This is a genomic window from Pseudomonas sp. 18058, assembly GCF_902706155.1.
Lineage (GTDB): Bacteria > Pseudomonadota > Gammaproteobacteria > Pseudomonadales > Pseudomonadaceae > Aquipseudomonas > Aquipseudomonas rustica.
This window is the reverse complement of the sequence record NZ_CACSJY010000011.1, coordinates 1-114,217: the sequence shown is the minus strand read 5'-3', so window position 1 is coordinate 114,217 and position 114,217 is coordinate 1. Positions and strand designations below refer to the sequence as shown.

Below are 114,217 nucleotides of genomic sequence, written 5' to 3'. Positions count from 1 at the left end.
GCATGCAGTCGGCGAGGGCGCTGCCTTCCTTGAGGAATTCGGGGTTGGAGACCACGCGCACGTTCAGCTCGGATTTGCCGCGACGCAGCAGTTCACTGTTGGCTGCGGCGAGCACCTGATCCGCCGTGCCGACCGGCACCGTCGATTTGATGATCAGCGTGCGATCAGCCTCCATGAACGAGGCGATTTGCCGGGCGACGTTGAGCACGTGGCTCAGGTCAGCAGAGCCATCCTCATCGGCCGGCGTGCCCACGGCGATGAAGATCAGCTCGGCGTGCTCCACCGCATCACTGGCCTGAGTACTGAACAATAAGCGCCCGGCTTTAATGTTTTCTTCCAGGGTGCTGGATAAACCCGGTTCACTAATCGGAGGAACTGCTTGTTGCAGTTGCTTGATTTTATTCGGATCAATATCCACGCATAAAACGCGGTGTCCAACATCGGCAAGTGCTGCTGCTTGTATCAGGCCAACATAGCCCGTACCAAATACGCTCACGTCCATATTGGCGTGCCTCGTAAGACGGTGGAAAGAGTTCGAAATGAGACTGTCAAAAGGGGTATAGCGCAGGGTGAGAAAAGCGTGTCAGCAAAATGACATGTTGCACCTGTATAACAGGCCCATTTTTGGGGGCGAATGGCCATCAAGTGCTTGCTATTGCTGGAATTGTCCCGTTCTTGACGCTTTTTTCACAATTCCATTAATGCGATAAACGGTCGCAGGCCGCGAAATTAGAGGCTTGCAGCAACTGGAGTGTGTCAGATTTGAGTCAACGTTTTTTTGACGCTTTATTGAAAAGTCAGCCATTTCTTGCGCTTTGATGGCCGGGTGCTAGTGTCAGTTTTTGACCGACAAAACCTTGACCCTTTGCCGTTTCGCGCGTCCGGAAAAACCATGTTTCGATACCTGAAAGAACTGCTTTTAATTATTTATCTGCTGCTTTATTGCGAATATTACATTGAGCGGTTAAATGCTATCGGCCTTGGTTTTCCTGTACTTCTTTTTGGCGCGATGTTTTTGGCGCTTACTTTCGCGTTATATCTAACGGCCTATATACGCCAGACACTCATACGACATCTATTCGCATTGGCAATGTTTGCCTCGGCGGTGTTTTTTGATGTCTATACCCGCGTCACCGCGGATTACCTGAACTACAGCAGTTTCGTCTCGCTGGTCTATTCCGGTGGCTTCATTCAGGAGGCGGCCTACCAGTACCGCGACGCGATCCTGCACGGGGTGCTCAGTGGTCTGTTGCTGCTATTCGGCATCGGTCTCAAACCTCGGCATGCGCTGGTGGTGCCGAACGCCTTGCGCGTGGCCGCGCCGATTGGTGGGGTTTTGCTGCTCAGTACCGTGCTGTTTTTACGCGCGGGCGAGGGCGCCCGTGGCTTGCCGATCATGTACACGCCGCTGGCCTATCTGAACCTGTTTGCCTATGAGGCGCTGCACAACACCGTCGGCCCGCGTGAACCAGTGACGCTGGCGCGCGCCTCGCAACCGGTCGGCCATGACATCGTGCTGATCATCGACGAAAGCATCTCCGGCAATTATCTGGACATCAACGCGCCGTTCGGCGTGCACAGCAACCTCAAGCAGGCGCACGCTGGCGTCGATATTTTCAATTACGGCTACGCGGCGTCCATCGCCAATTGCAGCGCCGACACCAACGTCACCCTGCGCTACGGCGGCACCCGCGCCGATTACATGCGCATCAACAGCACGCTGCCGTCGATCTGGCAGTACGCGAAAAAGGCCGGGCTGCGCACGGTGTACATCGATGCCCAGCGCACCAGCGGCAATCTGCAGAACCTGATGACCGACACCGAGAAAAAGGATATCGACGAATTTGTGCAATTCGACAAGACCAGCGTGCGCGACCGCGACATGGCGGCAGCGGCGAAGCTGATCGAGCTGCTCAACGACGACAAAGCGGAGTTGGTGGTGATCAACAAGGTCGGCGCGCATTTCCCGGTGCACGACAAATACCCCGATGCATTCATGGCGTACCGCCCGACGTTGCCGCGCGGTCAGTTCACCGAGGTGGCGGATACTGGTGAGCGCACCGGTTTCAATGGCCAGCCCGATGATTGGGTGCTGTACCGCAATGCCTACAAGAACACGGTGCTGTGGAACGTCGGCGAGTTTTTTGCGCGGGTGTTTGCGCAGGCCAATCTGAACAATGCGTTGCTGATTTATACGTCTGATCATGGCCAGGATTTGCATGAACGCGGCAATCCCGGGTTGAACACCCATTGCGGCGGCGATCCGGTGGAGGAGGAGGGCTTGGTGCCGTTGGTGGTGATTCAGGGCAGCGATCTGAAAACGCTGGATTGGTCGGCGCAGTTGGCGGTGAACAAGGATCGCTCCAGCCACTACAACATTTTCCCGACGCTGTTGCAGTTGATGGGCTATGACCTTGCAGGGGTTGAGGCGGTGTATGGCAAACCGCTGAGCGTGGCGACGGGCGATGAGTTTACGTTTAACTACCGGTTTAATGCGCGGCTGGGGGCGAAGCCGGAGTGGAAGCATATTGATCTGGGCAGCATTGTCACGCCGACGCAGGCGCCGGCGAGTGTGGCGGCGGGGCAGTGAGTTTTGGGTTGGATGGGCGGGCCCTTTCGCGAGCAAGCCCGCTCCCACAGGTTGATCGCATTGCAAAATGTGGGAGCGGGCTTGCTCGCGAAGACGGTGTGGCTGTCACTGCCAATATTGAGTGTGGTACCGAGCCCGATAAACCCCCGGCGCACACCCCAACCATCTCAAACACGCGCGGTTGAAACTCTGCACATCGCTATAACCCAACCGATCCGACACCTCGACCAACTCCAGCTCTCCGGCCTGCAATAAATCCTCAGCCCGATAGCGCCGATACTCATCCAGCAATTCGGAAAAACTCCAGCCCAACGCCTTCAAGCGTCGCGCCGCCGTGCGCTCGATCAAATGCTGCGCCGCACAAAACTGCTTCCAGTCCGCCGCTGCGAGATCCTCGATCAGGTAATCGCTGAGCTGCTCCAGCAACGTCGATTCGCTGTTACGCCGCGTTTGCTCCAGCAACTCCACCAGCGTCTGTTCCAGCCCCTGATTGCCCGGCGTCAGTAGGCCCGCACGTTCCAGATGACTTTACCGCTGGCGTCCTTGACCTGACCTCAGACACGCGGTGATCAGGCAGGCCAACAGGCCGCGGGGGCTCAAAGTGAAACGTTGCATGGCGTCTCCGGTTTTTATCGTTATGGGTGAACCAGTTTCAGAGGGTAGGGCGGCGCTCTGGCGCGGCGGTGATCGTCAACGGACAAAAACCATTCAGTGCCGCTATCCTTGGCGCAGGTTCATTGATCAGGTTTTGCCATGCTTGAGGTTCGCAACGTCTTCAAAAGCTACGCCACCCCCCAGGGTTCCTTGCCGGTGCTGCAAGGCGTCGACCTGACGCTGGAGGCTGGCAGCAGCCTCGCGCTGATGGGCGAATCGGGCAGTGGCAAAAGCACTTTGCTGCACCTGGTGGCCGGTCTGGACAAGGTCGATCGCGGCAGCATCCGCAGCGGCGAGCATCGGCTGGAGGAGATGAACGAGGCGCAACTGGCGAACTGGCGGCGTACGGAAATCGGTCTGGTGTTCCAGCAGTTCAACCTGATCGGCAGTTTGCGCGTTGAGGACAATCTGGCGTTTCAAGCGCGACTCGCCGGGCGCCACGAGCCGCGCTGGCAGGCGCATCTGGTGCAGCGCTTAGGCCTTGGCGATCTGCTCAAACGCTATCCGGAACAGCTTTCCGGTGGCCAGCAACAGCGCGTCGCGTTGGGCCGGGCGCTGGCGTCGCAGCCAAAATTGCTGCTGGCCGATGAACCGACCGGCAGCCTCGACGAAGCGACCAGCGATGAAGTGCTACGGCTGTTGCTCGAATTACTTAATGACACGCCGACCACTTTGTTGATGGTTACTCACAGTCAGCGGGTCGCGGCGCAATTGGCGCAGCGCGTGGTGTTGTCCAAAGGTCGGCTGACGTGATGGTTTTTCGCCAGACCCTGCGCCCACTGCTCAGCCATTGGCGGCGCCATCCGGTGCAGTTTTTCAGTGTGCTGACCGGGTTGTGGCTGGCGACCAGTTTGCTGACCGGCGTCGAAGCGCTGAACAGTCAGGCCCGCGACAGCTACGCCCGCGCCAGTCGGATGATCGGCGGCGAACCGCAAGCCAGCCTGAGCACCCCAAGCGGCGCAACGTTCACCCAGCAATGGTTTGTTGATCTGCGTCGACAGGGTTGGCCGGTGTCGCCGCTGTTGCAGGGCCGTTTGATGCTCAAGGATCACGAAAATCAGCGGCTGCAATTGATGGGCATCGAGCCGGTGTCGCTGCCGACGGACTCGGCGGTGGCCGGGCAGGCCATGCCGATCGAGCGTATCGTCGAGTTCTTCACACCGCCCGGCAGCACATGGATTTCCCCGGATACCCTGCAGGCCTTGAACCTCGCAGAGGGCGCCACGCCGCAGACGGTTAACGGCCTGGCATTGCCGCCGCTGCGGGTGCAAAAGGACATGGCACCCGGTGTGTTGCTGGTCGACATCGGTATCGCGCAAACCCTGCTCGAACAGCCGGGGCAACTGTCACGGCTGTTGCTGCCCAAGGACTTTCACGCCGAGTTGCCGGCCTCGTTCACAGGTCAGTTGCAGCTGAAAAGCAGCGGCGAGGAAAACAATCTGGCGCGGCTGACCGAGAGCTTTCATCTCAACCTGGATGCCTTGGGATTCCTCTCGTTTCTGGTTGGCTTGTTCATCGTCCACGCGGCGATTGGCCTCGCATTGGAGCAGCGTCGAGGCCTGCTGCGTACGTTGCGCGCCTGTGGTGTCAGCGCGCGAATGTTAATCCTCTGCCTGATCGTTGAGTTGGGCATGCTGGCGCTGATCGGCGGAGTGTGCGGCGTGATCAGCGGCTACTGGCTGGCCAGTATATTGCTGCCGGATGTCGCCGCCAGTCTGCGCGGTTTGTACGGCGCGGAAGTGGCGGGGCAGTTGCGTCTGAGCCCTTGGTGGTGGTTCAGCGGCATCGGTTTGAGCCTGTTCGGCGCCTTGCTCGCTGGCGGCAACAGCCTGCTGCGCGCGGCACGATTGCCACTGTTGGCCGTGGCCGATCCGCAAGCCTGGCATCAGCAATATGCGCGCTGGTTGCGTCGGCAAGGTTGGCTGGCGGCAGTGCTGCTTGCGATTGCACTGGCTGCGTTGATCTGGGGTGACAGCCTGGCGAGTGGCTTTGTGTTGATGGCCGGGCTGCTGCTCGGCGCCGCGCTGGCGTTGCCGGTGTTGCTCAGCGCGATACTCAATCAATTGCTCGGGCGCAGTCGTTCGGTGCTCGGTCAGTGGTTTCTCGCCGACTGCCGGCAGCAATTGCCGGCGCTGAGTCTGGCGCTGATGGCGTTGCTGTTGGCCCTAGCCGCCAACATCGGCGCCGGCAGCATGACCTCGGGTTTTCGCCAGACCTTCAACGATTGGCTCGAACAACGTCTGAGCGCCGAGCTCTATATAAATCCGAGCAATCCGGCGCAGTCCCGCGAAATGTACAGCTGGCTGCGGCAACAGCCGAACGTCGCAGCGGTGCTGCCCAACTGGCAGGTGTCGGTGACGCTGCAAGGCTGGCCGGCGGATGTTTTTGGCGTGATCGATCACCCGCATTATCGCGAGCACTGGCCGTTGCTCGATTCCAGCGGCAGCGATCCGTGGGGCCACTTGGCGACGGACGATGCGGTGATGCTCAGCGAACAACTCGCCCGCCGCCTGAAACTGCAGGCCGGCCAGCACCTGACGATCCCCACGCCCAACGGCCCATGGTCGCCGCGCATCGTCGGCATCTACGCCGATTACGGCAATCCGAAAGGGCACCTGCTGGTCAACGTCAATCACCTATTGCGCGGCTGGCCGCAACTGACGCCGAACCGCTTTAACCTGCGTATCGAGCCGAAAAATATTCCAACATTGTTGAGCGCGTTGCAGACGCGGTTTCAGCTGGATGACAGCCGCATCGTCGATCAGGCGCGGCTCAAGGGCTGGTCGGTTCAAGTGTTCGAACGCACCTTCGCGGCGACGGCGGCGCTGAACAGTCTGACCCTCGCGGTCGCTGGCGTGGCGCTGTTTATCAGCCTGCTGACCCAGAGTCAGAGTCGCCTCGGTCAACTTGCGCCGCTGTGGGCGCTGGGCGTGACGCGCAAACAGTTGATGCTGCTCAACCTCGGTCAAACCTGGCTGCTGGCGGTGCTGACGCTGGTGTTGGCGTTGCCGTTGGGGATCGCGCTGGCGTGGTGCCTGGACGCGGTGATCAACGTGCAGGCGTTTGGCTGGCGCCTGCCGTTGCGGGTGTTCCCGTGGCAACTGCTGCAACTGATGGGGTTGGCGTTGCTGGCGACATTATTGGCTTCGGCATGGCCGCTGTATTCGCTGTACCGCACGCAACCGGCGGATTTGTTGAGGACGTTTGCCCATGAGGATTAACCGCGTGGTGCTGATGCTCGCGCTGCTGCTTGGCGGTTGCGATCAACCGGCGCCTGAGCAGAAGGGCTTTGCCGGGATGGGCGATAAAGCCGAGGCGTACACGGCGGTGGTGCCGGGGCGGGTGTTCAGTTTTCCGGCGGATCACGGCGCGCATGATGGATTTCGCATCGAGTGGTGGTACGTCACCGCCAATCTCAAGGATCAGCAGGGCAACGAGTTTGGCGTGCAATGGACGTTGTTTCGCAGCGCCCTCAAACCCGTGCCGGAGCAGTCGGGGTGGAGCAATCAGGTGATTTGGCTGGGGCATGCGGCGGTGACGTCGGCGTCTGCACATCACGCCGCCGAACGTTATGCGCGCGGTGGCGTGGGCCAGGCCGGCGTTCGCGTAGCGCCGTTTGAGGCATGGATCGATGATTGGCGGTTTAGCAGTCAGGCTGCCGATCCCTTGAGGGATCTACAGCTCAGCGCTCGCGACAAAGACTTCGCCTATCAACTGCACCTCACCGCCAATCGGCCATTGGTGTTGCAGGGTGAGAAGGGCTTCAGCCGCAAATCCGCAGAAGGGCAGGCGTCGTATTACTACAGTCAGCCGTTTTTTCAGGCCAACGGTACGTTGCAGATCGATGGGCAGACCTACACCGTCAGCGGCCAGGCGTGGCTGGATCGCGAGTGGAGCAGCCAACCGCTGAGCGCCAACCAGACGGGCTGGGACTGGCTTTCGTTGCATCTGGACAGTGGTGAAAAGGTCATGCTCTTTCGCACCCGCCAGAAGGATGGCGCGCCATACCTGACCGGCACCTGGATCGCCGCCGACGGCCAGACGCAAACCCTGAGCGGCGATCAAATCACCCTCACACCGCAAGACACCGCCAACGTCGCCGGGCGCAAAATGCCGATCCGCTGGGTGATCAGCATCCCCGACAAACACCTCGACATCCAGATCAACGCGCTCAACCCCAAAGCGTGGATGAACCTGCGCATCCCCTACTGGGAAGGCCCGGTGAACATCACGGGCAGTCACCCGGGCCAGGGCTACCTGGAAATGACCGGCTACTAATTATCCAAACACCACAAACCCCTGTAGGAGCTGCCGAAGGCTGCGATCTTTTGATCTTGCTGGTTAAACGATCAAAAGATCGCAGCCTCCGGCAGCTCCTACACGGATCGGTTTGAACTCGCGTTGCTGTGGTGTCCTCTACAGAGAAACCTGTCGAGGATTGATCATGAGCGACGACCTGCAACCCCCAGACCTCACCACCTGGCAGCGTCTGTTCGACGATGAAACCTACTGGCAGCAATGCCCCGACGCTCACTACCTGGATCTGCAACGCATCGCCGACGACCTGCTCGGCCAAGGCGCCATCGACCTGGAGCAATGGCAGATCCTCCGTGCCAAAGCCGCTGACCTGCACAAGGATTCGCCCGCCATCAACGTCGCCCGCGAACTCGACGACCCCGAAGCCTGAGGACACCCACCATGAAACCCATCACCCCCAGCGAACACCCCGACGAACCGCGTCCCGCCGGCGAAACCGAGCGCGACAACGACGCCCTGCGCCCCACTGATCCCAAGCAGCGCCAAAGCCACGGCAAAGGCACCCCCAGCGGCGAATCCACCGCACAAGACACCGCAAAACAATCTCAAACCAAGCCCTGAACAGCGTCTATGCTCAATCGGACATCCGTCGCCAAAAACGTTTTGGCGACGGTGGCTGCCATTCATCACAGGGAAAGTATTGCTTATGAAGCTCCACGCACTGGCCAAAGCCATCACCCTCGCAACCGTACTGTCCGCCACCAGCTTCGGAGCATTTGCCGCCGATATTCCGCTGTCCGCCACCATCGAAGCGGATCAGGTCACCACCAAAGTCGTCTCCGTCGATCCCGCCAACCATCAGGTTGTGCTCGAAGGCGCAGAAGGCCGTCAGGTTCACGTACAACTCACCGACAAGGCGAAAAACCTCGCCAACCTCAAGGTCGGTGATCTGGTCAAAGTCCAAGTCCAGCGTTCTGTCGCCGCTTACCTGGATACCGATGTGGATAAAGGTCTGCCTGGCACGACCGAACGTACCGGCGAACTGCGCAAGGCGCCGGGCACTGATAACCCGGGTGGCGAAGCATTCCGTCAGGTTCAGGTACAACTGAAAATCACCAAAATTGATTTGAAGAAGAATCAGGTAACCCTGGAAAACCCGTCGGGCCAATCGAAAACACTCGACGTGAAAAAGCCTGAGATTCAGGCGAAATTGAAAGATTTGAAAGTAGGGCAGAGCGTCATCGTCACTTACACCGATATATTAAAAGTGACCAGTCAGCATGAAAGCTGAGTATTAACTCTACAGAATGATTGTTCTTGTACAGCTTTGTGTATGAGAACAATCATATAAAAGATTCTGTAGGAAGTTTGCCGGTAAATATCCGAGTGACAGAGTTTTTAACTTTCCAGTACATAAATTTCACAATTCTTCATGACGACATAAGCGCCAACTTCAATTAAAATCCCTTCCGTTCGCCCAGTGTCAGGGCTCTTTACCGGTGCATGGATTGCCAGGCCATAACACTGGGCGAACACTTTAAACGAAGCGTATGTATACAAAATTCGGCAACAAAAAAGGGCGACTGAATAGTCGCCCTTTTTTTGTATTTTTAAATTATGCCGACGCTTGCATCCCGGCCTTGCCTCGCTGCTGTTCAAGACGCTTGATCGACGCCTCGTACATTTTCGTACGACGATGATCCTTGCCGTAGGTGCCTGCGGCCGCGACCGTGCCTGACTGGATGTGATCCAGATAGCTGAAGATCTTGCGTGGCGACAGAAACTTGATGCCATAGCCCAAGCTCACCATGCGATCCTGCAGCGTATATCCAGGCACCCGATCATCCATGCAAAAGTGCAAACCATGAGACTTGGCCAGACGAGCATTCCACAATGTGCAGAAACTCTTCAGATGAGTTTCCCGATACGGCTTCGGCTCTTTGGTTTTCAAACCCAACTGAGTTTTAGCGCGACGGACATAATGCTTGCAGAAACGCGAAGTTAATCGCCATGTCTCTCTGAGCATTCCGCGATTGATTTGCTCGACACAACCAACGGCAGCCATATCCGGATTATTCGCGCACTCGCGCATCATCATCGCAAACACGTCCTTGTCATATACAAAGGTGTCGGTGTGCAACAGAAACAGATAATCGTTTTCAACCCTGTCCAGCACCAGATCCAGCGCCTTGCCATGCGCGATATGACCCTGCTCACCTTTTACAGAAGGGCGCTCGATCAAATTGATCCAGTCGAGCGTACGCAGATAATCGAGGCTAGCGTCTGCGGAATCGTTGTCCACCACCCACACCGGAATGCGCTGCTCCTGAGCGTGCTCACGCAGCAGCTCAAGGCACATTTTGGTCAAGTCCGGCGTCTTGTAATTCACCAGCACAACGCTGAAATTCGCCTGCTGCTGGGCTGGAAAATCTAAGGCTTTCATATCAGAAGGTCTCATCCGCGACTCATGGGCGACAGTGGTTCATGGGGCGGGATGGTAACGATGGAACCTTAGGTGAACCTTAATTTTGGGGTTAAGGAAGGGGGCAGGGTGTGTCGGGTGAGACCGGTGAAGCCGCGATGCACAACGTGAGGGAAGCGGTAAGATCTACGAATTGAACAACCCGATCCACTGGATGACTATCCATACACCGATAGTGATAGCTGGGTGATCTAGCTTAAAAATATGCATAATCTTTTCAAGTTGTAGGCAACAGGAACTCAAGGTTTCCAGAATTCAACTCCTTCCATGTGACGCTCTATGTCATCCATGCCATCCTCTCCAAGTGTGGGATCAAAATTTTCGCTAATGACCTTTCTTACCTTGGCAAAGCGTTGAGTGATCTTTTCGTCGTCAATGAACGCAGCTGTGGCTATTTGGTATTCTTCTATTGGTTTTTCGCAATAGTAGATTCCATTTTGCAGAAAAATTAAGATGAATTCTATGTTCCTTAGAACTTCTAAGGCGCCGTTCCTTTAAGTATTGGTCTTTTGTTTTGTTTTAATATTATTTCTGCGGATAGATTACATGGATAGAAGGGTACGGGGTTGTCTTCGTTCTGTAGGAAATAAATCCGTCTTGTTTTGTGTGCTAATGGATTACTGAGTCACTGTTTATCTGTTTTTGCTAGTATATTTTTTAATGCTTCATCGAGATCAATCCAGCTTCTCGCAGTTTCGCTGTGAGTGGGTGACCCCCAATTTTGATTTGAGATAAGCGAAATTATAAAGGCTCCGTTTTTATCGTATTCTAGATACCACCCAATGTCTATTATCTGCTCTTGTGGTAGAGATGCTTGTAAAAGATCTCTCTTAATTCGTCTGTGGTGAGTGATATGTCGGATCCGCTGAGGTCGGACAAGTTATCTAGAGTTATTGCTCCGCCAAGATTGATTGTCTCCTTAATGTCCATGCTTTATTTTCCTCTGGATAGATTATGGGCGGGCAGTTAGGAGGTCTGAGAAGCGAGAGCTGCCCAGGGTTAGGCGGCAATTAAGAACAATCTATTTTTTTTAGTATTTGCACGTTTAATATATTGTTGCCTGTCTGTCGAGTAGTCGCAAGTACACGGGGCGTGGATAATTTGGGGTGGAAGATTTCTTTAAGAGAATATTTATTTACTCCTCGGTCTCATTGTTTGAGGCTTCGTTGGTAATGTTGCTGGCACCGCAATCGTCTCTGGTTTCAAGAAAAACATGTGGGTTGTTAAAGTTAATTCAATAAAGACAAACTTCGAATCTTTCGGGAAACGGTATTAGCGTTCACTAGGGTCTCCATCTTCGGAATTCAAGTGATAAACAGCATGTGTGACAGCCCATTTTCATAGGAGTCGACATGAGAAGAGAGTTTTGTGAGACTTTTGTAAAAAATTCGCTTCTAATTTCCGCCGTATTTTCTAGGAGTTAGTCTTTCGTTGGCAATGATATTTTTAAAGTGGGTAATCACATCGCCAAGGAGGTGTGAATAACTCCGGATTGATTTGTAATCTCTCGAGTAATGCCTCGATTTCCTGTTCGGTGTCAAAGGTCTTTATTTCAAATACGGTAATATCTCTGTCGTCAATACCATCGTTGTCTTTAATGATTTCAATGGGGTTTGTAAATATGATTAGTCCGTATCTGAAATTTTTTGAGTTGTGAATAAATTCATAATATTGGTGCGGGTCTTCAGAGAATTTGTATTTGTAAATGGCATATATTGAAGCCCATTTTTTAAGTCGAGGGTCTTCTGATTTAAGTTCTTGTACTATGTTGTCGTAGCTCGTTCCATCTAGTCCATACCATACGTTGCGAGGTATTTTTTTCGGTTCTGTCATTTTTTAACCATCTAAATGGTATAGATGTTCTATGGTTGGACTGCCTGCAAAGTCTCGGTCTATTTAATGGTTCATTAAAAATTGAGTAATTTGTATCTTGAAATTTTGTGATGTTCGCATAGCTTTGCTTTAAATCTGCTGTTTGTGTTCGGAAATGAAAGAGTTCGCGTGATCAAATTGCTCCGGAAATTCCTTGAGAGTGTTATCGTCTGGTGCATTTTTGTTACTTTAATCCAAATCTCTTCAAGCCTAAGGCTTTTATAAATTATAGTGTTTGGATCGACTTCGTTGCTTTAGATTTTAATATGACGGATCTTATTTATCAGTGTTGGTTGACTGGTGGAGCTTTACTGATGTCGGGAGTTGCGCCGGAGTCTTCCAAAGAATAAGTTTCGCCCCGTTTCTTGTTGCTCTATTTATGGTTTTTATATGTTTGTTGGGTGGAGTGAAATGTCTTGTGAAATGATATCCACAAATGCAGGAAGCACTTGGTTTTTGTTTTCAATCGAAATTAGCAATATTGAATCACCAATTTTCAATACGCCGCCCCCATCGTCCTCAATAGCTATCAGTTCAGCTGTGATGTAGGTTTTGCCTGAGTTAAATAATATTGAAGGTGCATTTTTTTTTGAAAGAGTTAAGTTTTCTCCCCAAAAAAAGTCATCATCTATATTGAGTTCTACATCGTATTTTTGATTCTCTTTTGGGGGCGTCCCCATGAATTTCGATATGCCGCCCCCATAAGGTGTTGAGTACTCAACAAGGATTTCGTCAGGGTCGTGTTTGATTATGCTTGTTATTGTGATGTACATTTATTTTGTTCCTAGCGGGACTCGTATTACTGTGTTGTCGACATTCATTACATTGTTAATGAGGTCGAGTGTCCATTTCTCTTCGTGGTAATGATGTTTGTTCGGTTTGCTATTCATTTCATGCGCACCATACCGGATACTTCTCTTGCCGTCTGCAGATACAATCCTATCGTTGTCTGGTAACCCAGTCCTTGGGTGGATGTTTGTATACGGCCCTTCACCTAGGAAGTCTTCCCACCGTTTCACAGCATCTTGTGGTTTTACCGGTTTGCTTCCATAAACTTCGTTGTGATAACCCTGTCCGACAGGTGGTGGTTCAGGGGGGGTAGAAGGGCCTGCATCTTTGACAGTACTTTGTGAACTAACCCCGGGTTTCGCCCCCAAGGGTAACTTTTTATCGGCATCTGGACAGTTATTGCTTAAACCTAATGGATCCACCCACCCCGTAGGGTTAGGCACGTACTGGTAGCTATTCAACCCACCCGCAAGCTTGATCGGATCCGGCGTCAGAAACCGTCCAGTCCCCGGATTGTAGTAGCGGTGGCGGTTGTAATGTAACCCTGTCTCCGCATCGAAATACTGACCCTGGAACCGCAACGGGTTATCGATTTCGCTAACGTCCAACGCGGCGAGGTTGCCGTAGGCTCGGTACTTCGCCGACCACATGATCTCGCCGCTGTAATCGGTGAGTTCCTGCGGTGTGCCAAGGTGATCGAGTTGATAGTAAAAAGGCGTGGCCTTGCGCGGGCCTTCGCCGTCGAGCATAGCCAGCGGGCGGAAGGTGCCCGGTTCGTAGATGTAGCTGCGGTAGCGGTTCTCAGCGCTCTCGGCGATCAGGCGTTCGCCTTGCCACAAAAACTCAGTGGTATGACCGTCGACGGTTTTTTCTATACGTCGACCGAAGGCATCGTACTTGTAGGCTGCGATGCGGCCGCCCGGCAGGCTCGCGCCGATCAAGCGGTGCTGGCAGTCGTAACGGTATTCGGTGACGAGTTTCTGTCCTGTGCCACGTCGCTCGCGACTTAGATTGCCATACGCGTCGTACTCGTAATGCCGATCACCCTGCATCAGCAGGCGATTGCCTTTGACGTTGGCCAGGTTGGCCGTACCTTCATTGCTCTGGCCAAGCAGGTTACCTGCCGGGTCATGGGCAAAGCTTTCTGGTGTGGCACCGCGCACGCTGATCAGTCGGTCAAGCGGGTCGTAGTGGTAGCTGCGGTTTCCTTTGCGGCTGTCATCGATGCCGGCGAGGTTGCCGTTGGCGTCGTAGTTATAACGACGCTGGAACAGGTTTTTGTCTCTTTGACCAACACTATGTGCTTGCAGACGACCTTGTTCATCGTACTGGTATTGGCTGAGCAGCAGACCTTGCTGGCGCTGTTGTTCGCGACCGGCGCTGAATTGGTGAGCGGTCAGGCGTGAGCCATTGAGATCGATGGTGCTGATTTGCCCACCGGGCTGGTGACGGTAATCCAGTTTGCTGCCGTCAGGGAGGCGGCAGTGTTTGAGCTGGCCGACGCTGTCGTACTCGTAGCGCAGGGTACCCCAGCCTTGGTGTTCTTCGATGAGGCGGTCTTGCAGGTCGTATTTGTAGGCGAGTGGCCAATGGCCGTCATCGACGCTTACGAGTCGACCGAGGGCGTCGTAGCTGTAGTGAACTTCCTCGCCATCGGCCAGGGTTTTGACCTGCAGTCGTCCGGCGGCATCGCGTTGGTATTCGGTGACCAGTTCGCTGCCATCGTCACCGAACTCGGTTTTCTTCAGCAGTTGGCCATTGAGATCGTACTCGTAAGCCGTACGACGACCATCGAAGCCGGTTTCTTGCTGGATCAGGCCATTGGCGTAATAGTCGAGGTGGTAATGCTCGCCGCGCTCGTTTTCGATTTCAGTCAGCAGCAGGCGCGAGTTGTCATAGCGATAGCGCAGTTGGCTACCGTCGGGATTGATGCGCCGGCTGACCAGATGCAGATTATCAGCGTACTCGTAACGGGTGATGCGCCCGAGTTCATCGCGTTCAGCGGTGACATTGCCATAAGCGTTATAGGTGAAAGCCCGAGTTGCACCACCTGGTAGCGTCAGCTGTGCGAGTCGGTTAGCGGCGTCCCACTGATATTGGGTGATGGCGCCGGACTCTTCCTGCCGGGTGATCTGTCGACCCAGCGCGTCGTAACGGTACTTGCGTTGGCCGCCATCGGGGAGTCGCTCTTCCAGCAATTGTCCGAGGTTGTTCCAGCCAAGTTGGTGACGGCTGCCGTCCGGATGGCGAATCTCCAGCAGGCGGCCCTGACCGTCATAGCTGTAGAGCGTGGCATTTCCGTCGGGATCGATTTGCTGCGTGATATCGCCCTGACGGTTGCGCTGGTATTTCCAACTGGCTTTGCCGCGCTGTACGTCGCTGACGAAACCGTTGATGTATTCGTAGGTAGTGGCTTCGTCTTCCGGCGGGATGATGGCGGTCATCAAGCCGTTGTCGTCGTAGCGGTATTCGGTGACCGCGCCCAGCGGATCTTTTTCCGCGATCAACTGGCCTTTGTCGTTGTAAGCCTTGAGGTGTTCGGCACCGTCCGGGTCGATCTTGCTGATCAGTCGCGCCTGATCGTCGTGGGTATAGACTTCTTCGCTGCCATCGGCGTTGGTGACGGTCACGCTGCCTTTGTCATCCCAGGCGTAATGCGCTTCCATTTGCGAAAAGTTGGCCCAGTGACGGATGCAACGAGACAGCTTGCCTTCGTTTTCCCACTCCCAGTAAAACGCCGCGCCGCCCGCCAGTTGTCGTTCGAGAATGACGTGCTGTTCGTTGTAGCGATAGTGTTCGGCTTCACCAGCCGCGTTCTTCGCCTCGATCAGACGTTGCTGGGCGTCATAACTGTAGGTAACCAGCGTCTGAACAGTGTTCCAGGCATCCTCGAGAGTATCCGCAGGCAGAAACTGCTGATAGTCGACCGCGATGATGTGTTTGCGGTCGTAGCGCAGTAGCAGTGCGCGGCCGGCACCGTTGTCGAGACGCTTGATGCGACCGTGGATGTCGCGTGTAACGTGCAGGCGATTGCCATAGCTGTCGCTGATGGCGATCAGAGTTGCGCCTTTGTTGTTGTAACGGAAGTGGTAGAACGATGGACGTTTGCCAGCTTGTGCGAGAACCAGCTCCGAAGGGTCGTCACCGAGAAAAATGGCAGCTTTTGAAAGGCTGTTGGTGATTGCCGGACGTTGCTCATTTGGAAGCGGGAAGGGCGTAGAGCGGTTTTCGTGGTCGATCCAGATAACTTCATCGCCATTGATTTCGATGCGATGAGCGAGGGCGTGGCTCCAGCCATAGCCCAGACCGCAATCAATTTCCACAGCGCTGGTTCTGTAAAGGCGCGTCCACTCGAACGGCAGAAGGCCGTCGAGTTGACCATCGGTCAACGTTAACAACTCCTCGCCGGTGACCATCGAAACCGGGCATCCGTTGGTGCAGGTATCGGCGGCCGGCTCTGCGCTCCTGTCGGCCGGAGTCGTTGCTTGTTTCGACGCATCGTCAGCGATTTTTCCATCAGCAAGTTTTGCGTTTTTCTTCCCATCAAAACGCAACTCGGAAATACCGTTTCTCACCTTGGCCGTCACACCACGTGCTGCTACAGCGGTGTATTTCGCGACGTATTCCATAAAGCCATTGATGATCTTGAACAGCGACTTGACGAAACCGATTACGGCGTTGAGAACGAGCTCACCGTATTTCTTCAGTCGGGCGGCGAGGTAGATCAGTCCTGTGCCTTCCGCTGCAACCGTCAGCACCACGCCGATCACGATGTCGATGGCGATACCAACGACAATGGCCGTGGTCATTTTCGCCACATCGCCGGCCATCTTCATCGGCGGCAAGCCTGCCAGCCAGATGACGGCGCTGCGCACCAGCAAGAACAGCGCAGCTTCGTCACTGGCCAGCAACATGGCTTTTTTCATGATGTCAGGCGTGCTTTTGGCAACCTTGATCAGTTCATCGGCGCCGGTGCCTAGGTCTTTCGCGAACTTCTTTGGATCTTGCAGGATGTCGAGAACCTGGTTGATGCCATCCCACACACCCTTGATAGCCTCCCAGCCCCCTTCAAGAATGCCGTTGCCGATTGCCATCGCCGTGCCAGAGGTGGAGAGGTTCGACCATTGCGGTTTGAAACCGGCCCACTCTTTACGCAGGAAACCTTCAAGATCTGCGGTGACGCCACTGTAAGAACTGAAAAGGGTATCGATCTGCGCAGGTGTGACTTCATTGTGAACCCGGATCATGTAGAACTTGCCGGGAATACCGTCATTCCAGGCGGCTTTGCCTTCCGCGTCGAGTTTGACTTTGCTGACGGCTCCGCCTTCCACGGCGACGATTTCGACTTCGATATCGCCCAGTGGGATGTCGTACACGGACTCGAATTTGCTCTCGATCAGCAGTGGCCCCTTCAACGGACACTGAGCCACGTTCGAGGTGAAATCACCGTCGGTCATGCTCACCGCTGTACTGGTGTTGCCAACCTTGATCAGTCGCTCCATGCCCAGTAAGGATGGGAGATCGGCTGCTCGGCTGCCCTTGTCGGCGACTTGTGCGTACCAGGTTTTGGTTTGTTCCTGATACAGCTTCAGACTGTCCTTGAAGGTGTTCAGTTGGTTGTCAACAAAGGCAACGCGATCCATCAGCCTTGCTCCAGAATCAGGTGGTTTAACAGTGCTTCTTTAAGGTTTTTTGGCGCATCCGGGCGGCGCACGAAACGGGCGACTTTCAGTTTCAGATTGCTCTCGGGCCATGCGGCGTAAATGTCCGGGCGGTCTTGCTCCAGCCACTGCATCAGGTTGCCGATCAGCGTTGCGGGACTTTCCTTGGCCAAGCCATCCAGCAAACTCTTCGGCACCTCCCACCAAGGCCAATCCTTCACCTTCGGCACCCCCCGCGTGCCAACCTCCAGCGCTTGCCCATTAATCAAATACTGCTCAAACATCGGCATCACTTCCGCAGCTTTCTCCCCCAGCCCATGCAGGATCGGGTAGATATGCCGCCCATCCCAGAACCGGAAAAACACCTCCGTCCCATCGGGCATTTTCACCTGCGTCAGGCTGCGTAGATGCTCGAACACTTCGTTCGGCTCCGAACGCGATACCGCCAGCCAACCCCAATCGAGAGCATCGGTATCAGCGATCCACGACAGGAATTCCGAATTAGGCTTGAGCTCGGTGACGTAGGGCATCACCGGTTGCCAGGTGGAGTAGGTCGTGCCGCCCCAGATGGGGATGAGTTGGGCGGTGGGTTCGGTCAGGTAGAGGTTTTTCAGGGCGTCGGCATCGCTCGCCGCGCTGATCACCAAATACAGTCGCTCACCAGTTTGCAGCGGCTGTTGTGCCAGCCAGTCCTTGGGTGTCAGTCGATCAGATGGCACAGGCACCTGCCTTGCATTTTTCGCACTCTTCGCAGAATGGCGCGTTGCGTTTGAGGGTGTTGATTTGCGCCGGGGTCAGGACTTGGCCGGCCTTGTCGGCATCGGCCTGTTTGAGGATGCCGGGCATCAGCGGGGCGGCGCCGGTTCCGGTGCCGGGGCTGCCGCCGGAGTTCATGTTGATCACCGGGCCGCTCATGGTCACGCCGCCGGCGTCGATTTTGATGAAGCTGCCGCCGCCGATGAGGGTCAGTTCGGCGCCGGCTTCGAGCACGACTTTCATGCCGCTGCTGAGGTGGATTTCCTGGCCGGCGTCGATGAATTGGCCGGTGCCGATTTTGATGTGCTGGTTGACGCCCACGGTGAGGTGGTCGTTGGCGCGCGCTTCGACTTTGCGGTCGGCGTAGACGGTGTGGTGTTCTTCGGCTTTGAATTCGCTGTAGCTGTTTTGCTCGACGGTGTCGTGGCGTTCGTTGCCGACGCGGATTTTCTGGTCGTGCTCGATGTTCTCGTCCCAGTCGCGCTGGGCGTGCAGGAAGATCTGTTCCTGACCTTTTTTGTCTTCGATGCGCAGTTCGTTGTAGCCGCCACCGCCCATAGAACTGAGTGTCTTGAACGTGCTGCGGGTTTTGTTCGCCGGCAGCTCATACGGGACGGTGTTTTCCTTGTGGTACAGGCAGCCGCTGATCAGCGGTTGATCGGGGTCGCCTTCAAGGAAGGTGACCAGCACTTCCATGCCGATGCGCGGGATGGCGATGCCACCGTATTGCGCGCCTGCCCAAGCGCTGGAGACACGCAGCCAGCAGCTGGTTTTGTCGTCGGCCAGGCCTTCGCGATCCCAGTGGAATTGCACTTTGACGCGGCCGTATTCGTCGCAGTGGATCTCTTCACCTTTGGGCCCAGTGACCACGGCGCTCTGACTGCCGAGGATGCGCGGTTTCGGGTGGTTCAGCGGCGGGCGGTTCGGCACGTCCCACGGGGTGGCCTGAAAGCGGTTGCGGTAACCCTGATGGAAATCGTCTTTCAGCGCGGTGGTGTCACTGGTGACCGATTCTTCCAGCACCTGCGGCTGCTTGCCTTCGTGGAGGACTTCGGTGAGCAGCCAGAGGTCATTCCATTTGGCTTTCGGGTGTTGCGTCAGCGCGAGAAAGTGGCCGCTGACCAGCAATGGCTGATCGCTTTTGCCTTCGGCGAGCTGGAAGTCGCTGCGATGGCGTTCGAGGGCGCGTTTGGCCAGGTGTTTGCCGCGCTCGCGGTCAATGAAACGGCCTGGGTAGTCGTAGTCTTCGAGGTCGGGCAGGGCGTCGCCACGGTTTTCGCTTTCGAGGGTGAGGCGCGGTTTTTCGAAGTCGTAATCGCGGCGGGTGGTGCGGCTGGTGCGAGTTTCCAGGCGCAGGTCGAAGCGTTTGATTACCGGATCGCTGGCGACCATGCCGGAGTCTTGCTGATAGGCCACGGGCGCGAGTTTCGGGAATATCGTCTGGTCATCGCCGAACAGCAGTTTGTGGCCCATGGCGCTGTGCTGGAAGTGGTAGTGAATGCCTTCTTCTTCGCACAGGCGCTGGATGAAATGCAGATCCGATTCATCGTATTGCACGCAGTAAATGCGCTCGGGATAAATCGAACCGGTCTTGAATTCGTAGGCGTTGCCTTGGATACCGTGCTCTTCAAGCACCATGCCGATGATTTTCGGCACTGTAAGGTTCTGGAAGATGCGCTGGTTGACGCGGTGCGCGAGGTACGCGAGTTGCGGGCGCAGGGTCACGGAGTAGCGAGTCAGGCGTTTGCCGGAATCGCCTTGCGCGGCGCGGTAGATCTGGCCGTGAATGCCGCTGCCGTCGGGCGACAGTTGCAGAAAGGCCGGTTTGTGCAGCAGGGTTTCGAGATCCAGCGACGGCTGCTCACTGACCAGCTCCACCTCGAAGACAAAAGGCTGGCTGATGGCTTCCCGGCCTTGCAGGGTAAACACCTGAAAGTCAGCGGAAAGACCTTCGATGGTCAGGGCAAAGTGGGTTTCATTGGCCGGCGCGAACATCCCTTGTTCCTCGTGCTGTCACAAAAATCTGGAGTTGCGAAAACAACATCGACCAGCAGAGCTGGCCGATGCTTGTAACAATCAGCCGTAATTAAACGACTGGAGCACGCCAGTCATCGGAACCCGAAGTACCGGATACTTCGTGGGTCCAGGTGATTTTGCGGTAGGTGAACTGCACTTCTTCCAGGTGGGTGAAGTGCGAGTTGCCTGGATCCTGGCAGTTGTGCATTTTGTTGTTGATGGCGACGATGATCGCGTCTTCCAGTTTGGTGGTGTAGTAGTGCTCTTGGGTACCTTGAGCAGAAGTACGGAACCACTGGATAACGATTTCGCTCATGCGCTCGCCGGAGGTCAGAGCAGCTTGCAGCAGAGGCGAAGCCTTGTCGTAGACCTTGGTGATCACAACTGGCTTGTGAACGCGCTGACCGGTTGGCTGACCGGATTGTGGGTCACGCGGGATGATCACGTCGTGGCTGAAAGCCTGAACCATAACCTGGTCTTCGTGGCCTTCCTGGTAGGTGTTGCCAACGGAGTCGGCGGTGAAGGCGCCGGCAGTGATCAGGCCTTGTTTTTCGCCGGTAACCGACATGTACGCTGGTGTTGCCATGGGGTGCTCTCCTTGCGGAATAAAGTTTAGGTGCCCGGAGGCGAAAACGCCCGGTGGGTGCCTGACAGTTATCAAGGAGCGTGCCAACAGGTTTCAGAGCCAGTGAAACCGGGGAGTTCGCTAATGCGCAGAGCTGAATTCAGGATGACTTACGGTGATTCATGGCGAATGTGCGCAAGAAGTTGCGCAGTGGTGCGCAACTTCTTGCGCACTCGCCTGAAGCCCTTGTCGCCTCTGGTGTGTAGCGGGATTGATGGCCGCGGATCATCAACAAGTGCGCAACTTCTTGCGCATCAAGGCCTGATGCCATCACCCGCTCATTTGAAACGATCCTGCGTTACTGAGGGTCAATCACTCACACCCGCAGACCTGCGTCTGAAAATTCCTCAAACCGAGTGAGACCGAACGACATGAAAATTCTGATGGTTCTGACCTCCCACGATCAATTGGGCGACACCGGCAAGAAAACCGGCTTCTGGCTGGAGGAGTTCGCTGCCCCGTATTACGTGTTCAAGGATGCCGGCGCGCAGCTGACACTGGCCTCGCCCAAGGGCGGTCAGCCGCCGCTGGATCCCAAGAGCGACGAGCCGGACGCGCAGACTGAAGCGACCGGGCGCTTTCGCAAGGATTCTGCGGCGCAGTCGGCGTTGGCTTCGACGGTGAAACTGGATTCTGTGAAAGCGGCGGATTTCGATGCGGTGTTTTACCCGGGCGGTCATGGGCCGCTGTGGGATTTGGCCGAGGATCGTCATTCCATCGCGTTGATCGAGGCGTTTTATAACGCGGGCAAACCGGTGGCGGCGGTGTGTCATGCGCCGGGCGTGTTGCGTCATGCCAAGGGGCCTGACGGTAAACCGCTGGTCAAGGGTAAGCAGGTGACCGGGTTTACCAACAGTGAGGAAGAGGCGGTGCAGTTGACGAATGTGGTGCCGTTTTTGGTTGAAGATGAGTTGAAGGCCAAGGGCGGGATTTTTTCGAAAGGGCCGGATTGGTCGGTTTATACCCGTGAGGATGGGTTGTTGCTAACGGGACAGAATCCGGCTTCTTCGGAAGAGACGGCGTTTGCGCTGCTTTCGAGATTGCGCTGAGTTTTTTTTAAGATCAAAAGATCGCAGCCTTCGGCAGCTCCTACAGGGGGAGTGCGCAGCAAAATGTAGGAGCTGCCGCAGGCTGCGATCTTTTCAGCGGTTACCCGAAAGCGCGGCCAGGCTCTCATCAATTGAGCGCTTTTGGGTTTCGGCATATAAGCCCAACTCGTCGATGGTCGAGCGGCCCAGTGCTTGTTCGAACGCTTGTCGGTTGGAATGCTCGCCATAGTGCGTTTGCGCGGCATCGCCAAGGTTCGACTGAAAAATCCCCGCAGCGCTAACCGGCAGGAAATCTTCGTACACCAGCGGTTCTGCTTTCACGTAGCCATCGCGCAGTAATTGCTCCAGTGACGCGTCGCCAAGTCCTCCCGCCGCAAGTCCCTTTTCCGTAGCGAAATAGCGAAAATACGCCAGCCCTTGTTCGCGCATGCCCTCGACGCTGTCAGGAAATTCGCCAAAGTGCTGAGTCATCAGCGCGTTGTAGCGTGCGGCGTTGGCTTCGTTGGGGAAGTCCCCCAGTTCATCGCGAGCAGCATTCAACAGTAAGTCATACAGGGCGCGCCCCTTGGGTGTGAGTGCTGCACCGCGCTGTTCGATTTCGCCGAATCGCGCGCTGTGGCTGCCTTGGGTTTCGTCTTGGTCGGTGAAGGCGATTGGCTCATCCAGCGCTTTGAAACTGGTCTGGCGCAGCAGGATCGGGCACTGCCTGCGCGGCGGGCCTTCGATCACGGCTTTCGGGGTGATGCCATGGGCGGGCATTTGCTCTTGCACCCGGTCGATGTCCAGCGTGCGCGGGGTCAGATGGTTGATGTGCGGGCCTTTGAAGGCAACCACGTCGGCAATCAATCGATGTTGGGCGCTGAGCGTCTGGTACTGCGCGGCGGTAACCGTTGCGCTGTGATGCCAGCGAAAAGTTTCCAGTGCCTGTAGGACGAATTCCTGCGCTTCGTTTTCCGTCAGTCCGCCAGTCGTTTCTGCCTGGGAAATCAGACGCAACGCTGTAGGCGTAAAGATCGAACGCTTGGCCAGCACGGATTCAGCGAAGGTGCGCAGCTCGGGATCGTTGATCAATTCCAGTCGCAGCAACGACGTGAAGACCCTGAACGGGCTGACTTGCAGCGAATCCTCATGCACCGCGCGAAACGCGGTGGAATGCACCGGCACACCCGCCGGCGTCAGATCGTAATAACCCACCGGTTGCATGCCCATTACCGCAAACAGGCGGGCGAGGGTGGCCAGCTCCGTCGCGGTGCCGACGCGGATTGCGCCGTGACGTTCCATGTCCAGCCGTTCGATTTCGCCGGTGCTTTCAAGTTGCCGGGCAATTTGCGTGTCCCGGTCAAGAACGCTGCGGTTGGTCTGTTCGACCAGCTCCATCAGCGCGCCGTACAGCGGCACCTCTTCGCGGTACATGTCGGACATCGCTTTGGAGAAGCGTTGGCGGATCAGGTCGGGGCTGACGAAAGGCTGCACGGTCATGAAAAAATTCCTGCCACGGTCACGTATTGGGTTGATGAAAAGATCGCAGCCTTCGCCTACGTCGGCAAACGAAGAATCCTACGAACTTCATTCTGCCAACGACTGATCCACCAGTTCGATCCAGTGCATGACTGGCGTGCGGCCGGCGCTGGCCAAGTGGCTTTGGCAGCCAATGTTTGAGGTGACGATCAGCTCAGGACGGCCGCTCTCCAGCGCATTGAGGCGGTTGTCGCGCAGTTGCCGGGCCAGCACCGGTTGGGTCAATGAGTAAGCCCCTGCTGAACCGCAGCACAAATGGCCATCGGGGACAGCGGTGAGGTTGAAACCGATGCGGGACAAGACTGCTTCCACGGTGCCGCCGAGTTTCAACGCGTGCTGCAAGGTGCACGGGCAATGCACGGCGATGCGTCGTTCGCTGGCGGCGCACACTTGCTCCAGTGGTTCTCGGGTGAGGATCTGCACCAGATCCAAAGTCATTTCGCTGACGCGCTGCGCTTTCGCCGCGTATACCGGATCGTCCGCGAGCAAATGCCCGTAATCCTTGATGAACGCGCCGCAGCCGCTGGCCGTTTGCACAATTGCTTCGGCGCCGTTTTGCAGATGTGGCCACCACGCGTCGATGTTCTGTCGGGCGCGGTCGAGGCCTTTGGCTTGGGCGTCGAGGTGATAATCCAGCGCACCGCAACAACCGGCCTCGGCCACCGGCGTGACGCTGATGCCCAAGCGATCCAGCACCCGCGCCGTCGCGTCGTTGGTGTTCGGCGACAAACCCGGTTGCACGCAGCCTTCGAGCAACAACACACGGCGAGCATGCCGAGGGGCAGGGCGCGAACCGTTGACCAACAGACGCTGCGGCAGTTTGCTCTCAAGCAAGCGCGGCAGCAGCGGGCGAAACGTTGTGCCCACCCGCAGCAGTCCTTTAAACAGTCGCGGATTCGGCGCCAATGCACGCAGACCTTCGCGCAATAGACGTTGAGCGGCCGGGCGCGGCACCGCGTGGTCGACCACCGCGCGACCGATGTCGAGCAAGTTGTGATAGTCGACGCCGGACGGGCAGGTGGTTTCGCAGTTGCGGCACGACAGGCAGCGATCCAGATGCAATTGTGTCTGCGCGGTCGCCGGCGCGCCCTCGAGCACCTGCTTGATCAGGTAGATGCGCCCGCGCGGGCCGTCGAGTTCGTCGCCGAGCAATTGATAGGTCGGGCACGTCGCGTTACAGAAACCGCAATGCACACAGGTGCGCAGGATTTTTTCCGCCTCGGCGGCGCGGGGCAACTGTCGCGATTGTTCGCTGAGGGTGGTTTGCATGGCTAGAACTCCGCGTACATCCGCCCGGGATTGAACAGCCCTTGCGGGTCGAGTTGCGCTTTGAGTTGTCGGTGATAGCGCAGCAATGTCGCGGGCAAAGGCTGAAACGGTGATTCGCTGGCACCATGGGTGAAGCAGGTCGCATGGCCACCGAGTGACTGGGCGAGGGCATGAATGTCGGCGCTGGAGGATTTCAGCCAGCGTTGCGCGCCGGCCCAGTCGATCAGTTGCTCGCCGGGCAAGTCCAGCGGCCCGAGATTGTTTGGCAGCGACAGGCGCCACAGCGGCTGGCCTTCGTCGAAAAAGCTCAGGCGCTGTTCATTTAAATTCCGCCAGAACACGGAGTCCAACGCCTCGCCACCGAGGCGTTGATGTGCCGCCGTCACCGAGCCTTCGCCGCCCTCAAGACGCAGATAAAGGCTTTCGCCATCGTGACACGCGGCGCTGATCGGCAACGGTTGCTGGCCCCACTCGGCCAGTTTGGCCAGTGCCCGTGCACAGTCGATATCGAGGCGAATGCTCAGGCATTGGCGGGGTTTGGGCAGGACTTTCAGCGAGACCTCGGTGAGCACACCGAGGCAGCCGAAACTGCCGGCCATCAGCCGCGACAGGTCATATCCGGCAACGTTTTTCATCACTTCACCGCCGAAACGCAAATGCTGACCGAGGCCGGTGATAACGCGCGTGCCAAGCACGAAATCCCGCACAGACCCCGACCACGGTCGCCGAGGCCCGGACAATCCTGTCGCGATCATTCCGCCGACCGTGGCGCTGTCGGCGAACGAGGGCGGTTCGCATGGCAACATTTGCTCGTGTTCATCCAGAACAGCCAGCAGTTCGGATAACGGCGTGCCGGCGCGCGCAGTGATCACCAGTTCGGTGGGATCGTAAGCCACGATGCCGCGATGCGCGCGGGTGTCGAGCACTTCACCGGCCACCTCGCGACCGAGAAACGCCTTGCTGTTGCCACCCTGGATTTTCAGCGGTGTGGCATTGGCCCGCGCTTCGTTGACCTGATCGAGCAAGGCGTCGACGTCAGCCATCAGAAACGCTCCAGTTCGGGGAAGGGCAGTTGCCCGGCATGAATGTGCATCGCACCGAATTCGGCGCAGCGGTGCAGAGTCGGAATGTTTTTGCCGGGGTTGAGCAGGCCTTTCGGGTCGAACGCGGCTTTTACCGCGTGAAACAGGCGCAGTTCTTCGCTGTTGAATTGCGCGCACATCTGATTGATTTTCTCGCGACCGACGCCGTGTTCGCCGGTGATGCTGCCGCCGACCTGCACGCACAGTTCGAGGATCTTTCCGCCCAAGGCTTCGGCGCGATGCAGTTCGCCGGGTTGGTTGGCGTCGAACAGGATCAGCGGGTGCATGTTGCCATCGCCGGCATGGAACACGTTGGCCACGCGCAAGCCGTATTCTTCGCCGAGGCGGGCGATGCCTTGCAAAACGCCGGGCAATTCGCGGCGCGGGATGGTGCCGTCCATGCAGTAATAATCGGGTGACAGCCGACCGATGGCCGGGAAGGCATTTTTGCGGCCGGCCCAGAAACGCACGCGCTCAGCCTCGTCGCGGGCCTGGCGCACTTCGGTGGCGCCGGCCAGATTCATGACCTCGCGCACTCGTTGGCAATCGTCGTGGACGTCGGCTTCGACGCCGTCGAGTTCACACAGCAGAATCGCCTCGGCATCCACCGGGTAACCGGCGTGGATAAAGTCTTCAGCGGCGCGAATGGCGAGGTTGTCCATCATTTCCAGGCCGCCAGGAATGATCCCCGCCGCGATGATTTCAGCGACCGCACGACCAGCCTTTTCCACCGAATCGAAACTGGCCAGCAGCACTTTCGCCACTTGTGGTTTGGGCAGCAGTTTGACCGTGACTTCGGTAATGATCCCGAGCAAACCTTCGGAGCCGGTGAACAGCGCGAGCAGGTCGAAACCTGGCGAGTCGAGGGCGTCGGAGCCGAGGGTCAGGCGTTCGCCTTCGATGGTCAGCACTTCGATTTTCAGCAGGTTGTGCACGGTCAGGCCGTATTTGAGGCAATGCACGCCGCCAGCGTTTTCAGCGACGTTGCCGCCGATGGAACAGGCGATTTGCGAGGATGGATCCGGCGCGTAATACAAACCGAACGGCGCGGCGGCCTGGGAAATCGCCAGATTGCGCACCCCGGGTTGAACCCGCGCGGTACGGGCGGCGGGGTCGATGTGCAGGATGTTGTTGAAGCGTGCCATCACCAGCAGCAGGCCTTTTTCCAGCGGCAAGGCGCCACCGGATAAGCCGGTGCCGGCGCCGCGAGCGACCACCGGGACGTTGTTTTGGTGGCAGAGTTTGAGCAGGGTTTGCACTTGCTCGATTCGCCGGGGCAGGGCGACCAGCATCGGCGTGGTGCGGTAGGCGGAGAGGCCGTCGCATTCGTAGGGTTTGAGTTCTTCTTCGCGCCACAAAATGTCGAGATCGGGGATGGCTTGTTGCAGGGTTTTCAACAGTTGGACTTTATTAACGTCCGGCAGCGCACCGTCGAGGCGTTCGTCATAAAGAATGTTCATCTCATCCCCAGCTCCTTGGATGAACACTTACCCCTGTGGCGAGGGGATTTATCCCCGTTGGGTCGCGCAGCGGCCCCAATCCTGAGAGTCCGGTGTGTCTGATACCCCTCAATGGAAGAGCTGGGGCCGCTTCGCAGCCCAACGGGGATAAATCCCCTCGCCACAGGAATAGGTTGATTACATTCATGCGCGTTGATTACCCAAAAACTCCCGATACAACCGCGCGGTATTCGACGGCTGCTCAACCATCGGCATGTGCCCGACGTTATCCCACACGTCCACGCGCAAATTGGCGATGCCCTTGCTCCAGACCGGCACGCTGCTGACGTCGATCAAGCGATCCTTGCGTCCCCAGAGCAGCAGCGCCGGGCATTTGATGTCAGCGAGTTTCGGCTCCATCGGCGGGCTGGCGCGGAAGTCGCGGAAGATTTCTTCGAGGTCATCGCGATTTTGTTCGTAGCGCTGAGCGATCGCGTCGAGCACCAGTTTCGGCACCCACGGCGGCGATTCCATGGTCATCGCGTAGAAGATTTTGAACTCTTCGCGGGAATTGATCAGAAACGGGTTATGCCCGCGCGCCAGATGCCGTTCCATGTCGCTGGCCTGCGGTGCCGTGACGCCGGCCGGGTCAATCAACGCCACCGAGGCGATGCGATCCGGGTACGTCGCCGCCAGCCACGCCGCAATGTAGCCGCCCATCGAGTTGCCGATCACATGGACTTTCTCCACGCCGCAGACGTCGAGCAACTGAATCATGCGTTTGGCTTGCAGCGGAATGTCATAACCGCCGCCAGCCTTGAAGCCGGTTTCGCCATGGCCGGCCAGATCCGGAATGATCACTCGATACTGCCGGACAAAATGCCGGGCGAAGCGCAGCCACAAATTCTTGTCGGCGCTGTAGCCGTGCAACATCAGAATCGCGCTGGACGCTTCATAAGGCCCGCCCTGCCAGGTCGACACCGTCATCTCGGCGATCGGCACTTCGATTTTGTGCAACTTGTACAACTTGGCCTCGATGGCCATGTTCAGGTCGTACAACCAATGGCCGACCGCCGGGTAACTCAACCAGCTCCAGGCCACGAATACTGCGAGGGCGACAAACAGCAAAAGCATCGACGTCTTCCTTTTACGTGTTCAGGACAGAATGTGGTCGGCCGGTTTCAGCGCCCGGGTCAACCGGTAATAGCTGAAACTGAAGCCGGGAAACATCGCGATCACATGACCGCTCTTGCTTTGATACCAACTGTGGCAACCGCCGGACTTCCAGACCGTGCGCTCCATCTCCCGATGGATCATCTCAGTGTAGGTACGTTCCGCTTCGGGGCGCACTTCGATGCTGCGCAAACCTTTGGTTTTGAGCGTTCTTATGCAGTCGATGATGTAGTTCATCTGCGATTCGATGATGAACAGCGCCGATGTATGGCCAATGCCAGTGTTCGGCCCGGTGACGATAAACAGGTTGGGAAAGTCCGGCAGGCTGGTGCCGAGGTACGCGCGGGGATATTCGGCCCAGACATCTCTGAGTTGCACATCGTTTTTGCCGCTGACGGGGTAGGAAATAACGCCGTCGGTGGCGTCGTAACCGGTCGACCAGACGATCAGATCCACATCGATGTGTTGGCCATCAACCGTGTTGATTCCGCTTTCATTGATTGAGGCGATGCCATGTTCGCGGCTGTGCAGCGTCACGTTGGGGCGGGTTAGCGCCGGGTAATAGGTGCTGGAGACCAACACCCGTTTGCAACCGATGGTGAAGTCGGGCGTGAGTTTTTCGCGCAGCACCGGGTCAGGCACCTGGCGTTTGAGAAACTTGAGAGCTTGCTTCTGCACCAGATGAATCGCTGGTTTCGAGTATTTGAAAGCGATCACGCGGGTTTCGAATTGCCAGTAAATCAGCCATCTCAGCAGCTTGTAGGCGGGTTTGATGCCGAGCAGCCAACGTTGAAGCGGCCCGAAAACGCGATCCGCGCGGGGTAATACCCAGTGCGGCGTGCGCTGGAAAACGTGTAAATGCTCGACCTCCGGAGCAATCGCCGGAATCACCTGCGCCGCGCTTGCACCGCTGCCAATGATGGCGACGCGTTTACCGCGATAGTCGTAGTCGTGATCCCAATTATTTGTATGAAATGTCTTGCCCTGAAAGCGATCCTGCCCCGCAAAGTGTGGGATCACCGGTTGGCTCAGCGGGCCGCTGGCATTGATCAGGAACTGCGCGTAATAAATGCCTTTGGCGCTGGTGTAAACCGTCCAGCGTTTTTCCAGCTCATCCCACTCGACGCGCTCGACATTCGCCTGCAGTTCCACGCGCTCGCGGAGGTTGAATTGGTCGATCACGTGTTCGGTGTAACGCTGTAATTCGGCTTGACCGGCAAACATCTGCGACCAGCGATACGGTGCAAACGACAGGGAATACAGCGGTGACGGCACATCCACCGCTGCGCCGGGGTAGGTGTTCTGGCACCAGGTGCCGCCGAAAAAATCGCGTCGCTCCAGCATGCGAAAATCGTCGATCCCGGCCTTGAGCAAATTGACCGCCGCGCACTGGCCGCCAAAACCGCTGCCGATGATCAACACTTGATAACTGCGCATGGGCCTCCTTCTTATAGTTGTTTTTCCGTTTTGCTCCTTTCATGTATAGCCAAATATTCGGCCTGTAGGAGCTGTCGAGTGAAACGAGGCTGCGATCTTTTGATTGTCAGAGCCAGGATCAAAAGATCGCAGCGTGCCGCAGCTCCTACAGGGAGTGTGTTGTTGCCGTTTTGTGGCCGCTGGCCGGTGATGGCTATTTAACGTTGCCCTGATAGACTCCCAGCACGTCTATTCAATGCTGTGCGCAGGTTCCGTCGAGTCATCGAGGCCCTTATGGGAAACACCGGGGGAAAAGGACTTTCATTGGCCAGGAGGCTTTATACATCGCGCACCATTGGGCTGGCGCTGGGGCTCGTTTGCGTCAGTGTGGCGATGTATCCGCTCGATCCGCCGGCCTGGGTGTGGGCGGTGATGTTGATCAACGGGGCCGTCTGGCCGCATCTGGCGTTTCAATGGGCGCGACGCTCACCCACGCCGTATCACGCCGAACACCGTAATTTATTGATCGACGCCTTTTTCGGCGGCTTTTGGGTCGCGGCGATGCATTTCAATCCGCTGCCCAGCGCCACCACCGTTTCGATGATGGCCATGAACAACGTCGCCATCGGCGGGGTGCGTTTTCTGCTGGCAGGCCTGGCGGCGCAGATTCTCGGGGTTGGCGTTGGTCTTGTGGTGTTTGCCCCGGCATTTGTTGCGGTCACTTCTCCCACACAACTTTACGCCTGCTTGCCGCTGCTTATGCTGTATCCGCTGGCGTTGGGCTGGATCTGTTTCCGTCAGGCCTATACGCTGGGACAGCACAAACGCGAACTGCTGGCCCTGAGCCGCACTGACAGCCTTACCGGGCTGCTCAATCACGGCGCCTGGAAGGATCAACTGGACAGCATGTTTCAACGTTGCAAGCGGCAAACTCAGGGCGCGGCGATTGCCTTGATCGATATCGATCATTTCAAGTCGATCAACGACACCTACGGCCATGTCGCGGGGGACATTGTGTTGCGGCAGTTGAGCAAAATGCTCAAGCAGAACCTGCGCTCCACTGATGTCGCCGGGCGTTATGGCGGTGATGAGTTCTGTGTGATTCTTCCGGACTTGCCGCTGTTCAATGCCGCGCAGGCGATGGAGGCGTTGCGCGAGCGTTTTGCCACGATGGTTTATGAGCAGAATCCGGCGCTGAAGGTCAGTTTGAGTATCGGCCTGGCGGCGTACGACCCCGCGCATGCCGACGCGACCCGTTGGCTCAATGATGCCGATCAGGCGCTGTATGAAGCGAAGGCGGGCGGGCGCAATCGGGTGATCTGCAATTGCGATAGCAAACCGCGACACGAGTTGCTTGATTCGGTCTGATAGCTGCAGCGCATTACCCTTGTGGGAGCGGGCTTGCTCGCGAATGCGGTGGGTCAGACGCTCAAATTGTGCCTGACACGCCGCCTTCGCGAGCAAGCCCGCTCCCACAGTTGACCGCGTTCCAATGTGGGAGCGAGCCTGCTCGCGAAGGCGTCAGCCCGGCCGACACATCATTCCTTGACACTCATGTATTCCTTAGCCCACAGGATGTATTCCTCAGGCTGGGTATAGGTGTGCGTCAATTCGGTCGCGCTCAGATCCGATGCCTGAGTGAAAATCTGCCGCTGTTCGCGCAGGCTGTCGTACGTCGCTTTGATCGCCGCAAAGTACGCGCCATGACCGTCGATGGTCACGCGCACGCCGAGCTCGGCCAGACGCTTGTCGTCGCGCAGCGCCGGGTTGCCGTAGGTGACCAGCATCAGCGGCACGGTCAGGTGTTCGGCGATCTGTTCCAGTTGATCGAAGTCTTGAATGCCAACCATGCAGATGCCGTCAGCGCCCGCCGCTTGGTATTGCTTGGTGCGGCTGATGATTTCCTGGTTTGGCAGGATGCCGGCGTTGGTGCGGGCAATAATGGCCATTTCCGTGTCGACCCGGGCTTCCAGTGCCGCGCGAATCTTGCCGACGCCTTCGGCGACGGTGATCAGGTCGGTGGATTTGCGGCCGAATTGCGCGGGCAGCAAGGTGTCTTCGATGGTCAGGGCGGCGACGCCGGCGCGTTCCAGTTCGACGATGGTGCGCATCACGTTGAGGGCATTGCCGTAGCCGTGGTCGGCGTCGGCGATTACCGGCAACTGTGCGACGCGGCCGATACGGGTGGCCTGTTCGGCGAACTCGCTGAGGGTGATCAGGGCAAAGTCAGGGGCACCGAGCACCTGCAACGAGGCCACGGAACCACCGAGAATCCCCACTTCAAAACCCAGGTCAGCGGCGATACGGGCCGACATCGGGTCGAACACCGATGCTGTGTGGTAGCAAGTGTCGGAGGCCAGCAACTGACGGAAGTTACGGCGCAAATCTTGATGAGAAAGCCTGGACATACGAGTTCCACCAATACAAAGGAATGGAAAGGCTTGAGCAAATGTGTCAACGCCGAAGGTTTAAAAGGCTATCACGCGAATGGGTCAAGGATCATGACGAATTTGTCGGCTGGTCAGGCGGGGAGCCGTTTGCTGAAAGGTATCACCTGTGGGCAGGGGATTTGTCTGTGCTCAGGAAATTTCTGAAGTGAGGAGATTTTTTTGAGGAGTGGAGATTACTGTGGCGAGGGGATTTATCCCCGATCGGCTGCGAAGCAGTCGTAAGACCGGCAAATGCGGTATGTCTGGAAGAATGAGGTGGCTGGTTTTGGGGCCGCTTCGCAGCCCAGCGGGGCGGTGCGACGTTTCGCTAAATCCCCTCGCCACAGGGGTCTCCTGGGTACAGGTGATCTTCATACCCACTCGAAAGCAATGAGGGGTTAAGCAGCCACAGCCTGCTGCTGTTGATTCGGCAGCATCACCGCGCGTACCGAATTGCCCGGTTGCAGCTGCAAACGTTGCGCCGTCAGGCGATCAACCACCAGGCTGCTGCCGACGCGGCGACCCCGGGCGACGGTGATGCGGCAGTTTTCCAGACGACGGTTGTGGATCAGCCACAACGGCGCCTGCTCATCTGGCGTGCCAAGGCTCAAGGTCAGTTCCAGGCTGTCGCGCACGGTGCGGATGTTGCGGATCGGCGCCTCAATCACCGGGCCGCCGTCAAAAATGTCGATGTAACCTTTGTGCGCAAATCCTTCGGCTTGAAGAATCTTCAGTGCCGGCTCGGTCTTCGGGTGCGCCTGACCGATTGCAGCCTGCGCCTGTTCGGTGAGCAGGCAGGTGTACAGCGGCTGACGCGGCATCAGTTCGGCGATGAAGGATTTGTTGCCCAGTCCGGACAAGTGGTCGGCATGGGTGAAATCCATCTGGAAAAAGTGTCGCCCCAGACTGTCCCAGAACGGCGAACAACCCTGCTCATCAGCGCTGCCGCGTAGTTCGGCGATCATCCTTTCGCCAAACAGATGCGGAAACTCGGCGACGAACAGCAAACGCCCCAACGACAACAATCGTCCGTTGCTGCCGGTGCGCTGATCATGGCGCAGGAACAGCGAACACAGCTCCGATTGCCCGGTCAGTTCGTTGTTGAGGAACAGCGTCGGAATCTGCCGCTGAATCCCCAGATCCGGTGCCGAACTCACAGTCAAACCAACGCGATAGTTGTACCAGGGCTCGCGCAAACCGACCGCGCCCGACATCGCGCTGACGCCGATCACCCGCTGGTCATCGTCTTCGAGCACGAACAGATAGTCGGCGTCGGCGCGTTCCACCTGTTCGGCGAACGCACGTTGCGCCCAGCGCACCCGGTGCGCCAGGCGATCTTCGTTGGCCGGCAGGGTGGTAAACCCCGGGCCGGCCTGTTGAACCAGCGTCATTAACGCGGGCAGGTCGCTGACTTTGACCGGGCGGACAATCATGCGGTAACTCCTTTTACGCGCCTGTTCGGGCGGTTCACAGGGCAATCAGCCGGATCGGGCTGCCTTCGCTCACGTGCAATGCGGCACACATGGCCGGGGTGAGGGCCAGCGGTTGCCCCGGCTGATAATCCAGTTCGGCAACAATCGCGCGGTAACCGTGCAGCGCATCATTGCTCAGCAGATAACGGCCACGCGCATCGATCTGAGGTTGCGAATGGACTTGAGCGGTCTGGCTATGGGTGATCGAGCGAATGTTCGCTGTGCGCGCATACAGCGTCGGGCCAGCGTCGAACAGGTCGATGTAGCTGTTGGTTTCGAAGCCTTCGCGCTGAAGAATGTCGAAGGCTTCCTGACCGTCCGGGTGGATGCGACCGATACATTCCTGTGCCGCCAACGGCAGCATCGGCACGTAAATCGGGTATTGCGGCATCAGTTCGGCGAGAAAGCGCCGGCTCTGCAAGCCGCACAGGCGCTCGGCTTCAACGTAGGGTAAGTCGAAAAAATGCTTGCCCAGTGCATCCCAGAATGGCGAGTTGCCGTCCGCATCGCTGTATCCGACGATTTCGGTAATCACTGCCTCGGCAAAACGTTGCGAATGAGCGGCGATAAACAGCAAACGCGCTCGCGAGAGCAATTCAGAAAATGGCGTGCGCTCCAGCGCCGCGTCGATGTGGAAACCGCGCAGCAAGGTGTGATCGTTGAGGTCGTGGCACAGCGACAACGCAGGCACGCCGTGTTCGATGTTCAGCTCGCGCGAGGCACTGGTGAAGTGGCGATTGCGCAGGCTGTAGAACGGTTCATCAAAACCCGCCGTCGAGACAATCTCGGAGCAACCGACGAGGCGCCGGTTATCAATATCTTCGAGCACGAAAAAGTAACTCTCCGGGCCGTGCGCGCTCGCATCGCGATCGAACGACGCACAGGACGCGGCGATTTTCTCGCGCAACCGTTCGCTGTCATCCGGCAGGGAGGTCACGCCCACCAGACTGTCACGGGCCAATTGTTGCAACTGAGGCAGGTCGGTTATCTCGACTGGGCGTAAGACCAGCATGGATGTACTCCTGTATCAAAAGATTCGGCGAATTCGCCGAACCTGACTATCACTGTCGGTTTCCACGCGCGAAATCAGCGGTCGCCTGATTTGTTGTCAGACGCCGCCCTTTTTTATGTCAGCCATTGCTCGGATCGGGCAGTGCGGTGCTGGCGCCGAGCTTGTTGAGAAAGAACAGGTACACCAGCCCCAGCGCGATCCAGATCAGGCCGAGTTTTTGTGCATCGACGCCCATGTTGTACATGATGGCCGCGACGATGATGAAGCCGATCACCGGGCAGATCAGGTGGCGGATAACCTGGCCGGATTTCTGCCGACGCCAGTAGTAGTTGATCACCGTCAGGTGCAGCAGCATGAAACCGCTGAGTGCGCCGAAGTTGACCAGCGAGGTCAAGGTGTCGACCGAGTTGATGAACAGGTAGCAGATCAGCAGCGACAGCACCGCGACGAGATAGATACTCAAGTACGGCGTGTTGTGTTTCGGATGCACCTTGGCCAGCACTTTCGGCAGCTTGCCGTCGCGGGCCATGCCAAACAGCAGACGTGACACAGCGGCTTGCGAGGTGATCGCCACAGCAACGCCCCACGCCAATGCAGTCGCTACGCCGGTGACGGTTGCCAGCCAGCTGCCAGCGGCGATTTCGGCGATTTCATAGAAGGCGGTGTCGGCGGATTTGAAGCCCATGCCGGCTGCCAGATCGGTGGCAATCCAGGTTTGCGCGACGAAAATCACCCCCATCACGATCAGCGTGATCAGTGCGGCTTTGCCGACGCTTTTGCCCGGATCACCTTTGATTTCCTCGGCGAGCGTCGAGATCGCGTCGAAGCCGAGGAACGACAGCACGGCAATCGATACCGCTTGCATCAGCAGGGCGAAGTTGAAGGTTTCCGGGTTGTACAGCGGCGCCAGGGTCAGCTCGCCATTACCGCCACCGTTGTGCAGGGCCGTCCACGCGTAGAACAGGAAAATGCCCAGCACGACCAACTGCGCCAGCAGAAAAATGATGTTCATCCGCGCCGTGAAGGTGATGCCGCGCAGGTTGACGAAAGTCGCGCTGACCAGGAACGCCAGAATGAAGCCGACTTTCGGAATGTCCGGATACAAATGATTGAGCGCCATCGCTGCGTACACATACAGCAGCGGTGGAATCAGTAGATAGTCGAGCAGCATCAGCCAGCCAGCGATGAAGCCGACGTGTTGATTGAGGCCGCGTTGCGCGTAGGAATACACCGAGCCGGCAATCGGAAAAGCCTTGGCCATACTGCCGTAGCTCAGCGCGGTGAACAGCATTGCCACCATGCCAATGATGTACGCCAGCGGCACCATCCCCGGTGCCTCGGCGTTAACGTAGCCGTACACGCCGAACGGGGCGATGGGGATCATGAAGATCATCCCGTACACCACCAGGTCGGTGAGCGTCAGGCTCCGTTTCAACTCTTGCTTGTAGCCGAATTCTTCAATTTCCATGAAGCGCAACTCCTTGTCAGCCAATCGGTCGTTTTAGTTGTTATGTCGGTCCATCGTTTACAGCTTCAGCGGTCTTTCGTTACAGCAATGGCGCGAGGTATCCGGCCCAGCGCGATACGGCTTCGGGGCTGCGCAGCAAATCGTTGCGCACCTCGATCAGCACCGAGTCGAGGCCTCGCGCATCGCCGTGTACGGGCACGGTCATGTCACCCAGTGGATCAATCTTGTACGGCTGATTGCCCGCGACTTTCAGCGGATGTTCGCCAAGGCCATCGAGCAGACGTTGCGCGTACTCCTTTGCTTGACCGAACAGCACGCCAATTTCCAGTGGTCGTGGCTGGCCGTAATACACCGGGGTGAAACTGTGAATCCCCACCACGCGCACCGGTTGACCCTGTGCAACGCGTTCATCGATCAGCGTTTGCAAACGTGTATGAAACGGCTTGAACAGTGTCTGACGCCGGTATTCGCGCGTGGCTTCGTCGAGCTCGCGGTTACCCGGAATCTGATAAATCTCGCTCTGTGCCGGAATGCTGTCCGGCGCATGGCGTGGGCGATTCAGGTCTATCAGCAACCGTGAATAGTTTGCGCTCAACAGCGTTGCGCCCAGTTGTTCCGACAATTGCTCGGCCAGTTGCAGTGCGCCAATGTCCCAGGCGATGTGTTCACGTGCGGCGGCATCGTCCAGGCCTAGATTATTCAGGGCCTCGGGGATGTAGCGGCTGGCGTGCTCGCATACCAGAATCAAAGGATGCGTCGAGTCGGCGCGGCTCAGGTTGTAGACCGGTCGGGTAAACAACCCCAGCTCGGCGGATTCAGTACAGGCGTGCATAGTGCTCACACAGGTCAGCGGGCGAGAGCTGTTCCGTCAGCGCCAGTTCCTCGGTTTTAAGGGCGTGGAATGTGTCGAGCAACGGCTTTGGCAGCCATTCGTTGAAAGCTGCACTGTCGCGCAGGCAGTCCAGTGCCTGGGCCAGCGAGGCGGGCAGGGCGACAATGCCCCTTGCCTTGCGTTGCTCATCGTTGAGTGAATCGGGAATTTCATCGGTGATCGCGTTCAGCGCCAGACGCTGTTCGATGCCCAAACGTCCGGCGATCAACAAGGCGGCCATGGCCAGATGCGGCGAGGCAGTGGCGTCCATGGCGCGGAATTCGAGGTTGAACTGGTGGGCCACGGATTTGCCGCCGAGAGTCACGGTCGGGCAGATGCGCAACGCCGCTTCCCGATTTTGCTGGCCGAGGCAGGCATAGGACGCGCTCCAGTGATGTGGCTGCAAACGCTCATACGAAACCGGCGTTGGCGCGGTGAACGCACACAGCGCTGGCAAGTAGTGCAGGATTCCTGCGGCCCAATGCTGACCGATGCTCGACAGACCGTTGCTGGTGCCCGCGTCGTACAGCATCGGCTGGCCGCCCAGATCGAGCAGGCTGACATGCAGATGCACACCGTTGCACACCGCTTCCGCTGCAGTTTTCGGCGCGAAACTCAGGTCGAGGCCCATTTGCCGGGCGATCTCCCGGGTGATCTCGCGAACGTTCACCGCGCGGTCTGCGGCCGCTACGCCGAGCGTCGGACGGCAGGTGATTTCGTATTGATGCTTGCCGTATTCGGGCAGGAACATTTCCGGCTCGACGCCGCCAGCACGCAGCGCGCTGAGTAACCAGCCACCGAATTCGGCACCTTGACGCTGGGCTTCGAGGGAGAACGCCAAGTGTTCGGCGAAACCGGCATGCAGGTTGAATTCGTGTTCAAACGCGGCGTTAACCTGCAAGCCTAACTCATCGCGATAACGTTCGATTTCATCACGCAGCAGCGTGCGTGGGCAGGCGCCCCACGGGCGACCATCGGTTTCGCGGATATCACCGTGAATGAAGTCCAGCGCTGGCGCATTCGCGTCCGGGCCATTGCTGACGGTGACGCGGCTGCTCAGATCCGGGATCAGCCGCAAGTCGCCATAAGCGCCCCATGGATTGGTCGAGGCGATAACGTCCTGTGGCGTCAACGCACTGTTGGCCGGCACCCAGCCGCAACCCGCCGCTTGATAATGCTCAAGCTCATCGGTGGGAAACGAGCGGCCACGGGTGATGCCGATCAAGTCAGTGGTGACGATGGTGGTCATCGGCAGCGGCGTCAGGCGCGCACTCATGGCTGCATCTCCTGCAACCGGCCGAGTACGGTTTGGGTGTCGGTGATCCAGCAATAACCTTTGATCGCGTTCAGGCAGGCGTTGTGCCGTTCGGCGCTGTAAGTGGCGCAGGCGTCTTCGACCAGCGTGACCAGATAACCGCGATCAGCGGCATCGCGCACGGCCATGTCGACACATTGATCGGTGACGATGCCGGCGATGATCAGGTGACGGGTTTCGAGGTTGCGCAGCACGTAGTCGATGTTGGTCGAGTTGAACACGCCGGACGAAGTTTTCGGCAGGACGATCTCGTTTTCTATCGGCGTCAGGTCCTCGATGATCCGCGCCTGCACGCTGCCTTTGGGCAGGTGCATGTCCGAAAGTTTGTGGTCGAGCGAACGGTCGCGACCATCGGCGGTGAGGCTTTCGATAATAGTGTGCAGCACGTTCTGCCGCGCTTCGCGAAAGGCACTGAGCAAGCGGCGTTGATTGGGCACCACCTGCATATGCGTTCGGGTCAGGAAGTACTCGGCGTCCGGATCGTTGAGGTGCGGATCGAACTGCGGTTCGAGCCAGGCACGCTGCATGTCCACCAACAACAGCGCGGTATGGTCGGTGACAAACGGCAAGTCCCGCGGCGAGCGGTGGGGAAGGCTGAACATCCTTATTTATCCTCCAGCAAGTGGGTGGCGAAGTCGTTGCGCAAGGCGTCGATGCCGTCCAGGCGATCGGCGAGGTTGTCAGTGCGCAGGGTCAGGCAGGCGATCAGCGCCTCGACCTGGGCCAGCGCCGGCACCATGGTGTCGAACGGCGAGGCTGATTCGACCGGGGCGCTGATGATCAAGTCGGCCAGTTCGCGCAGCGGCGAGGCATAAATGTCGGTGAACAGCACCACCCGCGCGTTGTTGGTTTTCGCGGCGGTGGCCACGCGCAGCGCTTGCGTCTGATAGCGGCGATAGTCAAACAGCAGGACGACGTCCTGACGTTGCAGGTCGAACAGCCTGTCGGGCAATTGCGCGTTGTCTTCCAGCGCAAAGCAGCCGGGGCGCAGCAGACGCAAGTGATTGAGCAGATAAGTCGCCATCAGGCTGCTGAAACGGCCGCCAAAGCAATACACCTGATGCCGCGCGTCGAGCAGCCAGTCGGTCAGGATGCGCACGTCTTCGGGTTGGGTCAGCGATTGGGTTTCGACCAGCAATCGATGGCTGTCGGCCAGGTAATGGCTCCAGGCGTCGTCCTTGTTTTGCTGTGCGCGAGGCTGCAACAGCGTGCGCGGTGAGCGCAGGCGATGATCCATGTCGCTGAGAAGGGCGTCCTGAAATTCGGCGTAACTGCCAAACCCGAGTTTTTTTACCAGACGGACGATGGTCGGATCACTGACGCCGGCATGATCGGCCAGACGTGCCATCGGCCCCAGACCATTGCGCGGGTACTGATCGAGCAAGGCGCGGACGACTTTGCGCTCCGACGGCGTAAGATCAAGGCCGGGATCGGTGATCAGGTCTCTGAGAGGGGGCATCCGGGCTCCTGCTGGATGGGTTTGTCGAATTTGTTTCACAATTCGCCAAAACAGTATTTATGTAACTGAGGTTACATGTCTAGCGAATTTTTCGTGGGTTGGCCAAGCTGTGAAACAGCTACGAAACGCCCGTGTAACAGGGTCTACGCGGTGGTCGACTAGGCTTGTAGTCCATTGCCCATTGTTGTGTCAGACATTACCGATATTTGCTGACGCGGATCGTCACCGCCTGAACAGCGAGTTGCCCGCTAAGCCCCTGTTTACGGCACAATTGCCGCCCGCGAAGATTGCATTAGTCCATTTCAGACCCTTCGAGTGAGTGATCCCCTGTGCAAACCACCCGGTTGACTCTGATTTGCCATGCTCGAACCGTCGCACAGAAATTAGCGTGTTTTCCTACAAACGAGCCTGTTGAAAATCCGCTGGCGGCGTCCGACTTGCTGGCTGATAGATATGCCACGACGTCCCGTGTGCTGTGTGGCCCGGAATTGCGTACACAACAGACCGCTGCGTGGTTTGGCGCAAACGCGCAGATCGACGAGGCACTGCGCGATTGCGATTGGGGTCGCTGGCACGGGCAGTCGATCAAGGATCTGCAACATAAGGAAGGCGAAGCGCTGCAAACCTGGCTGGCAGACCCGAGTGCCGCACCGCATGGCGGCGAATCGGTGGTTAAGGTCTCTGAGCGCGTGGCGAAATGGCTGGACGAATTGAAAGCGACGCCTGGCCATATCGTCGCGGTGACTCACCCCTACATCGTGCGCGCGGCGCTGATGCAGGTGGTGCAGGGCGCAGCCTTCAACGCGATAGACGTCGAACCGCTGGCGGCGGTCGAATTACGATTTAACGGTATCTGGCGTTTGCGTTTGCCGGGTATCGACCTTGAGGAAAGATTTTGATGAAACAACTATTGGTCATCGGCATCGGCGCCGGCAATCCCGACTACATCACCATGCAAGCGGTGAAAGCGCTGAATCGGGTCGACGTGTTCTTCCTGATGGACAAGGGCCAGAGCAAGGACAAGCTGATCGACCTGCGCCGGGAGATCTGCGATCGCTATATCACCGATCCCGACTACCGCTTCGCCGAAGCGCATTGCCCGGAACGCGAGCGCGGCGACGTCGATTACACCTCGGCAGTGGTGGATTTGAACCAGGCCAAGCAGCAGACCTTCGAGCGGATGATCAACGAAGAATTATCCGACGGCCAATGTGGCGGTTTCCTCGTCTGGGGCGACCCGGCGTTGTACGACAGCACCGTGCGTATTCTGCAATCGATTCTGGCCGAGGGCCGCTGTGAGTTCGAGTTTGAGGTGATTCCGGGGATCACCAGCGTTCAGGCACTGGCGGCGCAGCACAAGGTGCCGTTGAACACCATCGGGCGCTCCATCGAAATCACCACCGGCCGGCGTTTGGCGGCGGGGAAGGTGAGTGACACGGACAGTCTGGTGGTGATGCTTGATGCGGAAGATTCCTACCATCATGTGGCGGATCCGCAGACGCAGATTTACTGGGGCGCTTATCTGGGCACGCCGGATGAGATTTTGATCAGCGGCAAGTTGGGGGAAGTGGCTGACGAGATAGAGCGCGTGCGCAAGGCGGCGCGGGCTGAGCATGGGTGGATTATGGATACCTATTTGTTGCGCAAGCCTTAGGTCTTCGCTGGTCGGGCGGGCCTCTTCGCGAGCAAGCCTTGCTCCTACAAGGATCACCGCGATCCCTTGTAGGAGCAAGGCTTGCCCGCGAAGGCATATTCAAAAACACCTCAAGAACTGGCATTGACCCCACGCCCAAACCGCTCCCGATACACCGACGGCGGCACCCCGACCACGCTGCGAAACGCCACCCGAAAGCTCTCCACCGAGCGATACCCGCAACGCAACGCAATCTGATCGGTATTGTGCGGCGTACTCTCAAGCAACTCCCGCGCCCGCGCCACCCGTTCATGCTGCAACCATGCCTTCGGCGACTGCCCACTGGCCTCGGTAAAACGCCGCAGAAACGTGCGCTCACTCATCGCCGCTTCGCTGGCCAGATCACGCACTTCCAGCGGCTCATGCAAACGCTCGCGCGCCCATTGCATCACCCGTGACAAATCATTGCGCGGCGTTGCGCTGACCGGCGTTGGAATGAATTGCGCCTGACCGCCGGTGCGCTGCGGCGACATCACCAGTCTTCTTGCCACCGAATTGGCGACCTGAGTGCCAAAGTCCCGCGCCACCAGATGCAGGCAGGCATCGATTCCCGCTGCACTGCCGGCCGAAGTGATCAACTGGCCGGAGTCGACGTAAAGCACGTCCGGGTCGACGTCGATCGCCGGAAAGCGCTGCGCCAGTTCCGTGGTGTAGCGCCAATGCGTGGTGGCGCCGTGGCCGTCGAGCAAGCCAGTGGCCGCCAGCACAAACACGCCAGAACAGATCGACAGCAGTCGCGCACCGCGTGCGTGAGCCTGACGCAACGCCTCGATCAGGGCCGGCGGCACCGCTGCATTGCGGTCGCGCCAACCGGGAATGATGATGGTGCGCGCCTCGGCGAGCAGTTCCAGGCCACCATCGGCCAGCACTTGAATCCCGCCCATTGCACGCATCGGGCCTTGATCGACGGCGGCAATCGCGTGTTCGTACCACGGGAAATCGAACTCCGGCCGCGCTAGTCCGAAAATCTCCACGGCGATGCCGAACTCGAAGGTACAGAGGCCGTCGTAGGCCAGAATCGCGACCAGTCCTGGTGAAGTAGGCATTTGGCGGAAAATTCCCGGTGAGTGTCTTGTGCGCCACTGTAGCGATTTGCGCCGGCTCGATAAAGTCTGTTCACACCCCATCAGACGTAGGAGCAACACCCATGACCAGCCTGGTTCGCGACATTCCTGCCGCACCGTCGGCGATTGCCTTGATGCATTTCAGCAACCGTCTGACCTTCGAAACCGATTGTTCCGACGTGTTCAGCAGCCAGGAGGCGGGGGAGATCGATTTCGTGCTGGTCGATGTGCGCGGGCCGCTGGCCTTTGAGCGCGGGCATGTGCCGGGCGCGATCAACATTCCGAGACGGCTGCTGACGCCTCAGGGTTTGGCGGGCTACCCGAGCAACGCATTGTTTGTGGTGTATTGCGCCGGCCCGCATTGCAACGGCGCCAATAAGGCCGCGGTGAAACTGGCGGCGTTGGGCTACCCGGTCAAGGAAATGATCGGCGGCGTGACGGGTTGGCTGGATGAAGGGTTTGCACTCAGCGTGGCGCACCCCGCCAACACCCCCATCAACTGCGCCTGCTAAATCATCCAGTGTAGGAGCTGCCGAAGGCTGCGATCTTTTGATCTTGATCCCAGATCAAAAGATCGCAGCCTGCGGCAGCTCCTACACGGGGATTTGTGAGATTTCTGCTCCGAAAAAAGACTTGTCCTACAGCCTCCGCACCACGACGGCGCAGTCTTTGACCTCGGTCAATCGACTCGCCGATCTTCTGTAAGTATTTGTCGCTTAAACACAATTTACCCTGTGCGCGCCGCCATAGACTGCCGGCCTCTTCGGTTTTTGCTGCTAAATGGCCATGACCGAACGCTGAATCGAAAGCTGCCAATAAAAGCCTCCGCACACAGGAGTTATAAATGAAGAAGCTAGTGATGTTCGGTGCCCTGGCACTGTCGATGTTGTCCCTGACCGCTGTGGCCGAAGACGCCAAACCGATCCGCATCGGTATCGAAGCCGGTTACCCGCCATTCTCGATGAAAACCCCTGACGGCAAACTCACCGGTTTCGACGTGGACATCGGCGATGCGCTGTGCGCGCAGATGAAAGTCAAATGTACGTGGGTTGAGCAAGAGTTCGATGGCCTGATCCCGGCGCTGAAAGTGAAGAAGATTGACGCGATTCTGTCGTCGATGACCATCACCGACGACCGCAAGAAGAACGTCGATTTCACCATCAAGTACTACCACACCCCGGCCCGCTTCGTGATGAAGGAAGGCTCCGGCGTCAAGGATCCGCTGACTGAACTCAAAGGCAAGAAAGTCGGCGTGCTGCGTGCCAGCACCCATGACCGTTACGCCACTGAAGTGCTGGTGCCAGCCGGGATCGACCTGGTGCGTTACGGCTCGCAGCAGGAAGCCAACCTCGACATCGTCTCTGGTCGTCTTGACGCGATGCTGGCCGACTCGGTCAACCTCAGCGACGGTTTCCTGAAAACCGACGCCGGCAAAGGTTTTGAATTCGTTGGCCCGACCTACGAAGACGCCAAGTACTTCGGCGGCGGCGCTGGCATTGCCGTGCGCAAGGGCGATACCGCCCTGGCTGAGCAATTCAACAAAGCCATCACCGAAATCCGCGCCAATGGCGAGTACAAGAAAGTCCAGGACAAGTACTTCGACTTTGATGTGTACGGTCATTAATACGCCGTAAGAAAAAAGTGGCCCCGTTTTGCGCGGTGGCCACTTTTTTTGCGCGTTCTTTTTGCTGTGCAAGACCCCTGTGGGAGCGGGCTTGCTCGCGAAAGCGGTTTAACATTCAGCATCACTGTTGTCTGATACACCGCCTTCGCGAGCAAGCCCGCTCCCACAGGGGATTTTCGCCGTTCAAATATTCAGGAGTTACCCATGCAACGCATCGACCATGTTCTGCCCTGGAGCCACTTGGGCAGCGAGCGCTCCCTCAGCGTGTTTCGCTACGGCGCCGGCACCCGCAAGGTGTACATCCAGGCCAGCCTGCACGCCGATGAACTGCCGGGCATGCGCACCGCGTGGGAACTCAAGCAACGTCTCAACCAACTTGAGCAAGAAGGTCGACTGCAAGGCGTGATCGAACTGGTGCCGGTGGCCAACCCGATCGGGCTCGACCAGCACCTGCAAGGTGCGCACATGGGCCGCTTCGAACTGGGCAGCGGCAAGAATTTCAACCGCGCGTTCGTTGAACTGAGCGCGCCGGTCGCGGCATTGATCGGCGAGCGTCTGGGCGCCGATGCCGAGGCCAACATCGCGCTGATCCGTCAGACGATGCTTCAGGTGTTCGATGAGCTGCCAGCCCCGGCTTCGCAACTGGAAGCGATGCATCGCTTGCTGCTGCGTCATGCTTGCGATGCGGATATCACCCTCGATCTGCACTGCGATTTCGACGCGGCGATTCACCTTTATGCATTGCCGCAACACTGGCCGCAGTGGCAATCGCTGGCCGCACGGTTGAAGGCGGGCGTGGCGTTGTTGTGTGAGGACTCGGGCGGCAGTTCGTTTGACGAATCCTGTTCGACGCCGTGGTTGCGTTTGGCGCGGGCCTTCCCGGATGCGGCGATTCCCGCTGCGAACCTCGCGACCACGCTGGAGCTGGGTAGCATGGGCGACACCCGCGTCGATCAGGCCCAAGCCAATTGCGAGGCGATTCTGGGTTTCCTTGCCGAGCAGGGTTTCATCAGCGGCGAATGGCCGGCCGCACCGAGCGAGTGCTGCGAAGGCTTGCCGTTTGAAGGCACTGAATATCTGTTCGCGCCGCATCACGGGGTGGTGAGTTTCCTGCGCAATGCGGGTGAATGGGTGGAGAAGGGCGATGCGCTGTTTGAGGTGGTGGATCCGTTGCAGGATCGCGTGACCACCGTGCGCGCCGGCACCAGTGGCGTGTTGTTTGCGATTGATCGCGGGCGTTATACGGAGCCTGGGATCTGGCAGGCGAAAGTGGCGGGGCGGGTAGCGTTTCGTACCGGGAAATTGACTAACGACTGAAAATTTTCGCGGAATTTTCCGGCCTCTTCGCGGGCAAGCCTTGCTCCCACAAGACCTACGCCGAACTTGTAGGAGCAAGGCTTGCCCGCGAAGGCGCCATCAACAACACCACTGAATTTCGATCCCTCACCGAGGAATGTTAGGCTCCCCCCCGAACCCGACACTCTGTGAAGGAAGGCTCTATGTTGAAGGCGTTTGCTCTGTTGACCCTGCTGGCGTCCACCGCCGTTCAGGCTCAAACCACGCTGCAATCCGATCTGCAGCTCAAGTACATCGAACAGGTTCACGCTGACGCTGAGCCGCGTCCGCTGGTGATTTTCCTGCACGGTTACGGCAGTAACGAAGCCGATTTGATCGGCATGAAGTTCCAATTGCCAGCGCAGTACAACTACCTGTCAGTGCAGGCTCCGTTGTCGTTGGGCGAAGGACGTTATCAATGGTTTCGCAAGAAAGGCGAAGGTGCCTACAACGGCGAGACCGATGATCTGAAGGTCAGCGGCCAGAAACTGCGGGATTTTGTCGAGCAAGCGGCGAAGAAATATCACACCACCCCGGACAAGGTGTACCTGATCGGTTTCAGTCAGGGCGCGATGATGACTTACGAAGTGGGCTTGCGACCGCCGGCAGCTGTTGGCGGTATCGCCGCGTTGAGCGGGCGCTTGTTGCCGGTGTTGAAAACCGAGCTGAAGGCCGAACAACAACCGCTGCCGCTGAGCATCTTCATCGGCCACGGTACTGCCGATGATCGCGTGCCGTACCACGACGGCACCGAAGCCAATTCCATGCTGGAGAAGCTCGACTACAAACCGCAATTCCATGCCTATCCCGGCGTTGGCCACAGCATCAGTGCGGCCGAACTGCGGGATCTGAACGGCTGGTTGCAGCAGCTCAATCCTTGAGGATGGTCTTGATCAGTTTGTCGTGGCCGGCCTTGTCGCTGACCCGGGAAATCACCTGAACCAGCGCCATGTGCGTGCCGGAGCCGGCCATCAACGTGGTGTTGAGGGTCTGGCCGCCGCCTTGAGTGGCGGTGCTGTCGACCTGACGCAGGCCGAGGCCGGTGCCTTTCTGCGTCAGACTTTTCTCGCTGAGCTTGTTGAAGTCCGGCAGTGCCTTACGCTGAGCGTCGATGAAGTCCGACACGGTGCCGTCGAGGAACGCGCTGTCGTTGTCCTTGACGTTGTTGCCTTCGGGAATCAGGTTTTCGGCGGCGATGACCACGGTTTTCGTCGTCTGGTTGGTGTACATCGTGCCCTTGGCGCCCGTCGGGCTGGTCGGCAACGGGTCGGCCACGAAGCCTTTGGGCAGGACGAAGGTGAACTTGCCGTCGAGCATCGAGACTTTCTCAGCGCTGGCGGTTTCTTTGGCCTTGGCCGCTTGAGCGTTGATGGCGCCGAGGCCGGCGACTGCCGCGAATAAAAGGACAACGGCTTTTTTGCTCAACAGTGACATTCGAATCTCCAAGGGATGGTCGCGCTTAGGCGGGCGATCATCCCATGCAGAGGCCAGGCACTCCAGCCCGGCTCGTCTGAACATGGTTTTGAGATGGCAATGCACCTGTGGCGAGGGAGCTTGCTCCCGCTCGGCTGCGTAGCAGTCGTAAAAAAGATGGGCGCGCTGCGCACGCCAGCGGGAGCAAGCTCCCTCGCCACAGTCAGCGTTGTGTCTGGGGTTGTTTTGTCGAAACGGGTTTTGCGAGCAATTTACGGGTCACCCCCAACATCGCCACTGAAACCGCCACACCCACCGCAAACCCACTCAAGCCCATGCTCGGCAACGTCAGCGCCGACACCAGACAAAACGCCGAAAACGAATACATCCCCGTTGCCGTCGCGCGCAGCAATGCCGCTGTAAACGCCGGCCCGCGCGTCTGCTGGGAAAACACCGCCATCACACTGCCAAGCACCGGGAACACCGCGAGCAAACCGCTCCAGCGTTCACCGACGGTGCTGGCAAGCATCGTCACCACCAGCGTCAACGCCGCGCCAGCAATCATCCGCCAGATCAACTTGTCTGACTTCGGTGCCGTACCGTTCAGCACAGGCTGCGCGTCAGGAAACAAATAAGGCGAGGCGAGCAGGGCAACCGCCGCCGCCACCACCGAAAACGGCAGCGACGGTGGAATCAGCGACAGCACCAACGCCAACACAGCCCAGACCGTCATCGATATCGCCAGCGCCCATGGCCAGTTCGCCCGTTGCGCGACCTGCGCATAGGTAATGCAGAAAGCGATCATCGCGAACATTGCCGACAACGCCGCCACCGCCGAATGTGCGGCAAATTGCGGCCCCTGTTCGATGGCGAGGAAAAACAGAATCGGCCCGACCACCACCGGCAACCCCGACAGCCACCCGGCCACGCTCGGCCCCCAGCGCTTGCCCGCCAAAGAAATCAGCAAGAGAAAACCGGGAATCAGCAGCAGTTTGAGGATCAGCACGCAGGTGGCTCCGTCGAGTGAGAGACGCTCACGTTAGCATCGACGAACGCGGATTGCTGCATCGTTGTACAAAAATTGTATACAAAGTGCTTGAGCGGATAGCCGACTATGCTCTGGTTATCAGGGCTTGCCGGAGTCGATGCCGCGATGAACAGGACACCGAAGGTGTTACGTGGATGCTGCGGCATAGGCTTGTGGGCCTTGTTGCTCACGCCGACCTGGGCCAATTGGCAGGACGCCGTGCCCGGTGCGCAAATCATCGGCACCGGTGATTTCAGTGTGTTCGGTTTCGATGTCTACAACGCGCGATTGTGGAGTGCCGCGCGACCGCTGGCGGAAGGTCAACCCTTCGCGCTGGAGCTGATCTACCGCCGCACCATCTCTCGGGATGACTTGGTCAAAGCCAGTGTCGACGAAATCAAACGCCTGGCCGGCCCCCGTGTCAGCCCGGCGCAACTGGCCGGTTGGCAGATTCAGATGCAGCAATCCTTCGTCGATGTGCAGGCCGGCACGCGGATCACCGGTGTGTACTTGCCGGGGCAGGGCGCGCGGTTTTTTGTCGGGCAACAGTTGCAGCATGAGATCGATGATCCGCAGTTCGCCCGGGCGTTTTTCGATATCTGGCTGGATCCGCGCACGCGTAGTCCCGAATTGCGCGAGCAGTTGTTGGGCGTGAGCCGATAAGATCAAAAGATCGCAGCCTGCGGCAGCTCCTACAGGTGCGATCTTTTGATCTTCAACGTGAACGTCTAAGCTGCGTCTTTCCGACTTGTTTCTGGATGTGTGCGTGAAATTCAGTTTGCCCAAAATCGCCACCGCGCCGTTTTGCCCGCCGGAAGTGGCCGGCAGTGTCGCGGTCGACCCCAACGCCCCCTTCTTCAAACGCGTACTGCGTTTCGCCGGCCCCGGTCTATTGGTGTCGATCGGCTACATGGATCCGGGCAACTGGGCGACGGCCATCGAAGCCGGTTCGCGCTTCGGCTACAGCCTGTTGTTCGTGGTGTTGCTGGCGAGTCTGGCGGGCATGGTGGTGCAATGCCTGTGTTCGCGCCTCGGCATCGCCACCGGCCGCGATCTGGCGCAATTGTCCCGCGAACGCTACAGCACGCCGACCGCACGCTTGCAGTGGATATTGGCGGAGATTTCTATCATCGCCACCGACCTCGCCGAAGTGCTCGGATGCGCACTGGCGTTTCACCTGTTGCTCGGTTGTTCGCTGACCTTCGGCATCGCCCTGACCGCGTTCGACACGCTGCTGGTGCTGGCCCTGCAGAACCGTGGATTTCGCCGACTGGAAGCGATCATGTTGGTGCTGGTCGCCACTATCGGCGTGTGTTTCTTCGTTGAACTGGTGCTGATCAAACCGTACTGGCCTGACGTTTTCCAAGGCTTCAAACCGTCGCTGTCGGCGATCAGTGATGCAGCGCCGCTGTACCTGGCGATCGGCATACTCGGCGCGACAGTGATGCCGCATAACCTCTACCTGCACACTTCGATCGTGCAGACGCGGATGATCGGCAAGGATCTGGCGAGCAAACAGGACGCGGTGAAACTGGCGCGCATCGACACCATCGGCTCGCTGGCGCTGGCGCTGCTGGTCAACGCGGCGATTCTGATTCTCGCGGCAGCGGCGTTTCATCAGTCGGGGCATACCGACGTGGTCGACATTCAGGACGCTTATCACTTGCTTGATCCGCTGGTCGGTGGCGCGCTGGCCAGCGTGCTGTTCGGCGTGGCGTTGCTCGCTTCGGGGCAGAGTTCAACCTTCACCGGCACCATCGCCGGCCAGGTGATCATGGAGGGTTATCTCAATCTGCGGATTCCGTGCTGGCAGCGGCGTTTGATCACGCGCGGGCTGGCGCTGATTCCGGCGTTTATCGGCGTATGGCTGATGGGCGATAACGCGGTGGGGAAACTGCTGGTGATGAGTCAGGTGGTGCTGAGTTTGCAGCTGCCGTTTGCGCTGTATCCGCTGATTCGCATGACCAATGACAAACAGCTGATGGGGCCGTTTGTGAATCGGTGGCCGACGCGGGTGTTGGCGTGGGGATTGTTTGTGGTGATCAGTGGGGCAAATGCCTGGTTGATCCTGCAGTTGGCTGGCTGAATTTTTGTAGTGTTTGGGCTGGCCTCATCGCGGGCAAGCCTTGCTCCTACATTGGATGTGTGAACCCGATCCTGTAGGAGCCGAGCTTGCTCGCGAAGGGGCCGTAACATTCAGAGCAGATTTCGAACAGACAAAAAAAGACCCGGTGCAACCAACGCTGCACCGGGTTTTTGTTGCCAGCAACCAACGGATGTCGTGGATCCGCCGCCTGCCGTTGAACTCTTGCTTACGCGCGTTCCAGCGCCAATGCCACGCCCTGACCACCGCCAATGCACAAGGTCGCCAGACCCTTTTTCGCATCACGCTTGATCATTTCATGCAGCAGCGTCACCAGCACACGGCAGCCCGATGCACCGATCGGGTGGCCCAGCGCAATGGCGCCGCCGTTGACGTTGACCTTGCTCAGATCCCATTGCAGATCCTTGGCCACCGCCAGCGATTGTGCAGCGAACGCTTCGTTGGCCTCGATCAGGTCGAGCTGGTCGATGTTCCAGCCAGCCTTGTCCAGGCAGCGGCGAGTCGCCGATACCGGGCCGATGCCCATGATCGCCGGGTCAACGCCGGCGTTGGCGTAAGCGGCGATTTTCGCCAGCACCGGCAAACCGAGGGCTTTGGCTTTTTCCGCGCTCATCAGGATCACAGCGGCAGCACCGTCGTTCAGCGACGAAGCGTTGCCAGCGGTGACACTGCCGTCCTTTTTGAACGCCGGACGCAGTTTCGCCAGCGATTCAGCGGTGGTGTCGCCGCGTGGCTGCTCGTCGACCTTGAACGCCAGCGGATCGCCTTTGCGCTGTGGAATCAGGATCGGCGTGATTTCCTCGACAAAGCGACCGGCCTCAATGGCGGCGGCAGCTTTCTGCTGGGACGCGGCAGCAAAGGCGTCTTGCTGCTCGCGGCTGATTTCGTATTTGTCGACGAGGTTCTCGGCAGTGATGCCCATGTGGTAATCGTTGAACGCATCCCACAGACCATCGCTGATCATGGTGTCGACGATTTGCGCGTGGCCCATGCGCAGACCGGTGCGGGCGCCCGGCATTACATAGTTGGACAGGCTCATGTTTTCCTGGCCGCCGGCGATGATCACGTCCGCGTCGCCGCAACGGATTGCTTGCGCGCCGAGGTGCAGGGCTTTGAGGCCCGAACCGCAGACTTTGTTCAGGGTCAGCGCCGGTACTGCGTGTGGCAGACCAGCCTTGATCGCCGACTGACGCGCCGGGTTTTGACCTGCGCCGGCGGTCAACACCTGGCCCATGATCACTTCATCAACCTGTGCACCGTCCAGACCGGTTTGTTCGAGCAACTGGCGGATCACCGCAGCGCCCAGATCCACCGCAGAAACGCTGGCCAGGGCACCCTGGAAACTGCCGATCGCGGTACGCGTGGCGGCAACAATGACGACGTCTTGCATCTTCGAATTCCTCACTCGGCAGCGAACTGCATTTCCGGTACGTGATCCGGGACGATCAGTTTACCAGCGGTTTTGGCGACGATTTCCTCGACGCTGACGCCAGGTGCGCGTTCCTTGAGGACAAAAGCGCCATTTTCGATTTCCAGATAGGCGAGGTCGGTCAGCACACGCTTGATGCAACCGGCACCAGTCAGCGGCAAGCTGCATTTGGACAGCAGCTTGGACTCACCATCTTTCGACGCGTGGGTCATGATCACGATGATGTTGTCGGCTCCGGCCACCAGATCCATCGCGCCGCCCATGCCCTTGACCAGTTTGCCGGGGATCATCCACGAAGCGATGTTGCCTTCAACGTCGACTTCGAACGCGCCAAGCACGGTCAGGTCGACGTGGCCACCGCGGATCATCGCAAAGGATTCGGCGGAGTTGAAAATCGACGCGCCGATGCGGGCGGTTACGGTCTGCTTGCCGGCGTTGATCATGTCGGCGTCGATGGTTTCTTCAGTCGGAAACGGGCCCATGCCGAGCAGGCCGTTTTCCGATTGCAGCATAACTTCCATGCCTTCGGGAATGTAGTTGGCGACCAGGGTCGGAATGCCGATACCGAGGTTCACGTAGAAGCCGTCCTGCATTTCGCGGGCGACGCGCTGAGCCATTTGTTCGCGGGAAAGTGCCATGTTTTTATTCTCCGTCAGCCTGAATTATTTGCGGATGGTGCGCTGTTCGATGCGTTTTTCGAACGTGCCGCAAATGACCCGATCGACGTAGATGCCCGGGGTGTGAATCTGCGTCGGATCCAGCTCGCCGGGTTCGACGATTTCTTCGACTTCGACCACAGTGATCTTGCCGGCGGTCGCGGCTAGCGGGTTGAAGTTCTGCGCGGTGTGACGGTAAACGACGTTACCGAAATGGTCGGCTTTCCAGCCTTTGACGATGGCGAAGTCGCCGGTAATGGACTCTTCCATCAGGTACTTGCGACCCTTGAATTCACGCACTTCCTTGCCATCGGCAACGGGAGTGCCGACGCCGGTGGCGGTGAAGAAAGCCGGAATGCCGGCGCCGCCCGCGCGCATTTTTTCAGCGAGGGTGCCTTGCGGGGTCAGGATGACTTCGATTTCGCCTTTGAGCAGTTGCTCTTCGAACAGCTTGTTTTCGCCGACGTAGGAGGCGATCACTTTGCTGATCTGGCGATCGGTGAGCAGCACGCCGAGGCCGAAACCGTCGACGCCGCAGTTATTGGAAACGACGGTGAGGTCGCGGGTGCCCTTGCGTTTGATCTCGGCGATCAGGTTTTCCGGAATGCCGCACAGACCAAAGCCGCCGGCGATGACGGTCATGCCGTCCTCAAGCCCGGCCAGGGCTTCCTCGTAAGAACTCACGCGCTTGTCGAAACCTGCCATGTGCACCTCTTTTATTATTTGCGGGCGGCTGGCTAGCCGAATGGTTGGAGTGTCGCGCTGGGGAATATATTTGTTAAGTTGATTTTTAAGGTTGATTGATTGATAAAGCTCAATAATCACCACGTTATGGCTGATCGTTCCCACGCTCCGCGTGGTAGCGCCTCCATGGACGCTCCGCGTCCAGTGACGCAGAGCGTCACGGGCTGCATTCCCACGCGAAGCGAGGGAACGATCATGCATCGGGCTTCATGCTCAGAGGCTTTATTATGACCATCAAACAGATCCGCGCTTTTCTCGCCGTGGCGCAAAGCCTCAGTTTCGCCGTGGCCTGTGAGCGGCTGCACCTGTCGCAATCGGCGTTGAGCCTGACCATCAAGGCCTTGGAAGAAGGTTTGGGCGGGCGCCTGTTCAGCCGCAACACACGCAACGTCGCGCTGACCCCGGAGGGTGAATCGCTGCTGCCACTGGCGCGACGGCTGATCGCCGACTGGGACAACGCCGAAGACGAAATGCGCCAGCGCTTCAGCCTGCAACGCGGGCGCGTGACGCTGGCGGCGATGCCGTCGTTTGCCGGCAACTTGCTGCCGCCGATCCTCAAGACGTTTCGTGCGCGCTATCCGAACGTCAACGTCACGGTCAACGATGTGATCAACGAGCAAGTGCTGGAGATGGTGCGTGATCGTCAGGTGGAATTGGGTGTAGCGTTCGAGCCGATGCAGAACACTTCGATGACGTTCACGCCGCTGTATATGGATCGCTTCGTCGCCGTGGTGCCGAAGGATTCGCCGCTGGCCCGGCTTAGCGAGATCGATTGGCAAACGTTGTTGCAGGAGCCATTCATTACCTTGCAACGGCCGTCGACGGTGCGGGTGATGCTTGAAGAACACTTGCAGGCGCGCGGTATGAAATTGCCGGTGGAGTTTGAGAGTCATCAACTGGCGACGGTGGGCCGCATGGTCGCCAGTGGGTTGGGGGTGAGCGCGGTGCCGGCGTTGTGTGCCGAGCAGATGCAGGAACTGGGTGCGCATTGCCTGACGTTGATTGATTCAGTGGAGCGGGCGATTGGTGTGCTGACAGAGCCGGGGAACGAGCGCTCGGCGGCGGCGCAGGCGTTGTTCGATATTCTCCAACAGGAAAACCTCGCGGCGCGCCTGTCTCCCTGATCGCCCCAACTCCCTGTAGGAGTGAGCCTGCTCGCGATTGCTGTTTAACAGTCAGCATCTAGGGTGCCTGACACACCGCTATCGCGAGCAGGCTCACTCCTACAGGGGATAGGTATGCTCAGGGAGTGAGGTGTTGCGTCAGCAGGGGCAAAACCTGTTCGCAAGACGCTTCGATTTTCAGATCGAGCAAATCATCCGCTCGCGTCTTGCCCAGGTTAATCGCAATCAACGGTTTACCCCGATCCGCGATCACCCGGCACAAGCGAAACGCTGAATACGCCATCAACGACGACCCCACCACCAACAAACCCGCAGCACTTTCCGCTGCGGCCATCGCCCGTGCCGCCGTATGTGCCGCGACGTTTTCGCCGAAAAACACCACATCCGGTTTCAGCCGTTCGCTGTCGCAATGCGGGCAGCGCGGCGATTGAAAGCGGGCTTCAAACGCCGGGTCGAGCAGGGTATCGCCATCGGGTGCCTGTACCGCATCGACGCCCGCCAGGTACGGGTTCTGCGCTTCCATCACCTGCTGAATGGCATCGCGTTCGCTGCGCTGGGCGCAATCCAGACACAACACTCGGTGCAGGCTGCCGTGCAGTTCGATGACATCGTGACTGCCGGCCTGATCGTGCAGGGTGTCGACGTTTTGCGTGATCAGTCCGCTGATTCGACCGTGGCTCTGCAGCGTGGCCAAGGCCTCATGCGCGGGATTAGGCCGCGCCTGACGCACTCGCGGCCAACCCAGCATCGCCCGCGCCCAGTAGCGGCGGCGTGACTCCGGGGCGGCGAGGAATTCCTGATACATCATCGGCTGCCGACCCCGGCGCACGCCGTCGCTGTCGCGGTAATCGGGGATGCCCGAAGGCGTGCTGATGCCGGCGCCGGTCAGTACCAGAAAATCGCCATCGGCCATCGCCTGTTGCAGCGTGTCGAGGTGTTCGCGGATCGGGCTGTCGAGCATGGCAAGCGCTCCGAAGGCTGGAGGATGACATGCAGGTTAGCACTGACTTTTCTGGCCGGGTTATTTACGCGCCTCCAGTATCAGGTTGAACGGTGTTTGTGTGGCGCGGCGAAAATGCTTGAATCCTGCCTCGGTAAATACTTTGCGCAAACGCAATTCCCCAGCCTGCGCACCGAGACCCAAACCCACCTCCTGCGACAACGAATTCGGCGTGCAAATAAACGTCGACGCCGCGTAAAACAACCGCCCGACCGGGTTGATGTTGTCGTCCAGCGTATCGTTGGCGAACGGCTCGACCAGCAGCACCGTGCCGTCATCCTTCAACGAATCGTAGGCATGCCGCGCAGCACCGACCGGGTCGCCCATGTCGTGCAGGCAGTCGAAATAGCAGATCAGGTCATAGTCATCGCCCGGATAACTTTTCGCGGTGCCCTGAAAAAACGTCGCCCGACTGCTGACGCCACCTTCTTCAGCGCGCTGAGTGGCGACGGTGATCGACGGCGCGTGGTAGTCGAAACCGACGAAACGCGAATTGGGAAACGCCTGCGCCATGATCACCGTCGAGGCGCCGTGACCGCAGCCGACATCAGCGACTTTAGCGCCGACCTCCAGTTTGGCGACCACGCCGTCCAGCGCCGGCAGCCACTCGGCAATCAAGTGACCTTTATAGCCGGGACGAAAGAAACGTTCGGTGCCGGTGAACATGCACGGATGGTGATCGCCCCACGGCAGGGCGCCGTTGCCGCGCATGGCTTTGACCAGTTTGTCTTTGTCGTGGAAAAACGACGCCACCACGCCCAGTCCGCCGGCGACGTATACCGGCGAATCTTCTACGGCCAGCGCCAGTGCCTGTTCTTCCGGCAAGCGGAATTGGCCGTCGAGGTGCTCCATGTAGCCGGACGCCGCGTGGGCGCTGAGCCATTCGCGCACCAGACGCGGGTTGCAGGTGGTTTTTGCGGCGAGGGCTTCGGGGCTGATTGGTTGGCTGTCGGCCATCGCCCGGTACAGCCCGAGCTCTTCGCCGACGATGACATTGGCCAGCATCGCCGCGCCGCCCATGTCGTTGACCAGTTTGCCCATGAAGTCGTTGAGTCGGGCCTCGTCCATTGTGTGTGCTCCTGAAACAGGATCACAGTCCGGCGGCGTTGACGGTCGAGGCATGCGCCACCGGGCGGTGGTCGGGGATTCGGGCAGGGCGTTCGCTGCGCCCTGCGGCCCCCTCGACTGGGTATAAATGAGTGTAGGAGCTGTCGAGTGAAACGAGGCTGCGATCTTTTGATTTTGATGCTGATTTTTAAGATCAAAAGATCGCAGCCTCGTTTCACTCGTCAGCTCCTACAGGGGAAGGGGTGTGTTTTAGAGGTCGCGGGCCATCAGCGCGTGTTCACTGTCCCACGCGCGGAAGCGTTCCATCACTTGCCAGCCGCGTTTGGCGTAGTAGTCCTGCTTGGATTGCGTGTGCAGGTACAAGCGCGCAAACCCGCAGTCCTTCGCCTCCTGACAAATCCCGTCAATCAAACGCTCCGCCAAGCCTTGCCCGCGCGCCTCGGGGCTGACGAACACGCAGGCCAGCCACGGGCCGAGATTCGGCCGATGGGCCAGATCATCGCGGGCCAACGCTGCGCCGCCGATCAGACGTTCGCCGTCCAGAGCAATCAGGCACGACCATTCACCGTTGCTTTGCCCTTGAGCAAATTCACGCTGCCAATCGGCCAAGGGCTGATGCGCATATTCGTAGTGAAATTGCTGATGAATCCATTCGGCATAGCGGTCGCTGTGTTGCATGTGATGTGCGAGCCAATCGATTTGCAGTGACATCGGTCGAGTCCGTTCCAGAGGCGGTCGTGCATCAAAAACCAATCCACCGCCGCTGGCAATCCCGAGGCTGTTGCAGCGGCTTTACAGATTTCCACCATTCATCGGCAAAGCAGCGGTTTTGACGGGTTGCCGGACGATTGGCCGGGACGCCAGGCAGACGCGGCGCGATAGTGATTGAGCGGGGTCACTGCCGGCCCGGTTACCCATGTCCATAACAAGAACGCAGCGGAGCTCGAATTCATGACTGCACCGATTGATCTGACTGTCTTGAAAGAACGCCAGAAGGTCGCCTGGGCCAGTGGCGATTACGCCGTGATCGGCACCACCCTGCAAATCGTCGGTGAAAACCTCGCCGAAGCCTGTGATCTGCGTTGCGATGAAGAGGTGCTGGACGTCGCTGCCGGCAACGGTAATGCCACGCTGGCAGCGGCGCGACGTGGCGCATTGGTGACGTCCACCGATTACGTCGCAGCGCTGCTGGAACGTGGACAGGATCGGGCGCGCGCCGAACATCTCGACGTGACCTTCCAAGTCGCTGACGCTGAGGATCTGCCGTTCGAAGATGAGAGTTACGACGCAGTGCTGTCGACGTTCGGCGTGATGTTTGCGCCGGATCAGGACAAAGCGGCCGCTGAGCTGGGTCGGGTCTGTCGCCGAGGTGGACGGATCGGCCTGGCCAACTGGACGCCGGAAGGTTTCGTCGGCCAGATGTTCAAAACCCTCGGCCGGCATCTGCCGCCCCCGGCGATCGCCCAGCCACCGTCGAACTGGGGCACGGAAGCGTGGCTGCATGAGCATTTCGATGATCATGATTTTGTCGTGCAGGTAACACGCCGCGAGTTCAATTTCCGCTATCGCTCGGCGGCGCACTTTATCGATATCTTCCGCCATTGGTACGGGCCGGTGCACAAAGCGTTCGCCGCGCTACCGCCAGAGAGTGGGCAGGCACTGGAAAGTGATCTGGCGGATTTGCTCAATCGCTTGAATCGAGCAGGAGAGGGTTCGCTGGTGGTGCCGAGTGAGTATCTGGAGGTGGTGATCAGCAAACGCTAGTGGAGATCCCCTGTAGGAGTGAGCCTGCTCGCGATAGCGGTCTGTCTATGAAACATGTATCGGCTGACAGACCGCTATCGCGAGCAGGCTCACTCCTACAATGAGATTGTGGTGGGCCTACTTCTGATGCGTCCGATCAAACCATTCCAGCGCCGTGCGCCAGATGCAGATCCCCAGAAAGTAAGCCGACATCAGCAACCACAACCCCATCACCAACGGGTTGATCACCGGGTGATTGAGCACCAGCGACAAGCTGCACAGCAGCCAGATCGCCGTCACCGCAATGTTGATCGGCATAAACCGGCGCACGCGGAACGGATGCAAAAACTTCATCCGAGTCACCGTCAACAGCGCCAGCCCGATCACCGTCAAAAACGTGATCCAAGGCCCCGGGCCGATGATGTACAAACACAGCGCCACCACATTCCACGCCGCCGGAAACCCGACAAAGTAGTTGTCTTTGCTCTTCATATTGACGTTGCAGAAGCAGAACAGCGATGACACGAGAATCAGCGACACGGTCAGCAGCAGGGTGTAATCCGGCAGCGGAATGTAGCGATAGATGAACAGCGCCGGAATAAATACGTAGGTCAGGTAATCGATCACCAGATCGAGGATCGAGCCGTCGAAACTCGGCAGCACCGATTGCACATTGACCTTGCGCGCGAGGGCGCCGTCGAGGCCGTCGACGATCAGCGCCACGCCCAGCCACATCAGGCAATGGGTCGGCTGGTTTTCCAGCAGGGCGAGGGTGGCAAGGAAAGCAGTGACCACGCCGGTCGCGGTAAAACCATGGGCGCCCCATGCTTTGAGCCTGGCGATGTGTACGGTCGATATCACGGGGGCGTTCTCCAGAAAGTGAAGCAAGCCGGGTATCACCCTTGAGTGGCAAGGGCGCCGGCAAACCGGGTCGGGGTTGCAGCTATCGACCGGTCTGGCCGGGATAAGGTTCACCACCCTTGAATCTTAGCTGGCCGATGGAAAAATTCCCGGGCAAACCCGCCGGGGCCTTGAGTGTCGGCCAAACGGTGCTGGCGCTATGGCCGCAGGGGTCTAGAGTTGCCAGACGCAGTCACTGCCAATGTCTGAGGATGACGCCATGAACACCACTGATTTACTCGAACAACTGTTGCGAGGCCAGGCCTCGGCGGGACAACAAAGTAACGCCTCGGCCGGTGGCGGTCTGGGCGGGCTCGGGGGCTTGCTGGGTGGTCTGCTTGGTGGCGGCTCGGGCGCGGCCAGCGGCGGCGGGTCTGCCGGCGGTCTAGGCGGACTGGGCGGTTTGCTCGGTGGATTGCTCGGCGGCGGTTCGGCTGGCGGTGGTGGGTTGGGCGGCGCCTTGGGTGGCGCGCTGGGCGGCGGTGGCGGCACGCAAAGTCGTTCCGGCGGCGGCACCAATTACGCGGCACTGGCGTCGCTGGGGATGATGGCGTACCAGGCGTATCAAGCCTGGCAACGCAGCCAGGCCAGCGCGGCGCCACAACAGATTCCACAAATGGCCAACCTGCTCGCCGGCCCGGACGTCGAAGAACACAGCCACGCGGTGCTGCGCGCCTTGATCGCAGCGGCCAAGGCAGACGGCCGTATCGATGAATCGGAAAAACACCTGATCAGCACAGAAATCGGCAAGCACACCGACGATCCGCAATTGCAGCAATGGCTCGACGCCGAAGTCGCCAAACCGCTGGACGCCAGTGAAGTTGCGCAGTCGGCGAACGGCGACCCCGCCATCGCCGCCGAAATGTATCTGTCCAGCGTGTTGCTGGTGGATGACCAGCAGGATGCCGAACGCAGCTATCTGGATGAACTGGCAGCAGCGTTGCAGATCGATCCGGATTTGCAGGTGCATCTGGAGCAGCAGGCCAAAGGGCAGGCGTAACCACAGTCAAAAATCGCGGCCCCGGGAAGCTTTCTATCTAGGCTGACCGGGCCGTCCGTCCGGGCAATTTTCACGTCGATTGAATTTTTCACAGGCGCGACGCCTCTGCTGCTGTAGAGGCGCGTGAACAGCGTCCTGCCAATTGACCGAGAAAACTGCCATGACTGTCCTGACACGCCTGCAATCCACGCCTGCCCAGCCGCAGGCGATTAATCCTGCCGGGAATATCCGCTGCATTTATGACGCGTTGCTCAAGGATGAAAATCCTCAGGCGTTGGCGCAGTCATTCCTGCACGAGCAACTGCAAAACGCCGGGCAACTCCCGGATACCCTGCCGCAAGACCCGACGACGTGGCACGCCTGGGTGGCCGAACATTGCACCGATGTCGCGCAGCAATACGCCGAATATCTGCAACAACGTAAAGCCGGCGGGGCTCGGCAATTTTTCACCTGCAAGGCGCAGGCGCTGTACTTTCTGCAAGCAGTGGCGCCGACCAAACTGGTCGACGGCGCGTGGTTGTATGGCTTGCTGGCGCAGTGGCAGGATCCGCGTTTCGCCGGTTTGCTCACCACCTATCTGGAAGAACTCGGCGACGGCAACCCCGCGCAAAACCATGTGGTGATCTACCGCAAACTCCTTGCCGAACACGACTTGCAGGACAGCGCCGCAATCGCCGATGAACACTATCTGCAAGGCGCGTTGCAACTGGCGCTTGGCATCGCCGGTGCCGATTGCTTGCCAGAAGTGATCGGCTACAACCTCGGTTACGAGCAGCTGCCATTGCACCTGCTGATCTCTAGTTACGAACTCAGCGAGCTGGGCATCGATCCCTACTATTTCACTTTGCACGTGACCATCGACAACGCCAGCACCGGCCATGCGCAAAAAGCCGTGCAGGCGGTGCTCGATTTGTTGCCACTGGAGGCGGATCGCGCCGATTTTCTGCGTCGTGTATCGCTCGGTTATCGCCTTAATGATCTGGGGCAGGGCAGTCGCGCGATCATCGAAGGCTTCGACCTTGAGCGTGAATTGTTGGCGATGCTTGAGCGCAAGCGGCCGTTCGGCCAGCACATGCATTCCGACTACTGCCGCTTTGAAGGCCAGACCGTCAATCAATGGCTGTCGACGCCTGAGCAACTGCCCGGCTTCATGCAAGCGCTGCAGGACAAAGGCTGGATCAAACGCAACGAAGACCCGCAGAACAGCCGCTTTTGGCAACTGATCGCGGGCGATGGTGCGGCGATGTTCGGCGTGTTCAACGCCTATGAAAAACAACTGGTGCATGACTGGATTGCCGGCGATTGGAAATCTTCGGAAAAGCCGAAAGTCGCTCGGCGTCGGCCTCAAACGGCGGCATCGATCGCGGTGCCCGAGCAGGATCCCGATGTGCAGCAACTGAACGTGGCGTTGCAAGGTCAGGACGGTCTCACGCAAATCGCGACGCTGATTCCGTGGCTCGCGCCGGATCGCCATGCACACCCGGCCGGGTTGCTCGCCACCCGACGATTCATCGAACTCAAATCACGCCAGCCGTAAGGAAATTTTCAATGAGTCAGGAAGAACAATTCAGCAGCCATGATCTGGCGCTGCTGCAACTGGGCCGGCGCCTTCAGGCCGATGGCTACCGTTTCATCACCCCGACGCCGCTGACGCATCAGCGCGTCAATCAGCGCGACGAAGGGCAAATGGCTGACAGCCTGCGTGATGTGTTTGGCTGGTCGCGGCCGTTCGAACCCGGATTGTTGTCCGCCGACGAACAGCGCCAGTTACAGGAGGCGCAAGTCATCGACACCTACGAAGGCCAACTGAAAAGTCGCGTGCGCTGGTCGAGCCTGGACGATCTGTTGTTCGTGCATTCGGCGTTCCCGACCGACGCGGCGGACTCGGTGTTCTTCGGCCCCGACACCTACCGTTTCGCCCAGATGATCCACGCTCATCTGCAACAGAACTTCGCTCCGATCCACCGCGCGGTCGACATCGGTTGTGGCGCGGGCGTCGGTGCGATCGTGATCGCCCGAGCCCGTCGCGAGGCGCAAGTCCTGGCGCTGGATATCAACCCCGCCGCGCTGCGCCTGACCGCAATTAACGCGGCGCTGGCGGAAGTCGCCAACGTTGAAGTTCACCCCAGTGATCTGTTGCAAGGCGTCGACGGCGAGTTCGATCTGATCGTCGCCAACCCGCCGTACATGGCGGATCCGGCGGAGCGCGCCTATCGCCACGGTGGCGGAACACTCGGCGCGGGGCTCTCGCTGCGCATCGTCGAGCAAGCGCTAAATCGGCTGGCTCCCGGTGGTTCGCTGCTGCTCTATACCGGCGTGGCGATGGTCGATGGCCGTGATCCATTCCTCGACACGGTGCTGCCGCGACTCGATGAAAAACGCTTCGCCTGGACGTACCGTGAAATCGATCCGGATGTCTTCGGCGAAGAGCTGCTGAACCCTGGATATCAACGGGTCGACCGGATCGCCGTGGTGGCGTTGACCGTCACCCGAATGGGCTGAAATCAGGCAGGTGCACGATGAACAGGAACCTCGACGACTACAACCGCATGCGCGATTTCTCGGCAACCTCGGAGCCGGCGGCAGTCAAACGCTCGGGCCGCAAAACCGCCGCCGAGCACGCCTTGCAGTTCTGCATCCAGAAGCACGACGCTTCGCACCTGCATTATGACTTTCGCCTGGAACTCGACGGCGCGCTGAAGAGTTGGGCAGTGCCGAAGGGGCCGTCGCTGGATCCCAAGGTCAAGCGCCTGGCAGTGCACGTCGAGGATCATCCGCTGGATTACGCGACCTTCGAGGGCAGCATTCCCGAAGGGCATTACGGCGCGGGGGATGTGATTGTCTGGGATCGCGGCGTGTGGATTCCGCAGGAGGATCCGCAACAGGCCTACGCCAAAGGCAAGCTCAAATTCGAACTGCAAGGCGAGAAACTCGGCGGGATCTGGAATCTGGTGCGCACGCACATGCCGGGGAAAAAGGAGCAGTGGTTCCTTATCAAGCATCAGGACGGTGCGGCGCGGCCGCAAGATGATTACGACGTGCTAGTCGCTGAGCCGGACAGCGTGTTGAGCGAACGCACCCTCGTCGACAAACCGAAACTCGCCGCCGAACAAAGCAGACCGGTGAAGAAACCCGCCGCCAATTCGCGCAAAAAAGCCACCGGCACGCTGACGGGCGCGCACAAAGCCAAGCTGCCGGCGCAGCTCAAACCCGAATTGGCCACGCTGGTCGACAGTGCGCCTGAAGGGCAGTGGAGCTACGAAATCAAATTCGATGGCTACCGGATCATGGCGCGGATCGATCACGACCAGGTGCAACTGTTCACCCGCAACGGCCACGATTGGACGCACAAGTTGCCGCAACAGGCCGAAGCCTTGGCCGCGCTGGGTCTGGAATCGGCTTGGCTGGACGGCGAAATGGTCGTCGCCAACGAACATGGCGTGCCGGATTTTCAGGCGCTGCAAAATGCTTTCGAGGCTGGGCGCAGTGGCAACATTCTCTACTACCTGTTTGATCTGCCGTATCTCAACGGCGTCGACTTGCGTGAGGTGCCGGTTGAAGAGCGTCGAGCCGCGCTGGCGACCATCCTCGGCGCGCAGAAAAATCCGCTGCTGCGCTATTCGGAAGCCTTCGACGAAACCCCGGATGCGTTGCTCAACAGCGCTTGTCAGATGCAGATGGAAGGCCTGATCGGCAAACGCCTCGGCTCGCCTTACGTGTCGCGACGCAGCGGCGACTGGATCAAACTGAAGTGCAAGCATCGGCAGGAATTTGTCGTCGTCGGCTACACCGATCCGAAAGGTTCGCGCAGTGCCTTCGGTGCCTTGCTGCTCGGTCTGCATGATCGCGACAGCGGCGAATTGCGCTACGCCGGCAAGGTTGGCACGGGCTTCAACGAAGCGACGCTGAAAAGCATTCTGGCGCAGCTGAAACCGTTGCAGGTGAAGAAGGCTGCCGTGGTCAATCCGCCGAGCGGTTTCGAGGCCAAAGGCGTGCACTGGCTCAAGCCGAAATTGTTGGCCGAAATTGCCTTCGCTGAAATGACTAAGGACGGCTCGGTGCGCCACGCCGTGTTCCATGGTTTGCGCGATGACAAACCGGCCAAGGACATCACTGAGGAGCGAGCGAAACCGGTGAAGACTTCAGAGACGAAATCCGCAGCGAAAAGCCCTGCAAAAAAACCGGCGAAAAAAGTGCCCGCGGAAAAGGCTGAGACTGCGCCGTCGCAACTCGGTCTGGCCAACGGCAAGGTTCGCATCACTCACCCTGATCGGGTGATCGACGCGGTCAGCGGCACGACCAAAATGCAACTGGCCGAGTACTACGCGAGCGTCGCCGAATGGATTTTGCCGCAACTCAAGGATCGCCCGGTGGCGCTGGTGCGTGCGCCGGATGGCATTGCGGGTGAACTGTTCTTTCAGAAGAACGCCGAGCGTTTGGCGATTCCCGGCATCAGCACGCTGGACAAAGACGTCACCGGCCAACCGGTGATGCTGATCAACAATGCCGAAGCGCTGATCGGCGCGGTGCAGATGAGCACCGTCGAGTTACACACCTGGAACGCAACCACAGTGGATCTGGATAAACCCGATCGCTTCGTGCTCGACCTCGACCCTGATCCGGCGCTGCCGTGGAAGAGCATGGTCGAAGCCACCGCGCTGACCTTGACCGTGCTCGATGAACTGGGCTTGAAAGCGTTTCTGAAAACCAGTGGCGGCAAGGGTATTCACTTGGTGGTGCCGATCACGCGCAAGCTTGGCTGGGATGAGGTGAAGGATTTCAGCCACGCGATCGTCAGCCATATGGCCAAGCTGTTGCCGGATCGTTTTTCGGCGGTGTCCGGGCCGAAAAACCGTGTCGGGCGGATCTTCATCGACTACCTGCGCAACGGCCTCGGCGCCACCACCATCTGCACTTACTCGGCGCGTACGCGCGAAGGGCTACCGGTGTCGGTACCGCTGTTTCGTGAAGAGGTCGGCGAGATCAAGGGCGGCAATCAATGGAACGTGCATAACGTCCACGAACGGTTGGCCGAGGTTGGCGATGAGCCGTGGGCAGATATGAAGAAAACCCGGCAGAGCATCACCGCTGAGATGCGCAAACGAGTCGGCATGAAAAAGTGATCAGCTGTCGCGCAGCAAGTCGTGGGCGTTAAGCAATTCAAAAGCGATTTCGGGGTTGTTGTTCAGGCCCCGTCGAATCGCCGTTGGAATCGACTTGCGCGTTTTGCGGCACAGGCCCGGCAGCGCGTCGATTTCGATCTCGATGCCGAGCATGGTGCGCACTTCGTGAAAACCCGGTGAGACGTCGACGCGAATGCCCAACTGCTCGAACATGCGTTTTTGCAGGTGCCGGAGGTCGTCGAGGTTTTTCAGTTTTTCGAGGCGCGCGAGCAGAACTTTTTCTTCCTCGCGGGTCAGGCGCAGGATGCGCAAGTCCGCACCGGGTGTGTCCAGCAACGGGCCGCGCCCGCAATCGCAGGCGCCGGGTGGGCAGGGGGAGCGCAAAGGCGCAGTCTTTGTCATGGCCTCCATCATAGAGGCCGTCGGACAGTTTTGCCTATGCGCCGTCAGCGGCCATCCATCGGCTGCTTGCTCTTTGCCGGTTACTGATTCAGGCCTTCGTAATGCACCAGAATGGCATTGGCGAGGTCTTCATCGCTGGCGTTGATGCCGGGATTTTCCTGACGAACCTGTTGCAACACCGACTCAAGATAAACCCCGCGAATGGCTCCGCCGCTGGCGACAAAGGCAGACAAGTCGTCACGCGCCGGAATCACCATTTTGTGATCCTTGAAGGTCGAATACAGCGAAGCGGAAACGCCGGCCGAAGTGGCCACATCCCCCGCATCGACCTTGGCCATAGCGGAGCCGACGGGCAGGCATAAGAGTAAAGAAGAAACGAGCAATAACTTACGCATGACGGGGTTCCTCCACAAGCGCTAAGCAAAAAGGGAAGGACTGCATAATGTGAGAGGTGCGCGGAGGGCGGGAGTTCCGTGAGGCGTTAATTCTGCAGACGCGGGCACGCCATGGCGGGTGCCCGGTCTTGACGCGAGTTCTATCAAATCACGCCACAGGCCATACGATCACCGCCACCACCCAGGGGTTTTGGCATGTCGGAATGGTTGTCGCCACCGGCGTGAATCATCAGCGCGTGGCCCTTGATCTCGGAGATTTTCTTCAGGCGCGGCGCCAGCACCGGGTAATTGGCGATACCGTCAGCGGTCACGTACACCGCCGGCAGGTCACCGAGATGGCCGTCAGCGTATGGGCCGAGGTGCTTGCCGGTTTTCTGCGGATCGAAGTGCCCGCCAGCTGCCAGCGCCGCGCCTTTGACGCCGTCCTTCATGCCCGGCTCGCAACTGCCGTTTTCATGCACGTGAAAACCGTGCACGCCGGCCGGCAGGGATTTCAGATCAGGAGTAAACAACAGGCCATACGGCGTCTCACTGACGGTAATCGAGCCGATCGCCTGCGGTGCACCGTCGGCGCTGACCAGATTGATCGCGACTTTTTCCGTCGCTGCCTGAGCAGTGCCGATTGCGAAGGTGCCGAGCAGGCCTAACCACAGTGCGCGTTTCATAAGCGTTTCCTTGTGCTGCATGAGTTTTCAGAACGACGGACTCAATAGCCTGCCGGCATTAACCGGCGATGAAGGCCTTGTCCGCGTGCGTTGAAAAATGAGACTTGCCGCTCAAACTGAAAGTTTTATCGCCGTTGCCCTGCGCGCAGACATCTGCCGACACGCTCTGGCGCAGCAGACCAGCGCAAATAGGCTTAACTCTAGGACTGACAGGCCTTTACCGGCGTCCCCCAAGGAGAAACCCACGGTGTCGATCAAACTGCGTTTAGTGTTGCTGATTGTTGCCATCTGCTGAAGGCCTTCGCGAGCAAGCCCGCTCCCACATGGGGAATGATGGTGTTACATATATTGCATTTACACCGCAGAAACCTTTGGGAGCAGAGCTTGCTCGCGAAGAGGCCCGTCCAGTCACCCCAATACTTAAATGCCCGCCCCAAGATTCATGTTCAACCCCCTCCAGCCGATAAGCCCCTGAATGCAAAAGGACTATCAAGTCGGGAACAGACGCGCGGGTTTGTCCTGACGTGATATTCTTCGCGCCAACTTGTTTTGACCTAATTCAGTCTGCTTGCCCTCGGGTGGGCTGACGGAATCCCTGTCGCTCAAGTAGCTGATGCCAATAATGATAAGAAACCAGTTCAGAAGGGACATTAACTGAGGTCGATGCGGTACGTCGGCCTTGTGTGCCCACCCGTCAAAATTGCAGTGTGCCGGAATCTGCGACGCCAGCCTGAGCGTCACCAAAGCGGATCGCATGCTGATAACAGCGACGGGCGGAAGGCGTTTTATCATAGGTGCTACGGATGTTTAAGAAAGTGAACACAGCTCTGCTGGGGCTGGCTTTGGCGATGGGGATGTCGTCCGCCAATGCTGAAGAAGCAAAGAAAGTCGACGTGCTGTTGATCGGCGGCGGCATCATGAGCACCACCCTGGGTGTGTGGATCAATGAGCTGGAGCCAAGCTGGTCGATGGAAATGGTCGAGCGCCTCGACGGCGTCGCCCTCGAAAGCTCCAACGGCTGGAACAACGCCGGTACCGGTCACTCGGCTCTGGCTGAGCTGAACTACACCCCGGAAGATGACAAAGGCAACGTGACGATCCCGAAAGCTGTCGAGATCAACGAAGCGTTCCAGGTGTCCCGTCAGTTCTGGGCCTGGCAGGTTCAGCAAGGCGTTCTGAAGAACCCTCGCTCGTTCATCAACACCACGCCGCACATGAGCTTCGTGTGGGGTGATGACAACATCAAGTTCCTCAAAAAGCGCTACGAAGCCCTGCAAGCGAGCCCGCTGTTCGCCGGCATGCAGTACTCCGAAGACCCAGCTGTGATCAAGAAGTGGGTTCCGCTGATGATGGAAGGGCGTGACCCGAACCAGAAAATCGCGGCCACCTGGAGCCCGCTGGGTACCGACATGAACTTCGGCGAAATCACCCGCCAGTTCGCTGCCCACCTGCAAACCAAGCCTAACTTCGATCTGAAACTGTCGAGCGAAGTCCAGGACATCACCAAGAATGCCGATGGCACTTGGCGCGTCAGCTACAAAAACCTGAAAGACGGCAGCAAAACCGAAACCGACGCCAAGTTCGTGTTCATCGGCGCTGGCGGCGGTGCACTGCACCTGCTGCAGAAGTCGGGCATTCCTGAAGCCAAGGAATACGCTGGCTTCCCGGTAGGCGGCTCGTTCCTGGTGACCGATAACCCGACCATCGCTGAACAGCACCTGGCCAAGGCCTACGGTAAAGCTTCGGTTGGCGCGCCACCGATGTCGGTTCCACACCTGGACACCCGTGTTCTGGACGGCAAGCGCGTTATCCTGTTTGGCCCATTCGCGACCTTCAGCACCAAGTTCCTCAAAGAAGGCTCGTACCTGGACCTGCTGACCAGCACCACCACCCACAACATCTGGCCTATGACCAAGGTCGGCATCAAGGAATACCCGCTGGTCGAGTACCTCGCTGGCCAACTGATGCTGTCGGATGAAGACCGTCTGAACGCGCTGAAGGAATACTTCCCGAACGCCAAAGCCGAAGACTGGCGCCTGTGGCAAGCCGGCCAACGCGTGCAAATCATCAAGCGTGATGAAGCCGCTGGCGGCGTGCTGAAACTGGGTACCGAAATCGTTGCTGCACAAGACGGCTCCATCGCCGGCCTGCTGGGCGCATCGCCAGGCGCGTCGACCGCTGCACCGATCATGCTGAGCGTGTTGCAGAAAGTCTTCAAAGACAAAGTGGCTAGCCCAGAGTGGCAAACCAAGCTGCACCAGATCGTGCCGAGCTACGGCACTCAGCTGAACAGCGATCCAGCGAAAGTGGCCGAAGAGTGGGCTTACACCGCCAAGATCCTCGAACTGCCGACGCCTCCAGTGATCGGTCAGGCTGCTGCTCCGGCTGCACCTGCGGCTGAAAAAGCTGAAGCCCCGAAGGAAAACGCTGCACGTGACATGGCTCTGTAATTAGACCCCTGACACACAAAGCCCACTGTACCGGCGACGGTCAGTGGGCTTTTTTTATCCCTCGATATCCCTCTGTATTCCCTAGTATTTCCTGTAGGAGCTGCCGAAGGCTGCGATCTTTTGATCTTGTTTTAGAATCAAAAGATCGCAGCCTTCGGCAGCTCCTACAGAATTGTTTCGGTGTTGAGGTGTTGAGGTGTTCAGGTGTTCAGGTGTTCAGATGTCAGGGTTTCGCGGAGGCCAGATAAGCGCCAAGCCGCCGCCCCATCTCTTCGCCCAACGCCTGCAACCCACTCAACGGCCGCACCATCACTTCAAACTCGACGATCTTGCCCTGCTCATCAAAGCGAATCATGTCGATGCCTTTCAGTTCCTTCGTCCCGACCTTGGCGCTGAACTCCAGAATCACATTCAAACCATCCGCCGTCGCCAGCTCACGGTGATATTCAAAGTCTTGAAACACCTCGAACACCGTATTGAGGATCATCGACACCACCGGCGCGCCCGGGTAGGGCGTGTGCGCCATCGGTGAGCGGAATACGGCTTTGGCGTCAAGCAACTCGGGCAGGGCGCTCAAGTTGCCGGTGCGGATCATCTCGTGCCAGCGGTTCAGCGATTCGGCAACGTTGGGCTGCAGGTTCAGTTCGGACATGGATTTACCCCAGAGTTTTTTATTGTTTTTGCACGACCGCAGTCACTCTAGCCTGTAGGAGCTGTCGAGTGAAACGAGGCTGCGATCTTTTGATCTTGATGTTCAAGGATCCAGATCAAAAGATCGCAGCCTTCGGCAGCTCCTACAGATCAGATGTCATCTGATACGCTTTTTTCGATTCTATCTGCCTCTGTAACCGGTTCAGTCACCGGCTCAAAATACCCCGGCAGTGCGGTCACTCACGGCAGTCCTTCATTCCGAAGCGTCCATTGCACCGCAAACCCTGCATTGAGGAGAGCTCTATGTTCAAGATGGCGATTTTCCTGGGTGGATTTCTGACATTGACCATTCTGATCGGCGTGCTCGCAACGATTTCTCCGGTTTGAAACGCGTCGTGAACAGTTTTCACGACCCGATCCAGCAACAAACCCTAAGGGGTTGTTAGAACTTTTGAAGAAAACCGAACAGCTCAAGTGACCGGTATTAGACTCCCCTGAAGCTCCAATTTTATTTAGGGCTGAGCCCCGATCCATTGTGGCGAGGGAGCTTGCTCCCGCTGGACTGCGCAGCAGGCCCTGTTTTGAACTGAAGAGCGGGGGGCCGCTCGCACCCCAGCGGGAGCAAGCTCCCTCGCCACAGGTTCGGCGTCGTCCTTAACTTTTCGGGGAACGTCCGCCATGCGTCATTCACCATGGACTCACTGATCACCGCCGCCAGCCGTGCGCTTGCGGCGGGGGATCCGTTGGCGGCACTGAATTTCGTCGCCCTGCGCGAAGACCCGCCGGCGCTGGCGTTGCGCGGTATTGCCATGGCGCAGTTGGGCGATCTGCCGCGTGCCAAGGCGTTGTTGCAGCGGGCGGTGAAGGCGTTCGGTCGCAATGAGCCGCTGTCGCGGGCGCGTTGTCTTGTTGCCGAGGCCGAAGTGGCGCTGGCGGCGCGCGATCTGGGCTGGCCGATGGAGGCGCTGGAAGCGGCGCGTCGGTTGCTGGAGGATCACGGCGACCGGCTCAACGCGGCGCATGCGCGTTACTTGCAGATTCGTCGATTGTTGTTGATCGGTGAGCTGGATGACGCTGATCATTTGCTAGCTGAACAGGATCCTGCACCACTTCCGCCAGCCTTGCGTGCCGCCCATGAACTGGTGGCGGCGGGCATCGCCTTGCGCAGGGTTCAGGCGCACAGGGCGCAGGCGGCACTGGTTCGCGCGCAACACGCGGCGCGGGAGGCTGGCATTGAGGCGTTGAGCGTTGAAGTCGAGCACGCCGCGCAAATCCTTGAGGCGCCGGTTGCCAGATTGATCATCAGCGGAAAAGAGCAGCCGCTGAAACTCGCAGAAGTAGAAACCCTGTTCGCTTCAAAAGCGCTGGTCATCGATGCCTGCCGCTACAGCGTGCGCGGCGCCGGCATGACGGTTGGGCTGGCCAGCCGACCGATTTTATTCAGGCTCGCCAGACTGCTGGCCGAAGCCTGGCCGGGCGATGTCTCGCGAGAGGCGCTGATTGCCAAGGCTTTCCGTTTGCAACTCAGCGACGAATCGCACCGGGCGCGGCTACGCGTTGAAATCGGCCGCTTGCGCTCAGCGCTGCAACCGCTGGCGAACATCCGCGCCACGCCTCGCGGGTTTACGTTGGTGGCGGAAGAGGTGGCGCTGCTGACGTTACCGGTCGAGGACAAACATGCGGCGCTGCTGGCCTTGCTCGCGGATGGCGAAGCGTGGTCGAGCTCAGCACTGGCACTCGCATTGGGCAGCAGTCAACGCCAAGTGCAACGAGCGCTCGAGACACTGGCCTCGGAAAACAAAATCCAGTCCTTCGGTCTGGGCCGATCACGACGCTGGATGACGCCGCCGGTGCCGGGTTTCGCGACGATCTTGTTACTCCCGGTGTCGCTGGGCAATGGCTAGGCTGGTCTCAACCAACACGAGGAAGCCCCCATGAAACACGCAAACGCAGAAATTCTTCGCGAATACGGCCCGTTCGAAGGGATCGACGGCATCCACGGCGTGACCTTCGGCGGTCAGCAAGTCTGGTTCGCCAGCGACGGTCAGCTCAATGCGCTGGATCCGGCCAGCGGCGAAACCGTGCGCACGCTCAAGGTCGGCGCTGATGGCGGCACCGCGTTCGATGGCAAGCATTTGTTCCAGATCGCCGACCGCCATATCCATAAGATCGACCCGGCCACCGGGCGCATCCTCAACAGCATCGCCGCGCCCGGTGGTGGCAACGATTCCGGCATGGCCTGGGCCGAGGGTTCGTTATGGGTTGGTCAGTATCGCGACCGTAAAATCCATCAGATCAACCCGGAAACCGGCGAGATTTTGCGCACGCTGGAGTCGAACCGCTTTGTCACCGGCGTGACGTGGGTTGATGGTGCGCTGTGGCATGGCACCTGGGAAGGCGAGGAGAGCGAACTGCGGCGGATCGATCCGGGTAACGGTGAGGTACTGGAAAGCCTGACGATGCCCGACGGGACTGGCGTGTCGGGGCTGGAGGCGGATGGCAAGGATCGGTTCTATTGTGGTGGCGGGAATAGCGGGCGGGTGCGGGCGGTGCGTCGGCCCAAATAAATTGAGGGTGGCTGATCTGCCCTTTCGCGAGCAAGCCCGCTCCCACATTTTGGCCGGTGTACGCCGAACCATTGTGGGAGCGGGCTTGCTCGCGAAGAGGCCCGTCGAGTCAACGCAAAATCACGGTGCACCAAACAGCATCGTCCAGTAAACCCCTTCATCACTACGCGCCTCGCTGGCAAAACCCGCTCCCACCTGGGTAAACATCGGGTTCATCAAATTGGCGCAATGCCCCGGACTGGCCAGCCACCCGGCCATCGCCTTGCCCGGCGAACTCTGCCCGGCGGCAATGTTTTCACCAATTTGCCGGCCACGGTAACCCGCCGCTCTAGCGCGATCTGCCGGCAAATCACCGTCCGGATCACGATGCGCAAAATAATTGCCATAAGCCATGGCCTTACTGTGCCCTTGTGCGGCCGCGCCCAGCGCAGCGTTCCAGCTCAGCGGTCGGGCGGCAGCGAAGCGTTGACGCCCACACATCCGTGGCCGGGCGCGAGCGGCATTGACCTCGGCGAGCAGCGCTTTGCCGACGCTGCGGTTATCGCCGACACGGTTGTCGAGCACCGGCCGCGCCAGCACCACCTGCCATTCACTGCGCGAACGGCTGATGCCGATGTCGGCGTACTGACTGTCGAGCAATGCGCCGCAGTAGTTGCTTTGCAGCCGGTCGAAGGCTTCGTCGGCATCCTCTGCACCGACGATGCGGATGCTGCGTACCGTCACCGCTGCATATCCGGACGATTTCAGCGCCTCGCGCATGCCGCCGCCGTAGCCATAGCCGATGGGCAGCGCGAGATTTTCTTTCAACGCCAGCGGAGCCAGGCGCTGCGCGGGGCGTCGGTCGCAGCGTTGCGGGTGGGCGCGGTAGTCGTTGATGGCCGCGACCAGTTGGCGTTCGGCGCCGGCGTGGGCGGATTGAGCAAACAAAGGCGAAAGCAGCAGGCACAGCGAAACCAGACGAAGTGGGCGGGCGGTGTGGCGCATGGAGTGGACGGCTCAGGAGAGGAAAAAGCGGCGCGTGTAGGACTGGGCTTTTTGGACTTGGTTCAGGGTGGCAGGTGTGGTTTTTTTCTGGGGTATTGATGTGGTTTGGCCGGCCCCTTCGCGAGCAAGCCCGCTCCCACACTGGTTTGGTGTACACCGGACAAAATGTGGGAGCGGGCTTGCTCGCGAAGAGGCCAGACCCGCCAACACAAATATCAGCGATTCAACACATCCCCCATCCACCGCAAATACTCCCCCCGCTCGGAAATCGAGTTATGCCCCGAATCCGGCACCACCTTAAGCACCGCCACCCCCTTGTGGAAATTCCCTAACAACCGCTCGGTACTGTCCCGCGCAATCACCTCGTCATCACTCGCCGCCAGCAACAACGTCGGCACGCGAATATGCGCCGCGTATTTGCCTGATTCATAACGATCCTTGAGCAACCACTTCACCGGCACCCACGGATATTGCTTCACGGCGACTTCTTCGAGGCTGTTGTACGGCGTCACCAGAATCAAATTCTGCACCGGCCGTTGACTGGCCAGACGCACCGCGACGCCCGAACCCAGACTGCGCCCGATCACCGCCACCTGCGGATGGCTGGCGTACACCTGATCAAACAGCGCCAGCGCATCCTCGGCAATTGCCTCCTCGGAAGGCTTGCCGCCGCTGCCGCCAAACCCTCGATAGTGCAGAAAGTACAGCGCGTAATCCGGGAACGCCGCGGCGAACTCCGGCAGATTGTGCGAGACATCCTCGGCATTGCCGCCGAAATAGATCAGCGCCCGTTGCCCGACACGCTCGCGGGTGGTCACCCAGACGTCGGCATCCGGCATCGATAATTTCAGCCGTGACTCCGCCGACTCCACCGTGCCGGCCTGCGGAAAATAGATCAGCGAGCGCTGAAAAACGAACAGCGCCGCGCACAGCACCAGGTACACAGCGACGATCAATGCGACGAGTAACATCAGGGTTCGGGACATTCGGCTACTTTTAACGGGGTAAGGAAGTCGGCAGTCGCAGTGTAGTCCAGCGATTTCGCCAGACGGTCTGCGCACACAACATGCAACAGATTCACGCAGCAGGGGAACCAGCATGAGCCACACTGAGGGTTACTCCCGTCGCCGATTGCTCACGCTGGCTGCCGGGGTTTCGGCAGTCTTCACTTTTGATCGGGCGTTGGCCACTGCCGCGCCACCCGCGACTATCCGAGGCCAAACCATGCAGACCCGCGCCATCCCCTCCAGCTCCGAGTCATTGCCCCTGGTCGGTCTGGGCACGTATCGCGGTTTCGATGTGGCGCCGGGCGACCCGGCTTATCGGCAGCTGCCGGCGGTGCTCGATGAGCTGTTCACCAAGGGTGGCACGGTGATCGACAGCTCACCCATGTATGGTCGCGCCGAGCAGACCACCGGCGAATTGCTGTCGATCCATGAACCCCGCTCGCCGGCGTTTCTGGCGACCAAGGTGTGGATACGCGGGCGCGAGGAGGGCATCGCGCAGATGGAGCAGTCGTTCAGCCTGCTGCGCACCGAACGCATCGACCTGATGCAGATCCACAACCTGCTCGACTGGCAAACCCACCTGCCGACCCTGCGCGAATGGAAAGAACAGGGGCGCATCCGCTACATCGGCATCACTCATTACACGTCCTCGGCTTACGATGAAGTCGAAGCGGTGCTGAAGAATGAGCAACTGGATTTTCTGCAAATCAACTACGCCCTCGATGATCGAGGTGTGGAGAAACGCATCCTGCCACTGTGCCGCGAGCGCGGTGTGGCGGTGATCTGCAATCGGCCGTTTGGTGGCGGTGCTTTGCTGGGCCGGCTCAAGGGCAAACCTTTGCCGGCGTGGGTGTCGGACGTCCAGGTCAACAGCTGGCCGCAACTGGCGCTGAAGTTTCTGCTGGCGCATCCGGCGGTGACCTGTGTGATTCCGGGGACGAGCAATCCGCGTTATATGGCCGACAACGTCAGGGCCGGATTCGGGCCGATGCTCACCGATGCGCAGCGGCATCAGTTGATTGCGTTGGTAGGTTAGTCCTTGGAGATATCCAGTTTGCGACGAATCTTGCAGGAGCCGAGCTTGCTCGCGAAAGCGGTGTATCAGTCAGCGAAAATATCGACTGATATGGCCTCTTCGCGAGCAAGCTCTGCTCCTACGGAAAACAGGTTGGCGGTTGGGGTCAGGGGCGATAGCGCAACGCCTCCAGCAACAACGCAAACGCCGGTGCCGCCTGACGCCGGCTCGGGTAGTAGAGGTGATACCCGGCGAAGGTCGGGCACCAATCCTCAAGCACTTGCTGCAAGCGACCATCGGCCAGATACGGGGCGACGATGTTCTCCGGGATGTAGCTCAAACCGAAACCATCCAGCGCCGCATCAAGTAACGGGTAGACGCCGTTCAACGTGATCTGCCCGGATACCCGCACTTTCAGGCTTTCGCCATCCTTCTCGAACTCCCAGCTATAGAGCCCGCCGTTGGTGGGCAGGCGCAGGTTGTTGCAGGCGTGGTCGGTCAGGTCGCGTGGGGTTTGCGGGGCGGGGCAGCGGGCGAAATACGCGGGCGAGCCGACCACCGCCATGCGCATGTCCGGGCCGATGCGCGTGGCGATCATGCCTTGCGCAACGTCTTCGCCCAACCGAATGCCGGCGTCGAAGCCCTGGCCGGCGATGTCGACGAAACCATAATCACAGCTGACTTCGACAGCGATGTCGGGATATTTCGGCAGGAACTCCTTGAGTACCGGGCGCAGCAGCCAGTCCAGCGAATGGTCAGTGGCGTTGATGCGGATTTTGCCCGCCGGGGTTTCGCGCAAGTTGCTCAGGGACGCCAGTTCCACTTCGATCTCTTCGAAACGCGGGCCGATGGTTTGCAGCAGGTGCTCGCCAGCCTCGGTGGGAGAGACGCTGCGCGTGGTGCGCGTCAACAGGCGCAGGCCAAGGCGCGCTTCGAGGGCGCGAATGGTGTGGCTCAGCGCCGATTGCGAGACGCCGAGTTTGGCGGCAGCTTTGGTGAAGCTGCGTTCGCGGGCCACGGCGAGAAAGGCGAGCAGGTCGGTGGCGTTTTCCCGAAGCATTGATGAGTGTCTCGCATAAGTTTTTTCGAATTCTAGTCGATTATCTGAAGAGTGCGGGTCGGTAAAGTGATGGCATTGATTCTCTGGAGTAACTTGCCATGAACCCGATTGCTGCTTCCGCTCTGACCCTTTCCCTGTTGGCAGGTGAAGTGCAGGCCAATGAAAATCCTCGCGTGAGCGTTACGCCGAACGGCTCGCAACCTTCGGCCCGTGGCCCGGCGGATTGGTTCACCGGCACTGTGCGTGTTGATGCACCGTTCAAGGGGTCAGATGAAGCGCGGGTCAGCGGCGCTACGGTGACGTTCGAGCCGGGCGCGCGCACGGCGTGGCACACCCATCCACTAGGGCAGACATTGATCGTCACCGCCGGGGCGGGTTTCGTGCAGGAATGGGGGCAACCGGTACGCGAGATTCGCCCGGGGGATACCGTATGGATTGCGCCGGGTGCCAAACATTGGCACGGGGCGGCGCCAACCACGGCGATGACGCATATCGCAATTGCTGAAGTGCTTGATGGCAAGGTGGTGGAGTGGATGGAGCAGGTGAGCGCTGAGCAATACCCGCGATCCGAGTAGAGTCTTTCCCCTCACCCCAGCCCTCTCCCGGGGGGAGAGGGGGCCGACCGAGGTGTCTCGCGAGTTGCATCGACCTGAAAAACCCCATCGATTATGGATTTAAAGCAGTACGTTCAAGTCGATGCATTTCGCCAATATCCCCCAATCAGTCCCCTCTCCCTTTGGGAGAGGGCTAGGGTGAGGGGCTCTTTCAGGCGTTTAAATCATCTCCGGCAACGACGACAGAATTTTATCCAGCGTAATCGGATACTCCCGCACCCGCGCGCCCGTGGCGTTATAGATCGCATTCGCCACCGCCGCGCTCACTCCGCAAATCCCCAACTCACCGACACCTTTCGCCTTCATCGGCGAAGAAATCGGATCGGTTTCATCAAGAAAAATCACCTCCTGATGCGGAATGTCGGCATGCACCGGCACTTCATATCCCGCCAGATCATGGTTAACAAAAAAACCAAGCTTCCTGTCGATTGACAGTTCTTCCATCAACGCCGCACCGACGCCCATGGTCATCGCGCCGATCACCTGACTGCGCGCCGCTTTCGGGTTAAGAATCCGTCCCGCCGCACACACCGCGAGCATGCGCCGCACGCGGATTTCGCCAGTCGCCGCGTCCACAGCCACCTCAACGAAATGCGCACCAAACGTCGACTGCTGATATTGCTTGGCAAGGTCGGCAAATTCGATGCTGTCCTCGGCCACCAACACGCCGTTTTGCGCAGCATTACGCAGCGGCACTCGCTTGTCGCCGACGCGCACTTCACCGTCGACAAACTCAGCCTGATCCGCCGCCAACCCGAGCTTGCCCGCCACGGCCTCGCGCAGTTTCATGCACGCGGCATACACCCCGGCGGTCGAGCAGTTGGCGCCGAATTGGCCGCCAGAACCCGACGAAACCGGGAAGCTCGAATCGCCCAGGTGCACCGTCACGTCCTTCAAACCCACGCCCATCATCTCGGCGGCTGTCTGCGCGATGATCGTGTAGCTGCCGGTGCCGATGTCGGTCATGTCGGTTTCCACGGTGACTTTGCCGTCGCGTTCCAGCTTCACCCGCGCGCCCGATTTGACCAGCAGGTTGTTACGGATCGCTGCCGCCACGCCCATGCCGATCAGCCAGCGACCTTCGCGGCGGGTGCCCGGCTGAGCATTGCGCTGGCTCCAGCCGAACTTGTCGGCGCCGGTTTGCAGACATTCGATCAAGCGGCGCTGGGAAAACGGCCGCTCGGTTTTCACCGGATCGACCTGAGTGTCGTTGAGGATGCGGAACTGGATTGGATCAAGTTTCAATTGCTCGGCCATTTCGTCCATGGCGATTTCCAACACCATCAGCCCGGGCGTTTCGCCGGGCGCGCGCATGGAATTGCCTTCGGGTAGATCAAGCGGCGCGAGGCGCATCGTGACCAGCCGATTTTCAGCGGCGTAGAGCAATTGACTCGGCTGCGCCGCGACCTCGACTTTGCCATCCTCCAGGTTGCCCGACCAGCCTTCGTGGGCGATTGCCGTGAGTTTGCCGTCCGCCGTCGCACCCATGCGAATGCGCTGAATAGTGGCGGGGCGGTGGGTGGTGTTGTTGGCCATTTGCGGGCGGGCGAGGGCGACTTTTACCGGTCTGCCAGCCATCCGTGCGCCGAGTGCAGCGAGGATGGAGTCGGCGCGGATGAACAGTTTGCCGCCGAATCCGCCGCCAATGTACGGCGAAATCAGGCGGACTTTTTCCTTCGGCAAACCGAGGGTGGTGGCGATATCGTCGACGCTCCAGGCGATCATCTGATTGGACGTCCACAGCGTCAGCTCATCGCCTTTCCACGCGGCCAATGTGGCGTGCGGCTCCATCATCGCGTGTGACTGATCCGGCGTCGTGTAGGTCTGATCGAACTGCACCGGCGCGGCTTCGAACGCCTTGGCGAAATCACCGTGGCTGACGTCTGGCAACTCTTCTTTCGGCTCGACGCCTTTGTCGCGCACGCTGGCCAGATCGAACTCGCCAGTGGCCGCCACGTAATCAACCTTGACCATTTGCGCGGCGGCGCGCGCCTGTTCGAAAGTCTCCGCAACGACCAAGGCGACAGCCTGGTGATAGTGTTGAATTTCCGGCCCGGCGAGCAGGTGCGCGGCGTTGTATTTGCCCTTGCCGAGCTTGCCCGCGTTGGCGGCAGTGACGATTGCCAGCACGCCCGGCGCGGCTTTCGCGTCTTCAAGGTCGATGTTGTTGATCCGGCCCTTGGCAATGGCTGAGCCGACCATGAAGCCGTAAGCCTGATTGGCCACTGCCTCGTGTTGCTCGTAGGCGTACGGCGCCTGACCGCTGGTTTTCAGCGGGCCTTCGATGCGGTCGGTGGGTTTGCCGATGACCTTTAACTGGTCGATCGGGTTGGTGGTGGCGGGCGTGTCGAATTTCATGCTTGTTCCCTCGCTTGCGCCAACACCGAACCGAGCGTGCGCTCGACCAGGGTCAGTTTGAATTGGTTATCGTGGGTCGGCGTCGCGCCATCGAGCAGGCGTGCGCTGATAGCTTTTGCGCCGTCGGGCAGCAGCGCTTCGGCGGCTTCGACGCGCCACGGTTTCGGCGCGATCCCGCCGACGGCGATACGGCCGCTGCCATCCTTTTGCAGAATCAGGCCGACCGAAACCAGCGCAAATGCGTACGACGAGCGATCACGCACCTTGTGATAAATGTGCGTGCCGCCGACGGGGGCAGGCAGGGTCACGGCGGTGATGAATTCGCCGGGCGTGAGGCTGGTTTCAATGTTCGGCGTGTTGCCGGGCAACTGATGAAAATCGGCCATGGCGATGCTGCGGGTGCTGCCGTCGGGTTTCACCGTTTCGATCTGTGCATCGAGGGCGCGCATGGCGATGGCCATATCGCTCGGGTGCGTGGCGATGCAAGCGTCGCTGACACCGATGATCCCCAGTTGCCGACTGACCCCGCCAATCGCTGCGCAACCACTGCCGGGCTGGCGTTTGTTGCATGCCTGATTGGTGTCGTAGAAGTACGGGCAGCGTGTGCGTTGCAGCAAGTTGCCGGCGGTGGTTGCCATGTTGCGCAACTGGCCGGACGCGCCGGCGAGCAAGGCGCGGGAGAGTAATCCGTAATCCTTGCGCACGCGTTGGTCGGCGGCCAGATCGGTATTACGCACCAGCGCGCCGATGCGCAAACCACCCTCGGGCGTGGCTTCGATCTGATCCAGCCCCAAGTGATTGACGTCGATCAGGTGCAGCGGGGTTTCGATGTCGAGCTTCATCAAGTCCAGCAGATTGGTGCCGCCGGCAATGAACTTGGCGCCTTCAATCTGCGCCGCTTGCGCAGCGGCAGCGGGGGAGTCGGCGCGGCTGTAATTGAACGGTCTCATGCCGGCACCTCCGCGACTTCAGTCATGGCTTCGATGATGTTTGAGTAAGCACCGCAGCGGCAGATGTTGCCGCTCATGCGCTCCTGAAATTCACTGGCGATCAGTTGCGGGGAATCCGTCAGGCTGGGGCTGACATGGCTGGGAATGCCATCGCGGATTTCTTTGATAACTGACACTGCCGAGCAGATTTGCCCGGGCGTGCAATAGCCGCACTGATAACCGTCGTGCTTGATGAACGCGGCTTGCATCGGGTGCAACTGGTCGGGCATGCCAAGGCCTTCGATGGTGGTGATTTCACTGCCTTCGTGCATCACCGCCAGGGTCAGGCACGAGTTGATTCGCCGACCATCGGCAATCACCGTGCAGGCGCCACACTGGCCGTGGTCGCAGCCTTTTTTGCTGCCGGTCAGGTGCAGGTGTTCGCGCAGGGCGTCGAGCAGGGTGGTGCGGTTGTCGACCTCCAGCGCCTGGGGTTTGCCGTTGACTTGAATTGTCACTTTGCTCATGGCGGGTTGCTCCAGGTTGGCCGCATAGGCCTTGAGGCTAATAAACGGGGGCATCGCGAAGGCTGTCGCGGTCACGGCGCCGAGGATTAAAAATCTGCGTCGGGAAATCGTCATGGTTCGATTCCTTGTCTCTCTCAATCAGGGCAGCGGGGTTGCGAATGGCCCAAACGGGCAGCCAGCGTGATCGCCGGTCTCGTTAAGGAGTGACCGCGGGGGGGAGGGAAAGGTTTTGTTGGATTTGCGCTGATGATCAATTCGGATTTTGCGGGGCTGTAGGGGCCTCTTCGCGAGCAAGCCCGCTCCCACAGGGGGAATGCATTTTAAATGTGGGAGCGGGCTTGCTCGCGGAGAGGCCGGCACGACAAACGGTCGATAGTGGCCACTGAATCAACACGGTTTTGTCCGGTCGTATCTGCGGCTGCGCGCACCGTGTCCTGAAGGCAAGGGCAGCGTGGCCGATTCCGTCGTCAAGACCTTGGTTTTAGGGAAGTGTTGAATGAAGCGCGCTACAACGATATTGCTGACCGTGACCGCCGCCGTTTTGCTCGGTGGTTGTGTGGCGGATTTTGATGATGACCATCGCCATGGCCAGCACTACGACCGCGATCATGGCCGTGATTACGACCACGACCGGCGCTGGGACGATCGCGATGATCGCCGCGACGGCCGTCGCTACTACCGTGATCGCGATGATGATTGATTGAATGAAAAGGGCGTCCCATGGGACGCCCTTGTTGTTAAAAGTGAGCGCTCGCCTGGACGCGGGATCGCGTAGGCACGGAGGCCTCGATGTCCAGCAAATGGGTGGCGAGAATGTCGCTCAGAAAGCGGAACTGATCATTGATGCCGACCACTTCATTGCTGAAATGATTGATCGCGGCGGGCATCAGCAGATCTTCGAAAGCTTCGTTGAACACCAGCGCCTGCGTCTTGTGCGACACGTAGTTCTGGTCGTAGTAGTTGCTGCCGAACACCGGGAAACTCACGGAGAGTGTGATGGTGTGAATCATGATGTGAACTCCTCGTTGCGTCTCGGATGTGGCAATCGTGCCTTTGATGGGCGGTGGGCGGAAGGCAATCGTGGCGATGGTGGATATCGATGGCAGTGATGGTTGCGGTTTTTTGTTGCTGCTGATGGTTTCTTCGCGAGCAGGCTCGCTCCCACAGGGGATTGCATTCCAAATGTGGGAGCGAGCTTGCTCGCGAAGGCGTCCGGTCAGGCGATTGATAGGTAGCTGATACACCGCCTTCGCGAGCAAGCCCGCTCCCACAATGGATCAGTGGTGTTTTCAGGTGAGCGGGCCAACGGCCCATCCCCGCACCTATACTCAAATCTGCCTCTTCCTGTTCAAAGGACTCCACCACCGTGAACTTGCGTGCGCTGCTCGTCGCCGCACTGTTTTTGCTGGCCGGCTGCGCCACGTCGGCCCGTGCCCCGGTGTCAGCGCCTAAAGCCGTGTTCGTCTCGCCTGCAACCTGGCAGCAGATCGACCGCGAGATCTTCAGCGCCTCCCAGCAGGCCACCGAGCAGGTCAAGCTGTTTGCCCGCGGTTCGATGGAACATTGGCGCATTCGCGTCTATGAGCAAACTGAAGAAATTTTCATCCCGTGGTTCAGCAGCTACTGGACGCAGGAATGGCTATCGATGAAGGTCAGTTGGTACACCGTCAGTGCCGGTGGCGAACAGGACGCTTCCGCCAAACGCCTGGCGACGTATCTGCTTGAGCAGTATCAGAAAAAAGTGCTGGCGCCGGTGGCGGTGGAGGTCGACCCGGACGCGATTCTCGGTCAGGCCACGGCGTTCTATGCGCAGTTGATGGCCCAGCAGATGCCGCTCATCGCCCAGCGTCATGGCGTGCCGGTTGCTCAGCTCAATGGGCGGTTGCAGAAGATTCCGGCGATCGCGCTCGGCCCTCCGCCAGCGCGCGATGCTTCGTTGTATCAAGTCATCAGCAGCGAACCGCTGAACACGCTGCCGGCGTATGCCGCGCTCATCGACAAGATCCATACCGACGGCGGCGCCAAGGGGATTGCTTCGACTGACGCCGGCATGGCGCCGGTGGCCAAACGCGCGAGCCAGCGCATGGAAGCGGAGATGGCCCCGCGCGGAGCTGCCAGCGCCGTGGCAGCCGCCGCCGGTAAATTGGCCGGTGGGCTGATTTCGGTGGGTGTCGCGGGGATCCGCGCGATCATTCAGGCCAACGACCGCCCCGACAGCGAAGCGTTGATCCGCAACAGTCTCGGCAGCACCTTTGATAAGGCCTGGCTGAAACTGGTGCAGAACCCGACGACCGGCGTTATGGCCGGCACGCTGCACATGGCCGGTCAGGTCGAACGCAATCTGGGTGCGCGGGAGGAACCGTCGGTCGGCTTGGGCGTGAACCGTGTCGAATGGCAGCCGCCGGATTCGACTACTCAGCAGATCGAACCCAACGTACAAGGAGAATGATCATGGCTTACATTGATATTTTCGTGGCGCCTGTGCCGACTGCCAATCGTGAACAGTACAAACAACACTGCGTGATCGCGGCAAAACTGTTCAAGGAATACGGTGCGCTCAGCGTGGCTGAATGCTGGGGCGATGACGTGCCGGACGGCAAGCTCACGTCGTTCCCGATGGCGGTGAAACTCAAAGAAGGCGAAACCGTGGTGTCTGGCTGGCTGATCTGGCCGGACAAAGCCACCCGCGACGCGGGCATGGCAAAAATGATGGAAGACCCGCGCATGCAACCCGATGTCAACCCGATGCCGTTTGATGGGCAGCGCATGATCTACGGCGGCTTCCAATACCTCCTTGAACCTTGACCCCACACCATCCCCTGTAGGCGCTGCGGCACGCTGCGATATTTTGATTTTGATTTTAAAAACAAGATCAAAAGATCGCAGCGTGCCGCAGCTCCTACAGGGATATCGTCACTCGGGTGAGGGGGTGATTCGGCAGCTTTTGCGCTGGCGAATTTCATCATCGCTTGGCCGTTCGCGGACAAATTCGAAGCGCGGTTCACCCTCGCTGTAATGCACCAGCCAGCCCCATTCCAGTTCCTTTTCATCCTGCCCGGGATTCGGCGGTCGGGCCCACCATGGCTCTTTGCTGAGGATCTCGCGCATGGCGGCCTCCGGTTGATGGCAATCCTTGAACTATAGCTGCCTGTCGCGAGTCGTCAGTTCAGGCTGTGTAGAATCCGGCGAATTACGATGAACAGGGGAGCAGGGCCATGACCGATGAAGCGAAGCGACTGTTTTTCGCCCTCGACTGCCCGCCGGTGCAGCGCAAGGCGATTGCTCAGTGGCGCGGCGAGTTGGGTTTGCGCACTGGCAAACCGGTGCCGGCGGAGAATTTTCATCTGACGTTGTTGTTTCTCGGAGCGGTGCCGTTGGTGCAGATCAATCAAGTTTGCGAAGCCGCCAGCAAAGTGCGCACGCCCGGGGAGGCGTTGAGGATTTCGCTGGATCGCTTGCAGGTCTGGCATCGCCCCGGCGTATTGTCGCTGGCACCTGAGCAGGCACCGCAGGCGTTGTTGCGCTTGGTCTATGCGTTGGAACAGGCGATGTTGCCTTTCGGTTTTGAAGAGACACCCCGCGAGTTTCGCCCGCACCTGACGTTGGCCCGTGATTACCGTGCGCCGGAGCCGGAATCCGCTATGCCACCGGAGTTCTTTTTGCGAGCTGAACGCTTTGCCTTGTTTGAATCGCACAAGGGCCGTTATCGCATGCTGCAAGACTGGCCGCTGATTTGAGAGGACAAAAAAAGGCGCCCGAAGGCGCCTGAGAATTCACCTGAGCCGAGGGAGCCAGGTGAGGCCGTTCATAGAGAGGTTGCAGCGGTGGTAAGGCGCTGCGCGAACGGGAAATTTTTACACTGATCGTTCCTACGCTCTGCGTGGGAATGCCTCTTGTGACGCTCCGCGTCACGCTTTGGGACGCAGAGCGTCCCGGGCTGCGTTCCCACGCGGAGCGTGGGAACGACCATCGCGCGTATCAGTTATTTACCGAGCTTCACCCGGGTCCAGCCGCGCGTCATGATGCGCTGCGTGGCAATCGGTTGATCCGGCACGGCGTACAACGTCGCCATCACCGCGTCTGTCGGGTACGAGCCCGGGTCGTTGCGGATCGCTTCGTCCACCAGTGGCGTGGCCGCCGCGTTGGCGTTGCTGTAGCCGATGCTGTTGGTGACTTCGGCGATGATGTCCGGGCGCATCAGGAAATTCATGAATAGGTAGGCGTTGTCGACGTTGCTGGCATCGCGCGGGATGGCGACCATGTCGTAGAAGCTGCCGGCGCCTTCCTTCGGAATGCTGTAATCGATCACCACGTTGTTGCCCGATTCCACCGCGCGGGCCTTGGCCTGCAGCACGTCACCGGAGTAACCGACCGCCACGCAAATGTTGCCGTTGGCCAGATCGGAGATGTATTTCGAAGAATGGAAATACGCCACATACGGACGGATTTTCATGAACAACGCTTCGGCTTCGGCGATGTGCGCGGTGTCCTTGTCGTTCACCGGGTAGCCCAGGTAGTGCAGGGCGGCCGGGAGCATTTCGGTCGGCGAATCGAGGAAGCTGATGCCGCACGCCTTGAGCTTCTCGGCGTTCTCAGGCTTGAACAGCAAGTCCCAGGAGTTGGTCGGGGCGTTGGCGCCGAGCACTTCCTTGACCTTGGCCGGGTTGAAACCGATGCCGATCGAGCCCCACATGTACGGGAACGCATGAGCGTTGTCCGGATCACTGGCGGCGGCGTTCTTCAGCAGCACCGGGTTGAGATTCTTCCAGTTCGGCAGCTTCGATTTGTCCAGCGTCTGATAGACGCCAGCCTTGATCTGTTTGGCCAGGAAACTGTTGGACGGCACGACGATGTCGTAACCGGATTTGCCCGCCAGCAAGCGTGCCTCAAGGGTCTCGTTGCTGTCGAAGACGTCATAGGTCACACGGATGCCGGTCTCGTCTTCGAATTTCTTGACGGTGTCCGGCGCGATGTAATCGGACCAGTTGTAAACACGCAGCACCTTGTCGTTGGCCTGGGCGCCCATGACGATTGCGCCCATTAAGGACAGTGTCAGCAGAGTCCTGCCAAACATTTTCATCGGTACAACTCCATTCTTTTTATTCACATTACGTAAAGCCCCCTCATCCGACTGACCGAGGGGCTGACTACATTTTTGTAGGAGCTGCGGCACGCTGCGATCTTTTGATTTTGTTTTTCAAGATCAACAGATCGCAGCGTTCCGCAGCTCCTACAGAAGCTATCGGCTGTACATGGAACTATGTGGCGAGGGGATTTATCCCCGCTCGGCTGCGAAGCAGTCGCAAAACCTGAATACAGAGTTTTCAGGTAGAACTGCTGGGGCCGCTTCGCAGCCCAACGGGGATAAATCCCCTCGCCACAGTTGTTCATCGGTGTTGCTTAGGCAGTCGCCGCTGCCGGCTGCTGCCACGACTCATTCGCGGTCTGATCCATTGCTTCCTGAATCGCACGCTTGCGGTTGGCTTCTGCCTTGCGGCCGAAGTACCAGACGAGGAAGGTCACCAACGACACCGCCAGCAGAATCAGGCTCGCCACTGCGTTGATTTCAGGTTTCACGCCCAGACGCACGGCCGAGAACACTTCCATCGGCAAGGTCGTCGAACCCGGCCCGGACACGAAGCTCGCCAACACCAGGTCATCCAGCGACAAGGCGAACGACATCATCCCGCCCGCCGCCAGCGACGGCGCGATCATCGGAATGGTGATCAGGAAAAACACCTTGAACGGCTTCGCACCGAGGTCCATCGCCGCTTCTTCGATCGACAGATCCAGCTCGCGAAGGCGGGCGGAGACTACCACTGCCACATAAGCGGCACAAAACGTGGTGTGGGCGATCCAGATGGTGACGATGCCACGCTCCTGCGGCCAGCCGATCAACTGCGCCATGGCCACAAACAGCAGCAACAGCGACAGACCGGTAATCACCTCAGGCATCACCAACGGCGCGGTGACCAGGCCACCGAATAGAGTACGGCCCTTGAAGCGAGTTACACGGGTCAGCACGAATGCCGCCAATGTGCCCAATGCCACCGCAGCAATCGCGGTGTAGCAGGCGATTTCCAGCGAGCGCACCACCGAGCCCATCAGTTGCGTGTTGTCGAGCAGGCCGACGTACCACTTGATCGACCAGCCACCCCACACCGTCACCAGTTTCGAGGCGTTGAACGAGTAGATCACCAGAATCAGCATCGGCAGATAAATGAACATCAGGCCGAAGATCAACATGAACTTGGAAAAACCGAAGCGTTTCATCCTCGTGCCTCCATCTCTTTGGCCTGGCTGCGGTTGAACAGCAGAATCGGCACAATCAGGATCAACAGCATCACCACCGCCAGGGCAGATGCCACCGGCCAGTCGCGGTTATTGAAGAACTCTTGCCACAGCACGCGACCGATCATCAGCGTCTCCGGGCCACCCAGCAGTTCTGGAATCACGAACTCACCGACCACCGGAATGAACACCAGCATGCAACCGGCAATAATCCCGTTCTTGGCCAGCGGCACGGTGATTTTCCAGAAGTTGTTGAAGTTGCTCGAACCCAGATCCGACGCGGCTTCCAGCAGGCTGCCGTCGTGCTTGACGAGGTTGGCGTACAGCGGCAACACCATGAACGGCAGGTAGGCGTAAACCACGCCTATATAGACGGCGGTGTTGGTGTTGAGGATCTCGATCGGGTGATCGGTAAGCCCCGTCCACATCAGAAACGCGTTGAGCAGACCGTTGTTGCTGAGGATGCCCATCCACGCATAAACGCGGATCAGGATCGCGGTCCAGGTTGGCATCATGATCAACAGCAGCAGGACGTTTTGCGTTTCCTTGCCGGTCTTGGTGATCGCGTAGGCCATCGGGAAACCGATCAGCAGGCACATCATTGTGCTCAGCGCGGCGACTTTCAGCGAACCGAGGTAGGCCGACAGGTACAGCTCGTCTTCGCCGAGCATGGTGTAGTTGCCGATGTTCAGCAGCAGCTGGAATTTCTGTTCGGCGTAGGTGTAGATCTCCGAATACGGCGGGATCGACAGCGCGGCTTCCGAGAAGCTGATCTTCATCACCAGAAAGAACGGCAGCATGAAGAACAGGAACAGCCAGATGAACGGAATACCGATCACCAGTTTTCGTCCGCTGGGCACCAGGCGCAGGAATTGCTGATTGAAGGTTCTCATGAGCGCAGTACCACGCCGCTGTCGTCTTCCCACCAGACGTAGACTTTGTCGTCCCAGGTCGGACGCGCGCCACGGCGTTCGGCGTTGGCCATGAACGACTGGACGATTTTGCCGCCGGGCAGTTCGACGTAGAACACCGAGTGACCGCCGAGGTAGGCGATGTCATGCACTTTGCCTTCGGACCAGTTGTAGCGGAACTCCGGTTTAGTGGTGCTGACCAGCATTTTTTCCGGGCGGATCGCGTAGGTGATCGATTTGTCCTGCACCGAGGTGCTGACGCCGTGACCGACGTAAATTTTCTGCTGCAAGTCCGGGCTGTGGATGATCGCGTGACCTTCAAGGTCTTCCACCACGGTGCCGTCGAAGGCGTTCACGTTGCCGATGAATTCGCAGACCATGCGGCTGACCGGTGCCTCATAGATGTCGATCGGGCTGCCGATCTGCGCGATCCAGCCCAGGTGCATGATGGCGATGCGCTCAGCCATGGTCATGGCTTCTTCCTGGTCGTGAGTCACCATCACGCAGGTCACGCCGACGCGCTCGATGATTTGCACCAGCTCCAGTTGCATCTGCGAACGCAGCTTTTTATCCAGCGCACCCATCGGTTCGTCGAGCAGCAACAGCTTCGGACGTTTGGCCAGCGAGCGGGCGAGGGCGACGCGTTGACGCTGACCGCCGGACAACTGATGCGGTTTGCGTTTGGCGTATTGGGTCATGTGCACGAGGCGCAGCATTTCATCGACGCGGGCATCGATTTCGCTGGCCGGCAAACGATCCTGCTTCAGGCCGAAGGCGATGTTCTGCGCGACGGTCATGTGTGGGAACAGCGCATAGGACTGGAACATCATGTTGATCGGCCGCTCGTACGGCGGCATGTCGGTGATGTCCACGCCGTCGAGCAGAATCCGCCCTTCAGTCGGCCGCTCGAAACCGGCAAGCATGCGCAGCAGGGTCGATTTGCCCGAACCGGAGCCGCCGAGCAGGGCGAAGATTTCGCCCTGATGGATCTCCAGGGACACATCGTCCACTGCCGTGGTTTCGTCGAACTTCTTGGTGACACGATCGACTTTCACCAGAACCTTTTTCGGTTGCTGATGACCTTCAAGTGCCTTCCGGTAAGTGCTGGAGGCGTTTGCCATGTGAAACTCCCAACAGGTTTCGTTCGCTCAGCCAACGTGGCCGGGCTTAAGTGGATTGCAAGCCAGGAACAACCATCCCCCTCACACATATCCCTGTAGGAGCTGCCGAAGGCTGCGATCTTTTGATCTTGTTTTTTACAATCAACATCAAAAGATCGCAGCCTTCGGCAGCTCCTACAGGGGCCACATTTTCAGTGGGTTGTCCTGGCTTGTTCGGCGCCGCCGTCCTGGCTGCCTGGGTCGTACTTGTTGTTATTACAGGTGTTGCTGTTCACGAATGACGGATGTGCGCAGGCACACCCGACATCCGAGGGGGCAGTAAATCGTTACGTATTCTTGGGTTGGATCAGCGCTGGTTGCGCTGCGCCGCCCGTTGCCGGCAAGCCGCGCCGAATGCCTGGAAAATCTTCAGGTAGTTCGGGTTGTCCAGCACCTGCCATTCCGGGTGCCATTGCACGCCGAGGGCAAAGGTCGGGCTGTCGGCGACCGAGATCGCTTCGATCAAACCGTCCGGCGCCACGGCTTCGGCACGCAGGCCGGGCGCGAGGCGGTCGATGCCCTGGCTGTGAATCGAATTGACCTGAAATTTACTCGGCAACTCGAGCGCTTCGAACACGCCACCGCCCAATACCGTCACGGCATGCGCCGGCGCGTACTGCACGGCGAGTTCCGGGCTGTCGGCCTCGCGGTGATCAAGCATGCCCGGCAGCTCGTGCACCTTCTGATGCAGGCTGCCGCCGAACGCCACGTTCATTTCCTGGAAGCCACGGCAGATGCCGAGCACCGGAACGCCCGCCGCGATGGCTGCACGTAATAAAGGAAGGGTCGTGGCATCCCGCGCCGGATCGTGATCCGTGCCGGGTGCGCTGGCCGGGCCTTGATAGTGGAAAGGTTCCACGTTCGAGGGCGAGCCGGTCAGCAACAGACCGTCGAGTTGACCGAGCAGGTCATCGATTTCAGTCAGGTTGCCAAGAGAAGGAATGACCACTGGCAACCCGTTGGCGCCAACGCTGACAGCACGTAAGTACTTGTCACCGCTGATGTGATAGGGGTGCAGGCCAATCTGTTTGACGCACGCTGTAACGCCGATCAATGGCTTGAATGCCATTTTTATTCACCTCGAAGTTTGACACTTGAACGAGCTTTTCCGGAGCTTATCCGCGTTTATTTTAATTAACAACTGTCATGTAAAAAATACTAAACGCCGTTCATCAAATCTTCATGAATCTAGGGGCTTTGGCGCCTGTGTTGGCACGAGAGTGTTAATAAAAGCCCTAAAAATAAACCCTTGGAGGCCAGCTGTTCGCTATTGACTTCACTTTGCCTTTCGGATTGACTGGCTGCGCAACACGGTAGTGAACATAATAATTAACAGCTAAATAGGTGCATCATGTCGGTCCCTCTGCGTACCGTTCAACTCAACGAAGCAAACGCATTCCTTAAGAAATATCCTGAGGTTTTGTACGTCGACCTTCTGATTGCGGATATGAACGGTGTGGTGCGCGGCAAGCGCATCGAACGCACCAGTCTTCATAAGGTTTACGAGAAAGGCATCAACCTGCCGGCCTCGCTTTTCGCCCTCGACATCAATGGCTCCACGGTGGAAAGCACCGGTCTGGGTCTGGACATCGGTGATGCTGACCGCATCTGCTACCCGATCCCCGGCACCCTGAGCATCGAACCTTGGCAAAAGCGCCCGACCGCACAACTGTTAATGACCATGCACGAACTGGAAGGCCAGCCGTTCTTCGCTGACCCGCGTGAAGTCTTGGCCAACGTCGTGCGCAAGTTCGACGAAATGGGCCTGACCATCTGCGCCGCGTTCGAACTCGAGTTTTATCTGATCGACCAGGACAACGTGAACGGCCGTCCGCAGTCGCCACGTTCGCCAGTCTCCGGCAAGCGTCCGGTGTCGACTCAGGTGTACCTGATCGACGATCTCGACGAATACGTCGACTGCCTGCAAGACATCCTCGAAGGCGCGAAAGAGCAGGGCATTCCTGCTGACGCCATCGTCAAGGAAAGCGCCCCGGCGCAGTTCGAAGTCAACCTGCATCACGTGTCCGACCCGATCAAGGCGTGCGACTACGCCGTCCTGCTCAAGCGTCTGGTGAAGAACATCGCCTACGACCACGAGATGGACACCACCTTCATGGCCAAGCCGTATCCCGGCCAGGCTGGCAACGGTCTGCACGTACACATTTCGATCCTGGACAAAGAAGGCAACAACATCTTCGCCAGCGAGGATCCCGAGCAGAACGCCGCGCTGCGTCACGCGATCGGCGGTGTGCTGGAGACCCTGCCTGCGCAAATGGCTTTCCTGTGCCCGAACGTCAACTCTTACCGCCGCTTTGGCGCGCAGTTCTACGTACCGAACTCGCCAAGCTGGGGCATCGACAACCGCACCGTGGCCGTGCGCGTACCGACCGGCTCGCCGGACTCCGTGCGCATCGAGCACCGTGTTGCCGGTGCCGACGCCAACCCGTACTTGCTGATGGCGTCTGTCTTGGCCGGTATTCACCACGGTCTGACCAACAAGATCGAGCCGGGCGCGCCGGTTGAAGGCAACAGCTACGAGCAGAACGAACAGAGCCTGCCGAACAACCTGCGCGACGCACTGCGCGAGCTGGACGACAGCGAAGTCATGGCCAAGTACATCGACCCGCTGTACATCGACGTGTTCGTCGCGTGCAAGGAAAGCGAACTGGCCGAGTTCGAAAACTCGATCTCTGACCTTGAGTACAACTGGTATCTGCATACGGTCTGAAAAACCCCCTCACCCTAACCCTCTCCCAAAGGGAGAGGGGACTGATTCGGGGATGCTCGGGCAATCCGCCGACCTGAACGATTTTTGCCGAATCCATATTCGACTCGGTCGTTCAGGTCGGTGCAGATCCCAAGACACTTCGGTCGGTCCCCTCTACCTCCGGGAGAGGGCTAGGGTGAGGGCAGCCATCCAAGCCAGACATCGCAGCCAGACAACACCCCCAATTCCCCCTTGTCGAGCCACAACAATGACAACTACCCGCAACGACTGGGAACAACGCTTCCAGTCTCTGACCATCGAGTCCCGCGCGTTCATCAACGGTGAATATCGCCCGGCGATCAGTGGCGACACCTTCGAATGCCTGAGCCCCGTCGACGGCCGTTTCCTCGCCTCCGTGGCCAGCACCGATGAAGCCGACGCCAACCTCGCCGTTGAAGTCGCGCGGCAGTCTTTTGAATCCGGCGTGTGGGCGCACAAAGCCCCGGCCGAGCGCAAACGCATCCTGATCCGCTTCGCCGATCTGATCCTGCAGAACCAGGAAGAACTGGCGCTGCTGGAAACCCTCGACATGGGTAAACCGATCAGCGATTCGATGAGCATCGACATCCCGGCGACCGCTAACGCGATCCGCTGGAGCGCCGAAGCCATCGACAAGATTTACGACGAAGTCGCCGCGACCCCACACGACCAACTCGGCCTGATCACCCGCGAGCCGTCGGGCGTCGTAGCGGCCATCGTGCCGTGGAACTTCCCGCTGATCATGGCCAGCTGGAAATTCGCCCCGGCACTGGCGGCGGGCAACTCGTTCATTCTGAAACCTTCGGAAAAATCGCCACTGACGGCGATCCGCATCGCGCAGCTGGCGCTGGATGCCGGCATTCCGAAAGGCGTGTTCAACGTGCTGCCAGGCTTCGGCCACACCGTCGGCAAAGCGTTGGCGTTGCACATGGACGTCGACGTGCTGGCCTTCACCGGCTCCACGGCGATTGCCAAGCAACTGATGATTTATGCCGGCCAAAGCAACATGAAACGCGTCTGGCTCGAAGCAGGGGGCAAGAGCCCGAACGTGGTGTTTGCCGACGCACCGGACTTGCGCGCGGCAGCACAAGCAGCGGCCGGCGCCATTGCGTTCAACCAGGGCGAAGTCTGCACCGCCGGTTCGCGCCTGCTGGTTGAGCGGTCGATCCGCGAGCAATTTATTCCGCTGTTGGTGGAAGCACTGCAAGCGTGGAAACCGGGTCACGCCCTCGATCCAGCCACCACCGTCGGTGCCGTGGTTGATCAGCGTCAACTCGACAACGTGCTGCGCTACATCAGCATCGGTCGCGAGCAGGGCGCCGAGCTGATTGCCGGCGGCCAGCGCACCCTCGAAGAAACCGGTGGCCTGTACGTGCAACCGGCGCTGTTCGACGGCGTGACCAACGCGATGACCATCGCTCAGGAAGAAATCTTCGGCCCAGTGCTGTCGCTGATCACCTTCGACACCGTTGAAGAAGCGCTGCAGATCGCCAACGACAGCATCTTCGGCCTCGCCGCCGGTGTCTGGACCAGCAACCTGAGCAAGGCACACACCTTTGCGCGTGGCTTGCGCGCCGGCAGCGTCTGGGTCAACCAGTACGACGGCGGCGACATGACCGCACCGTTCGGTGGCTTCAAACAGTCGGGCAACGGTCGCGATAAATCGCTGCACGCGTTCGACAAGTACACCGAGCTGAAAGCGACCTGGATCAAGCTCTAACTCTTTTACCGCGGCGGTCGCCGGCAGTGATCGGCGACCTTCGGAGAACAAACATGAAACAGCAACACGTCAACAGCTACTACGCCGCCACCCGCAACGAAGTCATCGATTTTCCGATTCTCGAAGAAGCGGTGGACTGCGATGTCTGCATCATCGGCGCCGGCTACACCGGCCTGTCCTCGGCGCTGTTCCTGACCGAAGCCGGCTATAAAGTGACGGTGCTCGAAGCGGCGAAAGTCGGCTACGGCGCCAGCGGTCGCAACGGCGGCCAACTGGTCAACTCCTACAGCCGCGACGTCGACGTGATCGAAGCGCGCTATGGCGACAAGACCGCAGAGATCCTCGGCAGCATGATTTTTGAAGGCGCCGACATCATCCGTTCGCGCATCAAGGATTACGACATCAAATGCGACTACCGCCCGGGCGGCATCTTCGCAGCGATGAACAAGAAACAACTGAACGGTCTGGCCGAGCAAAAACGCGGCTGGGAACGTTACGGCAACAACAACCTGAAGATGCTCGACGCGGCTGAGATTCGTCGCGAAGTCGGTTCCGACGCTTACGTTGGCGGCTTGCTCGACATGCAGGGCGGCCACGTTCATCCGTTGAACCTGGCACTCGGTGAAGCGGCAGCCATCGTGCGTCTGGGCGGCAAGATCTACGAGCAGTCGGCTGCCGTGGAAATCAAATATGGCGAGCCGAACGTTATCCGTACTGCCAAAGGCCAGGTGCGCGCCAAGTATCTGTTGATCGCTGGCAACGCTTACCTGCCGCAAGGTCTGGACAACCGCGTGACCGCGAAAAGCATGCCGTGCGGCTCGCAGATCGTTGTCACCGAACCGTTGACTGAAAAGCAGGCGCGCAGCTTGATCACCAACAATTACTGCGTCGAAGACTGCAATTACCTGTTGGACTACTACCGCCTGACTGCCGACAACCGTCTGTTGTACGGCGGCGGCGTGGTCTACGGCGCGCGTGAACCGGACGACATCGAACAACTGATCCGCCCGAAGATTCTCAAGACCTTCCCGCAGCTCAAAGACGTCAAAATCGACTACCGCTGGACCGGCAACTTCCTGCTGACCATGTCGCGCATGCCGCAATTCGGTCGCATCGAGAAAAACGCCTATTACATGCAAGGCTACAGCGGTCACGGCGTGACGTGCTCGCACTTGGCCGGCAAGCTGATCTCGGAAATGATCCGTGGCGATGCCGAGCGTTTCGATGCGTTCGCCTCGTTGCCGCACATGCCAATGCTCGGCGGCCGCACGTTCTCCGCGCCGTTGACCGCTCTTGGCGCCGTGTACTACTCGCTGCGCGACCGTTTCGGCATCTAAAGTTACCTCCCCGGCGACGGTCGCCAAGACCGCGCCGGTTTTTATTCTCGTATCATCTGGTACTGATACAGCAGAGATCCAATTGTGGGAGCGGGCTTGCTCGCGAAGAGGCCATTTCCGCCAATACAGATGTCGCCTTATACATCACATTCGCGAGCAATCCCGCTCCCACATTTGCTGTATTTCCAAGGCGAGAAGGACTTTTGCCCCACCGTCCATCGAACCTGCTGAGCAACACCACCAAACGTGATTTAATAGCCGCCTTTCACGGTTCCGGGACACGGGAGCAACGTGATCCGCGCCCTTGGCGCGTCACCCGCCACCCACCCCCATCGCCCTTAAGTCGTTCTCACATAAGGCTGTCATGGATACGGGTTCTCGACTCAAACTAGTACGCGAAAGCTACAAACTCTCCCAGCGCGAGCTGGCCCGGCGTAGCGGCGTGACCAATGCCACCATTTCCCTGATCGAACAAAATCGCGTCAGCCCTTCAGTCAGCTCACTCAAAAAGCTGCTCGAAGGCATCCCGATGTCCCTGGCCGACTTCTTCACCTTCGACCAGCCGCCGCGCGAACATCAATACGTCTTCCGCGCCAATGAACAGCCGGATCTCGGCCGTCATGGCCTGCGCCTGCTGCTGATCGGTGCCTCGGTGCCAAGTCGCCAGATGCGCTTGCTGCGCGAGCAATACGCGCCGGGCGCAAGTTCCGGTGAAGAGCCGATCGTGCACGCCGAAGGCGAGGAGTGCGGGCTGGTCACGCGCGGCACTGTCGAGTTGACCGTCGACGGCCAGGTGAGCGTTTTGGGCGCGGGGGATGGTTACTACTTTCCCACCACGTTACCGCACAAGTTCCGCAATATCGGCGCCGATGAAGCCGAGATCATCAGTGCGAACACGCCGGCGAACTTCTAAGGCAGTCACTCTGAGCACACTAAAAACCGCAGCGATGCGGTTTTTTTGTGGGCACAAATCGAGCGATCAAAGTTTCAACGTTTAACTACTTCGCCTTCCACTGCCCGCCGCCATTCTCACAATCAATCCGCGCCTGGGCCAAATGCTCAACGTCGTAGTAATACGTGGTCACTTGCGCATTGTCGGGGATGTTTAGCGCCTTGGCGTTTTTGTCCTTGCTGGTGGAGTGCGGGTTGGCGAGCGATTCCTGAGTGATGGTCGCGATGCACGCGGCCTGATAGTGATCCGCACAGTTTTCCACTTTGTTTTTTGTGCTGCTGAGCATGTCTTTGCTTTCGTTGCTGCACGACCAGTCGATGGCATTCACCGGCATGCCTTCGTATTCGTAGCAACTATGGGTTTCGATGGCCGGCACCGAGGCGCTGGAGGATTGGGTCTGGACGTCGCAACCCTCGGCCATGACGCAAGTCGGGATGATGGCAAACGTGGCGATCAGCAACAGAAATCGAATGTTCATCGGGATTTCCTCGAAGAGGGCGCCGCGTCTAACGATGAATGGGCGCTTTAGAGTTTCGAGATGGCATAGAGGAAGGAGGTTCAATCGGGTTTGCGGGCGATCGGACGCTTGTGGCGAGGGGATTTATCCCCGTTGGGCTGCGAAGCAGCCCCAAAACCATACAACTCGGTCTGTCTGGAAAAATCCGTTTGCAGGGTTTGGCGCTGCTGCGCAGCCCAGCGGGGACAAATACCCTCCAAAGGTTTGCGGCAAACATCAAATAATGTGCCCGGAAAAACCCTGTTGATCGGGCGCGACATCATCCTTCAACGTCAACGCCGGAATCTCGTACTCCCCGGCATTCTGCTGGCGAAACGCAATCGGCCGCGTGCTCCACAATTCATCCAGCCTCCGCCCCAATTCTTCACACGTCTCGGCATAGCGCGCCTCATCCATGCGGCTGGTGCGATACACCACGAACGGCGGCACCACTTCAAAACCGGGGTAATACAGAATCCCGTGCTGGATCGGAAACAGCAGATCATCCATCGGGCCGTTGATCCCGCGTGAAGCGTAGTGCGACTCCCAGCCGCCGGTGGTGACCATCAACATCGCCCGTTTGCCTTGCATTTTCCCTTCGCCATAACGCTCACCCCAGCGGCTGTCGGAATGTTCGCCAACGCCGTAGGCAAAACCGTAGGCGTAGACGCGTTCGACCCAGCCTTTGAGGATCGCCGGCATCGAAAACCACCACATCGGGAACTGCAGAATCAGCGTGTCGGCCCACTGCAGTTTTTCCTGTTCGCGAGCGATGTCGGCGGCTTGGCTGCCTTCGGCGTACGCCACTTTTGAGTCGAGCGAGGCGTGGAACGGTTTTGTGGTGTCGCGCTCCGGAGCGTCCTCGGCGTCGAGGGTGGTTTTCCAATTCATCGCGTAGAGATCGGAGACCTGCACGGTGTGGCCGGCGGCTTGCAGGCGCTGGACGCTGAAGTCGCGGAGCGAGCCGTTGAGGGAAGTCGGTTCAGGGTGGGCGTAAACCAGTAATACATTCATGCTGTAGCTCCGTTGGCTGAGGACTGCAGGATCAGCGTTCAAGCGGTATATTGGAAATGAATGTCTGATATGTCTGGTATAGCCATGAATAATTTGAGACGCCTCGATATCAATCTGTTGCTGACCCTCGATGTGTTGCTGTCCGAACACAACGTCACCCGCGCCGCGCAGCGGCTGAACCTGTCGCAGCCTTCGGTGAGTGTGCATCTGGCCAAACTGCGCGACATTTTTGGTGATCCGTTGCTGCTGCCCGGGCCGCGCGGAATGCGCCCGACGGTGCGCGCCGATGAATTGCGCGAGCCGTTGCGCGAAGCGTTGGAGGCATTGGAGAGGGCGGTCGCGCCGGCCAGCGCGTTTGATCCGGCGCAGGCGACGCACACCTGGAAAGTCGCTGCCACCGATTACGGTGAAACGACGGTGGTGTTACCGGCGCTCAGCGGATTACGCAAACAGGCACCGGGCACGCGATTGGCCGTGATCGATCTGACACCTGCGCAGTTGGTGAAACAGGCGGAGCAGGGCGTCTTCGACATCGCCCTGCACATCAGCGAAGACGCGCCGCTGAACCTGCACACGCGGCCATTGTTCACCGAACGCTATGTGCTGGCTGGTCGCGTTGGTCATCCGGATTTGCAGCGCGTGCCAACGCGCAAACAGTTCTGCGCGTTGGAACACGTCCTGGTGTCGCGGGAGGGCGGAGGGTTTTTCGGGGTGACCGACAAGGCGTTGGCAGAGGTCGGTTTGCAACGAAAAGTGGTGCTGTCGGTGCCGCATTTTCTGATGGCGATGTCGGTGCTGGTCAGCACCGATCTGGTGGCGATGCTGCCGTCACGTCTTGTGCGCGGCAATCCAGCATTGCAAGTGGTCGACGCACCGCTGCCAGTGCCCGGTTACGAAATGGCGATGTTCTGGGGCGAACGCGCGCATCGCGATCCGGCGCACAAATGGCTTCGTGAACATCTGTTGGCGTCGGTCTGAGATGCTGTCAGGCGTGACCGAGAGCCACCGCAAACGACACGACGATCATGCACGCAAACGCAAAATTGAGATTCATGAGGTGTTCATCCTGAGCCTTTTAAAGTCGGGCCATTCTGAACAGGCTGAAAGCAAAGAAAAAATTCGCCTTGTTGATTGCAATGATCGAAGTAATTGATACCCGCCGGTTTGTGTTTGCTCGAGGGTTTCGCTAGTCTTGCAGAAACCTGCAACTACAAGCATAAACAGGCAAATACATGCACGATCATTCCGCAGCCGAACTGCCTTCATTGCGCCGGCAAAAAATCCTTCTGCTGCTCGAACGCGACGGCAAAGTCATGGCCTCCGAGTTGAGCCAACACTTCGCTGTTTCCGAAGACACCATCCGCCGCGACCTCGCCGAGCTGGATAACGCCGGCCTCGTGCAGCGGGTTCATGGAGGGGCGTTGCCGCGTCCGAAAGATTCAGGCAAGGATTACTTCACGCGGCTGGATGAGACCGATGAGGTGAAAATCCGTCTGGCGCAACTGGCGGCGCAGCAGGTCGAGGACGGGCAGATTGTGCTGTTTGATTCGGGTTCGACGACGTTGCAGGTCGCCCGATCGCTGCGCGCGGATATCCAGATCACGGCAGTGACGGCTGCGCCGATGACGGCGATTGCGCTGGCGGAATTCAAGGGTGTGAAAGTGATTCTGGCAGGCGGGACGTTGAATCCGCGAACGATGTCGGCGGGTGGGCATGAGGCGCTGCGCTTGCTGGCGGGGATCAAGGCGGATCTGGCGATTACCGGCGTCTGCGCGATTCATCCGGAGGTGGGGATTACTTCGCTGCATTTTGATGAAGTGCCGGTGAAGCAGGCGATGCTCGATGGCGCGACGCGGGTGATTGCCGTGACTACGGCGGACAAGTTGGGCGCGGTGGAGCCGTTTGTGGTGGCGGGGTGTGAGCGGTTGCACATGTTGATCACCGAGCGGCATGTGGCGTCGGGGAGTGTTGAGGATTATCGACGGTTGGGGATTGTTGTGGAGCAACTACAAGACTAAAGCCGCCTCCTGTAGGAGCTGCCGAAGGCTGCGATCTTTTGATTTTGATTCTAAAAACAAGATCAAAAGATCGCAGCCTTCGGCAGCTCCTACAAGGGAAGGTGTCGGTTCAACGCAACTTTTCAAGCATCTGGTAGTACCACATCCCCGCAGCCAGCATCGGGTTCCCGAGCAAATCGCCCATCGGCACACGAATGTGCTGGCAACCCGCAAACATGTCGAACTGCTCCATCTGCCCGGTGATCGCGCGGCTCATGATTTCGCCCATGATGTGCGTGGTGGCGATGCCGTGGCCGGAGTAGCCCTGGCAGTACCAGACGTTGTCCGAGAGTTTACCCAGTTGCGGGATGCGGTTGATGACGATGCCCATCGCGCAGCTCCACTGGTAGTCGATCTGCACGCCTTTGAGCGCCGGGAAGGTTTGCTCGATGCACGGGCGCAATTCGCCGGCGATGTCCCTTGAATCCTTGCCGCTGTAGTTGGCGCCGCCGCCGAACAGCAAGCGCCCGTCGGCGGTGAGGCGGTAGTAATCGAGAACGAAGCGGCAGTCGTAGACCGCGAGGTCTTCGGGGTTGATCTGTTTGGCCAGATCACCGAGCGGCGCGGTGGTTACGATGCCGCCCATGGCCGGGAAAATCTTGCCCTTGAGTTTGCCAGGTTCGAGCTTGTGGTAGACGTCGCCGGCGAGCATCACTTGCTTGGCGTCGATCTGGCCGTGAGCGGTTCTTATGCCAGGCTTATCGCCATGAATGATCTCCAGCACTTCGCTGTTTTCGAAGATCAGCGCGCCGAGACTTTCCGCTGCCCGCGCTTCGCCGATGCACAGATTGAGCGGGTGCAGGTGCATGTTGCGAGTGTTCTTGATCGCGCCGTGATAGAGGTCGCTTTGCAGCAGATCGCGCACCTGGCTACGGTCGAGCAGGCTGACTTCATCGCCCAGTCCGCGCCGCACGGCTTCTTCGTAGTCGTTGCGCAGATCGGGCATGTGGCTCGGCTTGTAGGCTGCGTGCAGATGACCGTGTTTGAGGTCGCACTGAATGGCGTATTTCGCCACGCGTTGCTTGATGATTTCGTGTCCGCGCCAACGCAGGTGCCAGATGAAATCGTCGACGTCATCGCCGAGTTTCGCGCGCATCTGTTTGCGCATCGCACCGTCGCCGGAGAGGCTGCCGGTGACTTGCCCGCCGTTACGCCCGGTGGCGCCCCAGCCAATTTTGTTGCTCTCGACAATGGCGACTTTCAGGCCTTTTTCGGCGAGCTCGACGGCGGTGGCAACGCCAGTAAACCCGCCACCGATGATCACCACATCGACCGTGTGCCGACCTTGCAGGGTCGGGTAGTCGGTGTCCTGGTTGAGGGTGGCGGTGTAGTAGGAATTGCAGCGTTCGGTCATGTCAGTGTCCACACAAATTCGGGAGTCGGAGTCCAATCCCCTGTGGGAGCGAGCTTGCTCGCGAAAGCGGTGTGTCAGTCAGCCAAAATGTTGAATGTGACGACGCCTTCGCGAGCAAGCTCGCTCCCACAGGTTCGGTGTCGAATCATTAAGCTTCGGTCAGGTACCAACGCCAATCCTGCTCACCCACTTCAGCCATGAACTGCCGGTACTCGGCACGCTTCACCGCCAGATACACCCCAAGAAACTCCTGCCCCAAGGCATCCCGCGCCCACGCCGATTTCTCCAGCGCCTGCAACGAGGTCAGCCAATCAGTCGGCAGCAATTCCTTCGCCTGCGCGTAACCGTTGCCTTCAACCGGTGCGCCCGGATCAATGTTTTCACTGATGCCGCGATGAATGCCAGCAAGGATCGCCGCCGCTGCCAGATACGGGTTGGCATCGGCGCCGCAGATGCGGTGTTCGATGTGGCGGGTATTGGCCGGGCCACCCGGTACGCGCAGGCTGACGGTGCGGTTGTCGACGCCCCAGGTCGGCGCCAACGGTGCGTAACTATTGGCCTGAAAGCGGCGGTACGAGTTGGCGTTCGGGCAGAACATCAACAGCGTGTCGAGCAACGACGCGAGCATGCCACCAATCGCCGTGCGCAGCAGCGGGGTGCCGGCCGGGTCTTCGGAAGCGAACAGATTGCGCCCCTCGGCATCCGCCAGACTGACGTGCATGTGCATGCCGGTGCCGGCCAGATCATCGAACGGTTTAGCCATGAACGTCGCTTGCATGCCGTGCTTGTGCGCGACCGCTTTGACCAGACGTTTGTAACGCACAGCCTGATCCATCGCTTCCAGCGCATCGCCGTGTTCGAGGGTGATTTCCACCTGTCCCGGGGCGTATTCGGAGATCGCCGTACGCGCCGGAATACCGTGCAGTTTGCAGGCGCTGTAGAGGTCGGCGAGGAACGGTTCGATCTGTTCCAGCTCGCGTAAACCGTAGACCTGTGTGTGTCGCGGTCGCCCACCGTCGGCATCCAGTGCCGGTTGCGGACGACCGTTGTGATCGCGTTTGGCGTCGAGCAGATAGAACTCCAGCTCGCAGGCCATCACCGGGTGATAACCCTCGGCTTTGAGGCCGTCGATAACCTTGATCAGCAGGTGACGCGGGTCGGCGATGCTCGCTGGCATGCCTTCCTTCGGGTGCATGCTGACTTGCACGGCGGCGGTCGGAATTTGCCGCCATGGCAGACGCACCAGGCTGCCTTCCAACGGATAGGCACGGCAGTCGATATCGCCGACCTCCCAGACCAGACCGGAGTTTTCAACGTCTTCACCTTGCACGGTCAGACCGAGGATGGTGCTTGGAAGAGGCCGACCACTTTCGTACACCGCGAGCAGTTCTTCACGGTGCAACAGCTTGCCGCGCGGCACTCCGTTGGCGTCGAGAATGAACAGCTCGATCATGTCGATATCAGGGTTTTGGTCGAGGAACAGGCGTGCGTCTTCAATCGCTGCGAATTTCATGGCAATCACTCAGAGTTGCGCCGCACAGGCGCGCAGATTCGGGCCAAGAGACAGTAATGGGCGAAAGCCCAAGTGTCCTGGCAGGGATATCGAAAGAGAAAAGGCCTACACGTTTTTCAGACGTGATCAGGCAGAAACGCAGACATCCGGCGGGCGTGCGGAGTGACGCAACTTGGAACGGCGCAGGGCCATGGGGAGATTGACGATACGATTCATGCGCGGCCCCTATGACAGAGGGCGCACACAGCGGAGACGTTCAACGATTTTAGTTGTTGTAGATACGTACTCATAACGCGTGTTTCCGTTGGCGGAAAACGTCGGTGTCGGGGCTGACCCGTCGACCGGTGTGCCCGGATAGTAAGGGGGAATCCGCGGGCGTGTAAACGATCAATGTGAAATATCTTGAACACCTGCTTCTGACAACCCCTCTTGTGCAGGTTGCCAAAAAACCTGTGGTGAGGGGATTTATCCCCGACGGGTTGCGTAGCAGCCCCAAAAAATCTAGGCCTGCTGCGCAGTCCATCGGGGATAAATCCCCTCACCACAAGTTTTGTATTTGGCCTTGGTTCAGGTGTGCACATCAGCCCTCAAGCATCTTCCGCGCTTCAGCAAAACACTTTTCAGCAATCGCCGAGCGCGGTTCGGTCTTGCGCATCACCATCCCCAACGGTGCGAGCACGCTGGCGTCCGGCAGGGTCATGAACGACAGATGCTCAATCGGCTCCTCCATTCCGCTGTCCAGCGGCATGATTGCGCAGCAGAAACCCTGGTGAATCGCCTGTAACAACTGATAGGTCGAATCACTCTCCATGATCGGCTGCGGACTCAAGCCGCGACTGCGAAAACTCAGGTCGATGGATTTGCGGTAATGCATGCCGGTGGTGATCATGCCCAGCGGCAATTGCGCGGCTTCTTCCCAACTCATCTGAGTGCCTTCGAACTGGAAATGCCGGTTGTCGTAGAGCAATCCGACGCGGGTTTGACCGATCTCGAAAAACTCGAAATAGGCCGGATTGACGTGATCGAGATAGCACACGCCCAAGTCCAGTTGATTGTTGCCCAGACTGGAGATGATCTCGTCGGAGCTGAGTGAGGACAGGCTGAACGTCAACTCGGGATAAGACCCCGACAATCCCTGAATATAATCGACCGGATTGAAGCTGCTCAGCGGCACCAGACCCAGGCGCAGACTGCCGACCAGTTGCCCGCGACAGGCCGCCGCTTCGGCGAACAAACCATCATGCGCCGCCAGCAACGTGCGGGCCCAGGCCAGTACGCGCTCGCCAGCCTCGGTGAACCCCTCAAAGCGCTGACCACGATTGACCAGCACCAGATCCAGCTCCTCTTCGAGATTGCGCAGGCGCATCGACAGGGTCGGCTGAGTGATGTGGCAGCGGGCGGCGGCCTGACCGAAGTGACGGGTTTCGTCCAGTGCGATCAGGAATTTGAGTTGTTTGATGTCCACGACGGCACCTGCTCGATGGGATTTCTGGGTGGAGTATTGACGCAGATGCGTACCGCGCACCAAAGGTGCAGGGCGCGACGATCTCATTTGAGGGCGTATTCGTCCAATCGGAAGTGTTTAAAGGCTTATCGACCGCCGGCAAAGTGGCCGATACGCAGCGTCTGGCGGACAGCGAACTCTTCAAAGCCCTGCAAAAAACACAACTGTAGGAGTGAGCCTGCTCGCGATAGCGGCAAGTCAGGCGACAACGATGTTGGCTGGCAGTCCGTCATCGCGAGCAGGCTCACTCCTACAAGGGTTTTGTGGTGCTCGTCTATATTGGGGGGGTGGGGAATTTGCGGTCAGCTCAAGACATAGTCCACAGGCTTAAGCGCCGGCGGCATTTCTGCGCCGAGCTCCCAGAGAATATCGCGCTCCAGCGTGCGCACCAGCGCATCCGTTGGCAGATCATTCTCGTCGCGGCCAAAGGGGTCTTCCAGCTCATCGGCAATCGCATCGAGGCCGAAAAACGTGTAGCTGACAATCGCTGTGAACAGTGGCGTCAACCAGCCCAATGGTTCGGCCATGGCGAAGGGCAACAGGATGCAGAACAGATAAATCGTGCGATGCAGCAACAGCGTGTAGGGAAACGGCAGCGGCGTGGTTTTGATCCGGTCGCACACCGCCTGCGCCTGGGTCAGGCTGGTCAGGTGATTGGCGAGCAGCATGTAGCGCCACTCCGTCAGCTCACCGTTTTGATGCAAGTCGGAACACTGCTGGCCAACCGTTTGCAGAATTCGTCCGCTGTAATCGGGCGTCTGCGGATCCGGCTTGGGCATGACCCATTGGCTGCTGGCATCCGCTTCACTTTCTTTGCGCAACCGGGCGTTCAGCGCATGGGCGAAGCCGCACAGATTAAGCAGCAACGGTTTGCGCTCGGCGGAGTCACGGATGACGTGGGTTTCGCGAATGATCGAACGAATGTGCACGATCACCTCGCCCCACGCCTTGCGCGCTTCGTACCAGCGGTCATAACAGGCGTTGTTGCGAAAACTCATGAAGATCGACAGCGACAAACCGAGCAGCGTAAATGGCGTCGCGCTGACACTGGCGAAATAGCTCGGATGGAGGATTTCCACCAGCACAATGGCCGACGCCAACAGCGTGATCATCAGCGCGCGCAACGCGATGCGTTTGGCGATCGAACCCTTGAGGGTGAACAGGATGGCAATGGGATGAATCTTGGGTCGGACGATCATGCTGTTCTGCCCTGGTTATGCATGGGGGCGTGGCGGATCAACGGGTTGTGCAGCGCCACGCCGATGAGTCTAGTTGGCTGCAATGGCGGCGCAGAGTAAGAGCGGCAGAAAGGCGCGTCCAATCAGTTTGAATGACCGCACGATCGATCAAATTGATGACCCCTGCAACCTGTGGGAGCGAGCCTGCTCGCGAAGGCGTCAGGTCAGTCGACATCAATGTTGAATGAGCCGACCCCTTCGTGAGCAAGCCCACTCCCACCTTTGATCTCGGTCATGCCCAAAATCATCCAAACACCTCAGGCCCTGTGGGAGCGGGCTTGCTCGCGAAGAGGTCAGGTCAGTCGACATCAATCCTGAATGTGCCGACCTCTTCGTGAGCAAGCCCACTCCCACATTGGATCTGTGGAGGTTTTAGATTCAGGTTACTGCGCCCCGAACATGGCGGTCCAGTAGATGCCTGCGCTGCTTTTCGGGTCGGTGGCGTAGGCGGCGCCGAGTTCTTTGTATTGTGGGTTCATCAGGTTGGCGCAGTGGCCGGGGCTGGCGATCCAGCCGTCGACGACTTTGCGCACGGTGTCTTGGCCGGCGGCGATGTTTTCGCCGACCAGTTGACCGCTGTAACCGGCCAGTTCAGCGCGGTCGCCGGGGGTGCGGCCGTCGCGATCCTTATGGTCGAAATAATTGTTGTTGGCCATGTCGCGGCTGTGATCCTGGGAAATCGTGCCCAGCGCAGCGTTCCAGGCCAACGGCGCGGCAGCGGCGAAGGCCTGACCACCGCACTGGCGCGGCTGACTGCGGGCGACGTTGAGTTGCTCCAGCAGTTTCTGCCCTTCACTTTGCGCATCGCCGAGTTTGGCCGACAACAGCGGTCGCGCCAGCACGATGCGCCAATCGCGATCGGCGCGGCTGACGCCGACATCGACGAACTGCGGATCGAGCACCACCTGACAAAAACTTTCCTGAATCGCCTGCATCGCCGACGCCGCATCGCGCGGGCCATTCAGGGTAATCGCCTGCACATTGACCATCGGGTAACTGGCGCTGGCCATGGCTTGCTGCAAATCCACCGCGCCACTGGCCGGCAGGCGCAAGCGGGGCTCGGCCGACAGCGGCGGCAACTCATTGGAGGCCTGCGAACCGCAACGTTGCGGCTGGCTGCGGTAGCTGTTGATCGACTCGATCAGTTGCGATTCATCGCTGGCCAGCGCCGGGATGGCCAACACAACGCCAGCGGACAACGCGGCACAACGTAAAACGAATGGCATGAAGCGCATGGAAATCTCCCTTGAGCTGAATGCGTCCATGATGCGCGAAAGGCCCCCGGTAGGTGCAATGTCTTTTTCTTCATTCGGCGGTTTTTTCTGCGCAACTTTGTCTGGCGTTTTGCCGTCTACACTCACCGAAGACCCCGGGATCCGGGCGTCTCACCCACGCAACACGTTGCCCTTAGCGGGCGCTGCCGGAAGAACTGACATGGGATTGAAAGGCTTGGCTGGCTGTATGGTTTGCATCCTGTTGGCGGGCTCCGCATGGGCCACCGATCAGGCCCCGATCAAGGCGAAGGCTGAAGAGAAAGCGCAGGTGCTGGAGGAGAAAGCGGCGGACAAAGTCAGCAGCGCACCGGCGCCGAAAGCCGAAGCGATTACCCCGACCGAGGCGCAAGCGGTCGACCCTGCCGGCGCTGCACCGCTGGATGATCCGCTGACCTGCCTGGCGCGCAGTATCTACTGGGAAGCCAAAGGCAAAGACACCCCGGAAATGGAAGCGGTGGCCAGCGTGGTGATGAATCGTCTCGGCCACGAAGGTTTTCCTGACACCGTGTGCGCGGTGGTCAAGCAGGGTTCGGAAACCAAGAGCTGCCAGTTTTCCTGGTGGTGCGATGGCAAGGCTGATCAGGTCAAGGAGGATTCCGAATACGCGCTGGCCAAGGAAATCGCCGGCAAAGCGCTCAACCGTCAGCTCCCGGATCGCACCCGCGGCGCGCTGTACTTCCACGACCGCAACGTCCACCCGAGCTGGGCCAAGGAGTACCGCAAAACCGCCGAAACGAAAAAATTCCTCTTCTATAAACCGGCCGGTGGCGACGCGCGTTAGGCGCAGACCTGACGCACACAATCGCGCAACCAGCGGTGTGCCGGATCAGCGTCCATGCGCGGATGCCAAAGCATTGAGACGCTGATCGGCGGCATCTCGAAGGGCAGAGCGAAACTGTGCAGGCCGCTGCGCAGTTTGCTGGTGTGGCGCTCCGGAACGGTGGCGATCAAATCCGATTCGCGCACCAGCGTCAGCGCCGCGGAAAAACCGCCGAACGAGGTGACGATGTCCCGCGTCAGCCCGAGTGCGAGCAGCGCTTCGTCTACCGGGCCGCTGCTGCGCCCGCGTCGGGAAATCAGAATGTGCTCGCCACCGGCAAAACGCTTGCTGCTGACTTTTCCCGAACTCAAGGGATGCCCCTCACGCACCACACCGATCCAGTGATCCTGAAACAGAATGCGGCTGTGCAGCGTCGGGTCGGTGCTGTCGTCGATCACGCCGGTCTCCAGATCAACGCGACCCTCGCGCAGCGGCGTGCTGTCCTTGTCGGCCTTCTGCACAAAACGCAGGCGCACACCGGGTGCTTCTTCAGCAATGCGCGTGAGCAGGGCGGCGGCGAAAGTTTCGACAAAACCGTCGGTGTTGCGCAGGGTAAAGGTGCGTTGCAATCGGCTCGGGTCGAGCACGTCGGCAGGGCGCAACACCGCCTCGGCTTCCTGCACCAGATGACTGACGCGTTCGCGCAACTCCAACGCACGCGGCGTCGGCACCAGACCGCGACCGGCCCGCACCAGCAGCGGATCGCCGGTGGTCTCGCGCAGACGGGCCAGGGCGCGACTCATCGCCGAAGGACTCAATCGCAGGCATTTGGCCGCGCGGGCGACGCTGCCTTCACGCAGCAGCACGTCGAGGGTGATCAACAGGTTCAGATCGGGTGCGGACATGACATGGCGTTCCATGCAGGTATCGAGTGCAAAGCATGCGTCTTGTGCCTTGTATTGTCGAGGCTCAGGCTATGCAGCATCACCTCTGCCAAGTGAGCGAAAGATGCCGCGAGAACCCCTGACCACTTCAGCCCGATGGGCGCTGACCAGTCTGGCCCTGTCGATGTTGATGCCGTCGCTGGACACCAGCATTGCCAATGCCGGCTTACCGATGCTGGCGGCGGCGTTTGATGCGACGTTCCAACAGGTGCAGTGGATCGTTCTGGCTTACCTGCTGACAGTCACCACGCTGATTGTCAGCGTCGGGCGGCTGGGCGACGGCATCGGTCGGCGCCGATTGCTGTTGATCGGCATCGGCGTTTTCACTGCGGCCTCGTTGTGCTGTGCATTGGCACCGGGACTGGGTTGGTTGATCGGCGCGCGAGCGGTGCAAGGCGTTGGCGCGGCGATCATGTTTGCCTTGACCGTCGCGCTGGTGGCCGATGCGGTGCCGAAGTCACGGGCGGGCAGTGCGATGGGTTTGTTGGCGACCATGTCAGCGACCGGCACCACCCTCGGGCCGTCGCTGGGCGGATTGTTGATGGCTCATCTCGGCTGGCATTCGATTTTTCTGCTTAACGTACCGTTGGGTTTGCTCAATGCGTGGTTGGTGTTCCGCTATCTGCCGGCAGATCGAGCGATCAGCACACGGGTTGCCTTTGATTATTTCGGCACCGGGGTGTTGGTGTTGACGCTGGCGGCTTATGCGCTGGCGATGACGCTGACAGGGCTGACCCTGCCGTTGTTGCTGGTCAGCGCGTGCGGCGCGGGGCTGTTTGTTTTTATCGAGATGAGGGTGAAGGCGCCGCTTATTCGCTTGTCGCTGTTTGCCGACCGGCGATTGAGCAGCAGCCTCTTGCTGACGTTATTGGTGACTACCGTGATGATGACCACATTGGTCGTTGGGCCGTTTTACTTGAGCCGGGGTTTGGGTTTGAGCAGCGCCATGGTTGGACTGGTGTTGTCGGTCGGGCCGTTGTTGTCGGCGTTTGGCGGTGTGCCGGCCGGGCGTCTGGTGGATCGCTTTGGTGCGCGCCGGATCGTGCCGGGTGCGTTGCTGGGCTTGGCTTGTGGTTGTGGCTTGTTGGCGTCGTTGCCGATGAGCCTTGGCGTGTTCGCGTACGTGTTGCCGATTGCGATGGTTGCGGTCAGCTATGCGTTGTTTCAGGCAGCCAATAACACCGGGTTGATGGCCGGCGTGAGTCAGGATCAGCGTGGGGTGGTCTCGGCGCTTTTGGGGCTGGCGCGTAATCTGGGCTTGATCACCGGGGCGGCGGTGATGGGCGCGGTGTTTGCACTGGCGGCGGGGGATCCGACGGAGGCGCCGGCAGCAGCAATTGCCAGTGGTTTACACATCACCTTCGCGGTCGCCACTGCAATAGCGTTCATGGCATTGATCATAAGTCGAACGCAGTTCAATTGTGGGAGCGGGCTTGCTCGCGAAAGCGGTGAATCAGGCAACACTGCGTTGACTGTCACTCCGCCTTCGCGAGCAAGCCCGCTCCCACAGGGGAATGGCGGTGATCGTTAGTCTCGGGTTTGGCGAGCAGGGAAGAACAGTTCGAAGCAGGTCACGCCATCAGCACTGCTGGCGCTGTACCGGCCTTGATGCAACTGCATGATCGTCGCAACAATCGACAGGCCCAAACCATTCGATTGTGCCGAACGCTCGCGCGATTGATCCACGCGATAAAAGCGCTCAAACAACCGCGCCAGATGCTCAGGCGCAATGGTCGCGCCGTGGTTGCGCACCCGCAGATAACTGCCCTCAGGCTCAGCGATCGCTTCAACCTGCACTGTCGAATCCGCCGCACCGTACTTGATCGCATTCGCGCAAAGGTTCGCCAGCGCCCGCCGCAGCAACATCGGCTCGGCCCAGATCACACCGCTGCCACGCGCTTCAATGCACACGCCAACGTCCGCCGCCAACCCTTCAAAATAATCAGCAATGCGCTGCATCTCGTCCGCCGCATCGAGCTCCTGACGCTGGCTCAGCGCACTCGCCGGATCAGTGCGCGCAAGAAACAGCATGTTGTCGAGCATCCGCGTCAGCCGTTCCAGCTCTTCGACATTGGAGGCGAGCAACTGCTGATAGGCTTCGATGCTGCGGTTCTGATGCAGGGCGACCTGGGTTTCGCCGAGCAGGTTATTGATCGGCGTACGCAGTTCGTGAGCCATGTCGGTGGACACCTGACTCAACTGCGCAAAACCTTTGGCGAGGCGATCGAGCATGGCGTTGAACGCATCGATCATCGGCAGCAATTCTCGTGGTGCGCCCTGGCTGTCGAGGCGTTCGCCGAGATTGCCGACACCGATGCCATGAGCGTGCCTGGCCAATCGGCGTAACGGCAGCAAACCGCGATAGACCAGCAAACAGCCGATCACTGCGAGCAGCAGCGCCGCCAACGTCGCCAGGCCATAAACGCTCAAACGATAATTGGCGAGCATCGCCGTGCGTTCGCTCATCAGGCGTCCGGTTGTGACTTGCAGATTGCCCAGTTCACCAGAGTCGATCTCAGCCGCCACCGCCGAAAACGGTACGCCGTTAACGTTCGGCAGATGCTGTACATCGTTCAGCGTCATCGTGTGATTGATCGGCACCGCTGGCAATGTCGGCGTGGTCAGGTTGCCCGGATTGACCACCAGCAATGGCGGTTCACCCGGGGCGCCGATGGTCAGCAGTGCCTCGCGGTTGCCGAGCATGTTCTGGAACAGCGCCGGTTTGTTCTTGATCAGCTCGAGGGTGTTGCTGTCGTTAAGGAAGGTGCGCAACTGGTCGACGCGGCTGACCAGCGAGATGTCGTCGCGGCGAATCAGCTGTTCTTCCAGCTCGCTGTACAGCGCCGCGCCGAGCCCGGCCAGCGACGCGAAGGCGAGCAGGGCGAACACCAGCGCCAGGCGCAGGGTCAGGGAATAAGCCCGTTTCGCGCTCATGGCTGTGTGTCGAAACGGTAGCCGATGCCGCGCACGCTGTGGATCAGCTTGAGCTGGAACGGGTCATCGATTTTCGCCCGTAAGCGGCGTACGGCGACGTCGACCACGTTGGTGTCGCTGTCGAAATTCATGTCCCACACCCGCGACGCGATCAGCGAACGGGCGAGCACTTGCCCGGTGTGCGTGGCGAACAGTTGCAGCAGGGCGAACTCTTTATTGGTCAGGGTGATGCGCACTCCGCCGCGACTCACTCGGCGTTTGAGCACGTCGATTTGCAGGTCGGCGACTTGCAGTTGTTCATCTTCATGAATCGGCCCGCGTCGGGTCAGGGTGCGCAGACGCGCCACCAGTTCGGCGAAGGAAAACGGTTTGATCAGGTAATCGTCCGCGCCCAGTTCGAGGCCTTTGACGCGGTCGGCGATATCGTCGCGGGCAGTCAGGAACAGCACCGGCGTGTCGGCCTCCTTGCGTAGCCGGCGCAGGACTTCCCAGCCATCCATTTTCGGCATCATCACATCGAGCACGATCACGTCGAAGCTGTGTTCCAGCGCCAGGTGCAAACCGTCGGCGCCGTTGCGCGCCAGGCTTACGCTGTAGCCGAGTTCCTGCAAACCGTTGAGCAGATAATTGCCGGCCTTGGGTTCGTCTTCGACAACCAGAATATTCATCGATCACTCTCAATGGTCATTGATGCAGCCGCTGCCTTGCACGTCATAGTTCAGCACATGTTCGCGGCCCTGATGGTCGAGGTAGTTGAGTTGCGCCGGAACCACACCGCAGGCCTGAGAAATATCGGTGCTGGAGAGTACTTTGTCGACATCCAGATTGACGTAGAAGGCGGATTTGTCATGGATGACGGCGGTGTCGGGCATGTTCGCGGCGAACACGGAGCCGGTGGCGAGGAGGGTGGTAAGGGCGAGCAGGAGGGTTTTCATGGTCAGTCACTCAGTGGTTGGTGTTGATCGGCGTAAGCGCCGGGACAACATCAGGCTACCGAGCGATCCGCACGGCAAACCGACAGCTGAATGACAAAGTTGTAATGAAACACACCCCTGTAGGAGCTGCCGAAGGCTGCGATCTTTTGATCTTGTTTTTAACAGTCAAAATCAAGAGATCGCAGCCTTCGGCAGCTCCTACAGGGGGATTTGTGTTGGTTAGCTGGCGTGGGTGCTGAGGATGCTCGCTACCTGCTGCGGCTGGCAGTTGAGGTACGGCGAGGATTTCAGCCAGCGCTGATCCGGGTACCAGGAAAACATGAACTGGCCATCCTTCAATCGATCAATCACTTGCTTGGCAATCTGTGGCCGAACCGCCGGGCAACCCTGGCTGCGGCCGATGCGCCCCTGTTTCTTGCTCCACAACGGATTCACATAACTGGCGGCGTGAATGACGATCGCGCGATCGCGGGCCATGTCATTGAAGCCCGGTTCCAGACCGTCCATGCGCAAGGAATAGCCGTGGGCGCCGCTGTAACTTTCCTGCGTGCGGAACAGACCGAGGCTGGATTGGTAACTGCCTTCACGGTTGGAAAACTGCGTGGCAAAGTTTTCGCCGGAGTTGGAACCGTGCGCCACCAAATCGCGTAGAACCAACTTCTGTTTGCTCAGGTCGAAAATCCACAAGCGGCGTTCTGTGGACGGTTGCGAATAATCGATGACGGCCAGATGGCGGGACGGCTTCGCCCCATTGTTGACCGCGCATTGCATGGCGCTTAATGCACCTTTCAGCGCCTGGGGATTGAGTTCTGGCGCGGCGTGGGCGAGGCTGTTGTAGAGAACCGGCGATGGTTTGCCGGCGGCAAAAACTGGACTGGTCACAGCGACAAGGGTCGCGGTGGACAGCAGAAGTCGGCGCAAAAACGTCAACATTTATAAAGTGTCCTCACTTGCTACTCATTTGGCACTTTGGCTCCTGACTCCCAGTCATAACCGCCACGCCCGAAGATCGAGCCTGACTGTTCAGCACACCTGATGTAAGGTTGACCGTCATCTGGACGGCCATGGATTGGAGTAAAGCAGTTGTTCAAAAAGTACGCATGCTACTTGAGCATTTGTTTGCTCGCTGCGCCGTTTGTCGCTTGTGCCGATGAGCCGCTGCCGCCCTTGCAGACGCTGCCGACGCCACCGGCCGAGTTGCCGGTCGAACCGCAGAGTCCGTTGCAGGCTGTTTTGATCAGTCTGCCGCAGGCCTGTCCGGCGATTGCCGCGCGTCTGAGCGTGGCGGCGTTGACCCAGTTGCAGGCGTTCTATGAACAGCAGGACTGGATGCCAGTGTGGGCCAGTGAATCCGGACGTTTGCAGGCTTTACAAGCGCAATTGCCGCTGTTGGCCGACGATGGCCTGAATCCAAAACGCTACCCAGTAGCGAGCATTCCTCCGCAGGATGGCGAACTCTGCGCCGACATCGACATCAGCCGCTACTACTTGCAAGCCCTGCAGGATCTGCATTACGGCAGCCTGTTGCAGTCGCACTTCGAGCCGCTGTGGCATGCCGATGACACCCCGCGTGACCGTCAGGCGGAATTGTTGGCGATTGCCGTGCCGGGCATGCAGGACATTCCCGGCGCCTTCGATCGCGCGCGTCCACACCTCGCGCAATATCAGAGCCTGCGTCACCTCTACGCCGCACAACGTCTCAAGGCCTTGCCGCAGTGGCAATCGGTCGGTAATGGCCCGTTGTTGCGTCCGGACATGGAAGACAAACGCGTGCCGGAACTGGCTCAGCGTCTGTACAGCGAAGGCTATCTGGCCCACGCCGGCAGCACGCCGGGCAACGCTTACGAGGGCATGCTGGTCGAGGCGGTGAAAAGTTTTCAGGCCAATCATTCGTTGCAGGCCGACGGCGTGGTCGGGCCGGGGACGATTGCCGAACTCAACATCAGCCCGCTGACTCGCCGCGAGCAACTGCGGGTCAACCTCGAACGTTTCCGCTGGATGGCGCAGGACATGGAGCCGGATGGGCTGCTGGTCAACGTCGCCGCTGCCGAATTAACCCTGTATCAGGGCGGCCAACCGGTGTGGCAAACCCGCACCCAGGTCGGTCGTGCCGAACGGCAGACACCGCTGCTGAAATCCCGCGTCACGCGCCTGACCCTCAACCCGACCTGGACGGTGCCGCCGACCATCTGGAAAGAAGACAAACTGCCGGCGATCCGCAAGGATCAGACTTTCCTCAGCCGCCAGAATTTGCAAGTGCTCGATGCCAACGGCCAGCCTTTGGCTGCGGCGGATGTCGACTGGGACAATCCCGGCAACATCCTTTTGCGTCAGGACGCCGGCCCGCGCAATCCGCTGGGGCAGATGGTCATTCGTTTTCCCAATCCGTTCTCGGTGTATCTGCATGACACGCCGAGCAAGGCGCTGTTCGACAAGGGGCCGCGTGCGTTCAGTTCCGGTTGTGTGCGGGTCGAGCACCCGATGCAGCTGCGCGATTTGTTGCTGAGCCCGGCGGAAAAGGCCCGTACCGAAACGCTGTTGGCGACCGGGACGACTCACGAATTTCGTCTGTCCGCACCGGTACCGATCCTGATGACCTACTGGACGGCGCAAGTCGGCAGCGACGGCCACGTGCGCTACGCGCCAGACATCTACAGCCGGGACAGCGCCTTGCTCGCCGGCCTCGACCGCGCGCACTGACTCCCCAGCCATCCCCCAATCCCCTGTAGGAG

At 59.1% G+C, this 114,217-nt stretch carries 104 protein-coding genes (1 of these 104 cut by a window edge); 41 read left to right on the top strand and 63 right to left on the bottom strand.

The window, feature by feature from the left end; genetic code table 11:
• Positions 1-502 carry the beginning of a UDP-glucose/GDP-mannose dehydrogenase family protein gene (locus GVL50_RS08610; RefSeq protein ID WP_159812502.1) on the bottom strand. It extends 851 nt beyond the left edge of the window, so 502 of the gene's 1,353 nt are visible here — the first part of the coding sequence; it begins with the start codon at positions 500-502; its stop codon lies beyond the left edge, outside the window.
• A gap of 390 nt (positions 503-892) precedes the next feature.
• On the opposite strand from GVL50_RS08610, the gene GVL50_RS08605 reads away from it, so the two are divergent.
• A complete protein-coding gene (locus tag GVL50_RS08605; RefSeq protein ID WP_159812501.1) occupies positions 893-2,590 on the top strand; it encodes a sulfatase-like hydrolase/transferase in 1,698 nt (565 codons plus the stop codon).
• A gap of 105 nt (positions 2,591-2,695) precedes the next feature.
• Here the strand turns inward: GVL50_RS08605 and GVL50_RS08600 are convergent, their stop codons facing one another.
• Positions 2,696-3,058 (bottom strand): AraC family transcriptional regulator, encoded by a 363-nt coding sequence (locus tag GVL50_RS08600; protein WP_256671841.1) that lies wholly within the window; start codon positions 3,056-3,058, stop codon positions 2,696-2,698.
• A gap of 285 nt (positions 3,059-3,343) precedes the next feature.
• On the opposite strand from GVL50_RS08600, the gene GVL50_RS08595 reads away from it, so the two are divergent.
• The 6 genes from GVL50_RS08595 (at position 3,344) to GVL50_RS08570 (ending at position 8,792) form a co-directional block, all read left to right on the top strand.
• A complete protein-coding gene (locus tag GVL50_RS08595; RefSeq protein ID WP_053119167.1) occupies positions 3,344-3,997 on the top strand; it encodes an ABC transporter ATP-binding protein in 654 nt (217 codons plus the stop codon).
• A complete protein-coding gene (locus GVL50_RS08590; RefSeq protein ID WP_159812500.1) occupies positions 3,994-6,465 on the top strand; it encodes an ABC transporter permease in 2,472 nt (823 codons plus the stop codon). The genes GVL50_RS08595 and GVL50_RS08590 overlap by 4 nt, the downstream gene beginning before the upstream one ends.
• Positions 6,455-7,522, top strand: coding sequence for a lipocalin-like domain-containing protein (locus GVL50_RS08585; protein WP_159812499.1), 1,068 nt, complete (start codon positions 6,455-6,457; stop codon positions 7,520-7,522). The genes GVL50_RS08590 and GVL50_RS08585 overlap by 11 nt, the downstream gene beginning before the upstream one ends.
• Positions 7,523-7,688: 166 nt before the next feature.
• Entirely contained in the window at positions 7,689-7,931 is a 243-nt protein-coding gene (locus tag GVL50_RS08580; RefSeq protein WP_159812498.1) for a hypothetical protein, read from the top strand.
• Between the two features lie 11 nt (positions 7,932-7,942).
• The gene (locus tag GVL50_RS08575; RefSeq protein ID WP_053119175.1) at positions 7,943-8,122 is read left to right on the top strand and encodes a hypothetical protein; all 180 of its coding nucleotides are present in this window, start codon (positions 7,943-7,945) and stop codon (positions 8,120-8,122) included.
• A gap of 85 nt (positions 8,123-8,207) precedes the next feature.
• Positions 8,208-8,792, top strand: coding sequence for a hypothetical protein (locus tag GVL50_RS08570; RefSeq protein WP_159812497.1), 585 nt, complete (start codon positions 8,208-8,210; stop codon positions 8,790-8,792).
• Positions 8,793-9,116: 324 nt separating this feature from the next.
• Here GVL50_RS08570 and GVL50_RS08565 read toward each other — a convergent pair whose 3' ends face one another.
• The 7 genes from GVL50_RS08565 to GVL50_RS08535 all read right to left on the bottom strand — a co-directional run bounded on the left by GVL50_RS08565 (position 9,117) and on the right by GVL50_RS08535 (position 20,663).
• Positions 9,117-9,944, bottom strand: a complete 828-nt coding sequence (locus GVL50_RS08565; RefSeq protein ID WP_159812496.1) for a glycosyltransferase — start codon at positions 9,942-9,944, stop codon at positions 9,117-9,119.
• Between the two features lie 1,485 nt (positions 9,945-11,429).
• Entirely contained in the window at positions 11,430-11,816 is a 387-nt protein-coding gene (locus GVL50_RS08560) for a hypothetical protein (RefSeq protein WP_159812495.1), read from the bottom strand.
• A 425-nt stretch (positions 11,817-12,241) separates the two neighbouring features.
• Positions 12,242-12,628, bottom strand: a complete 387-nt coding sequence (locus GVL50_RS08555) for a hypothetical protein (protein WP_159812494.1) — start codon at positions 12,626-12,628, stop codon at positions 12,242-12,244.
• On the bottom strand, positions 12,629-17,287 hold the full coding sequence (locus tag GVL50_RS08550) for an RHS repeat-associated core domain-containing protein (RefSeq protein WP_256671840.1): 4,659 nt from the start codon (positions 17,285-17,287) through the stop codon (positions 12,629-12,631).
• Positions 17,287-18,024 (bottom strand): DUF4123 domain-containing protein, encoded by a 738-nt coding sequence (locus GVL50_RS08545; RefSeq protein ID WP_159812493.1) that lies wholly within the window; start codon positions 18,022-18,024, stop codon positions 17,287-17,289. Before GVL50_RS08545 ends, GVL50_RS08550 begins: the two co-directional genes overlap by 1 nt.
• Positions 18,014-20,056, bottom strand: coding sequence for a type VI secretion system tip protein TssI/VgrG (gene tssI, locus GVL50_RS08540; protein ID WP_159812492.1), 2,043 nt, complete (start codon positions 20,054-20,056; stop codon positions 18,014-18,016). The genes GVL50_RS08545 and tssI overlap by 11 nt, the downstream gene beginning before the upstream one ends.
• A 91-nt stretch (positions 20,057-20,147) precedes the next feature.
• A complete protein-coding gene (locus tag GVL50_RS08535; protein ID WP_007919523.1) occupies positions 20,148-20,663 on the bottom strand; it encodes an Hcp family type VI secretion system effector in 516 nt (171 codons plus the stop codon).
• A 410-nt stretch (positions 20,664-21,073) separates the two neighbouring features.
• Here GVL50_RS08535 and GVL50_RS08530 point away from each other — a divergent pair, with 410 nt between their 5' ends.
• Complete coding sequence (locus tag GVL50_RS08530) at positions 21,074-21,751, top strand: type 1 glutamine amidotransferase domain-containing protein (RefSeq protein WP_053119204.1); 678 nt, start codon at positions 21,074-21,076, stop codon at positions 21,749-21,751.
• Positions 21,752-21,844: 93 nt separating this feature from the next.
• On the opposite strand, the gene GVL50_RS08525 is transcribed toward GVL50_RS08530, so the two are convergent.
• The 6 genes from GVL50_RS08525 to GVL50_RS08500 form a co-directional block, all read right to left on the bottom strand.
• Complete coding sequence (locus GVL50_RS08525) at positions 21,845-23,230, bottom strand: VOC family protein (protein WP_159812491.1); 1,386 nt, start codon at positions 23,228-23,230, stop codon at positions 21,845-21,847.
• Between the two features lie 87 nt (positions 23,231-23,317).
• Positions 23,318-24,538: a glycolate oxidase subunit GlcF gene (gene glcF / locus GVL50_RS08520; RefSeq protein WP_159812490.1), complete on the bottom strand. Its 1,221-nt coding sequence runs from the start codon at positions 24,536-24,538 to the stop codon at positions 23,318-23,320.
• A 2-nt stretch (positions 24,539-24,540) separates the two neighbouring features.
• On the bottom strand, positions 24,541-25,581 hold the full coding sequence (glcE, locus tag GVL50_RS08515; protein WP_159812489.1) for a glycolate oxidase subunit GlcE: 1,041 nt from the start codon (positions 25,579-25,581) through the stop codon (positions 24,541-24,543).
• Positions 25,581-27,080 (bottom strand): glycolate oxidase subunit GlcD, encoded by a 1,500-nt coding sequence (gene glcD, locus GVL50_RS08510; protein WP_159812488.1) that lies wholly within the window; start codon positions 27,078-27,080, stop codon positions 25,581-25,583. The genes glcE and glcD overlap by 1 nt, the downstream gene beginning before the upstream one ends.
• 183 nt (positions 27,081-27,263) lie before the next feature.
• Positions 27,264-28,193: an alpha/beta fold hydrolase gene (locus GVL50_RS08505; protein ID WP_159812487.1), complete on the bottom strand. Its 930-nt coding sequence runs from the start codon at positions 28,191-28,193 to the stop codon at positions 27,264-27,266.
• Positions 28,194-28,214: 21 nt separating this feature from the next.
• On the bottom strand, positions 28,215-29,669 hold the full coding sequence (locus GVL50_RS08500) for an NAD(P)/FAD-dependent oxidoreductase (RefSeq protein WP_159812486.1): 1,455 nt from the start codon (positions 29,667-29,669) through the stop codon (positions 28,215-28,217).
• A gap of 273 nt (positions 29,670-29,942) precedes the next feature.
• Here GVL50_RS08500 and GVL50_RS08495 point away from each other — a divergent pair, with 273 nt between their 5' ends.
• Positions 29,943-31,016, top strand: coding sequence for a diguanylate cyclase (locus GVL50_RS08495; protein WP_159812485.1), 1,074 nt, complete (start codon positions 29,943-29,945; stop codon positions 31,014-31,016).
• A gap of 170 nt (positions 31,017-31,186) precedes the next feature.
• On the opposite strand, the gene GVL50_RS08490 is transcribed toward GVL50_RS08495, so the two are convergent.
• From GVL50_RS08490 to GVL50_RS08455, 8 genes are all read right to left on the bottom strand, one after another.
• A complete protein-coding gene (locus tag GVL50_RS08490; RefSeq protein ID WP_053119221.1) occupies positions 31,187-32,056 on the bottom strand; it encodes an oxaloacetate decarboxylase in 870 nt (289 codons plus the stop codon).
• Positions 32,057-32,475: 419 nt separating this feature from the next.
• The gene (gene astA / locus GVL50_RS08485) at positions 32,476-33,510 is read right to left on the bottom strand and encodes an arginine N-succinyltransferase (protein WP_159812484.1); all 1,035 of its coding nucleotides are present in this window, start codon (positions 33,508-33,510) and stop codon (positions 32,476-32,478) included.
• A 34-nt stretch (positions 33,511-33,544) separates the two neighbouring features.
• Positions 33,545-34,561, bottom strand: a complete 1,017-nt coding sequence (locus GVL50_RS08480; protein ID WP_159812483.1) for an arginine N-succinyltransferase — start codon at positions 34,559-34,561, stop codon at positions 33,545-33,547.
• 118 nt (positions 34,562-34,679) lie between these two features.
• Complete coding sequence (locus GVL50_RS08475; protein WP_159812482.1) at positions 34,680-36,029, bottom strand: APC family permease; 1,350 nt, start codon at positions 36,027-36,029, stop codon at positions 34,680-34,682.
• Between the two features lie 79 nt (positions 36,030-36,108).
• Complete coding sequence (locus tag GVL50_RS08470) at positions 36,109-36,861, bottom strand: N-formylglutamate amidohydrolase (RefSeq protein WP_159812481.1); 753 nt, start codon at positions 36,859-36,861, stop codon at positions 36,109-36,111.
• A complete protein-coding gene (locus GVL50_RS08465) occupies positions 36,845-38,176 on the bottom strand; it encodes a glutamine synthetase (protein WP_159812480.1) in 1,332 nt (443 codons plus the stop codon). Before GVL50_RS08465 ends, GVL50_RS08470 begins: the two co-directional genes overlap by 17 nt.
• Complete coding sequence (locus GVL50_RS08460; protein ID WP_159812479.1) at positions 38,173-38,817, bottom strand: isochorismatase family cysteine hydrolase; 645 nt, start codon at positions 38,815-38,817, stop codon at positions 38,173-38,175. The genes GVL50_RS08465 and GVL50_RS08460 overlap by 4 nt, the downstream gene beginning before the upstream one ends.
• A gap of 2 nt (positions 38,818-38,819) precedes the next feature.
• A complete protein-coding gene (locus GVL50_RS08455) occupies positions 38,820-39,674 on the bottom strand; it encodes a MurR/RpiR family transcriptional regulator (protein WP_159812478.1) in 855 nt (284 codons plus the stop codon).
• A gap of 329 nt (positions 39,675-40,003) precedes the next feature.
• Between GVL50_RS08455 and GVL50_RS08450 the strand changes: the two genes are divergently transcribed.
• Both GVL50_RS08450 and cobF read left to right on the top strand, forming a co-directional pair.
• A complete protein-coding gene (locus GVL50_RS08450) occupies positions 40,004-40,573 on the top strand; it encodes a phosphoglycerate mutase family protein (protein ID WP_159812477.1) in 570 nt (189 codons plus the stop codon).
• Positions 40,573-41,328 carry a precorrin-6A synthase (deacetylating) gene (gene cobF / locus GVL50_RS08445; protein ID WP_159812476.1) on the top strand — a complete coding sequence of 252 codons (756 nt, stop codon included), beginning with the start codon at positions 40,573-40,575 and terminating at the stop codon, positions 41,326-41,328. The genes GVL50_RS08450 and cobF overlap by 1 nt, the downstream gene beginning before the upstream one ends.
• A gap of 110 nt (positions 41,329-41,438) precedes the next feature.
• On the opposite strand, the gene ftrA is transcribed toward cobF, so the two are convergent.
• Positions 41,439-42,413: a transcriptional regulator FtrA gene (gene ftrA / locus GVL50_RS08440; RefSeq protein WP_159812475.1), complete on the bottom strand. Its 975-nt coding sequence runs from the start codon at positions 42,411-42,413 to the stop codon at positions 41,439-41,441.
• A gap of 101 nt (positions 42,414-42,514) precedes the next feature.
• Here ftrA and GVL50_RS08435 point away from each other — a divergent pair, with 101 nt between their 5' ends.
• Complete coding sequence (locus GVL50_RS08435; RefSeq protein WP_159812474.1) at positions 42,515-42,943, top strand: rhodanese-like domain-containing protein; 429 nt, start codon at positions 42,515-42,517, stop codon at positions 42,941-42,943.
• A gap of 1 nt (position 42,944) precedes the next feature.
• Here GVL50_RS08435 and GVL50_RS08430 read toward each other — a convergent pair whose 3' ends face one another.
• Positions 42,945-43,247: a hypothetical protein gene (locus GVL50_RS08430; protein ID WP_159812473.1), complete on the bottom strand. Its 303-nt coding sequence runs from the start codon at positions 43,245-43,247 to the stop codon at positions 42,945-42,947.
• 28 nt (positions 43,248-43,275) lie between these two features.
• Here GVL50_RS08430 and GVL50_RS08425 point away from each other — a divergent pair, with 28 nt between their 5' ends.
• The 3 genes from GVL50_RS08425 to GVL50_RS08415 all read left to right on the top strand — a co-directional run bounded on the left by GVL50_RS08425 (position 43,276) and on the right by GVL50_RS08415 (position 46,271).
• A complete protein-coding gene (locus GVL50_RS08425; RefSeq protein WP_053119245.1) occupies positions 43,276-44,055 on the top strand; it encodes an ABC transporter substrate-binding protein in 780 nt (259 codons plus the stop codon).
• Between the two features lie 204 nt (positions 44,056-44,259).
• Positions 44,260-45,372, top strand: coding sequence for a succinylglutamate desuccinylase/aspartoacylase family protein (locus GVL50_RS08420; protein ID WP_159812472.1), 1,113 nt, complete (start codon positions 44,260-44,262; stop codon positions 45,370-45,372).
• Positions 45,373-45,554: 182 nt separating this feature from the next.
• On the top strand, positions 45,555-46,271 hold the full coding sequence (locus tag GVL50_RS08415) for an alpha/beta hydrolase (RefSeq protein WP_159812471.1): 717 nt from the start codon (positions 45,555-45,557) through the stop codon (positions 46,269-46,271).
• On the opposite strand, the gene GVL50_RS08410 is transcribed toward GVL50_RS08415, so the two are convergent.
• Both GVL50_RS08410 and GVL50_RS08405 read right to left on the bottom strand, forming a co-directional pair.
• Positions 46,261-46,824, bottom strand: a complete 564-nt coding sequence (locus GVL50_RS08410) for a hypothetical protein (RefSeq protein WP_159812470.1) — start codon at positions 46,822-46,824, stop codon at positions 46,261-46,263. The two genes, GVL50_RS08415 and GVL50_RS08410, sit on opposite strands and share 11 nt — an antisense overlap.
• 202 nt (positions 46,825-47,026) lie before the next feature.
• On the bottom strand, positions 47,027-47,809 hold the full coding sequence (locus tag GVL50_RS08405) for a hypothetical protein (RefSeq protein ID WP_159812469.1): 783 nt from the start codon (positions 47,807-47,809) through the stop codon (positions 47,027-47,029).
• 147 nt (positions 47,810-47,956) lie between these two features.
• Here GVL50_RS08405 and GVL50_RS08400 point away from each other — a divergent pair, with 147 nt between their 5' ends.
• Positions 47,957-48,493, top strand: coding sequence for a chalcone isomerase family protein (locus GVL50_RS08400; protein ID WP_159812468.1), 537 nt, complete (start codon positions 47,957-47,959; stop codon positions 48,491-48,493).
• Between the two features lie 103 nt (positions 48,494-48,596).
• On the top strand, positions 48,597-49,916 hold the full coding sequence (locus tag GVL50_RS08395) for an Nramp family divalent metal transporter (RefSeq protein ID WP_159812467.1): 1,320 nt from the start codon (positions 48,597-48,599) through the stop codon (positions 49,914-49,916).
• A gap of 226 nt (positions 49,917-50,142) precedes the next feature.
• On the opposite strand, the gene GVL50_RS08390 is transcribed toward GVL50_RS08395, so the two are convergent.
• The 3 genes from GVL50_RS08390 to GVL50_RS08380 are packed head-to-tail and all read right to left on the bottom strand — an operon-like array spanning position 50,143 to position 52,724.
• The gene (locus GVL50_RS08390; RefSeq protein WP_159812466.1) at positions 50,143-51,324 is read right to left on the bottom strand and encodes an acetyl-CoA C-acetyltransferase; all 1,182 of its coding nucleotides are present in this window, start codon (positions 51,322-51,324) and stop codon (positions 50,143-50,145) included.
• Positions 51,325-51,335: 11 nt separating this feature from the next.
• Complete coding sequence (locus GVL50_RS08385; RefSeq protein WP_008082425.1) at positions 51,336-52,001, bottom strand: CoA transferase subunit B; 666 nt, start codon at positions 51,999-52,001, stop codon at positions 51,336-51,338.
• Between the two features lie 24 nt (positions 52,002-52,025).
• Positions 52,026-52,724: a CoA transferase subunit A gene (locus GVL50_RS08380; RefSeq protein WP_053119263.1), complete on the bottom strand. Its 699-nt coding sequence runs from the start codon at positions 52,722-52,724 to the stop codon at positions 52,026-52,028.
• Between the two features lie 266 nt (positions 52,725-52,990).
• On the opposite strand from GVL50_RS08380, the gene GVL50_RS08375 reads away from it, so the two are divergent.
• On the top strand, positions 52,991-53,887 hold the full coding sequence (locus tag GVL50_RS08375) for a LysR family transcriptional regulator (protein WP_159812465.1): 897 nt from the start codon (positions 52,991-52,993) through the stop codon (positions 53,885-53,887).
• 118 nt (positions 53,888-54,005) lie between these two features.
• On the opposite strand, the gene GVL50_RS08370 is transcribed toward GVL50_RS08375, so the two are convergent.
• From GVL50_RS08370 to GVL50_RS08360, 3 genes are all read right to left on the bottom strand, one after another.
• Positions 54,006-54,848: an NAD-dependent protein deacetylase gene (locus GVL50_RS08370; protein ID WP_159812464.1), complete on the bottom strand. Its 843-nt coding sequence runs from the start codon at positions 54,846-54,848 to the stop codon at positions 54,006-54,008.
• Positions 54,849-54,908: 60 nt separating this feature from the next.
• The gene (locus tag GVL50_RS08365; protein ID WP_159812463.1) at positions 54,909-55,955 is read right to left on the bottom strand and encodes a class I SAM-dependent methyltransferase; all 1,047 of its coding nucleotides are present in this window, start codon (positions 55,953-55,955) and stop codon (positions 54,909-54,911) included.
• A gap of 249 nt (positions 55,956-56,204) precedes the next feature.
• Positions 56,205-56,666: a GNAT family N-acetyltransferase gene (locus GVL50_RS08360; protein WP_159812462.1), complete on the bottom strand. Its 462-nt coding sequence runs from the start codon at positions 56,664-56,666 to the stop codon at positions 56,205-56,207.
• Positions 56,667-56,906: 240 nt separating this feature from the next.
• Here GVL50_RS08360 and GVL50_RS08355 point away from each other — a divergent pair, with 240 nt between their 5' ends.
• Positions 56,907-57,719 carry a class I SAM-dependent methyltransferase gene (locus GVL50_RS08355; protein WP_159812461.1) on the top strand — a complete coding sequence of 271 codons (813 nt, stop codon included), beginning with the start codon at positions 56,907-56,909 and terminating at the stop codon, positions 57,717-57,719.
• Between the two features lie 117 nt (positions 57,720-57,836).
• Here GVL50_RS08355 and pcsA read toward each other — a convergent pair whose 3' ends face one another.
• Entirely contained in the window at positions 57,837-58,559 is a 723-nt protein-coding gene (pcsA, locus tag GVL50_RS08350; RefSeq protein ID WP_159812460.1) for a phosphatidylcholine synthase, read from the bottom strand.
• A 259-nt stretch (positions 58,560-58,818) separates the two neighbouring features.
• On the opposite strand from pcsA, the gene GVL50_RS08345 reads away from it, so the two are divergent.
• The 4 genes from GVL50_RS08345 (at position 58,819) to ligD (ending at position 64,721) form a co-directional block, all read left to right on the top strand.
• Entirely contained in the window at positions 58,819-59,598 is a 780-nt protein-coding gene (locus GVL50_RS08345) for a tellurite resistance TerB family protein (protein WP_159812459.1), read from the top strand.
• Between the two features lie 160 nt (positions 59,599-59,758).
• On the top strand, positions 59,759-61,135 hold the full coding sequence (locus tag GVL50_RS08340) for an iron-containing redox enzyme family protein (protein ID WP_159812458.1): 1,377 nt from the start codon (positions 59,759-59,761) through the stop codon (positions 61,133-61,135).
• An 11-nt stretch (positions 61,136-61,146) separates the two neighbouring features.
• Positions 61,147-62,100, top strand: a complete 954-nt coding sequence (locus GVL50_RS08335; RefSeq protein ID WP_159812457.1) for a class I SAM-dependent methyltransferase — start codon at positions 61,147-61,149, stop codon at positions 62,098-62,100.
• Between the two features lie 17 nt (positions 62,101-62,117).
• Positions 62,118-64,721, top strand: a complete 2,604-nt coding sequence (gene ligD / locus GVL50_RS08330) for a DNA ligase D (RefSeq protein ID WP_159812456.1) — start codon at positions 62,118-62,120, stop codon at positions 64,719-64,721.
• Here the strand turns inward: ligD and GVL50_RS08325 are convergent, their stop codons facing one another.
• From GVL50_RS08325 to sodC, 3 genes are all read right to left on the bottom strand, one after another.
• Positions 64,722-65,123: a hypothetical protein gene (locus tag GVL50_RS08325; RefSeq protein WP_178124166.1), complete on the bottom strand. Its 402-nt coding sequence runs from the start codon at positions 65,121-65,123 to the stop codon at positions 64,722-64,724.
• Positions 65,124-65,203: 80 nt separating this feature from the next.
• Positions 65,204-65,518, bottom strand: a complete 315-nt coding sequence (locus GVL50_RS08320; protein WP_053119287.1) for a DUF2388 domain-containing protein — start codon at positions 65,516-65,518, stop codon at positions 65,204-65,206.
• Positions 65,519-65,661: 143 nt separating this feature from the next.
• The gene (gene sodC, locus GVL50_RS08315; RefSeq protein ID WP_159812454.1) at positions 65,662-66,183 is read right to left on the bottom strand and encodes a superoxide dismutase family protein; all 522 of its coding nucleotides are present in this window, start codon (positions 66,181-66,183) and stop codon (positions 65,662-65,664) included.
• Between the two features lie 803 nt (positions 66,184-66,986).
• Here sodC and mqo point away from each other — a divergent pair.
• The gene (gene mqo, locus GVL50_RS08310; protein ID WP_053119292.1) at positions 66,987-68,633 is read left to right on the top strand and encodes a malate dehydrogenase (quinone); all 1,647 of its coding nucleotides are present in this window, start codon (positions 66,987-66,989) and stop codon (positions 68,631-68,633) included.
• Positions 68,634-68,856: 223 nt separating this feature from the next.
• Here mqo and GVL50_RS08305 read toward each other — a convergent pair whose 3' ends face one another.
• A complete protein-coding gene (locus tag GVL50_RS08305) occupies positions 68,857-69,285 on the bottom strand; it encodes a nuclear transport factor 2 family protein (RefSeq protein ID WP_159812453.1) in 429 nt (142 codons plus the stop codon).
• Between the two features lie 691 nt (positions 69,286-69,976).
• Between GVL50_RS08305 and GVL50_RS08300 the strand changes: the two genes are divergently transcribed.
• Positions 69,977-71,188, top strand: a complete 1,212-nt coding sequence (locus tag GVL50_RS08300; protein WP_159812452.1) for a helix-turn-helix domain-containing protein — start codon at positions 69,977-69,979, stop codon at positions 71,186-71,188.
• Between the two features lie 30 nt (positions 71,189-71,218).
• Complete coding sequence (locus GVL50_RS08295) at positions 71,219-71,851, top strand: DUF5074 domain-containing protein (protein WP_159812451.1); 633 nt, start codon at positions 71,219-71,221, stop codon at positions 71,849-71,851.
• 120 nt (positions 71,852-71,971) lie between these two features.
• Here GVL50_RS08295 and GVL50_RS08290 read toward each other — a convergent pair whose 3' ends face one another.
• Together GVL50_RS08290 and GVL50_RS08285 are read right to left on the bottom strand one after the other, a co-directional pair.
• Entirely contained in the window at positions 71,972-72,835 is an 864-nt protein-coding gene (locus tag GVL50_RS08290) for a CAP domain-containing protein (RefSeq protein ID WP_159812450.1), read from the bottom strand.
• Between the two features lie 215 nt (positions 72,836-73,050).
• Positions 73,051-73,821 carry an alpha/beta hydrolase gene (locus tag GVL50_RS08285; RefSeq protein WP_159812449.1) on the bottom strand — a complete coding sequence of 257 codons (771 nt, stop codon included), beginning with the start codon at positions 73,819-73,821 and terminating at the stop codon, positions 73,051-73,053.
• Positions 73,822-73,933: 112 nt separating this feature from the next.
• Here GVL50_RS08285 and GVL50_RS08280 point away from each other — a divergent pair, with 112 nt between their 5' ends.
• Positions 73,934-74,878 carry an aldo/keto reductase gene (locus GVL50_RS08280; protein ID WP_178124165.1) on the top strand — a complete coding sequence of 315 codons (945 nt, stop codon included), beginning with the start codon at positions 73,934-73,936 and terminating at the stop codon, positions 74,876-74,878.
• A 145-nt stretch (positions 74,879-75,023) separates the two neighbouring features.
• On the opposite strand, the gene GVL50_RS08275 is transcribed toward GVL50_RS08280, so the two are convergent.
• Positions 75,024-75,917, bottom strand: a complete 894-nt coding sequence (locus GVL50_RS08275) for a LysR family transcriptional regulator (RefSeq protein ID WP_159812448.1) — start codon at positions 75,915-75,917, stop codon at positions 75,024-75,026.
• 98 nt (positions 75,918-76,015) lie between these two features.
• Here GVL50_RS08275 and GVL50_RS08270 point away from each other — a divergent pair, with 98 nt between their 5' ends.
• Positions 76,016-76,492, top strand: a complete 477-nt coding sequence (locus tag GVL50_RS08270; protein ID WP_159812447.1) for a cupin domain-containing protein — start codon at positions 76,016-76,018, stop codon at positions 76,490-76,492.
• A 198-nt stretch (positions 76,493-76,690) separates the two neighbouring features.
• Here the strand turns inward: GVL50_RS08270 and paoC are convergent, their stop codons facing one another.
• From paoC to paoA, 3 genes are read right to left on the bottom strand one after another with little or no spacing between them, the layout of a single operon-like run.
• Positions 76,691-78,889 carry an aldehyde oxidoreductase molybdenum-binding subunit PaoC gene (paoC, locus tag GVL50_RS08265; RefSeq protein ID WP_159812446.1) on the bottom strand — a complete coding sequence of 733 codons (2,199 nt, stop codon included), beginning with the start codon at positions 78,887-78,889 and terminating at the stop codon, positions 76,691-76,693.
• Positions 78,886-79,839, bottom strand: a complete 954-nt coding sequence (locus GVL50_RS08260) for a xanthine dehydrogenase family protein subunit M (protein WP_159812445.1) — start codon at positions 79,837-79,839, stop codon at positions 78,886-78,888. The genes paoC and GVL50_RS08260 overlap by 4 nt, the downstream gene beginning before the upstream one ends.
• On the bottom strand, positions 79,836-80,459 hold the full coding sequence (paoA, locus tag GVL50_RS08255) for an aldehyde dehydrogenase iron-sulfur subunit PaoA (protein ID WP_159812444.1): 624 nt from the start codon (positions 80,457-80,459) through the stop codon (positions 79,836-79,838). The genes GVL50_RS08260 and paoA overlap by 4 nt, the downstream gene beginning before the upstream one ends.
• A gap of 382 nt (positions 80,460-80,841) precedes the next feature.
• Between paoA and GVL50_RS08250 the strand changes: the two genes are divergently transcribed.
• Positions 80,842-81,045 carry a hypothetical protein gene (locus GVL50_RS08250; protein ID WP_159812443.1) on the top strand — a complete coding sequence of 68 codons (204 nt, stop codon included), beginning with the start codon at positions 80,842-80,844 and terminating at the stop codon, positions 81,043-81,045.
• A 37-nt stretch (positions 81,046-81,082) separates the two neighbouring features.
• Here the strand turns inward: GVL50_RS08250 and GVL50_RS08245 are convergent, their stop codons facing one another.
• A complete protein-coding gene (locus GVL50_RS08245) occupies positions 81,083-81,355 on the bottom strand; it encodes a hypothetical protein (RefSeq protein ID WP_159812442.1) in 273 nt (90 codons plus the stop codon).
• 356 nt (positions 81,356-81,711) lie between these two features.
• On the opposite strand from GVL50_RS08245, the gene GVL50_RS08240 reads away from it, so the two are divergent.
• Positions 81,712-82,794: a hypothetical protein gene (locus GVL50_RS08240; RefSeq protein ID WP_159812441.1), complete on the top strand. Its 1,083-nt coding sequence runs from the start codon at positions 81,712-81,714 to the stop codon at positions 82,792-82,794.
• 2 nt (positions 82,795-82,796) lie between these two features.
• Positions 82,797-83,150, top strand: coding sequence for a DUF1428 domain-containing protein (locus tag GVL50_RS08235; RefSeq protein WP_053119325.1), 354 nt, complete (start codon positions 82,797-82,799; stop codon positions 83,148-83,150).
• Positions 83,151-83,258: 108 nt separating this feature from the next.
• On the opposite strand, the gene GVL50_RS08230 is transcribed toward GVL50_RS08235, so the two are convergent.
• Positions 83,259-83,453, bottom strand: a complete 195-nt coding sequence (locus GVL50_RS08230; protein ID WP_159812440.1) for a hypothetical protein — start codon at positions 83,451-83,453, stop codon at positions 83,259-83,261.
• Between the two features lie 107 nt (positions 83,454-83,560).
• On the opposite strand from GVL50_RS08230, the gene thpR reads away from it, so the two are divergent.
• A complete protein-coding gene (gene thpR / locus GVL50_RS08225) occupies positions 83,561-84,082 on the top strand; it encodes an RNA 2',3'-cyclic phosphodiesterase (protein WP_159812439.1) in 522 nt (173 codons plus the stop codon).
• 245 nt (positions 84,083-84,327) lie between these two features.
• Here thpR and GVL50_RS08220 read toward each other — a convergent pair whose 3' ends face one another.
• From GVL50_RS08220 to GVL50_RS08200, 5 genes are all read right to left on the bottom strand, one after another.
• Complete coding sequence (locus GVL50_RS08220) at positions 84,328-85,425, bottom strand: polyamine ABC transporter substrate-binding protein (RefSeq protein WP_159812438.1); 1,098 nt, start codon at positions 85,423-85,425, stop codon at positions 84,328-84,330.
• A 320-nt stretch (positions 85,426-85,745) separates the two neighbouring features.
• Positions 85,746-86,618 (bottom strand): ABC transporter permease subunit, encoded by an 873-nt coding sequence (locus GVL50_RS08215; protein WP_053121094.1) that lies wholly within the window; start codon positions 86,616-86,618, stop codon positions 85,746-85,748.
• Positions 86,615-87,496 (bottom strand): ABC transporter permease subunit, encoded by an 882-nt coding sequence (locus tag GVL50_RS08210; protein WP_163005261.1) that lies wholly within the window; start codon positions 87,494-87,496, stop codon positions 86,615-86,617. The genes GVL50_RS08215 and GVL50_RS08210 overlap by 4 nt, the downstream gene beginning before the upstream one ends.
• A 29-nt stretch (positions 87,497-87,525) precedes the next feature.
• On the bottom strand, positions 87,526-88,668 hold the full coding sequence (locus GVL50_RS08205; RefSeq protein ID WP_053121089.1) for an ABC transporter ATP-binding protein: 1,143 nt from the start codon (positions 88,666-88,668) through the stop codon (positions 87,526-87,528).
• Between the two features lie 346 nt (positions 88,669-89,014).
• The gene (locus GVL50_RS08200) at positions 89,015-89,776 is read right to left on the bottom strand and encodes a gamma-glutamyl-gamma-aminobutyrate hydrolase family protein (RefSeq protein ID WP_159812437.1); all 762 of its coding nucleotides are present in this window, start codon (positions 89,774-89,776) and stop codon (positions 89,015-89,017) included.
• 282 nt (positions 89,777-90,058) lie between these two features.
• Between GVL50_RS08200 and GVL50_RS08195 the strand changes: the two genes are divergently transcribed.
• From GVL50_RS08195 to GVL50_RS08180, 4 genes are all read left to right on the top strand, one after another.
• Positions 90,059-91,435 carry a glutamine synthetase family protein gene (locus GVL50_RS08195; RefSeq protein ID WP_159812436.1) on the top strand — a complete coding sequence of 459 codons (1,377 nt, stop codon included), beginning with the start codon at positions 90,059-90,061 and terminating at the stop codon, positions 91,433-91,435.
• A gap of 247 nt (positions 91,436-91,682) precedes the next feature.
• Complete coding sequence (locus GVL50_RS08190) at positions 91,683-93,173, top strand: aldehyde dehydrogenase (protein ID WP_159812435.1); 1,491 nt, start codon at positions 91,683-91,685, stop codon at positions 93,171-93,173.
• 53 nt (positions 93,174-93,226) lie between these two features.
• A complete protein-coding gene (locus tag GVL50_RS08185; protein ID WP_053121085.1) occupies positions 93,227-94,510 on the top strand; it encodes an FAD-binding oxidoreductase in 1,284 nt (427 codons plus the stop codon).
• Positions 94,511-94,874: 364 nt separating this feature from the next.
• On the top strand, positions 94,875-95,423 hold the full coding sequence (locus tag GVL50_RS08180) for a cupin domain-containing protein (RefSeq protein ID WP_053121083.1): 549 nt from the start codon (positions 94,875-94,877) through the stop codon (positions 95,421-95,423).
• An 85-nt stretch (positions 95,424-95,508) separates the two neighbouring features.
• Here the strand turns inward: GVL50_RS08180 and GVL50_RS08175 are convergent, their stop codons facing one another.
• Positions 95,509-95,940, bottom strand: coding sequence for a hypothetical protein (locus GVL50_RS08175; RefSeq protein ID WP_159812434.1), 432 nt, complete (start codon positions 95,938-95,940; stop codon positions 95,509-95,511).
• Between the two features lie 255 nt (positions 95,941-96,195).
• Positions 96,196-96,972, bottom strand: coding sequence for an NAD(P)H-dependent oxidoreductase (locus tag GVL50_RS08170; protein ID WP_159812433.1), 777 nt, complete (start codon positions 96,970-96,972; stop codon positions 96,196-96,198).
• A gap of 84 nt (positions 96,973-97,056) precedes the next feature.
• Between GVL50_RS08170 and GVL50_RS08165 the strand changes: the two genes are divergently transcribed.
• Together GVL50_RS08165 and GVL50_RS08160 are read left to right on the top strand one after the other, a co-directional pair.
• Positions 97,057-97,950: a LysR family transcriptional regulator gene (locus tag GVL50_RS08165; RefSeq protein WP_178124164.1), complete on the top strand. Its 894-nt coding sequence runs from the start codon at positions 97,057-97,059 to the stop codon at positions 97,948-97,950.
• Positions 97,951-98,204: 254 nt separating this feature from the next.
• Entirely contained in the window at positions 98,205-98,990 is a 786-nt protein-coding gene (locus tag GVL50_RS08160) for a DeoR/GlpR family DNA-binding transcription regulator (RefSeq protein ID WP_159812431.1), read from the top strand.
• Between the two features lie 109 nt (positions 98,991-99,099).
• Here GVL50_RS08160 and GVL50_RS08155 read toward each other — a convergent pair whose 3' ends face one another.
• The 5 genes from GVL50_RS08155 to GVL50_RS08135 all read right to left on the bottom strand — a co-directional run bounded on the left by GVL50_RS08155 (position 99,100) and on the right by GVL50_RS08135 (position 105,864).
• Entirely contained in the window at positions 99,100-100,383 is a 1,284-nt protein-coding gene (locus GVL50_RS08155; RefSeq protein WP_159812430.1) for an FAD-binding oxidoreductase, read from the bottom strand.
• A gap of 148 nt (positions 100,384-100,531) precedes the next feature.
• The gene (locus GVL50_RS08150) at positions 100,532-101,896 is read right to left on the bottom strand and encodes a glutamine synthetase family protein (RefSeq protein WP_159812429.1); all 1,365 of its coding nucleotides are present in this window, start codon (positions 101,894-101,896) and stop codon (positions 100,532-100,534) included.
• A 580-nt stretch (positions 101,897-102,476) separates the two neighbouring features.
• Positions 102,477-103,361, bottom strand: coding sequence for a LysR family transcriptional regulator (locus GVL50_RS08145; RefSeq protein WP_159812428.1), 885 nt, complete (start codon positions 103,359-103,361; stop codon positions 102,477-102,479).
• 341 nt (positions 103,362-103,702) lie between these two features.
• Positions 103,703-104,599: a bestrophin family protein gene (locus tag GVL50_RS08140; RefSeq protein WP_159812427.1), complete on the bottom strand. Its 897-nt coding sequence runs from the start codon at positions 104,597-104,599 to the stop codon at positions 103,703-103,705.
• A gap of 422 nt (positions 104,600-105,021) precedes the next feature.
• Entirely contained in the window at positions 105,022-105,864 is an 843-nt protein-coding gene (locus GVL50_RS08135; RefSeq protein WP_371262379.1) for a CAP domain-containing protein, read from the bottom strand.
• A gap of 208 nt (positions 105,865-106,072) precedes the next feature.
• On the opposite strand from GVL50_RS08135, the gene GVL50_RS08130 reads away from it, so the two are divergent.
• Positions 106,073-106,693, top strand: a complete 621-nt coding sequence (locus GVL50_RS08130; RefSeq protein WP_053121048.1) for a cell wall hydrolase — start codon at positions 106,073-106,075, stop codon at positions 106,691-106,693.
• Here GVL50_RS08130 and GVL50_RS08125 read toward each other — a convergent pair.
• The gene (locus tag GVL50_RS08125) at positions 106,690-107,577 is read right to left on the bottom strand and encodes a LysR family transcriptional regulator (RefSeq protein WP_159812426.1); all 888 of its coding nucleotides are present in this window, start codon (positions 107,575-107,577) and stop codon (positions 106,690-106,692) included. The two genes, GVL50_RS08130 and GVL50_RS08125, sit on opposite strands and share 4 nt — an antisense overlap.
• 103 nt (positions 107,578-107,680) lie before the next feature.
• Here GVL50_RS08125 and GVL50_RS08120 point away from each other — a divergent pair, with 103 nt between their 5' ends.
• Positions 107,681-109,147 (top strand): MFS transporter, encoded by a 1,467-nt coding sequence (locus GVL50_RS08120; protein WP_159812425.1) that lies wholly within the window; start codon positions 107,681-107,683, stop codon positions 109,145-109,147.
• Here GVL50_RS08120 and GVL50_RS08115 read toward each other — a convergent pair.
• The 4 genes from GVL50_RS08115 to GVL50_RS08100 form a co-directional block, all read right to left on the bottom strand.
• Positions 109,144-110,550: a heavy metal sensor histidine kinase gene (locus tag GVL50_RS08115; protein WP_159812424.1), complete on the bottom strand. Its 1,407-nt coding sequence runs from the start codon at positions 110,548-110,550 to the stop codon at positions 109,144-109,146. The genes GVL50_RS08120 and GVL50_RS08115 overlap by 4 nt on opposite strands.
• Positions 110,547-111,218, bottom strand: coding sequence for a heavy metal response regulator transcription factor (locus GVL50_RS08110; protein ID WP_159812423.1), 672 nt, complete (start codon positions 111,216-111,218; stop codon positions 110,547-110,549). Before GVL50_RS08110 ends, GVL50_RS08115 begins: the two co-directional genes overlap by 4 nt.
• A gap of 9 nt (positions 111,219-111,227) precedes the next feature.
• Entirely contained in the window at positions 111,228-111,485 is a 258-nt protein-coding gene (locus GVL50_RS08105) for a DUF2790 domain-containing protein (protein ID WP_053121035.1), read from the bottom strand.
• A gap of 219 nt (positions 111,486-111,704) precedes the next feature.
• Entirely contained in the window at positions 111,705-112,418 is a 714-nt protein-coding gene (locus GVL50_RS08100) for a murein L,D-transpeptidase catalytic domain family protein (protein WP_053121034.1), read from the bottom strand.
• Between the two features lie 150 nt (positions 112,419-112,568).
• On the opposite strand from GVL50_RS08100, the gene GVL50_RS08095 reads away from it, so the two are divergent.
• Positions 112,569-114,185: a murein L,D-transpeptidase gene (locus tag GVL50_RS08095; protein ID WP_159812422.1), complete on the top strand. Its 1,617-nt coding sequence runs from the start codon at positions 112,569-112,571 to the stop codon at positions 114,183-114,185.
• The last annotated feature ends 32 nt before the right edge of the window (positions 114,186-114,217 follow it).

Excerpts from the sequence above, each read along its gene's own strand:
- GVL50_RS08605 (WP_159812501.1), top strand. The coding sequence starts at position 893 with ATGTTTCGATACCTGAAAGAACTGCTTTTAATTATTTATCTGCTGCTT.
- GVL50_RS08595 (WP_053119167.1), top strand. The coding sequence starts at position 3,344 with ATGCTTGAGGTTCGCAACGTCTTCAAAAGCTACGCCACCCCCCAGGGT.
- GVL50_RS08585 (WP_159812499.1), top strand. The coding sequence starts at position 6,455 with ATGAGGATTAACCGCGTGGTGCTGATGCTCGCGCTGCTGCTTGGCGGT.
- GVL50_RS08580 (WP_159812498.1), top strand. The coding sequence starts at position 7,689 with ATGAGCGACGACCTGCAACCCCCAGACCTCACCACCTGGCAGCGTCTG.
- GVL50_RS08575 (WP_053119175.1), top strand. The coding sequence starts at position 7,943 with ATGAAACCCATCACCCCCAGCGAACACCCCGACGAACCGCGTCCCGCC.
- GVL50_RS08570 (WP_159812497.1), top strand. The coding sequence starts at position 8,208 with ATGAAGCTCCACGCACTGGCCAAAGCCATCACCCTCGCAACCGTACTG.
- GVL50_RS08565 (WP_159812496.1), bottom strand. The coding sequence starts at position 9,944 with ATGAAAGCCTTAGATTTTCCAGCCCAGCAGCAGGCGAATTTCAGCGTT.
- GVL50_RS08560 (WP_159812495.1), bottom strand. The coding sequence starts at position 11,816 with ATGACAGAACCGAAAAAAATACCTCGCAACGTATGGTATGGACTAGAT.
- GVL50_RS08555 (WP_159812494.1), bottom strand. The coding sequence starts at position 12,628 with ATGTACATCACAATAACAAGCATAATCAAACACGACCCTGACGAAATC.
- GVL50_RS08550 (WP_256671840.1), bottom strand. The coding sequence starts at position 17,287 with ATGGATCGCGTTGCCTTTGTTGACAACCAACTGAACACCTTCAAGGAC.
- tssI (WP_159812492.1), bottom strand. The coding sequence starts at position 20,056 with ATGTTCGCGCCGGCCAATGAAACCCACTTTGCCCTGACCATCGAAGGT.
- GVL50_RS08535 (WP_007919523.1), bottom strand. The coding sequence starts at position 20,663 with ATGGCAACACCAGCGTACATGTCGGTTACCGGCGAAAAACAAGGCCTG.
- GVL50_RS08530 (WP_053119204.1), top strand. The coding sequence starts at position 21,074 with ATGAAAATTCTGATGGTTCTGACCTCCCACGATCAATTGGGCGACACC.
- GVL50_RS08525 (WP_159812491.1), bottom strand. The coding sequence starts at position 23,230 with ATGACCGTGCAGCCTTTCGTCAGCCCCGACCTGATCCGCCAACGCTTC.
- glcF (WP_159812490.1), bottom strand. The coding sequence starts at position 24,538 with ATGCAAACCACCCTCAGCGAACAATCGCGACAGTTGCCCCGCGCCGCC.
- glcE (WP_159812489.1), bottom strand. The coding sequence starts at position 25,581 with ATGGCTGACGTCGACGCCTTGCTCGATCAGGTCAACGAAGCGCGGGCC.
- glcD (WP_159812488.1), bottom strand. The coding sequence starts at position 27,080 with ATGAACATTCTTTATGACGAACGCCTCGACGGTGCGCTGCCGGACGTT.
- GVL50_RS08505 (WP_159812487.1), bottom strand. The coding sequence starts at position 28,193 with ATGCTTTTGCTGTTTGTCGCCCTCGCAGTATTCGTGGCCTGGAGCTGG.
- GVL50_RS08500 (WP_159812486.1), bottom strand. The coding sequence starts at position 29,669 with ATGCGCAGTTATCAAGTGTTGATCATCGGCAGCGGTTTTGGCGGCCAG.
- GVL50_RS08495 (WP_159812485.1), top strand. The coding sequence starts at position 29,943 with ATGGGAAACACCGGGGGAAAAGGACTTTCATTGGCCAGGAGGCTTTAT.
- GVL50_RS08490 (WP_053119221.1), bottom strand. The coding sequence starts at position 32,056 with ATGTCCAGGCTTTCTCATCAAGATTTGCGCCGTAACTTCCGTCAGTTG.
- astA (WP_159812484.1), bottom strand. The coding sequence starts at position 33,510 with ATGATTGTCCGCCCGGTCAAAGTCAGCGACCTGCCCGCGTTAATGACG.
- GVL50_RS08480 (WP_159812483.1), bottom strand. The coding sequence starts at position 34,561 with ATGCTGGTCTTACGCCCAGTCGAGATAACCGACCTGCCTCAGTTGCAA.
- GVL50_RS08475 (WP_159812482.1), bottom strand. The coding sequence starts at position 36,029 with ATGGAAATTGAAGAATTCGGCTACAAGCAAGAGTTGAAACGGAGCCTG.
- GVL50_RS08470 (WP_159812481.1), bottom strand. The coding sequence starts at position 36,861 with ATGCACGCCTGTACTGAATCCGCCGAGCTGGGGTTGTTTACCCGACCG.
- GVL50_RS08465 (WP_159812480.1), bottom strand. The coding sequence starts at position 38,176 with ATGAGTGCGCGCCTGACGCCGCTGCCGATGACCACCATCGTCACCACT.
- GVL50_RS08460 (WP_159812479.1), bottom strand. The coding sequence starts at position 38,817 with ATGTTCAGCCTTCCCCACCGCTCGCCGCGGGACTTGCCGTTTGTCACC.
- GVL50_RS08455 (WP_159812478.1), bottom strand. The coding sequence starts at position 39,674 with ATGCCCCCTCTCAGAGACCTGATCACCGATCCCGGCCTTGATCTTACG.
- cobF (WP_159812476.1), top strand. The coding sequence starts at position 40,573 with ATGAAACAACTATTGGTCATCGGCATCGGCGCCGGCAATCCCGACTAC.
- ftrA (WP_159812475.1), bottom strand. The coding sequence starts at position 42,413 with ATGCCTACTTCACCAGGACTGGTCGCGATTCTGGCCTACGACGGCCTC.
- GVL50_RS08435 (WP_159812474.1), top strand. The coding sequence starts at position 42,515 with ATGACCAGCCTGGTTCGCGACATTCCTGCCGCACCGTCGGCGATTGCC.
- GVL50_RS08425 (WP_053119245.1), top strand. The coding sequence starts at position 43,276 with ATGAAGAAGCTAGTGATGTTCGGTGCCCTGGCACTGTCGATGTTGTCC.
- GVL50_RS08420 (WP_159812472.1), top strand. The coding sequence starts at position 44,260 with ATGCAACGCATCGACCATGTTCTGCCCTGGAGCCACTTGGGCAGCGAG.
- GVL50_RS08415 (WP_159812471.1), top strand. The coding sequence starts at position 45,555 with ATGTTGAAGGCGTTTGCTCTGTTGACCCTGCTGGCGTCCACCGCCGTT.
- GVL50_RS08410 (WP_159812470.1), bottom strand. The coding sequence starts at position 46,824 with ATGTCACTGTTGAGCAAAAAAGCCGTTGTCCTTTTATTCGCGGCAGTC.
- GVL50_RS08400 (WP_159812468.1), top strand. The coding sequence starts at position 47,957 with ATGAACAGGACACCGAAGGTGTTACGTGGATGCTGCGGCATAGGCTTG.
- GVL50_RS08390 (WP_159812466.1), bottom strand. The coding sequence starts at position 51,324 with ATGCAAGACGTCGTCATTGTTGCCGCCACGCGTACCGCGATCGGCAGT.
- GVL50_RS08385 (WP_008082425.1), bottom strand. The coding sequence starts at position 52,001 with ATGGCACTTTCCCGCGAACAAATGGCTCAGCGCGTCGCCCGCGAAATG.
- GVL50_RS08380 (WP_053119263.1), bottom strand. The coding sequence starts at position 52,724 with ATGGCAGGTTTCGACAAGCGCGTGAGTTCTTACGAGGAAGCCCTGGCC.
- GVL50_RS08375 (WP_159812465.1), top strand. The coding sequence starts at position 52,991 with ATGACCATCAAACAGATCCGCGCTTTTCTCGCCGTGGCGCAAAGCCTC.
- GVL50_RS08370 (WP_159812464.1), bottom strand. The coding sequence starts at position 54,848 with ATGCTCGACAGCCCGATCCGCGAACACCTCGACACGCTGCAACAGGCG.
- GVL50_RS08365 (WP_159812463.1), bottom strand. The coding sequence starts at position 55,955 with ATGGACGAGGCCCGACTCAACGACTTCATGGGCAAACTGGTCAACGAC.
- GVL50_RS08360 (WP_159812462.1), bottom strand. The coding sequence starts at position 56,666 with ATGTCACTGCAAATCGATTGGCTCGCACATCACATGCAACACAGCGAC.
- GVL50_RS08355 (WP_159812461.1), top strand. The coding sequence starts at position 56,907 with ATGACTGCACCGATTGATCTGACTGTCTTGAAAGAACGCCAGAAGGTC.
- GVL50_RS08345 (WP_159812459.1), top strand. The coding sequence starts at position 58,819 with ATGAACACCACTGATTTACTCGAACAACTGTTGCGAGGCCAGGCCTCG.
- GVL50_RS08340 (WP_159812458.1), top strand. The coding sequence starts at position 59,759 with ATGACTGTCCTGACACGCCTGCAATCCACGCCTGCCCAGCCGCAGGCG.
- GVL50_RS08335 (WP_159812457.1), top strand. The coding sequence starts at position 61,147 with ATGAGTCAGGAAGAACAATTCAGCAGCCATGATCTGGCGCTGCTGCAA.
- ligD (WP_159812456.1), top strand. The coding sequence starts at position 62,118 with ATGAACAGGAACCTCGACGACTACAACCGCATGCGCGATTTCTCGGCA.
- GVL50_RS08325 (WP_178124166.1), bottom strand. The coding sequence starts at position 65,123 with ATGACAAAGACTGCGCCTTTGCGCTCCCCCTGCCCACCCGGCGCCTGC.
- GVL50_RS08320 (WP_053119287.1), bottom strand. The coding sequence starts at position 65,518 with ATGCGTAAGTTATTGCTCGTTTCTTCTTTACTCTTATGCCTGCCCGTC.
- sodC (WP_159812454.1), bottom strand. The coding sequence starts at position 66,183 with ATGAAACGCGCACTGTGGTTAGGCCTGCTCGGCACCTTCGCAATCGGC.
- mqo (WP_053119292.1), top strand. The coding sequence starts at position 66,987 with ATGTTTAAGAAAGTGAACACAGCTCTGCTGGGGCTGGCTTTGGCGATG.
- GVL50_RS08305 (WP_159812453.1), bottom strand. The coding sequence starts at position 69,285 with ATGTCCGAACTGAACCTGCAGCCCAACGTTGCCGAATCGCTGAACCGC.
- GVL50_RS08300 (WP_159812452.1), top strand. The coding sequence starts at position 69,977 with ATGGACTCACTGATCACCGCCGCCAGCCGTGCGCTTGCGGCGGGGGAT.
- GVL50_RS08295 (WP_159812451.1), top strand. The coding sequence starts at position 71,219 with ATGAAACACGCAAACGCAGAAATTCTTCGCGAATACGGCCCGTTCGAA.
- GVL50_RS08290 (WP_159812450.1), bottom strand. The coding sequence starts at position 72,835 with ATGCGCCACACCGCCCGCCCACTTCGTCTGGTTTCGCTGTGCCTGCTG.
- GVL50_RS08285 (WP_159812449.1), bottom strand. The coding sequence starts at position 73,821 with ATGTCCCGAACCCTGATGTTACTCGTCGCATTGATCGTCGCTGTGTAC.
- GVL50_RS08280 (WP_178124165.1), top strand. The coding sequence starts at position 73,934 with ATGAGCCACACTGAGGGTTACTCCCGTCGCCGATTGCTCACGCTGGCT.
- GVL50_RS08275 (WP_159812448.1), bottom strand. The coding sequence starts at position 75,917 with ATGCTTCGGGAAAACGCCACCGACCTGCTCGCCTTTCTCGCCGTGGCC.
- GVL50_RS08270 (WP_159812447.1), top strand. The coding sequence starts at position 76,016 with ATGAACCCGATTGCTGCTTCCGCTCTGACCCTTTCCCTGTTGGCAGGT.
- paoC (WP_159812446.1), bottom strand. The coding sequence starts at position 78,889 with ATGAAATTCGACACGCCCGCCACCACCAACCCGATCGACCAGTTAAAG.
- GVL50_RS08260 (WP_159812445.1), bottom strand. The coding sequence starts at position 79,839 with ATGAGACCGTTCAATTACAGCCGCGCCGACTCCCCCGCTGCCGCTGCG.
- paoA (WP_159812444.1), bottom strand. The coding sequence starts at position 80,459 with ATGACGATTTCCCGACGCAGATTTTTAATCCTCGGCGCCGTGACCGCG.
- GVL50_RS08250 (WP_159812443.1), top strand. The coding sequence starts at position 80,842 with ATGAAGCGCGCTACAACGATATTGCTGACCGTGACCGCCGCCGTTTTG.
- GVL50_RS08245 (WP_159812442.1), bottom strand. The coding sequence starts at position 81,355 with ATGATTCACACCATCACACTCTCCGTGAGTTTCCCGGTGTTCGGCAGC.
- GVL50_RS08235 (WP_053119325.1), top strand. The coding sequence starts at position 82,797 with ATGGCTTACATTGATATTTTCGTGGCGCCTGTGCCGACTGCCAATCGT.
- GVL50_RS08230 (WP_159812440.1), bottom strand. The coding sequence starts at position 83,453 with ATGCGCGAGATCCTCAGCAAAGAGCCATGGTGGGCCCGACCGCCGAAT.
- thpR (WP_159812439.1), top strand. The coding sequence starts at position 83,561 with ATGACCGATGAAGCGAAGCGACTGTTTTTCGCCCTCGACTGCCCGCCG.
- GVL50_RS08220 (WP_159812438.1), bottom strand. The coding sequence starts at position 85,425 with ATGAAAATGTTTGGCAGGACTCTGCTGACACTGTCCTTAATGGGCGCA.
- GVL50_RS08215 (WP_053121094.1), bottom strand. The coding sequence starts at position 86,618 with ATGAAACGCTTCGGTTTTTCCAAGTTCATGTTGATCTTCGGCCTGATG.
- GVL50_RS08205 (WP_053121089.1), bottom strand. The coding sequence starts at position 88,668 with ATGGCAAACGCCTCCAGCACTTACCGGAAGGCACTTGAAGGTCATCAG.
- GVL50_RS08200 (WP_159812437.1), bottom strand. The coding sequence starts at position 89,776 with ATGGCATTCAAGCCATTGATCGGCGTTACAGCGTGCGTCAAACAGATT.
- GVL50_RS08195 (WP_159812436.1), top strand. The coding sequence starts at position 90,059 with ATGTCGGTCCCTCTGCGTACCGTTCAACTCAACGAAGCAAACGCATTC.
- GVL50_RS08190 (WP_159812435.1), top strand. The coding sequence starts at position 91,683 with ATGACAACTACCCGCAACGACTGGGAACAACGCTTCCAGTCTCTGACC.
- GVL50_RS08185 (WP_053121085.1), top strand. The coding sequence starts at position 93,227 with ATGAAACAGCAACACGTCAACAGCTACTACGCCGCCACCCGCAACGAA.
- GVL50_RS08180 (WP_053121083.1), top strand. The coding sequence starts at position 94,875 with ATGGATACGGGTTCTCGACTCAAACTAGTACGCGAAAGCTACAAACTC.
- GVL50_RS08175 (WP_159812434.1), bottom strand. The coding sequence starts at position 95,940 with ATGAACATTCGATTTCTGTTGCTGATCGCCACGTTTGCCATCATCCCG.
- GVL50_RS08170 (WP_159812433.1), bottom strand. The coding sequence starts at position 96,972 with ATGAATGTATTACTGGTTTACGCCCACCCTGAACCGACTTCCCTCAAC.
- GVL50_RS08165 (WP_178124164.1), top strand. The coding sequence starts at position 97,057 with ATGAATAATTTGAGACGCCTCGATATCAATCTGTTGCTGACCCTCGAT.
- GVL50_RS08160 (WP_159812431.1), top strand. The coding sequence starts at position 98,205 with ATGCACGATCATTCCGCAGCCGAACTGCCTTCATTGCGCCGGCAAAAA.
- GVL50_RS08155 (WP_159812430.1), bottom strand. The coding sequence starts at position 100,383 with ATGACCGAACGCTGCAATTCCTACTACACCGCCACCCTCAACCAGGAC.
- GVL50_RS08150 (WP_159812429.1), bottom strand. The coding sequence starts at position 101,896 with ATGAAATTCGCAGCGATTGAAGACGCACGCCTGTTCCTCGACCAAAAC.
- GVL50_RS08140 (WP_159812427.1), bottom strand. The coding sequence starts at position 104,599 with ATGATCGTCCGACCCAAGATTCATCCCATTGCCATCCTGTTCACCCTC.
- GVL50_RS08135 (WP_371262379.1), bottom strand. The coding sequence starts at position 105,864 with ATGCCATTCGTTTTACGTTGTGCCGCGTTGTCCGCTGGCGTTGTGTTG.
- GVL50_RS08130 (WP_053121048.1), top strand. The coding sequence starts at position 106,073 with ATGGGATTGAAAGGCTTGGCTGGCTGTATGGTTTGCATCCTGTTGGCG.
- GVL50_RS08125 (WP_159812426.1), bottom strand. The coding sequence starts at position 107,577 with ATGTCCGCACCCGATCTGAACCTGTTGATCACCCTCGACGTGCTGCTG.
- GVL50_RS08120 (WP_159812425.1), top strand. The coding sequence starts at position 107,681 with ATGCCGCGAGAACCCCTGACCACTTCAGCCCGATGGGCGCTGACCAGT.
- GVL50_RS08115 (WP_159812424.1), bottom strand. The coding sequence starts at position 110,550 with ATGAGCGCGAAACGGGCTTATTCCCTGACCCTGCGCCTGGCGCTGGTG.
- GVL50_RS08110 (WP_159812423.1), bottom strand. The coding sequence starts at position 111,218 with ATGAATATTCTGGTTGTCGAAGACGAACCCAAGGCCGGCAATTATCTG.
- GVL50_RS08105 (WP_053121035.1), bottom strand. The coding sequence starts at position 111,485 with ATGAAAACCCTCCTGCTCGCCCTTACCACCCTCCTCGCCACCGGCTCC.
- GVL50_RS08100 (WP_053121034.1), bottom strand. The coding sequence starts at position 112,418 with ATGTTGACGTTTTTGCGCCGACTTCTGCTGTCCACCGCGACCCTTGTC.